This window comes from Methylobacterium sp. BI1 (assembly GCF_056680125.1).
In genome coordinates this window covers 3,698,564-3,812,444 of record NZ_CM155267.1, presented here as the reverse complement: position 1 = coordinate 3,812,444, position 113,881 = coordinate 3,698,564, and the positions used below count along the sequence as shown (strand labels likewise).

93 protein-coding genes and 5 pseudogenes (2 of these 98 cut by a window edge) are annotated in these 113,881 nt (G+C 66.4%); 57 read left to right on the top strand and 41 right to left on the bottom strand.

Annotated features, from left to right (window positions below; translation table 11 throughout):
* The 3 genes from AC1MGR_RS17980 to AC1MGR_RS17970 form a co-directional block, all read right to left on the bottom strand.
* Positions 1–1,298, bottom strand: the 5' portion of a protein-coding gene (locus AC1MGR_RS17980; RefSeq protein ID WP_108034680.1) for a methyl-accepting chemotaxis protein. The gene continues 76 nt to the left of window position 1, outside the view; only the first 1,298 of its 1,374 coding nucleotides appear in the window; the start codon lies at positions 1,296–1,298; the stop codon falls past the left edge of the window.
* A 553-nt stretch (positions 1,299–1,851) separates the two neighbouring features.
* Complete coding sequence (locus tag AC1MGR_RS17975; RefSeq protein ID WP_108034681.1) at positions 1,852–4,077, bottom strand: HWE histidine kinase domain-containing protein; 2,226 nt, start codon at positions 4,075–4,077, stop codon at positions 1,852–1,854.
* Entirely contained in the window at positions 4,074–4,391 is a 318-nt protein-coding gene (locus AC1MGR_RS17970) for a SelT/SelW/SelH family protein (protein WP_108034682.1), read from the bottom strand. Before AC1MGR_RS17970 ends, AC1MGR_RS17975 begins: the two co-directional genes overlap by 4 nt.
* Positions 4,392–4,626: 235 nt before the next feature.
* Here AC1MGR_RS17970 and AC1MGR_RS17965 point away from each other — a divergent pair, with 235 nt between their 5' ends.
* The 10 genes from AC1MGR_RS17965 (at position 4,627) to gor (ending at position 17,247) form a co-directional block, all read left to right on the top strand.
* On the top strand, positions 4,627–5,265 hold the full coding sequence (locus tag AC1MGR_RS17965) for a LemA family protein (protein ID WP_480232443.1): 639 nt from the start codon (positions 4,627–4,629) through the stop codon (positions 5,263–5,265).
* 6 nt (positions 5,266–5,271) lie between these two features.
* Positions 5,272–6,081 (top strand): TPM domain-containing protein, encoded by an 810-nt coding sequence (locus AC1MGR_RS17960; protein WP_480232442.1) that lies wholly within the window; start codon positions 5,272–5,274, stop codon positions 6,079–6,081.
* Positions 6,071–6,703, top strand: coding sequence for a TPM domain-containing protein (locus AC1MGR_RS17955; RefSeq protein WP_480232441.1), 633 nt, complete (start codon positions 6,071–6,073; stop codon positions 6,701–6,703). The genes AC1MGR_RS17960 and AC1MGR_RS17955 overlap by 11 nt, the downstream gene beginning before the upstream one ends.
* Positions 6,704–6,888: 185 nt before the next feature.
* Positions 6,889–8,955: a carbon starvation CstA family protein gene (locus AC1MGR_RS17950; RefSeq protein ID WP_108034685.1), complete on the top strand. Its 2,067-nt coding sequence runs from the start codon at positions 6,889–6,891 to the stop codon at positions 8,953–8,955.
* 5 nt (positions 8,956–8,960) lie between these two features.
* A complete protein-coding gene (locus tag AC1MGR_RS17945) occupies positions 8,961–9,185 on the top strand; it encodes a YbdD/YjiX family protein (RefSeq protein ID WP_480232440.1) in 225 nt (74 codons plus the stop codon).
* Positions 9,186–9,563: 378 nt separating this feature from the next.
* A complete protein-coding gene (locus AC1MGR_RS17940) occupies positions 9,564–12,800 on the top strand; it encodes an efflux RND transporter permease subunit (RefSeq protein WP_108034687.1) in 3,237 nt (1,078 codons plus the stop codon).
* Between the two features lie 64 nt (positions 12,801–12,864).
* Entirely contained in the window at positions 12,865–14,139 is a 1,275-nt protein-coding gene (locus AC1MGR_RS17935; RefSeq protein WP_108034688.1) for an efflux RND transporter periplasmic adaptor subunit, read from the top strand.
* 85 nt (positions 14,140–14,224) lie between these two features.
* On the top strand, positions 14,225–15,421 hold the full coding sequence (locus AC1MGR_RS17930; protein WP_480232439.1) for an MFS transporter: 1,197 nt from the start codon (positions 14,225–14,227) through the stop codon (positions 15,419–15,421).
* A 107-nt stretch (positions 15,422–15,528) separates the two neighbouring features.
* Positions 15,529–15,696, top strand: a complete 168-nt coding sequence (rpmG, locus tag AC1MGR_RS17925; protein WP_018044575.1) for a 50S ribosomal protein L33 — start codon at positions 15,529–15,531, stop codon at positions 15,694–15,696.
* Between the two features lie 153 nt (positions 15,697–15,849).
* A complete protein-coding gene (gene gor / locus AC1MGR_RS17920) occupies positions 15,850–17,247 on the top strand; it encodes a glutathione-disulfide reductase (protein WP_480232438.1) in 1,398 nt (465 codons plus the stop codon).
* A gap of 63 nt (positions 17,248–17,310) precedes the next feature.
* Here gor and AC1MGR_RS17915 read toward each other — a convergent pair whose 3' ends face one another.
* The 3 genes from AC1MGR_RS17915 to galE all read right to left on the bottom strand — a co-directional run bounded on the left by AC1MGR_RS17915 (position 17,311) and on the right by galE (position 20,981).
* The gene (locus AC1MGR_RS17915; RefSeq protein ID WP_480232437.1) at positions 17,311–18,714 is read right to left on the bottom strand and encodes an SGNH/GDSL hydrolase family protein; all 1,404 of its coding nucleotides are present in this window, start codon (positions 18,712–18,714) and stop codon (positions 17,311–17,313) included.
* A 72-nt stretch (positions 18,715–18,786) separates the two neighbouring features.
* Entirely contained in the window at positions 18,787–19,995 is a 1,209-nt protein-coding gene (locus AC1MGR_RS17910) for a lytic murein transglycosylase (protein WP_480232436.1), read from the bottom strand.
* Positions 19,992–20,981, bottom strand: a complete 990-nt coding sequence (gene galE, locus AC1MGR_RS17905) for a UDP-glucose 4-epimerase GalE (protein WP_480232435.1) — start codon at positions 20,979–20,981, stop codon at positions 19,992–19,994. Before galE ends, AC1MGR_RS17910 begins: the two co-directional genes overlap by 4 nt.
* Before the next feature lie 167 nt (positions 20,982–21,148).
* Here galE and galU point away from each other — a divergent pair, with 167 nt between their 5' ends.
* Positions 21,149–22,015, top strand: coding sequence for a UTP--glucose-1-phosphate uridylyltransferase GalU (galU, locus tag AC1MGR_RS17900; protein ID WP_108034693.1), 867 nt, complete (start codon positions 21,149–21,151; stop codon positions 22,013–22,015).
* Between the two features lie 466 nt (positions 22,016–22,481).
* Here galU and AC1MGR_RS17895 read toward each other — a convergent pair whose 3' ends face one another.
* The gene (locus AC1MGR_RS17895) at positions 22,482–22,697 is read right to left on the bottom strand and encodes a hypothetical protein (protein WP_055953370.1); all 216 of its coding nucleotides are present in this window, start codon (positions 22,695–22,697) and stop codon (positions 22,482–22,484) included.
* Between the two features lie 436 nt (positions 22,698–23,133).
* On the opposite strand from AC1MGR_RS17895, the gene AC1MGR_RS17890 reads away from it, so the two are divergent.
* The 3 genes from AC1MGR_RS17890 to AC1MGR_RS17880 all read left to right on the top strand — a co-directional run bounded on the left by AC1MGR_RS17890 (position 23,134) and on the right by AC1MGR_RS17880 (position 25,285).
* A complete protein-coding gene (locus AC1MGR_RS17890) occupies positions 23,134–24,291 on the top strand; it encodes a S1C family serine protease (protein ID WP_480232434.1) in 1,158 nt (385 codons plus the stop codon).
* 65 nt (positions 24,292–24,356) lie between these two features.
* The gene (locus AC1MGR_RS17885; RefSeq protein ID WP_480232433.1) at positions 24,357–24,611 is read left to right on the top strand and encodes a hypothetical protein; all 255 of its coding nucleotides are present in this window, start codon (positions 24,357–24,359) and stop codon (positions 24,609–24,611) included.
* Complete coding sequence (locus AC1MGR_RS17880; RefSeq protein ID WP_480232432.1) at positions 24,608–25,285, top strand: J domain-containing protein; 678 nt, start codon at positions 24,608–24,610, stop codon at positions 25,283–25,285. Before AC1MGR_RS17885 ends, AC1MGR_RS17880 begins: the two co-directional genes overlap by 4 nt.
* Positions 25,286–25,415: 130 nt before the next feature.
* Here AC1MGR_RS17880 and AC1MGR_RS17875 read toward each other — a convergent pair whose 3' ends face one another.
* The gene (locus AC1MGR_RS17875) at positions 25,416–26,903 is read right to left on the bottom strand and encodes a serine hydrolase (RefSeq protein WP_480232431.1); all 1,488 of its coding nucleotides are present in this window, start codon (positions 26,901–26,903) and stop codon (positions 25,416–25,418) included.
* A 300-nt stretch (positions 26,904–27,203) separates the two neighbouring features.
* Between AC1MGR_RS17875 and AC1MGR_RS17870 the strand changes: the two genes are divergently transcribed.
* From AC1MGR_RS17870 to AC1MGR_RS17855, 4 genes are all read left to right on the top strand, one after another.
* Positions 27,204–27,635 carry a phasin family protein gene (locus AC1MGR_RS17870; protein ID WP_480232430.1) on the top strand — a complete coding sequence of 144 codons (432 nt, stop codon included), beginning with the start codon at positions 27,204–27,206 and terminating at the stop codon, positions 27,633–27,635.
* Positions 27,636–28,019: 384 nt separating this feature from the next.
* Complete coding sequence (gene clpS / locus AC1MGR_RS17865) at positions 28,020–28,364, top strand: ATP-dependent Clp protease adapter ClpS (RefSeq protein WP_055953857.1); 345 nt, start codon at positions 28,020–28,022, stop codon at positions 28,362–28,364.
* 23 nt (positions 28,365–28,387) lie between these two features.
* Positions 28,388–30,859 carry an ATP-dependent Clp protease ATP-binding subunit ClpA gene (gene clpA / locus AC1MGR_RS17860; protein WP_108034698.1) on the top strand — a complete coding sequence of 824 codons (2,472 nt, stop codon included), beginning with the start codon at positions 28,388–28,390 and terminating at the stop codon, positions 30,857–30,859.
* A 227-nt stretch (positions 30,860–31,086) separates the two neighbouring features.
* Entirely contained in the window at positions 31,087–31,350 is a 264-nt protein-coding gene (locus AC1MGR_RS17855) for a hypothetical protein (RefSeq protein ID WP_471753579.1), read from the top strand.
* 92 nt (positions 31,351–31,442) lie between these two features.
* On the opposite strand, the gene egtD is transcribed toward AC1MGR_RS17855, so the two are convergent.
* Together egtD and egtB are read right to left on the bottom strand one after the other, a co-directional pair.
* A complete protein-coding gene (egtD, locus tag AC1MGR_RS17850) occupies positions 31,443–32,417 on the bottom strand; it encodes an L-histidine N(alpha)-methyltransferase (protein WP_108034700.1) in 975 nt (324 codons plus the stop codon).
* Between the two features lie 42 nt (positions 32,418–32,459).
* Positions 32,460–33,746, bottom strand: coding sequence for an ergothioneine biosynthesis protein EgtB (egtB, locus tag AC1MGR_RS17845; RefSeq protein ID WP_480232429.1), 1,287 nt, complete (start codon positions 33,744–33,746; stop codon positions 32,460–32,462).
* A gap of 213 nt (positions 33,747–33,959) precedes the next feature.
* On the opposite strand from egtB, the gene murI reads away from it, so the two are divergent.
* Positions 33,960–34,838: a glutamate racemase gene (gene murI / locus AC1MGR_RS17840; protein WP_480232428.1), complete on the top strand. Its 879-nt coding sequence runs from the start codon at positions 33,960–33,962 to the stop codon at positions 34,836–34,838.
* Between the two features lie 207 nt (positions 34,839–35,045).
* Positions 35,046–35,663, top strand: a complete 618-nt coding sequence (gene rpsD, locus AC1MGR_RS17835; protein ID WP_055953400.1) for a 30S ribosomal protein S4 — start codon at positions 35,046–35,048, stop codon at positions 35,661–35,663.
* Between the two features lie 143 nt (positions 35,664–35,806).
* Here the strand turns inward: rpsD and AC1MGR_RS17830 are convergent, their stop codons facing one another.
* Together AC1MGR_RS17830 and AC1MGR_RS17825 are read right to left on the bottom strand one after the other, a co-directional pair.
* Positions 35,807–36,085: a hypothetical protein gene (locus tag AC1MGR_RS17830; RefSeq protein ID WP_480232427.1), complete on the bottom strand. Its 279-nt coding sequence runs from the start codon at positions 36,083–36,085 to the stop codon at positions 35,807–35,809.
* Positions 36,086–36,211: 126 nt separating this feature from the next.
* Entirely contained in the window at positions 36,212–36,970 is a 759-nt protein-coding gene (locus AC1MGR_RS17825; RefSeq protein WP_480232426.1) for a cold-shock protein, read from the bottom strand.
* 379 nt (positions 36,971–37,349) lie between these two features.
* Here AC1MGR_RS17825 and AC1MGR_RS17820 point away from each other — a divergent pair, with 379 nt between their 5' ends.
* The 6 genes from AC1MGR_RS17820 (at position 37,350) to AC1MGR_RS17795 (ending at position 43,585) form a co-directional block, all read left to right on the top strand.
* Positions 37,350–37,820, top strand: a complete 471-nt coding sequence (locus tag AC1MGR_RS17820) for a response regulator (RefSeq protein WP_055953409.1) — start codon at positions 37,350–37,352, stop codon at positions 37,818–37,820.
* A gap of 160 nt (positions 37,821–37,980) precedes the next feature.
* Positions 37,981–39,081: a Ppx/GppA phosphatase family protein gene (locus AC1MGR_RS17815; protein ID WP_480232425.1), complete on the top strand. Its 1,101-nt coding sequence runs from the start codon at positions 37,981–37,983 to the stop codon at positions 39,079–39,081.
* On the top strand, positions 39,078–39,794 hold the full coding sequence (locus AC1MGR_RS17810; RefSeq protein WP_108034704.1) for an RlmE family RNA methyltransferase: 717 nt from the start codon (positions 39,078–39,080) through the stop codon (positions 39,792–39,794). Before AC1MGR_RS17815 ends, AC1MGR_RS17810 begins: the two co-directional genes overlap by 4 nt.
* 262 nt (positions 39,795–40,056) lie before the next feature.
* Positions 40,057–41,352 carry an alpha-hydroxy acid oxidase gene (locus AC1MGR_RS17805; protein ID WP_480232424.1) on the top strand — a complete coding sequence of 432 codons (1,296 nt, stop codon included), beginning with the start codon at positions 40,057–40,059 and terminating at the stop codon, positions 41,350–41,352.
* 441 nt (positions 41,353–41,793) lie between these two features.
* A complete protein-coding gene (locus AC1MGR_RS17800; RefSeq protein WP_480232423.1) occupies positions 41,794–42,978 on the top strand; it encodes a hypothetical protein in 1,185 nt (394 codons plus the stop codon).
* A 37-nt stretch (positions 42,979–43,015) separates the two neighbouring features.
* Positions 43,016–43,585: a hypothetical protein gene (locus tag AC1MGR_RS17795; RefSeq protein ID WP_480232422.1), complete on the top strand. Its 570-nt coding sequence runs from the start codon at positions 43,016–43,018 to the stop codon at positions 43,583–43,585.
* A 4-nt stretch (positions 43,586–43,589) separates the two neighbouring features.
* Here AC1MGR_RS17795 and AC1MGR_RS17790 read toward each other — a convergent pair whose 3' ends face one another.
* The 3 genes from AC1MGR_RS17790 to AC1MGR_RS17780 form a co-directional block, all read right to left on the bottom strand.
* A complete protein-coding gene (locus tag AC1MGR_RS17790) occupies positions 43,590–44,012 on the bottom strand; it encodes a DUF779 domain-containing protein (RefSeq protein WP_480232421.1) in 423 nt (140 codons plus the stop codon).
* A gap of 113 nt (positions 44,013–44,125) precedes the next feature.
* Positions 44,126–45,646 (bottom strand): aldehyde dehydrogenase, encoded by a 1,521-nt coding sequence (adh, locus tag AC1MGR_RS17785; protein ID WP_108034709.1) that lies wholly within the window; start codon positions 45,644–45,646, stop codon positions 44,126–44,128.
* A 185-nt stretch (positions 45,647–45,831) separates the two neighbouring features.
* Positions 45,832–47,262, bottom strand: coding sequence for a serine hydrolase (locus AC1MGR_RS17780; RefSeq protein ID WP_480232420.1), 1,431 nt, complete (start codon positions 47,260–47,262; stop codon positions 45,832–45,834).
* Positions 47,263–47,614: 352 nt separating this feature from the next.
* On the opposite strand from AC1MGR_RS17780, the gene AC1MGR_RS17775 reads away from it, so the two are divergent.
* Together AC1MGR_RS17775 and AC1MGR_RS17770 are read left to right on the top strand one after the other, a co-directional pair.
* Positions 47,615–48,784: a multidrug effflux MFS transporter gene (locus AC1MGR_RS17775; protein ID WP_108034775.1), complete on the top strand. Its 1,170-nt coding sequence runs from the start codon at positions 47,615–47,617 to the stop codon at positions 48,782–48,784.
* A 79-nt stretch (positions 48,785–48,863) separates the two neighbouring features.
* On the top strand, positions 48,864–49,385 hold the full coding sequence (locus AC1MGR_RS17770) for a DoxX family protein (protein WP_108034711.1): 522 nt from the start codon (positions 48,864–48,866) through the stop codon (positions 49,383–49,385).
* Positions 49,386–49,422: 37 nt separating this feature from the next.
* Here AC1MGR_RS17770 and AC1MGR_RS17765 read toward each other — a convergent pair whose 3' ends face one another.
* Positions 49,423–50,838, bottom strand: coding sequence for an MDR family MFS transporter (locus AC1MGR_RS17765; RefSeq protein ID WP_108034776.1), 1,416 nt, complete (start codon positions 50,836–50,838; stop codon positions 49,423–49,425).
* A 345-nt stretch (positions 50,839–51,183) separates the two neighbouring features.
* Here AC1MGR_RS17765 and AC1MGR_RS17760 point away from each other — a divergent pair, with 345 nt between their 5' ends.
* From AC1MGR_RS17760 to panE, 4 genes are all read left to right on the top strand, one after another.
* Entirely contained in the window at positions 51,184–52,086 is a 903-nt protein-coding gene (locus AC1MGR_RS17760; RefSeq protein WP_480232419.1) for a DUF3313 domain-containing protein, read from the top strand.
* Positions 52,087–52,250: 164 nt separating this feature from the next.
* The gene (gene guaB / locus AC1MGR_RS17755) at positions 52,251–53,744 is read left to right on the top strand and encodes an IMP dehydrogenase (protein ID WP_108034713.1); all 1,494 of its coding nucleotides are present in this window, start codon (positions 52,251–52,253) and stop codon (positions 53,742–53,744) included.
* Between the two features lie 60 nt (positions 53,745–53,804).
* Entirely contained in the window at positions 53,805–54,236 is a 432-nt protein-coding gene (locus tag AC1MGR_RS17750) for an MAPEG family protein (protein WP_480232418.1), read from the top strand.
* Positions 54,237–54,314: 78 nt separating this feature from the next.
* Entirely contained in the window at positions 54,315–55,271 is a 957-nt protein-coding gene (gene panE / locus AC1MGR_RS17745; protein ID WP_480232417.1) for a 2-dehydropantoate 2-reductase, read from the top strand.
* Here the strand turns inward: panE and AC1MGR_RS17740 are convergent.
* Positions 55,265–55,438: a hypothetical protein gene (locus tag AC1MGR_RS17740; RefSeq protein WP_181017347.1), complete on the bottom strand. Its 174-nt coding sequence runs from the start codon at positions 55,436–55,438 to the stop codon at positions 55,265–55,267. The two genes, panE and AC1MGR_RS17740, sit on opposite strands and share 7 nt — an antisense overlap.
* Before the next feature lie 165 nt (positions 55,439–55,603).
* On the opposite strand from AC1MGR_RS17740, the gene AC1MGR_RS17735 reads away from it, so the two are divergent.
* Positions 55,604–56,905: an RsmB/NOP family class I SAM-dependent RNA methyltransferase gene (locus AC1MGR_RS17735; protein ID WP_480234827.1), complete on the top strand. Its 1,302-nt coding sequence runs from the start codon at positions 55,604–55,606 to the stop codon at positions 56,903–56,905.
* 58 nt (positions 56,906–56,963) lie between these two features.
* Here the strand turns inward: AC1MGR_RS17735 and AC1MGR_RS17730 are convergent, their stop codons facing one another.
* Positions 56,964–57,191: a hypothetical protein gene (locus tag AC1MGR_RS17730; RefSeq protein ID WP_480232416.1), complete on the bottom strand. Its 228-nt coding sequence runs from the start codon at positions 57,189–57,191 to the stop codon at positions 56,964–56,966.
* 165 nt (positions 57,192–57,356) lie between these two features.
* On the opposite strand from AC1MGR_RS17730, the gene guaA reads away from it, so the two are divergent.
* The 3 genes from guaA to AC1MGR_RS17715 all read left to right on the top strand — a co-directional run bounded on the left by guaA (position 57,357) and on the right by AC1MGR_RS17715 (position 63,805).
* Positions 57,357–58,913 carry a glutamine-hydrolyzing GMP synthase gene (guaA, locus tag AC1MGR_RS17725; RefSeq protein ID WP_480232415.1) on the top strand — a complete coding sequence of 519 codons (1,557 nt, stop codon included), beginning with the start codon at positions 57,357–57,359 and terminating at the stop codon, positions 58,911–58,913.
* 432 nt (positions 58,914–59,345) lie between these two features.
* Entirely contained in the window at positions 59,346–60,602 is a 1,257-nt protein-coding gene (locus AC1MGR_RS17720) for an efflux RND transporter periplasmic adaptor subunit (protein ID WP_108034717.1), read from the top strand.
* A gap of 32 nt (positions 60,603–60,634) precedes the next feature.
* Entirely contained in the window at positions 60,635–63,805 is a 3,171-nt protein-coding gene (locus AC1MGR_RS17715; RefSeq protein WP_480232414.1) for an efflux RND transporter permease subunit, read from the top strand.
* Positions 63,806–64,057: 252 nt separating this feature from the next.
* On the opposite strand, the gene AC1MGR_RS17710 is transcribed toward AC1MGR_RS17715, so the two are convergent.
* Both AC1MGR_RS17710 and AC1MGR_RS17705 read right to left on the bottom strand, forming a co-directional pair.
* A complete protein-coding gene (locus AC1MGR_RS17710; RefSeq protein ID WP_108034719.1) occupies positions 64,058–64,390 on the bottom strand; it encodes a hypothetical protein in 333 nt (110 codons plus the stop codon).
* Between the two features lie 264 nt (positions 64,391–64,654).
* On the bottom strand, positions 64,655–66,277 hold the full coding sequence (locus tag AC1MGR_RS17705; RefSeq protein ID WP_480232413.1) for an ABC-F family ATP-binding cassette domain-containing protein: 1,623 nt from the start codon (positions 66,275–66,277) through the stop codon (positions 64,655–64,657).
* A gap of 189 nt (positions 66,278–66,466) precedes the next feature.
* On the opposite strand from AC1MGR_RS17705, the gene AC1MGR_RS17700 reads away from it, so the two are divergent.
* Genes AC1MGR_RS17700 through AC1MGR_RS17690 form a run of 3 tightly spaced genes read left to right on the top strand, consistent with a single transcriptional unit; the run spans position 66,467 to position 69,853 of the window.
* Positions 66,467–68,341, top strand: a complete 1,875-nt coding sequence (locus AC1MGR_RS17700) for an MHYT domain-containing protein (protein ID WP_480232412.1) — start codon at positions 66,467–66,469, stop codon at positions 68,339–68,341.
* 35 nt (positions 68,342–68,376) lie between these two features.
* Positions 68,377–68,790, top strand: coding sequence for a response regulator (locus AC1MGR_RS17695; RefSeq protein WP_056212883.1), 414 nt, complete (start codon positions 68,377–68,379; stop codon positions 68,788–68,790).
* Positions 68,791–68,803: 13 nt separating this feature from the next.
* Complete coding sequence (locus AC1MGR_RS17690) at positions 68,804–69,853, top strand: sensor histidine kinase (RefSeq protein WP_480232411.1); 1,050 nt, start codon at positions 68,804–68,806, stop codon at positions 69,851–69,853.
* Between the two features lie 7 nt (positions 69,854–69,860).
* Here the strand turns inward: AC1MGR_RS17690 and AC1MGR_RS17685 are convergent, their stop codons facing one another.
* Together AC1MGR_RS17685 and AC1MGR_RS17680 are read right to left on the bottom strand one after the other, a co-directional pair.
* The gene (locus AC1MGR_RS17685; protein WP_480232410.1) at positions 69,861–71,321 is read right to left on the bottom strand and encodes an FAD-binding oxidoreductase; all 1,461 of its coding nucleotides are present in this window, start codon (positions 71,319–71,321) and stop codon (positions 69,861–69,863) included.
* Positions 71,322–71,445: 124 nt separating this feature from the next.
* Positions 71,446–72,456, bottom strand: a complete 1,011-nt coding sequence (locus AC1MGR_RS17680) for a 1-aminocyclopropane-1-carboxylate deaminase (RefSeq protein WP_480232409.1) — start codon at positions 72,454–72,456, stop codon at positions 71,446–71,448.
* 154 nt (positions 72,457–72,610) lie between these two features.
* Here AC1MGR_RS17680 and AC1MGR_RS17675 point away from each other — a divergent pair, with 154 nt between their 5' ends.
* The gene (locus AC1MGR_RS17675) at positions 72,611–73,075 is read left to right on the top strand and encodes an Lrp/AsnC family transcriptional regulator (protein WP_055953482.1); all 465 of its coding nucleotides are present in this window, start codon (positions 72,611–72,613) and stop codon (positions 73,073–73,075) included.
* Between the two features lie 273 nt (positions 73,076–73,348).
* Positions 73,349–74,608, top strand: a complete 1,260-nt coding sequence (locus AC1MGR_RS17670; protein WP_480232408.1) for a D-serine ammonia-lyase — start codon at positions 73,349–73,351, stop codon at positions 74,606–74,608.
* Between the two features lie 221 nt (positions 74,609–74,829).
* On the opposite strand, the gene AC1MGR_RS17665 is transcribed toward AC1MGR_RS17670, so the two are convergent.
* Entirely contained in the window at positions 74,830–75,219 is a 390-nt protein-coding gene (locus tag AC1MGR_RS17665; protein ID WP_108034727.1) for a winged helix-turn-helix domain-containing protein, read from the bottom strand.
* 106 nt (positions 75,220–75,325) lie between these two features.
* On the opposite strand from AC1MGR_RS17665, the gene AC1MGR_RS17660 reads away from it, so the two are divergent.
* Positions 75,326–76,072 (top strand): glucose 1-dehydrogenase, encoded by a 747-nt coding sequence (locus AC1MGR_RS17660; protein WP_480232407.1) that lies wholly within the window; start codon positions 75,326–75,328, stop codon positions 76,070–76,072.
* 48 nt (positions 76,073–76,120) lie between these two features.
* Here the strand turns inward: AC1MGR_RS17660 and AC1MGR_RS17655 are convergent, their stop codons facing one another.
* From AC1MGR_RS17655 to AC1MGR_RS17640, 4 genes are read right to left on the bottom strand one after another with little or no spacing between them, the layout of a single operon-like run.
* Entirely contained in the window at positions 76,121–77,092 is a 972-nt protein-coding gene (locus AC1MGR_RS17655; RefSeq protein ID WP_480232406.1) for an aliphatic sulfonate ABC transporter substrate-binding protein, read from the bottom strand.
* Positions 77,093–77,110: 18 nt separating this feature from the next.
* The gene (locus AC1MGR_RS17650; protein WP_480232405.1) at positions 77,111–77,629 is read right to left on the bottom strand and encodes a cupin domain-containing protein; all 519 of its coding nucleotides are present in this window, start codon (positions 77,627–77,629) and stop codon (positions 77,111–77,113) included.
* A 29-nt stretch (positions 77,630–77,658) separates the two neighbouring features.
* Positions 77,659–78,615 carry an ABC transporter substrate-binding protein gene (locus tag AC1MGR_RS17645; RefSeq protein WP_480232404.1) on the bottom strand — a complete coding sequence of 319 codons (957 nt, stop codon included), beginning with the start codon at positions 78,613–78,615 and terminating at the stop codon, positions 77,659–77,661.
* Positions 78,615–79,718, bottom strand: a complete 1,104-nt coding sequence (locus AC1MGR_RS17640) for an LLM class flavin-dependent oxidoreductase (protein ID WP_480232403.1) — start codon at positions 79,716–79,718, stop codon at positions 78,615–78,617. The genes AC1MGR_RS17645 and AC1MGR_RS17640 overlap by 1 nt, the downstream gene beginning before the upstream one ends.
* A 313-nt stretch (positions 79,719–80,031) precedes the next feature.
* Here AC1MGR_RS17640 and AC1MGR_RS17635 point away from each other — a divergent pair, with 313 nt between their 5' ends.
* Entirely contained in the window at positions 80,032–81,417 is a 1,386-nt protein-coding gene (locus AC1MGR_RS17635) for an FAD/NAD(P)-binding protein (RefSeq protein WP_480232402.1), read from the top strand.
* Positions 81,418–81,677: 260 nt separating this feature from the next.
* On the top strand, positions 81,678–81,947 hold the full coding sequence (locus tag AC1MGR_RS17630) for a hypothetical protein (protein ID WP_480232401.1): 270 nt from the start codon (positions 81,678–81,680) through the stop codon (positions 81,945–81,947).
* A gap of 34 nt (positions 81,948–81,981) precedes the next feature.
* Here the strand turns inward: AC1MGR_RS17630 and AC1MGR_RS17625 are convergent, their stop codons facing one another.
* Positions 81,982–84,639: an MGH1-like glycoside hydrolase domain-containing protein gene (locus AC1MGR_RS17625; protein ID WP_480232400.1), complete on the bottom strand. Its 2,658-nt coding sequence runs from the start codon at positions 84,637–84,639 to the stop codon at positions 81,982–81,984.
* Between the two features lie 310 nt (positions 84,640–84,949).
* A complete protein-coding gene (locus tag AC1MGR_RS17620; RefSeq protein WP_480232399.1) occupies positions 84,950–85,570 on the bottom strand; it encodes a pyridoxamine 5'-phosphate oxidase family protein in 621 nt (206 codons plus the stop codon).
* 185 nt (positions 85,571–85,755) lie between these two features.
* On the opposite strand from AC1MGR_RS17620, the gene AC1MGR_RS17615 reads away from it, so the two are divergent.
* Positions 85,756–86,169 carry a DUF1236 domain-containing protein gene (locus AC1MGR_RS17615; RefSeq protein WP_480232398.1) on the top strand — a complete coding sequence of 138 codons (414 nt, stop codon included), beginning with the start codon at positions 85,756–85,758 and terminating at the stop codon, positions 86,167–86,169.
* An 88-nt stretch (positions 86,170–86,257) separates the two neighbouring features.
* Here AC1MGR_RS17615 and AC1MGR_RS17610 read toward each other — a convergent pair whose 3' ends face one another.
* From AC1MGR_RS17610 to AC1MGR_RS17590, 5 genes are all read right to left on the bottom strand, one after another.
* Positions 86,258–86,632, bottom strand: coding sequence for a hypothetical protein (locus AC1MGR_RS17610; protein WP_480232397.1), 375 nt, complete (start codon positions 86,630–86,632; stop codon positions 86,258–86,260).
* 18 nt (positions 86,633–86,650) lie between these two features.
* Positions 86,651–87,055 carry a hypothetical protein gene (locus AC1MGR_RS17605; RefSeq protein WP_480232396.1) on the bottom strand — a complete coding sequence of 135 codons (405 nt, stop codon included), beginning with the start codon at positions 87,053–87,055 and terminating at the stop codon, positions 86,651–86,653.
* Positions 87,056–87,070: 15 nt separating this feature from the next.
* On the bottom strand, positions 87,071–87,439 hold the full coding sequence (locus AC1MGR_RS17600) for a hypothetical protein (protein WP_480232395.1): 369 nt from the start codon (positions 87,437–87,439) through the stop codon (positions 87,071–87,073).
* A gap of 161 nt (positions 87,440–87,600) precedes the next feature.
* Complete coding sequence (locus AC1MGR_RS17595; protein WP_480232394.1) at positions 87,601–88,122, bottom strand: Hsp20/alpha crystallin family protein; 522 nt, start codon at positions 88,120–88,122, stop codon at positions 87,601–87,603.
* A 134-nt stretch (positions 88,123–88,256) separates the two neighbouring features.
* A complete protein-coding gene (locus tag AC1MGR_RS17590; RefSeq protein ID WP_480232393.1) occupies positions 88,257–88,820 on the bottom strand; it encodes an Hsp20 family protein in 564 nt (187 codons plus the stop codon).
* A 506-nt stretch (positions 88,821–89,326) separates the two neighbouring features.
* Between AC1MGR_RS17590 and AC1MGR_RS17585 the strand changes: the two genes are divergently transcribed.
* A complete protein-coding gene (locus AC1MGR_RS17585; protein ID WP_480232392.1) occupies positions 89,327–90,232 on the top strand; it encodes a ketopantoate reductase family protein in 906 nt (301 codons plus the stop codon).
* Positions 90,233–90,299: 67 nt separating this feature from the next.
* Here the strand turns inward: AC1MGR_RS17585 and AC1MGR_RS17580 are convergent, their stop codons facing one another.
* Positions 90,300–91,397, bottom strand: coding sequence for an O-fucosyltransferase family protein (locus tag AC1MGR_RS17580; protein WP_480232391.1), 1,098 nt, complete (start codon positions 91,395–91,397; stop codon positions 90,300–90,302).
* A 552-nt stretch (positions 91,398–91,949) separates the two neighbouring features.
* On the opposite strand from AC1MGR_RS17580, the gene AC1MGR_RS17575 reads away from it, so the two are divergent.
* The 4 genes from AC1MGR_RS17575 (at position 91,950) to AC1MGR_RS17560 (ending at position 100,554) form a co-directional block, all read left to right on the top strand.
* Positions 91,950–95,246: a glycosyltransferase gene (locus tag AC1MGR_RS17575; RefSeq protein WP_480232390.1), complete on the top strand. Its 3,297-nt coding sequence runs from the start codon at positions 91,950–91,952 to the stop codon at positions 95,244–95,246.
* Positions 95,247–95,539: 293 nt separating this feature from the next.
* Complete coding sequence (gene fcl, locus AC1MGR_RS17570; protein WP_480232389.1) at positions 95,540–96,487, top strand: GDP-L-fucose synthase; 948 nt, start codon at positions 95,540–95,542, stop codon at positions 96,485–96,487.
* A gap of 80 nt (positions 96,488–96,567) precedes the next feature.
* A complete protein-coding gene (gene gmd / locus AC1MGR_RS17565; protein ID WP_480232388.1) occupies positions 96,568–97,626 on the top strand; it encodes a GDP-mannose 4,6-dehydratase in 1,059 nt (352 codons plus the stop codon).
* Between the two features lie 300 nt (positions 97,627–97,926).
* Positions 97,927–100,554, top strand: a complete 2,628-nt coding sequence (locus AC1MGR_RS17560; protein WP_480232387.1) for a class I SAM-dependent methyltransferase — start codon at positions 97,927–97,929, stop codon at positions 100,552–100,554.
* A gap of 152 nt (positions 100,555–100,706) precedes the next feature.
* Here AC1MGR_RS17560 and AC1MGR_RS17555 read toward each other — a convergent pair whose 3' ends face one another.
* On the bottom strand, positions 100,707–100,907 hold the full coding sequence (locus AC1MGR_RS17555; RefSeq protein ID WP_480232386.1) for a hypothetical protein: 201 nt from the start codon (positions 100,905–100,907) through the stop codon (positions 100,707–100,709).
* A gap of 815 nt (positions 100,908–101,722) precedes the next feature.
* Here AC1MGR_RS17555 and AC1MGR_RS17550 point away from each other — a divergent pair.
* Complete coding sequence (locus tag AC1MGR_RS17550) at positions 101,723–102,511, top strand: ABC transporter permease (protein ID WP_480232385.1); 789 nt, start codon at positions 101,723–101,725, stop codon at positions 102,509–102,511.
* 739 nt (positions 102,512–103,250) lie between these two features.
* On the opposite strand, the gene AC1MGR_RS17545 is transcribed toward AC1MGR_RS17550, so the two are convergent.
* A protein-coding gene (locus tag AC1MGR_RS17545) for an IS3 family transposase (protein ID WP_480232384.1) occupies positions 103,251–104,464 on the bottom strand; the annotation gives its coding sequence in 2 pieces (ribosomal slippage) (positions 103,251–104,185 and positions 104,185–104,464; 1,215 coding nt in all).
* Positions 104,465–104,528: 64 nt separating this feature from the next.
* On the opposite strand from AC1MGR_RS17545, the pseudogene AC1MGR_RS17540 reads away from it, so the two are divergent.
* Positions 104,529–105,368, top strand: a pseudogene (locus AC1MGR_RS17540) (IS5 family transposase); the annotation flags it as partial.
* Entirely contained in the window at positions 105,365–105,703 is a 339-nt protein-coding gene (locus AC1MGR_RS17535) for a hypothetical protein (protein ID WP_480232383.1), read from the top strand. The pseudogene AC1MGR_RS17540 and the gene AC1MGR_RS17535, both read left to right, overlap by 4 nt.
* On the opposite strand, the gene AC1MGR_RS17530 is transcribed toward AC1MGR_RS17535, so the two are convergent.
* Positions 105,700–105,831 (bottom strand): hypothetical protein, encoded by a 132-nt coding sequence (locus AC1MGR_RS17530; RefSeq protein ID WP_480234933.1) that lies wholly within the window; start codon positions 105,829–105,831, stop codon positions 105,700–105,702. The two genes, AC1MGR_RS17535 and AC1MGR_RS17530, sit on opposite strands and share 4 nt — an antisense overlap.
* 59 nt (positions 105,832–105,890) lie before the next feature.
* A pseudogene (locus AC1MGR_RS17525) lies at positions 105,891–106,085 on the bottom strand (IS5/IS1182 family transposase); the annotation flags it as partial.
* Positions 106,086–106,600: 515 nt separating this feature from the next.
* Here AC1MGR_RS17525 and AC1MGR_RS17520 point away from each other — a divergent pair.
* The 3 genes from AC1MGR_RS17520 to AC1MGR_RS17510 are packed head-to-tail and all read left to right on the top strand — an operon-like array spanning position 106,601 to position 111,893.
* A complete protein-coding gene (locus AC1MGR_RS17520) occupies positions 106,601–108,427 on the top strand; it encodes a glycosyltransferase family 2 protein (protein WP_480232382.1) in 1,827 nt (608 codons plus the stop codon).
* 11 nt (positions 108,428–108,438) lie between these two features.
* Complete coding sequence (locus AC1MGR_RS17515; RefSeq protein WP_480232381.1) at positions 108,439–110,931, top strand: glycosyltransferase; 2,493 nt, start codon at positions 108,439–108,441, stop codon at positions 110,929–110,931.
* Positions 110,928–111,893 carry an NAD-dependent epimerase/dehydratase family protein gene (locus AC1MGR_RS17510; protein WP_480232380.1) on the top strand — a complete coding sequence of 322 codons (966 nt, stop codon included), beginning with the start codon at positions 110,928–110,930 and terminating at the stop codon, positions 111,891–111,893. The genes AC1MGR_RS17515 and AC1MGR_RS17510 overlap by 4 nt, the downstream gene beginning before the upstream one ends.
* Before the next feature lie 291 nt (positions 111,894–112,184).
* On the opposite strand, the pseudogene AC1MGR_RS17505 reads toward AC1MGR_RS17510, so the two are convergent.
* Positions 112,185–112,316: pseudogene (locus AC1MGR_RS17505) on the bottom strand (transposase); the annotation flags it as partial.
* A gap of 83 nt (positions 112,317–112,399) precedes the next feature.
* Between AC1MGR_RS17505 and AC1MGR_RS17500 the strand changes: the two are divergent.
* Positions 112,400–113,734 (top strand): annotated as a pseudogene (locus tag AC1MGR_RS17500) (transposase); the annotation flags it as partial.
* Between the two features lie 101 nt (positions 113,735–113,835).
* Here the strand turns inward: AC1MGR_RS17500 and AC1MGR_RS17495 are convergent.
* Positions 113,836–113,881 (bottom strand): annotated as a pseudogene (locus tag AC1MGR_RS17495) (IS256 family transposase) (its annotated part continues 756 nt past the right edge of the window); the annotation flags it as partial.

Below are 113,881 nucleotides of genomic sequence, written 5' to 3'. Positions count from 1 at the left end.
ATGTCCCAGTTGCTGGCCTTCAGGGCTTCCAGCATCTTGCCGGCCTCCGCGAAGGCCTTGCTCTCCGCGGCCACCAGCCGGGCGAAGGCGGGGTGGGCGGCGGGGGCCGTTCCGGCCAGATCCGTCTTCAGGCTCCGCCCGGGCTGGCCCGAGAGGGTCGCCAGGGTCGGATCCGGCTGCGCCATGCCGACGAGGACGCGTGCGAGCTTGCGCTTCCAGGCGCCGATATCGGCCGGCAGACGCACCAGGGCGTAGACCGGCACGTCGCGGGCATTCGCGTTCAGCGCGGTCTGGCCGGTGGCCTCAGCGCGCACGAGGCGGCTGGTGATCTTCTCGATCTCCTCGTGGGTCTTCGCGGCCTTCGCGGCGATGTTCTGCACGCTGGTCGAGATCTCGGAGGTCGCGGCCCGCTGCTGTCCCAGCATCTGCGAGATCGCCTGGTTCAGGTCGCTCGCCTGGGCGATGCGGGCATTCGTCTCGACGATGCGGTGCTCGAGGTGATCGACGATGGTGCGGCCGGTGGTGACGGCGCTGCGGCTCTCGTGAACCGCCTCCGAGATGGCGCCCATCTCGGCGGTGAGGGTGCTCAGCAGCCCGCGGATCTCTCCGGTGGACTTGGCGGTCTGGGCGGAGAGCGACTTCACCTCGGCGGCCACCACGGAGAACCCGCGGCCCGCCTCGCCCGCCCGGGCGGCCTCGATGGTGGCGTTGAGGGCCAGGAGATTGGTCTGCGCCGAGATCGCCGCGATGGTGGTGGCCATCACCTCGATCTGCGCGATGGCGCGCTCGAGGACGACGACGCGATCGGAGATCTGCGAGGTCCGGTCGTCGATCTCGTGCATCGCCGTGCGCGCCTTCTGCGCGTCCTGGATGCAGGCCTGGGTCTCCGCGAGGGCATCGCGCGCGACGGTCACGACGGTCTCGGAGGTCTGCGCCACCTCCGCCACGGAAGCCGCCATCTCCTCGGCGGCGCCCGCGATCGTCTGGGTGGCGCTCGCCACCTCGCCGACGTCGTAGGTCATCCAGCCCGTGTTGGTCGCTGCCTCCGAGGCCTCGCGGGCGACGGTGGCGGTGGTACCCAGGCTGCGCAGGAGGTCGGTCTCGCGGTTCGCGTGCAACCGCTCGATCGCGGTGCGCAGGGGCCCCTCGGGCAGATCGACCGATGAAAGATTTTGGCTCACCATCAGGGACTCGACGGCCTGAACCAGGCGGGCCTCGTCGCGGATCTGAGCGGCATCCGGCGCCGTTTCGGTGGCGGGCGTCTTCGTGGCGGAACGAGCGAAGGGAAGGCCGAGCATCGCGGTTGGTCCTGTAGGGCGTAGCGATGTGATCTAGCGGTCTTCCATTAATGTATCCTTATGACCCGAAACATCGGCGCCAGATCGAGAAGCGTTCCGAGTTCCAACACGACGAATCTTGGTGCAGCGCAAACAATTGACACTTTGCTCGGCGCAATCACTGCTTGTTGTCTACGGCGAATTGGACATCGATGAACTTTGGTCTTTCCTGACCCTATAGCCAAAAGGGCATATCAGGAGTGACCTTCCGCAACGATTGGTGGCTCGAAGCGCGGGCGCACAGGTCCATCCGCCCGGTATAACGAATGCGTGAGGACGAGCCGGCCCCTGTGTGTACTGTCATACAATCCAGTGATGCTACGACGTCCCTGCGCCGTCGATCGAGGGAGCTTCGCGCATCCTCCGACGAAACCGGCGGGGACCAGATTGAACGAAATTTGTTCAGTCAGTGCATGGCTCGGCGGACCCGGCGTCTCCCCGATACCCCACAATGCAGGGTCGCACCGCGACGCCGCCCGTTCGCGCGGGCGGACGGCTCGCACCCGGCCGGTTCTCAGGCCGAGCGGGTGAGCGGCACCTCGCGCGGGCCGATCAGGTCGGCTTTGCGCTCCAGCAGGGTCGGCGGCGGGACCGGAGCCTCGATGGTGCAGACGACTCCGCCGGCGGCGAACAGGAGCTGGACCTCGCCGTCGAGCTCCCGGGCGAGGCTGCGCTCGATCAGGCGGGAGCCGAATCCGGTCCGCGTCGGCGGGACGACGGCAGGCCCGCCCGCCTCGCTCCAGCGCAGGATCAGGCGGGTCTCCGCCTGGCGCTCCACCGACCAGGCGATCGTCACCGTGCCGCCCTCCTGCGAGAGCGCGCCGTACTTCACCGCATTGGTGCCGAGCTCGTGCAGCGCCATGGCGATCGACAGGGCGAGGCGCGGCGGCAGCCGCAGGGCGGGGCCGGAGACGACGAAGCGGGAGCGCTGCCCCTCCGTGGCATCGAGCGGGGCGATGGCGTCGGCCACGACGTTTCCGAGTTCGGCGCCGTCCCAGCTCTCCCGGGTGAGGACGTTGTGCACCCGGGCCAGGGCCAGCAGGCGGGCCTCGAACGCGGCCCGGGCCGCGGTGGCCTCCGGCCCCTCGAGCCGGCGCAGGGACTGACCCGCGATCGACTGCACGGTGGCCAGGGTGTTCTTCACCCGGTGGTTCAATTCGTGGATCAGCAACTGCTGGTGCTCGGCGGCGCGCTTGGCATCCGTGATGTCGACATTGCAGCCGGTGTAGCCGAGGAAATTGCCGGTATCGTCCGTCCGCGGCACACCCTCGCAGCGCAGCCAGCGCACGACGCCGTCCTGGTCCACCACCCGGACGTCGGCCTGGAAGGGCACACGCGCCGCGAAGGCATCGCGGAAGCGCGCCGCGAAGGCCTCGTAATCCTCCGCGAAGATGATCCGGCGCCAATCCTCGCCGGCCAGCACGGCCGCCGTATGGAGGCCGAACAGATGGTCGAAATGCATGTTGGCGAAGCTGATCTGGGCGCTCTCGTCGGTCATCCAGATCAGGGCCGGGGCGGAATCGGCCATGTGGCGGAAGCGGGCTTCGCTCTCGCGCAGGGCGCTCAGGCCGCGCTCGGTCTCCGCCAGCGCGCGGTCGCGCTCGTCGCTGCGCAGGCGCAGGCGCTGGGACGCGTCCGCGAGCACGTCTCCCAGGCGCCGGATCTCGTGGATCGGCGAGGTGATGCGCGGGATGACCTCGCCGCGGGCGAGCGCCGGCCCCGTCGCGGCGAGGCGGCGCAGGGGCTGCGAGACCCGCGACCACAGGTGGACGGCCAGGACGGACGAGGTCGCCAGCACGAGGAGGCCGAAGCCGCAGAAAGCCCAGATCCAGTTGCGCAGGCGCGCTTCCACCAGGGCCTGCGGGATGACCGCGGCCGCCGTCCAGCCGGTGAGGCGGGAGCGTGCCTCGACCACCGTCACGGGCTTCATGCGACGATCCTTGCCTTCCCAGACATTCGGTGTCGCGGTCTGGTACTGCCGCAGGGTCGCGAGGCGCTGCGAACCGATATTGCCATCCGGATCGGGCACCCGCGCCAGGATGACCCCGTCCCGGTCGGAGAGGCCGGTGGTCCACCCCTCCACGGCCTCCCGGGCGACGAGGCTGTCGAGGCGGCTGATCGGGACCGTGAAGCTGAGGATGTGGGTGACGCCGGCCTCGCCGAACACCGGCACGGCGACCGCGTAGGTCGCGTCCGCCGGCTTCATGCCCTTGACGTATCCGGAGACGACGGCGCGCTGGCTGCCCGTCGCGATCTCGCGGTCGAACGGCAAAGCGCTGCGGGGCAGGGGGGCCCGGCGCGGCACCGCCGTGTTCACGACCTGCTGTCCGTCCGGTCGCCGCAGCAGGATGTCGAGGCCGACCGCGTCCCGCACGAGGCGCGCCTGCGCGTCGAAATTGTCGAACTCGCCGTCCTTCAGGCGCGGCGAGGTGGCGAGGGTCTGCAGCACCGAGACGAGGCCCGCCGTGTCGCGGTCGACGGAGAGGGCGATGCTCCGCACGTTCTCGCGGGCATCCTGCTCGAAACGGGCCCGCTCGGTCCCGGCGTAGCGCGCCAGGAGGATCGCCGTGAACAGCAGCCCCGGACCGATCAGCGCGATCACCAGGGCGATCAGGTAGACCTGGGTCGAGAAACCGCGCTGCCGGACCTGCGCGAAGGCGGCGGCGAGCGACCGCGGCGCCCACCACCGGCGCCCCGCGCGGCGCCCGGTCGTGGTCTCTCCGGGAGGCGGATTGCTCATGGGCGCGCGACGCCCGCGCGATCGATATGTCCGAGGTCGCGATCCGGTGCGAGGTGGTCCCGAACGCGCTGCTTCAGGACCTTGACGTCGGGGAAGCCGCCGTCGCGCGTCCGATCCCAGATCAGGTGTGGTCCGCACAGGATCACGAACACGCCGCCGGTGCCGGGAATGAGCGCCACCTCGCCGAGGTCGTCCCGAAACGTGGAGAGAAGCTCCTGCGCCATCCATCCCGCCCGCAGCAGCCACTGGCACTGCGTGCAGTAGGTGATCGAAACCCGCGGCTTCTCGGGCGATGGGCGGGGCGTTTCGTCCATGGCGGGTAAAGCGACCGATCGCTCCCGGCTTGTCAACCGAGGCGCGCGCTCGCCCGCCGCGATGCGCCGGTCACCGACGGGATTTAAGGTCGCCCGGCCAAGCTTTTCCCCGTTGCGTTTTTCCGGCCACGTTTTTCCCTGTGCGCCTTTATCGCAGCGCCAAGCTGCCTATGTGAGATCACGGGCCAGTGAGGGACCGATCCCCGCGCGGCGCCCATGGCCAGGGAGTTCAAGCATGCGTTCAGGTGTCGTCACCCCGACGACGGGTCCCGTCCGGGCCTGGCTCGGCCGGGTTCGGATCGCCGTCGCGGCTCTCGCCCTGGGCACGACCCTGACCGGCTGCGGTGCGATCAACCGGGTTCCGACCCTGGAGGAGCGGGCCAAGTCCTCCTGGAGCGAGGTGCAGAACCAGTACCAGCGCCGGGCCGACCTGATCCCGAACCTCGTCGAAACGGTGAAGGGCTACGCCCAGCAGGAGAAGGACGTGCTGATCGGCGTCACCGAGGCGCGGGCCAAGGCCTCCAGCGTGAAGGTCGATGCCTCCACGGTGAACGACCCGCAGAAGTTCAAGGAATTCCAGGACGCCCAGAACCAGCTCTCGGGCGCCCTCGGCCGCCTGCTCGTCACGGTGGAGCGGTACCCCGACCTGAAGTCGAACCAGAACTTCCTCGCCCTGCAATCCCAGCTCGAGGGAACCGAGAACCGGATCGCCGTCGCGCGCCGCGACTACATCGGCGCCGTGCAGGACTACAACACCGAGGTCCGCACCATTCCGGGCCGCTGGATCGCGGCGTGGTTCTACCCCGAGGCGAAGCCGATGGAGACCTTCACGGCGACGCCCAATTCCGAGCGCCCGCCGAACGTGAAGTTCTAGTCCGCCATGACACGCCCGCGCTCGGGCTGCGCCGGGACAGATGCCATCCGGTCGATCGCCGCGCGCCTGATTCTCGGGCTCTGGCTCGTCGTGGGTGTCACTGGCCTGGCGCGCGCGCAGACCGGCGCCGGCGAACCGACCTTCCCGGCCCTGAGCGGCCGGGTGGTCGATGGCGCCGGCATCCTCAAGCCGGAGGACCGGACGGCGCTCGAGAGCAAGCTGAAGGCCTACGAGGACAAGACCTCCGACCAGGTGGTGGTCGCCACGGTGCCGAGCCTGCAGGGCCGGACGGTGGAGGACTACGCCAACCGCCTGTTCCGGGCCTGGAAGCTCGGGCAGGCCAAGACCAACAACGGGGCGCTGCTCCTCGTCGCCCCCAACGAGCGCAAGGTCCGGATCGAAGTCGGCTACGGCCTCGAAGGCGCCCTCACCGACGCCCTCTCGAAGGTGATCATCATCACCGCGATCACGCCGCGCTTCAAGACCGGCGACTACGCGGGCGGCATCAACGCGGGCGTCGACGCGATGCTGTCGATCCTCGCGGGCGACGCCGAGGAGTGGCACCGCAAGGCGGAGGTGCGCAGCGACGAGGCCGATCCCGGACAGGTGGTGATCTTCATCGTCCTGTTCTTCGTCGTCCTGCTCGTCGTCTACCGGATGAACCGCGGACGCCGGGGCGGGGGCGGCGGCTTCATCATCCTGCCGGGGCCATCCTCGGGCGGCTGGAGCGGCGGCGTCTCGGGCGGCTTCGATGGGGGCGGGTTTTCCGGCGGGGGCGGCTCGTCGGGTGGGGGAGGGGCGTCCGGTGACTGGTAAGGCGCCGCCCTTCCTCGATGCGCCGGCGCGGACGCGGATCGCCGAGGCGATCCGCCGGGCCGAGACGACGACGGCCGGCGAGATCGTCGTGCTGGTGGCCGCCCGTGCCGGGCTCTACCGCTCCGCGCCGCTGCTGCTGGCCCTGGCCGCCGGTCTCGTCCTGCCCTGGCCGCTGATCGTGCTGACGCCGTGGAGCGCGGCCACGATCGCCCTGGCGCAGGTCGCCGTGGTCCTGCTGGCCCTCCTGGCGGGTCTGCATCCCCGCGTGCGGATGGCCCTGGTGCCCCGGGCGATCCGCCGCGACCGCGCCCACGAACAGGCCCTGCGCGAATTCACGACCCGCGGCCTCAGCCGGACGGAGGGACGGACCGGGGTGCTGATCTACGTCGCCCGGGCCGAGGGCCATGCCGAGATCGTCGCCGATCACGGCGTCGCCGCACGCGTCCCGCCCGACGCCTGGTCCGGGGCGATCGAGGCGCTCCTGGCCGCCCTGCGCCGCGGCGAAGCCGAGGCGGGCCTGACGGACGCCGTCAGGCAGGTCGGCACCATCCTGGCCGGGCAGCTGCCGCCGGAAGCGCGGCCCGTCGACGCCCTGCCGAACCGCGTGATCGAACTCGACTGACGATCGGGGCAACGCATCTCGACCCGACGGAGGGGTGATTCCTGCCCCAGCGGGTGATTCCTGCCCTGGCGGGTGATTCAATCCCTGGCGATTGAAATCGCGGGCCCCTGGCCCTGCGGAAAAATTTGCGCGAGAAGAGCCCTTGACGACCTGCCACGAAGGACAGGTCGCTGGAGCGAGACGTCATGAGTGCGGTAACGAAGCACGGGCCCTGGGCCCTCGTGGGAGCGCTGGGGGCAGCGGCCCTCGCCATCGTCGCGACGACGCGCGGAGAGACGGTCAACGCCCTCTGGGTCGTGGTGGCCGCGGTCTGCGTCTACCTCATCGCCTATCGCTACTACTCGCTCTTCATCTCGTCCAAGGTCATGCGGCTCGACGACAGCCGCCAGACCCCGGCCCACGTCCACAACGACGGGCTCGACTACGTCCCGACCAACCGCAACGTGCTGTTCGGCCACCACTTCGCCGCCATCGCGGGCGCCGGCCCACTGGTCGGCCCGGTGCTCGCCGCGCAGATGGGCTACCTGCCGGGCCTGCTCTGGATCCTGGCCGGCGTGGTGCTCGCCGGCGCCGTGCAGGACTTCATGGTCCTCTTCATCTCGATGCGCAGGGACGGCCGCTCGCTCGGCGAGCTGATCCGGTCCGAACTCGGCACCATTCCGGGCGTCATCGCCCTGTTCGGCACCTTCATGATCATGGTCATCCTGCTGGCGGTGCTGGCGATGATCGTCGTGAAGGCCCTGGCCGAGAGCCCTTGGGGCACCTTCACGGTCGCGGCGACGATCCCGATCGCGATGCTGATGGGCCTCTACGCCCGCTACATCCGCCCCGGAAAGGTCGGCGAGGTCTCGATCATCGGCTTCGTGCTCCTGATGCTGGCCATCGTGTACGGCGGCAACGTCGCGGCAGATCCGTACTGGGGGCCCTTCTTCACCTATACCGGCACGCAGCTGTGCTGGCTGCTGATCGGCTACGGCTTCATCGCCTCGATCCTGCCGGTCTGGCTCCTGCTCGCCCCGCGCGACTACCTCTCGACCTTCCTCAAGATCGGCACGATCATCGGCCTGGCCCTGGGCATCGCCTACGTCGCCCCGCACATGCAGATGCCGGCCGTGACCAAGTTCGTCGACGGCAGCGGTCCGGTCTGGGCCGGGTCGCTGTTCCCGTTCCTGTTCATCACCATCGCGTGCGGCGCGGTCTCGGGCTTCCACGCCCTGATCTCCTCGGGCACCACGCCGAAGCTCATCGACCGCGAGTCCGACGCCCGCTTCATCGGCTACGGCGGCATGCTCATGGAGAGCTTCGTGGCCGTGATGGCGCTGGTCTCCGCCAGCGTGATCGAGCCCGGCATCTACTTCACCATGAACTCCCCGGCCGGCCTCGTCGGCACCACGCCGGAGACCGCGGCCGCCGCGGTGACCAAGCTCGATCCCGCCTTCGCCATCACGTCGGAGCAGATCGCCCAGACGGCCAAGGACGTCGGCGAGCACTCGATCATCTCCCGCGCCGGCGGCGCGCCGACCCTCGCGGTCGGCATGGCGCACATCATCTCCTCGGCCATCGGCGGCAAGGCGATGATGGCGTTCTGGTACCACTTCGCCATCCTGTTCGAGGCGCTGTTCATCCTGACGGCGGTGGATGCCGGCACGCGCGCCGGGCGCTTCATGCTCCAGGACCTCCTCGGCCTCGTCTCGCCGCGCTTCAAGGACACCTCGGCCTGGGCGCCCAGCATCCTGGCGACCGCCCTCTGCGTCGGCGCCTGGGGCTACTTCCTGTACCAGGGCGTCACCGATCCGCTCGGCGGCATCTACACCCTGTGGCCGCTCTTCGGCATCTCCAACCAGATGCTGGCCGCCGTGGCCCTGACGCTGGCCACCGTGGTGATCTTCAAGATGAAGCGCGAGCGCTACGCCTTCGTCACGATCATCCCCACCGTCTGGCTCTGCATCTGCACCCTCACGGCCGGCTGGCAGAAGATCTTCTCGGCCGACCCGAAGATCGGATTCCTCTCGCATGCCGATCGCTTCTCGGCCGCCATCGCCGAGAACAAGATCCTGGCGCCGGCCAAGTCCATGGCCGACATGCACAAGATCGTCTTCAACGACCGGATCGATGCGGCCCTCGCGGTGCTGTTCGTCGGCCTCGTGCTCGCCATCGCCACCTTCGGCGTCATGGCCTGCGTGAAGGCCTATCGGGCCGATCGCTGGACCGCCCTGGAGAGTGGCGGCCCGGCCGCCGTTCCCGCGGAGTAAGACCCATGGCGCTGTCGTCGACCGAATTGCGGGACCGTCTCAAGGCCTTCTCGAAATGCGTCTGCGACGGCGCCCGCCTGATGGTGGGGCAGGGCGACTACGAGGCCTACGCCGCCCATATCCGCAAGACGCATGCGGACCAGGAGCCCATGAGCGAGCGGGAGTTCTTCCGGAACCGGGAGAACGCCCGCTTCGGCGTCGGCAACCGCAGCGGCTTCCGCTGTTGCTGAGCGCTGCCGCTTGCCATCCTAGCGGGCCTTGACCAGACCTGCGAACGCGCGCGCGTGGCGCTGGCCACCATCCTGGAGCGCATCGCCCGGGATGCCGGCCAAGCGCGGTCGCGGGCTTCCTGCGCAGCCATCCGCTGACGGGGGAGCGGGCCCGGCGGCCCCGGACCGGGCGTTGCCGAAAGGGCTCTGTCGCAACGTCCCGGCGAAATCAGCACAGTAATCGGGCAGGTTCACCGAAGTTTAGGCCGCCGGTTTACACCCGGAAACAAAAAACTCGGTGTGAGACCTCGATTGCGTCGCGGCGTCACGGCTACAGAGGAACCGGTGGCATGCGACCACCGTGGTACACCAGCCGGAACGCGATCGCGTGGGAGCCGCATGGGCCTCGTCCAGTATGCTCTGAAGTTCCGCATCACGATCTACGTCCTCGCCGTGCTGATGATGCTCGGCGGCGCGGCGGCGGTCGTGGTCGCGCCGAAGGACGTGCTGCCCACCGTGGATATCCCGGTGGTCGTGGTGGTGTGGACCTATAACGGCCTGTCGACCTCCGAGATGGAGCGTCGGATCACGACCTACGCGGAGTTCTCGCTCTCCAACAACGTCAACAACATCGCCCGGATGGAGTCGACGACCCTCCAGGGCACGGCGATCCAGAAGATCTACTTCGACGGCGCGGTGAGCATCGATCTCGCCATCGCGCAGGTCGTCTCGGCGATGAACTCGATCCGCTCGACGATGCCGCCCGGCGTCCAGCCCCCCATCGTCCTGCGCTTCTCGGCCTCCTCGGTGCCGGTGATCCAGCTCGCGCTCTCCTCCGACCGCGAGAGCCTGACCAAGGTCTTCGACTACGCCCAGTACCGCATCCGCCAGCGCCTGACCCAGGTGCCGGGCTCGACCCTGCCGTCGCCCTTCGGCGGCACGCCGCGCCAGATCATGGTCGATCTCGACCTGCACGCCCTCCAGGCCCTCGGCCTCACGGCGCTGGACGTCACCAACGCGGTGACGGCGCAGAACCTGACGATCCCCTCCGGCCTCGCCAAGATCGGCGAGCAGCAATATCCGGTGCAGCTCAACGCCTCGCCCGAGGCGATCGACGCCCTGAACCAGATCCCGATCAAGGTGGTGGGCGGCCAGCCGATCCTGGTGCGCGACGTCGCCAACGTCCGCGACGGCGGCCCGCCGCAGGTCAACATCGTGCGCGCCGACGGCCTGCACTCGGTGCTGATGCGCATCTTCAAGAACGGCACCGCCTCGACGCTGGACGTGGTCAACAACGTCAAGAAGGCGCTGCCCGACATCCAGGCCGCCGCCCCCGAGGGCATGAGCCTGAAGCCGCTCTTCGACCAGTCGGTCTTCGTCTCCGCCGCCATCGAGGGCGTGATCCACGAGGCGATCATCGCGGCGGGCCTCACGGGCCTCACCATCCTGCTGTTCCTCGGGTCGTGGCGCTCCACCATCGTGGTGCTGGTCTCGATCCCGCTCTCGATCCTGACCTCGCTGGCGATCCTGGCGGCGCTCGGCGAGACCATCAACGTGATGACCCTGGGCGGCCTCGCCCTGGCGGTCGGCATCCTGGTCGACGATGCGACGGTGGCGATCGAGAACACCTACCGGCTGTTCGAGGAGGGCGAGCCCTTCCGCAAGTCGGTGGTGGAGGGCGCGGCCGGCATCGCCAAGCCGGCGCTGATCTCGACCCTCTCGATCTGCGCGGCCTTCGTCTCGGTCTTCGCCCTCACGGACACCCCGAAATACCTGTTCACGCCCCAGGCGCTGGCGGTCGTGTTCGCGATGCTGACCTCCTACGTCCTGTCCCGCACCCTGGTCCCGGTGCTGATCGACGTGCTGGTGGCGCGGGAATACGACGCCAAGCACGGGGCCGAGCACGGAGAGGGGCCCGCGCCGCGGCGGGGACGCGTCGCCCGGGCCCTGGGCTGGATCGGCGGCCCGGTGTTCCGGCTGGCCGGCTGGTTCCGGCACGGCTTCGAGGTGCGGTTCGCCCGCTTCCACCGGGGCTATCTCGGCCTGCTCCACGTCGTCATCGCCCGCCGCGCCGCGACGCTGAGCCTGGTGGCGGTCGTCTTCGCCACCACCGCCGGTCTCTTCGTCTTCGTCGGGCAGGACTACTTCCCGCAGGTCGCCTCGAGCCAGATGACCCTGCACCTGCGGACCCGTCCGGGGATGCGCATCGAGACGGCCGAACAGGTCTTCGCCCAGGTCGAGAACGTGGTCCGCGAAGTCATCCCCGAGGGCGAGATCGACCAGATCCTCGACAATATCGGCCTGCCGGCGAACAACTACAATTTTGCGTTCTCGGACGGTTCGTTCGTCGCCTACAACGACGGCCAGATGCTCATCAACTTGAAGGAGGGCCACGGCTCGGTGGCCGACTACACCAAACGGCTGCGCGAGGTGCTGCGCGAGCGCTTCCCCGACGTGGTGTTCTACTTCCAGCCTTCGGACATCATCACCCAGATCCTGAACTTCGGCACCCTGGCGCAGATCGACATCCAGGTCTCGGGCCGCAACACCGCAAAGGACCTCGAGGTGGCCCAGACCATCGTCCGCCGCCTGAAGGCGGTGCGCGGGGCCGTGGACGTGCACCTGCACCAGATCGTGGGCACGCCGCAGTTCTTCGTCGACGTCGACCGGCGCCTCGCCTCGGAGCTGGGTCTCACGCAGCAGCAGATCGCCCAGGGGCTGAACGTCTCGCTGTCGGGCTCCTTCCAGGTGACCCCGAACTTCTGGACCGACCCGAAGACCGGCATTCCCTACCAGCTCTGGGTCCAGACGCCGGAATACCGCAACGACTCGCTGACCGCGCTCCAGAACACGCCGCTCCTGGTCAACGGCGGCGCCGATGCCCCGGGCGTCCTGACGCTCCTCTCCAGCGTCTCGACCATGCGCCGCGAGGGGTCGCAGACGGTGATCAACCACGTCAACACGCAGCCGACCTTCAACGTCTATGCGGCGGTGCAGGACAGCGATCTCGGCTCGGTGTCGAAGGAAATCCGCCGGATCGTTGCCGAGGAGCAGAAGGCCCTGCCGGCGCCGGACAAGATCACCGTGCGCGGGCAGATCGAGAACATGGAATCGGCGTTCTTCCGGCTCCAGGTCGGCCTCGCCATCGCACTGGTGGCGGTCTACCTGCTGATGGCGGTGAACTTCCAGAGCTGGGGCGATCCCTTCGTGGTGCTGGCCGCCCTGCCGCTGGCCTTCTGCGGCATCGTCGCGAGCCTGTTCATCACCGGGACGACGTTCTCGATTCCCTCACTCTTCGGCGCGATCATGTCGGTGGGCATCGCCTCGGCGAACTCGATCCTGCTGGTGACCTTCGCCAAGGAGCATCGCGAGGCGACCGGATGCGGGGCCGTCGAGGCGGCCCTGCTCGCCGGCGAGACCCGCCTGCGGCCGGTGCTGATGACGGCGAGCGCGATGTTCCTCGGCCTCATCCCGATGGCCCTCGGCACGGGCGAGGGCGGCGAGCAGAACGCGGCCCTGGCCCGGGCGGTGATGGGCGGCATCGCCGTCGGCACGCCGGCGACGCTGCTCTTCGTGCCGTTCCTGTACGCCCTGCTGCGCCGCGGCGCGGTCAAGCCGTTGGAGGATTACGCGTGAGCGGTTGGCGGGTCTGGCGCAGGGATGGCAGGGCGGGGCCCGGTTCGACGATGGGACAGGCGTGATGCATCAGACCCACGATCCGTCCGACATCCCGCCGCCGCCCGGCAAGGCACCGTTCGTGATCGCCGCCCTGGCGGCCATCGGCCTCCTCGCCTGGGGCGGCTACGGCCAGATGCAGCGGCGCGCCGCCGCCTCCGAGACCCAGCGCAAGGTGAACAGCTTCGTGCCGGTGGTGCGCACCGCCACCGCGGAGCGGGCGGACAAGCCCATCGACATCACCCTGCCGGGCCAGACCGACGCCTTCGCCAAGGCGGCCCTCTACGCCCGCGCCACCGGCTACATCGCCGAGCGCCGGGTCGATATCGGCAGCCGCGTCCGGCAGGGCGACATCCTGATGCGCATCGCCGCCCCCGACCTCGATCAGCAGCTGGCGCAGGCGGAGGCGCAGACGGGGCAGCTCGAGGCCGCGCTCCTCCAGGCCAAGTCCATGGTCGACCAGGCCAAGGCCAACGTGAACCTCGCCAACGTCACCAACAACCGCACCACGACGCTGGCCGGCCAGGGCTGGGCCTCGAAGCAGAACGCCGACAATTCTCAGGCGAGCGTGCTCAGCCAGGCCGCGACCCTCGCCTCGGCGGAGGCGGGCGTGAAGGTGGCCCAGGCCAACATCAAGGCCCAGGCCGCCACGGTGGAGCGCCTGCGGGCGCTCACCGGCTTCAAGGACATCATCGCACCCTTCGACGGCGTGATCACCCAGCGCGGCGTCGATGTGGGCGACCTCGTGCACGCCGACGGCACCGGGACCGCCCTGCTATCCATGGACCGCGACGACATCCTGCGCGTCTCGGTCAACGTGCCCCAGAACGTCGCGGTCGGGGTGAAGCCGGGGGTGGATGCGGCGATCAAGGTGCCGCAGATCGCCGACCGGACCTTCTCCGGCAAGGTCGAGCGCAGCTCCGTGGCGCTGCTGACCTCGTCGCGCACCCTGACGGCCCAGGTCGACGTGCCGAACACCGACGGCGCCCTGCGGGCCGGCCTCTACGTCTACGTCACCCTGAAGGTGCCCCGTACCGAACCGAACGTCCGGGTGCCGGCCGAGAGCCTCGTCTTCAACCAGCGCGGCACCCAGGTCGCGGTGGCCCGCGACGACGGCACGGCGCAGTGGCGCACGGTGACGATCCGGCGCGACCTCGGCACCACCGTGGAGCTCGGCCAGGGCCTCGACGGCGGCGAGGAGATCGTGCTCAGCCCCCCCGCCGACCTGCGCGACGGCCAGAAGATCGAGCGCAAGCCGCCGGCCGGAGACACCAAGCCGCTGAAATCGGCCGCACGCTGAGGCTGGCTCACCGGTTGCGCCGGGACGCCCCGGCGTGGACAAGGCGGTCCCGGCGTCGCGGCAGCGACCCGCAGCGGACCCCTTCATGCCGGCTCTCCCTCCCGTCGCGTCACGCGACGGCTCCCGCTTCGCCTCGATCGCCGCGGCCATCACCTGCGTGGCGGTGGTCGGCATCGGCCTCAGCCTGACCATCCCGCTGCTCTCCATCGAGATGGCGCGCATGGGCGCGTCGAGCACCCTGATCGGCGTGAACACCGCCGTGGCGGGCCTCGCGGCCATCCTGACCGTGCCGTTCGTACCGCGCCTGGCCGCCCGGCTCGGCGTGCTGCCGCTCCTCGTCGGCGCCATCGTGCTCGGCGCCCTCTGCCTCGTCGCCTTTAAGCTCCTGCAGGGCATCGCCTGGTGGTTCGTGCTGCGCTTCGTGTTCTCCACGAGCCTCGGCGCCCTGTTCGTGCTCTCCGAGTTCTGGATCAACGCGGCGGCTCCGCCGGAGCGGCGCGGGCTGGTGATGGGGATCTATGCCACGGTCCTGGCGCTGGGCTTCGCGGTCGGTCCCACCCTGCTCGCCCTCCTGGGAACGCAGGGCACCGCGCCCTATCTCGGCGGGGCCGGCCTGTTCCTCGTCGCCCTCGTCCCCCTGCTGCTGGCCCGGGGCCTGTCCCCGGAGATCGGGCACGGCGCGTCGCGGTCCTTCCGCGCCTATCTGAGCCTCGCGCCCGCCGCCACCGCGGCGGCGCTGGTCTACGGGGCGGTGGAGACCGGCGGCTTCGCGATCCTGCCGCTCTACGGCCTGCGCCTCGGCTACGACGCTGAGACGGCGGCCGGCCTCGTCAGCGCGCTGGCGCTGGGCAACGTGATGTTCCAGATCCCCTTCGGCTGGCTCGCCGACCGCCTGGACCGGCGCCTCGTGCTGCTGATGGCCGGCCTCGGCGGAGCCCTCGGGTCGAGCCTGATCCCGATCGCCTCGGCCTCGTTCCCCGCGCTGCTGGTGCTGCTGTTCCTGTGGGGCGGGATCGCCGGGACGCTCTACACGGTGGGTCTCGCCCATCTCGGGGCGACGGTGCGGGGGGCGGAACTCGCCGGCGCCAACGCCGCCTTCGTGGTGCTATACAACGTCGGCCTGATGCTCGGCCCGCCGATCATCGGCGGCGGCATGGACCTGGCCCCGCCCCAGGGCTTCGCCTACAGCCTGTGCCTGCTGTTCCTCGGCTATGCGGGAATCGTCGCCCTGCGCATCGTCCGCCATCCGGAACACGATGCGCCGGCGCATCACGAGCCTTGACGAATCCCGGCCGATGAGGCAATCACCCGCCGGTATTCAGCCGGCCAACGCCGGCCCTTTTGCGTTTCGCTGATGCGGAATGCCGCGATCACAGGAGCGCCGCGTCCATGGCCAAGGCCGTCACCGTTAAAGTCAAGCTGATCTCGACCGCCGATACGGGTTACTTCTACGTTACGAAGAAGAACTCCCGCACGCAGACCGAGAAGCTGTCGATGAAGAAGTACGACCCCGTCGTGCGCAAGCACGTCGATTTCAAGGAAACCAAGATCAAGTAAGCCCGGCGGCGCCCCGTCGCGCCGCACCGGTGGTTTCGAGGCCGTTTCTCCGCGAGGGGAAGCGGCCTTTTCGTTTGTGCGGCGGGACGGTTGATGTGCCGCCCCGTTCGGGCGATGGAGAGCCCTCGGCGCCCATACCCGCAGGATGAGTTGATGGCAGACGATCTGGCCCGCACCTTCGACGTCGACCTGTTCGTCATCGGCGGCGGCTCCGGCGGCGTCCGGGCAGCCCGCATCGCCGCCGGCTACGGCGCCCGGGTTCAGCTCGCCGAGGAGTACCGGGTCGGCGGCACCTGCGTGATCCGCGGCTGCGTGCCCAAGAAGCTGATGGTCTATGCCGGGCGCTTCGCCGACGAGTTCGAGGATGCCGCGGGCTTCGGCTGGACCGTACCCGAGCCGCGCTTCGACTGGAGCGTCCTGAAGGCCCGGCGCGACGCCGAGGTGACGCGCCTCGAAGGCATCTACGACACCAATCTCGGCCGGGCCGGCGTCACCATCGTCCCCGAGCGGGCGGTGATCGAGGATGCGCACACGGTGCGCCTCGTCGGGTCGGACCGCCGCGTCACGGCCCGCATCATCCTGGTCGCGGTCGGCGCCCATCCGGTGAAGGAACCGCTGATCCCGGGGGCCGAACTCGCCATCACGTCGAACGAGGTCTTCGATCTCGAGAGCCTGCCCGAGCGCATGCTCGTGGTCGGCGGCGGCTACATCGCGGTGGAGTTCGCCGGCGTCTTCGCGCATCTGGGCAGCCGCACCACGCTGCTGCACCGGGGCGACCGGCTGCTGCGCGGCTTCGACAACGAGATCCGCGACGCCCTCGGTGAGGCCTACGCCAAGCGCATGGACCTGCGCCTCAACCGCACCGTCGAGCGCCTCGACCGGGCCGAGGGCGGCATCCGCGTCACCCTCGACGACGGCAGCACCCTGGAGGTCGACCAGGTCCTGACCGCCACGGGCCGGCGCCCCAACATCGCCGGGCTCGGTCTCGACCGGGTCGGGATCGTGCCGGATGCGCGCGGCGCGATCCCGGTCGATGCCTTCTCGCAGACCTGCGTGCCGTCGATCTACGCGGTGGGCGACGTCACCGACCGGGCCGCGCTGACACCGATCGCGATCCGCGAGGGCCATGCCTTCGCCGACACGGTGTTCGGCGACAAGCCGTGGCGCGTCGATCACGGACTCATCCCCACCGCCGTCTTCTCGACGCCGGAGATCGGTGTCGTCGGCCACAACGAGGACGTGGCCCGCGACCTCTACGAAACCGTCGACGTATACCGCTCGAGTTTTCGACCCATGAAGGCGACCCTGTCCGGCCGCGACGAGCGCGTGCTGATGAAGGTGGTGGTCGACTGCGCCAGCGACCGCGTCGTCGGCGTCCACGTCCTCGGCCACGATGCCGGCGAGATCATCCAGGCGGTGGGCATCGCCGTGACCATGGGCGCCACCAAGGCGGATTTCGACCGCACCATCGCGGTGCATCCCACGGCCGGCGAGGAACTCGTCACCCTGCGCAGCCCCGTGGTCACGAAGCATCCGGTGGGCGTCGGCTAGCGTCCCAGCGGCCGCACCCCGCGTCCGATCCGCCACCCGCGCAGGCGGCGGATGGACCGGCGGTCAGCCCGGCGGCCACTTGAAGTCGTCGGCCCGGCCGGGCTGGGGCAGGGGCGCCGCCCCCCGCACCAGGGCGCGCTCGACGGTGCCCGACGGATCGGCGTCGCGGGGTCGCCCACTGATCAGGGTGCCACCCGGGGTCACCTCGGCACGGCCGAGGGGCACCACAGGACCGGCGAGGGGCTTGACCGGTAGGGCCGGGATGCCGGGCGGCTCCGGCAGGCTCGGCAGCATCGCGGTAATCTGTCGGTCGATGGCGGCGGCATCGTCGAGCTTGGCCGCCTCGCCCTCCAGCGGCGGCTGCGGCGCCACCGCCACGGGGGCGGCGAGCGCCGGCTGGGCCGGCGGCGTCCCGGTTCCCATCATCCGCTTCAGCTCGACATCGGCGAAGTGGGCCATCTTGCGCGCGCCCGCCTTCGTGAAGTGGACGCCGTCCGCTGTGCGCAGCTTGGCCTCCTGGCCCTCCAGGTCAGGGCCCGCGGCGGTGTAGCGGTTGCGGTCGTCGACGAAGCCGGGCCAGATATCGACGTAGGTCTGGCCGGCCTTGGCCACGCGCTCGCGGAAGATATCGTTGATCGCCGCGATGTCCTTGGTCAGGGATTCGCTCCGCATGGGCGGAGCCCCGACCCAGATCAGCGGGATCTTCGCGTCGGTGAACACCTTGATCAGAGCGTCGACGCGCTCGGCATACAAGGTGCGCCAGCGGTCGCTCAAGGGGTCGAGGGTCTGGTCCCCCTCGCGGATCGGCTGGCGATCGTTCGATCCCAGCATGACGAGCGCGTAATTGGTCTTCGGATTGGCCTTCAGGAACTCCTCGGCGGCCTTGGGCCAGTCGACCACGTCCTTGCGCACGAGGCCGCTATCGGCCTTCGAGCGATCGACCACGCCGATCTCCGCATTGTCCTCGAACACGTTCGAGAGGCCGCTGCCGAGATGGCCGGCGAGCGTATCGCCGAACACCGCGATGCGCGTCGTCGGCTCGACCTTCGGTACAGCCGGCTTCGGCTGGGCCACGACCGGGGCGGGGCGGGGACGGCGGCGGACGGCGCGTCCGTCATCGTGCCCGGAGCGCCCGTCATCGGCATAGCCCCGATTGCGCGGCGGTGCCGGGCGGGCGCTCGGCACGGGGGCGACCTGGGCCGGCGCCGGGCGATCCTCCCAGGGCCAGTAGAACTGACGCGGCGCCTCCTGGGGCGGGGGGGCGTAGCGCCGGTTCGCCTGGCGGGCAGCGTAGCCGTCGTCGTCCCGGTAGTAGTCCCGGGCCCGCCGGCGGGGGGATTGGTAGTCGCCGCCCCGGGGGGCGTCGTAGGAATCGCCCCATTGCGCGCAAGCCGGCCCGGCCCCGGCGAGGAGCAGGGACAGGCCGGAGAGGAAACACCAGGCCGCGCGCGATGCCGGCAAGGTCATGGGATGCCTCGATCAATCGGACCGGAGGACCGGTCGGGTGATTGGCACCTTAAAGGAGGATGCCGCCGAGGTCTAAGGTCGCCCCCGCAGGTGCTCCAGCAACCGCGGCGTGGCATAACCGTCCGCCGGCAGGCCCTCGGCGATCTGGTACTGCCGCACCGCCTCGCGCAGCTTCGGGCCGGCGCGCCCGTCCGCCTCGCCCGCGTACAAGCCACGCTCCGCAAGGCCGGCCTGGAGGGCCTGCAGCCCCGCCTTGTCGAGGCGGGCGTCGCGGACCGGCCAGGGCGCCGCAAGGACCGGTCCGCCGGCCAGGCGGTCGGCGAGATGTCCGACCGCGAGCGCGTAGGAATCCGAGGTGTTGTAGGCGCGGACCACCTCGAAATTGTCGGTAATCAGGAAGACCGGCCCCCCGAGGCCGCCGGGCAGGAACAGGCTCGCGGCGCCGGCATCCGGCAGGGCCTGACCGTCGGTGCGCCGGACCCCGCGCCGGGCGAAGTCGGCGAGGTCACCACGGTAGCGAGCGAGGTCGAAACCCGCCGGCAGGGTGACCGCGTAACCCCAAGACAGAGTCGGGTTCCAGCCCAGGGTCTTCAGGTAGGCCGCGATGGAGGCCAGGGCGTCCGCCTCCGATCCCCAGATGTCGCGGTGCCCGTCGCCGTCAAAATCCACGGCGTGCGCGAGGAAGCTGGAGGGCAGGAACTGCACCTGCCCCATGGCCCCGGCCCAGGAGCCCTTCATCCGCTCCGGCGTGACGTCGCCCCGCTCCAGGATGGTGAGGGCGGCCAGGAGCTCGTCGCGGAACAGCGTGCCGCGGAACCGCGCCTCCGCCAGGGTCGCGAGGGCCCGGATCGTCGGGACGCTGCCGCCGCTCGCGCCGAAATCCGACTCGACGCCCCAGAACGCCAGCACGATCCAGCGCGGCACGCCGTAGCGCGCCTCGATGCGCGCGAGGACAGGCGCGAGCCGTTTGGCCTGGGCCTGCCCACGGGCGATCCGGCCGGGTGAGACGGCGCCGACGAGGTAGTCCCAGACCGGACGCCCGAACTCGCCCTGCTTGCGCGTGCGGGCGAGGATGTCGGGATCGGGTCCGGAGATCCCCGCGAAGGCCGCCGAGAAGGTCCGGGAGGAAACGCCTCGCGCCTCGGCCTCCGATCGCAGCGCGGCGACGAAGGCGGCGAAGCGGGACTGCACGTCCGCCGACGCCGTGGGTTGGCTGCCCGCGGCCAGCGCGGGGGCGACCCCGAGCCATCCCGCGAAGACGAGCGACGCCCAGCGCCTCACAGGCGATTGCGCCGGGTCAGGGTCTCTTCCCAGGCGAAGGCCTGGGCGACGATCCGGTCGAGATCGTCGTTCTGCGGCGTCCAGCCGAGATCGCGGATGCGCTGGGCCTCGGCGACGATCTGGGCCGGATCGCCGGGACGGCGCGGCGAGAGGCGCACCTCGAAATCGCGCCCGGAGACCCGCTTCACCACGTCGATCACCTCCAGGACCGAGTAGCCACGACCGTAGCCGCAATTCAGGGTCAGGCTCACGCCGCCGGACCGTAGGTGGTCGAGCGCGACGCGATGGGCCTCGGCGAGGTCGGAGACCTGGATGTAGTCCCGCAGGCACGAACCGTCCCGGGTGGGATAATCGGTACCGAAAACCTCCAGATGCGTCCGCTGCCCGAGGGCGGCCTGGGTCGCCACCTTGATGAGGTGGGTGGCGTTGGGCGTCGATTGCCCCGTCCGGCCGCGCGGGTCGGCTCCGGCCACGTTGAAGTAGCGGAGGATGACGTAGGAGAAGCCGTGGGCCTTGGCCGCATCCGCGATCATCCACTCGCTCATCAGCTTGGAGCGTCCGTACGGATTGATCGGCGACGGCTGCAGGTCCTCCGGCACCGGAACCACCTCCGGCTCGCCGTAGACCGCAGCGGTCGACGAGAAAATCACGTGCTTGACCCCGCAGCGGACTGCCGTCTCGATCAGCGCCCGGGTCTTGACGGTATTGGCCAAGTAATACTGCAGGGGGTCCGCGACCGAATCCGGCACGACGATGCGCGCGGCGAAGTGTGCGACGGCGTCGATACGATGCTGGAGAATGACTTCCGTGAGAAGCGACTGATCGGCGACATCGCCGATGACAAGCTTCACCTCCGGTGGGAGCGCCCAATCGAATCCGGTCGAGAGGTCGTCGAGGACCACAACCTCCTCGTGCCCGGCGTCGAGCAGTGCCAGCACCATGTGGCTGCCGATATAGCCCGCACCGCCCGTCACAAGAACCGTCATGACACCTTCTCCCCAAACGTTTCACTGACGATATATCGGAAAACGAGCTTGTCGGTTATGCCCGTTACGTCGATGGCTCTATCGCCTCCCTGGGCGGAGGCTGTACCGAGGCAACGTCAATCCACTCGGGGTTCTCCTCACCTCTCCTCGCTACCGGGTCTCGCTTGATGAAACCGATTCGCAAAGCCGTCCTGCCCGTCGCTGGCTTGGGCACCCGCTTCCTCCCCGCCACCAAGGCGGTGCCGAAGGAGATGCTCACCGTCGTCGACCGGCCGGTCGTTCAGCACGTCGTCGACGAGGCCCGCGAAGCGGGTATCGAGCACTTCATCTTCGTGACGGGACGCGGCAAGGCGGTCATCGAAGACCACTTCGACGTCGCCTTCGAGCTCGAGCGGATGCTGCAGGAGCGCGGTAAGACCGAGGCCTACGAGGCCCTGAAGCGCGACCTCCCGGCCGCGGGCCAGACCAGCTTCACCCGCCAGCAATCGCCGCTCGGCCTCGGCCACGCCGTCTGGTGCGCCCGCGAGATCGTCGGCGACGAGCCCTTCGCGGTGCTGCTGCCCGACATGCTGAGCCGCGGCTGCATGCAGCAGATGCTCTCCGCCTACGAGCGCCACGGCGGCAACGTCATCGCGGTCGAGGAGGTGAAGCCCGAGGAGACTCACCAGTACGGTATCGTCGGCGTCGGTCAGACCTTCGGCCAGACCTTCGAGATCAACGGCATGGTCGAGAAGCCGAAGGCCGGCACCGCGCCCTCGAACTTCATCATCTCCGGCCGCTACATCCTCCAGCCCGAGATCTTCGACATCCTCTCGGCGGGGGAGACGGGCGCCGGCGGCGAGATCCAGCTCACCGACGCCATGATCAAGCTCGCCAAGGACCAGGCCTTCTTCGGCATGCACTACCAGGGGCGGACCTACGATACCGGCTCGAAGCTCGGCTTCCTCACCGCCAACATCGCCTACGCCCTCGAGCGCAAGGACCTCTCGGAGGCCCTCAAGGCCGAGATCGCGCAGCTTCTCAGCGAGCACTGAGACCACACCTCGGCGGGCCCCGCCCGGCACTGGAGCAAATGCCCAACCCGAACGCGAGAAAACGGGTTGAACGACGTGCAAAGCCCTTGATTTTTGTGCGTCGCACTTTAGATTGTGCGTTGCGGGACCGCGATGGCGTCGCGGTTCGGCAGCCCTTCTTGGGCGTTTCCTCCCTAGACTTCGGGCCGCTCTTCGGAGCGGCCTTTTTTTGTGCCCGTCAAGCACACGCGCCGCAAACCCTCCGCACGACGTGACGCTCGGACGCGCGGTCAAGCGCTCGATCGGGAAGGTGCCGGGTCAAAGGGGAGGTCTGCATGCGCCCCGGCATGCGGGGTCGCGGAGCGAAGGCTCGGCCTCACGGCCGCAGTTTATCGGTGGACGCGCCCCGGGAGGCGCGCGGGCCGGCCGCGCACAGGGCTGCGGTCGGCTCGCGGGACGACGGGCGCGACGGCGCCGGCGGATCGATTCAGTTCAGGTAGGTCCGGATCCAGTTCGGCGACAGAACCTCGCCGTCCTCGGTGATGATCCAAGGCTGCTTGGCCGGGTCAGACAGGGCGCCGGCGGCGGCCTCGATGGCCTCGCGCAGGGTCCGGTAGCGAGCGGGCTGAGCCAGAGGAGCCGGAACCGGAGCGGTACGCCAGATCGTCAGATCGGCGGGACGTTCCAGGGCTTGGGTTTCCATGTGTGTGTTCCTTTGATCGTGAGGGTCGTTCCCCGCGATGCCGGATGCCCAGCCAGAGATCTGTACGACCTCGAACCTGAACATTTGCTGCGGGACGTCTATCCGGATGAATGGAAGCATCTCTAAGGCAGCTTTGAGGTCTTTTCAGGCAGGAATGAAATGCTCATCCGCACCTGAACGCTCCCTCCCTCATACAAAGCACGCCTTTGTTGATCAGCGCGCAGAATATGGCTGCTTTTGGACGCCCTCTCGTTCTGTTTGTCGCCTCGGCTGACAATGTCGAGCCGATGTTTATCTTTGGCCACGAAGGGTTTCGGTGTGCTGTCGCACCCTGACCCGTCACGGTACCGGGCCAGTTGAAGGCCATTGCGTCACCGCCCAGTTAATGGCGAAGCGAAGCGAAGCGGTTTTCACCGCATGGTGAAGAGGATGACACATGCCCGATCGGTATCCGCCGCGGCCGGCGGATCGCTTCCTCCGCTGGGCGGCCGCTGCAGCCGTCGGCCTGCTCGCGCTCTTCGTCGCGCAGCCCTACCTGACGGGCCTGCTGTTCTCGGCGGACCGCGCGCGGGCGATCACCGCCCGCGGCGACTTGGCGCCGGCAGAGACGGCGACGGTGGAACTCTTCGCCCGAGCCAGCCCGTCCGTGGTTCACGTCTTCGTGCAGGCCGCCGCACAGGGGCGGGCCCTGATGGGGGTCGACAACGAGGGCGGTGAGCCGGGCAGCGGCTCGCAGACCGGAACGGGCTTCATCTGGGATGCGGCCGGGCACGTCGTCACCAACAACCACGTGGTCGCTGCGGCCACGCAGGGAGGGGGCGCCATCGCGGTCCGCCTCTCCTCCGGCGCGGTCGTGTCGGCGAGCCTCGTCGGCGCGGCCCCGAGCTACGACCTCGCCGTCATCCGCCTGGGACGCACCACCGCCGCCCTGCAGCCCCTTGCCATCGGGACCTCGGGCGACCTCAAGGTCGGCCAGTCGGTCTTCGCCATCGGCAATCCGTTCGGCCTCGATCACACCCTGACCACCGGGGTGATCAGCGCCTTGCAACGTCGCCTGCCCACCAGCGCGGGACGGGAGCTCTCGGGCGTCATCCAGACCGATGCGGCGATCAACCCGGGCAATTCCGGCGGCCCACTCCTCGACTCCGCCGGGCGCCTCATCGGGGTGAACACCGCCATCTTCTCGCCCTCCGGGGCGAGCGCCGGCATCGGTTTCGCCATCCCGGTCGACGTCGTGAACCGGGTCGTGCCCGAGCTCATCCGCAACGGACGGACGCGCAATCCCGGCATCGGCATCCTCGCCGGGCAGGAAGCGACCGCGGCCCGCCTCGGGATCGACGGGGTGGTGATCCTGCGCGTACTGCGCGGCTCTCCGGCCGCCGCTGCCGGTCTGCAGGGCGTGGACCCGCAGACGGGCGAGATCGGCGACATCATCGTCGGGGCCGGCGACCGTCCGGTCCACCGCCTCGCCGATCTCACCGCCGCCATGGAGGCGGCCGGTCTCGGCACTGCGATCGATCTCACCGTGGAGCGGGACGGACGGACGCGCCGGGTCCGCGTCACCACCGCGGACGTCGCGGAGAACCGGCTCTGAGGCCGGGGCCTCGTCACGCGGCGCGGCGCTCGCTAAAGCGACCCGTCGCCCAGCGAAAGTGACCCATGGTCAGCCATTGTTCCTCCTGCGCCCTCCTGCTCTGGCTGGCCGGCGCCTTCGCCGCCGGTGCCGCCGAGCGGACACCGCCGCATCTCTGCCCGGAGAATGCCCCCGAGGGCGTCCGCCTGCCGCCGCGGCCCGGCTGCGATCCGGCGCGCCCGAAACCGGGGGTGCCGGACAATCAGGGGTTCCGTGACGTCGGCGGGGTGAAGCTGCGCGTCGGCGGTCGGGTCGGTGCCGAGTACGGGTTCGGCCGGTGACGTTCCTCGCCGGTGTCGTCGCGCTTCTTCTCGTGTGGTGGTTTGGACGGAACTTGCGGATCCGCCATCCCGCCCTGACGGCGCGCGTCCTGCGGCGGGTGGGGGGATATGCCGCCCTGGCATTGGCCGCCCTCTTCCTGGTGCGGGGGCGCCTGGAATTCGCCATCCTGCTGGGAGCCGGCGCCGTCTGGCTGCTCGAGGGATCGGCCGGCCTGAACCGCCGGGTCCGGGGCCTCGCCGCCCGCTACGATCCGCGTCGGCTCTCGGGCGCCACCATCCGCTTCGATGCGGCCGGGGACGGGATCGCCCTGGCGGGGCCCTATGCCGGCCAACCCCTGTCGGTGATCCCTCTGCCCGCCCTCGTCGCCCTGTTCGGGCGCGACGCCGAGACCACCCGTCTCCTAGAGGTGTATCTCGACCGCCGGCATCCCGGCTGGCGTGTAGACGCTCAGGGAGATCCCCACCCGGGGCCGCGCCGCGCGGCGTATCCAGGGGCGATGACGGAGGAGGAGGCCTATGAGATCCTGGGGCTTGAGCGTGGGGCGTCCCTGGAGCAGGTCCGCGCGGCTCACCGGACGCTGATGAAGCGGCTGCACCCCGACCAGGGAGGCACGGCCGAGCAGGCGGCCCGCGTCAACGCGGCCCGTGACAGGCTTAACAACCGACATCGCTGATACTCCACGCGCGTTGTCAGACAGGGAATGTCGAAAGAGCGGCCGTCCGGCGATACGAACCGGGCGTCCGTGTCCTGTGCCGGTACGCCCGAAGGGGGCACCGGTCCCTTGCGAACCCGTCAGCGCGAACTCAGCTGCGGGTGGCGAAGCAGTTGAACCCGTTGCGCTTCAGCGCGTTGCAGGCGTCCTGCGCGCTGTCCTGCTCGGCGAACCCCGAGAAGCGGGCCCGGAACAGGGTCGCGCCGCCATGCTCGACCTTCACCGTGTAGGGCGCCGCCTTCGCGAGCGCGCCGCCGGCCCGGCTACGGGCCTCGGACAACATCGATTTCGCCTTGTCCTCGTCGTCCATGGCGCCGAGCTGGATGACCCAGGCCGTGGGGGTGATCCGTGCGCCGGAGACCGGCTTCGCAGCCTCGGTGCGGGGACCGTCGACGGAGGCGAGACGGGCGTCGCTCTTGCCACCGGCCGGGAAGGCGGCCTGGCCGCCGGCGGGCGCATAGGCCTGCGCCGAGGCCGGGAGCGCTCCCGAGCGCCACTTCATGCCGGCGCTGCCGGGCGTCGTGGTGGCGGTGCGGCTGGGGCTGATATCGAGGGGCTGGCCGGCGCGAAGGGTCGAGGCCGTGGTCTCCACGTCCTCGTCGTCGGCGGAGGCCACCTGGGTCCGGGTGCGCGAGGCGCCATCGGCGACCACCGCCGGGCGGGCGCGTTCCGCGACCTCGACGGTCGAGGGGGCCTGGCGAGCCCCCGCATAGGCGCGGGGCAGGGACTGACGGACGAGGTCGGCCATGATCCGGTCACGGCTGGCGCCGGACTTGCCGCCCAGCACGATCGCCACGATCTGGCGATCGTCGAGCTTGGCCGCCGTCATCAGGTTGAAGCCGGAATCGCGGGTGTAGCCGGTCTTGATCCCGTCCACGCCCTGGACATTGCCCAGGAGGCGGTTGTGGTTGCCGATGACCCGGCCGCGGAAGGCGAAGGAGCGGGTCTGGAAATACTTGTAGTAGCGCGGGAAGCGATCCTGGATCGCCCGGGCCAGGATCGTGAGATCGCGCGCCGTGGTGATCTGGTCGGCATCCGGGAGGCCGGAGGCGTTGGCGTAGTGGGTGCGGCTCATGCCGAGGGCCTTGGCCTTCTGCGTCATCATCTCGGCGAAACGGGCTTCGGAGCCGGCGATGTTCTCGCCGATGGCGCAGGCCACATCGTTGGCCGACTTCGTCACGATCGCCTTGATCGCGTCCTCGACCTCGATGGTGGAGCCCGGACGCAGGCCGAGCTTCGAGGGGGCCTGGGAGGCCGCGAAGGACGAGATGGTGAGAGGCGACTCGAGGGTGTAGCGCCCGCGCTCCAGCTGCTCGAACAGCATGTAGAGCGTCATCACCTTGGTGATCGAGGCCGGGTGGCGCAGCGAATCCTCGTTGATCGCGTGCAGGGTCTTGCCGGTCTTCACGTCCACCACCATGGCGGCGTAGGGGGGATTGTAGCCGCCACCGCCGCCACCGCGGTGATGATGACCGCGTCGCGCCTCGGCCGGGGAGGCGAGGGCGGCCAGGACAGCGGCCGCGGCAATCGCGGCCGACAGGGCAGGCACCCGGCCGACGCGGGGAGTATGGCTACGCATCACGACTCACTGCCTCGACATGCTCGACCCGCAGGCCGGCTTGCACCGCAACATCTCGGCGGGGGGTGCGGCCGTGCCGCCGTAACCCCGCAACATCTGTCAATCAGGCTAGGTGGACGCAGTTACGGCCCGGTTAATGCTGCGGGACCAATTCGACGGACGCGACGCACATTTCGCAATGCAATATATCGCTTGACGTTCTATGTTGCATCGCACACAAAAGTCGCGGGCCGCTCTCGGCCTCGCGGGCGATGGCCCGATACGTCAGGGTAAGCCCCGCGGGGGCGGAAGGATCGTCGGATGACCCAAATGTACGAGAAGGCGGCCGAGATGAACAAGACCGGTCTCACCACCGTGATGAAGAGCGTCTCGTCGCTCGCCAAGACCAACCAGACGGCCGGCATCGAGATGGCGGATTTCGCCAAGGAGTCTTACAGCGCCGGTGCCGAGGCGATGAAGAAGCTCGCCGCCGCGCGCACGCTTCAGTCCGCCCTGGAGATCCAGGCCGAGTACCTCAAGGCGTCCTACGAGCGCCTGCAGAACCAGGCCAAGGTGATGACCGACCTGTACCAGGGCCTCGCCCAGGAGGTGGGCGCCCCGCTCCAGGCCAAGGCGCCGTTCGATCTGAAGAGCTTCTTCGACCCCAAAAACTTCTTCGATCCGAAGGCCTTCGATCTCAAGGGTTTCCCGAAGCTTCCCGGTTTCCCAGCGGCCGACCAGAAGGCGGCCTGACGCCCGGCCTACCCCGCGGCAGCCGAACGGCCCGCTGCAGCCCCTCAGGTTCCGCCAGTCAGGCCCCGTGCGATCGTCCGCACGGGGCCTTTTCGTATCGGGAGCCGGGTGAGCGCGGGCCGCCGCCCGGGCGGTCCGGGACGCCGCTTCGTCGCCGTCTCGGACAAGTGCGCGCAGCCGACTGGCGAAGCGGCCGATCGCCCTATAGATTACCGGCGATGCGAGCGCGCCTCGCCGGCGCGACCCGCGGATGAGCAGCCACCAAGCAGCATGCCGCACCAAGGGGTCGATGCGATTCAGATGACCGACGTCCTGATACGGGGCAGCGAATCCTCACGCGCGGACGGCCCCGAGACCTTTTCACGTACCCCTCGCATCGCGGATGTGCGGGCGACGGACGAGCCACGCGAACCGGGTGGTACGGATGATGGCCGGTCCGGGACCGCCATCATCACCCGCACCAAACCGAAGACCAAGCGACCGAGCCTCTACAGGGTTCTCTTGCTGAACGACGACTACACACCTCAGGAGTTCGTGGTTCACGTCGTCGAGAAATTCTTCAACAAGTCGCAGGAAGTCGCGTTTCAGATCATGATGCACGTGCACCACAACGGTGTCGGCGAGTGCGGCATCTTCACGTACGAAGTTGCGGAGACCAAGGTGACGCAGGTCATGGACTTCGCCCGCAAACACCAACATCCTCTCCAGTGCGTTATGGAAAAGAAATAGGCATCCCACACAGAGGCCACGCTTTGCCCAGCTTCTCTCGCAGCCTAGAACAAGCTCTCCACCGCGCCCTGGCGCTCGCCGGCGAGCGCCGGCACGAATATGCGACGCTGGAGCATCTCCTGCTCGCCCTCGTGGACGATCAGGACGCGGCCGCGGTCATGCGGGCCTGCAACGTCGAGGTCGACACCCTCAAGCGCAGCCTCGTGGAGTACGTCGACACCGAGCTGTCGAACCTCATCGGGGACGGCCGCCAGGACGCCAAGCCGACCGCCGGCTTCCAGCGCGTGATCCAGCGTGCCGTGATCCACGTACAATCCTCCGGACGCGAGGAGGTCACCGGCGCGAATGTGCTGGTGGCGATCTTCGCCGAGCGCGAGAGCCACGCCGCGTACTTCCTGCAGGAGCAGGACATGACGCGCTACGACGCGGTCAACTACATCAGCCACGGCATCGCGAAGCGCCCGGGGGCCTCCGAGGCCAAGCCAGTGCGCGGCGCGGACGAGGAATCCGCCTCCGAGCGCCCGAGCGGCGACGAGGGTGAGGGCCGCGCGAAGAAGAAGGGCGACGCCCTCGAGGCCTATTGCGTCAACCTGAACAAGAAGGCCCGCGACGGCCGGATCGACCCGCTCATCGGCCGCGAGGCCGAGGTGCAGCGCACGATCCAGATCCTCTGCCGTCGCCAGAAGAACAACCCACTCCTCGTGGGCGAGCCCGGCGTCGGCAAGACCGCCATCGCCGAGGGCTTGGCCCGCAAGATCATCAACAAGGAGGTGCCCGAGGTCCTCATCGAGGCCACGGTGTTCTCCCTCGACATGGGTACCCTGCTGGCCGGCACCCGCTACCGGGGCGACTTCGAAGAGCGCCTCAAACAGGTGATGAAGGAGATCGAGGCGCACCCGAACGCGGTGCTCTTCATCGACGAGATCCATACGGTGATCGGCGCCGGGGCGACCTCCGGCGGAGCGATGGACGCCTCGAACCTGCTCAAGCCCGCCCTCGCCAACGGCTCCCTGCGCTGCATCGGCTCGACCACCTACAAGGAGTACCGCCAGTACTTCGAGAAGGATCGGGCCCTGGTGCGCCGCTTCCAGAAGATCGACGTCAACGAGCCGTCGATCCCCGACGCGATCGAGATCGTGAAGGGCCTGAAGCCGTATTTCGAGGAGTTCCATAAGCTCAAGTACACCACCGAGGCCGTGAAGGCCGCGGTCGAGCTGTCGGCGCGCTACATCAACGACCGGAAGCTGCCAGACAAGGCGATCGACGTCATCGACGAGACCGGCGCCTCGCAGATGCTGGTGCCGGAGGCGCGCCGCAAGCGCACCATCGGCGTGAAGGAGATCGAGGCGACCATCGCCACGATGGCCCGCATCCCGCCGAAGACTGTCTCGAAGGACGACGCGGTGGTTCTCAAGAACCTCACGGAGAACCTCAAGCGCGTGGTCTACGGCCAGCCCAACGCCATTGACGCGCTGACCTCGGCGATCAAGCTGGCCCGTGCCGGCCTGCGCGATCCCGACAAGCCGATCGGCTCCTACCTGTTCGCGGGACCGACCGGCGTCGGCAAGACCGAGGCCGCCAAGCAGCTCGCCGCGTCCCTCGGCGTCGAGATGCTGCGCTTTGACATGTCGGAGTACATGGAGCGGCACACGGTCAGCCGCCTCATCGGCGCGCCTCCCGGCTATGTCGGATTCGACCAGGGCGGCCTGCTCACCGACGGCATCGATCAGCATCCGCATTGTGTGCTGCTGCTCGACGAGATCGAGAAGGCGCATCCGGACCTGTTCAACATCCTGTTGCAGGTCATGGACCACGGCAAGCTCACCGACCACAACGGCAAGCAGGTCGATTTCCGCAACGTGATCATCATCATGACCACGAATGCGGGCGCCTCCGACCTCGCACGGTCCGCCTACGGCTTCACCCAGGCCAAGCGCACCGGCGACGATGTCGAGGCGATCAACAAGCTGTTCGCGCCGGAATTCCGCAACCGTCTCGACGCGATCATCTCCTTCGGTCACCTGCCGAAGGACGTGGTGGCGAAGGTAGTCGACAAGTTCGTCCTCCAGCTCGAGGCGCAGCTCGCCGACCGCAACGTCACCATCGAGCTCTCGGACGAGGCACGCGAGTGGCTGACCGAGAACGGCTACGACGACGCGATGGGCGCCCGGCCGATGGCCCGTCTGATCCAGTCGACCATCAAGACGCCATTGGCCGACGAGGTGCTGTTCGGGCGGCTCAAGGACGGCGGCGCGGTACGGGTGGTCCTGCGCAAGGGCGAGGGCGCGGAGAAGGACGCGCTCGGCTTCGAGTTCCCGGCTGGTCCGGTCACGCCGAAGCCCGAGAAGGACGTCGCCAACGCGGCCAAGAAGCACAAGCGCACGAAGGCCAAGGCCTCGGCGCGCAAGACGAACGACAAGCGCGACGACAAGGGCGGCCCCAGCGGCGGCTCCGGCGTCCGCACCGTTCCGAAGGTGCCCCTGGTCAAAGCCTGAACGGTCAGGACCGGAGATCCCCCGGACCTGACATCGCCAAGACGAACCGGCCCTTCCCATCGGGAGGGGCCGGTTTTTCACGTCAGACGGGTGCCGGAAAACCGCATCCGGCGGTCGACACGGGGTCGCCGGATGGTTAGCAAGCGCGGGAATGGAGAGCGGGCACTGCGAGAGACTGGCCGGATACGCCTCCCATCGCTGAGATCGGTTGAGGAGGGGCGTCCCCGATGAACGACTTGCACGAGGGTCCCCTCACGCCCATCGCGACCAAGCAGGCCCCCGCCCCGAAGCTCACGGCCCGGGAACAGCGCCGGCTGCGGCGCCGGCGCCGGCGGCGCGGGGAGGAGATCCTGGGCTGGATCCTGGTTCCGGTGATCGTCTTCGGGATCTACTGGGGCGTGACCGCCGGCCTCGACTTCCTCGGGACCTCACCGGGCCAGCTCTGGGACCAGCTGATGCAGGTCAAGGCGATGATGGAGAAGCGAAGCTGAAGTGAAGGCGGTCGATCGGACCGGCCCCCACCGGCCAGTCCGCTGCGCATTCCGATCCGTCGAAGTAATCGACCGGCTCGGGCCCGCGAGACTCAGCCCCGCCGCAGGGCGTGGATCGAGAAGAGCCGGTCGGGATCGGTCCACACCGCCTCCGCGCGCCAGCCGGCCTCGCCCGCCAGAGCCCGGAAGCTCTCGACCGTATACTTGTAGCTGTTCTCGGTGTGGATGGTCTCACCCGCGGCGAAGGCGATGCCCCGGTCCGCGACTCGGATGGTCTGGGCCTTCAGGCTGACGAGGTGCATCTCGATGCGCGAGGCCTCGGGATTGAAGAAGGCCCGGTGGGCGAAGGCGTCGAGATCGATTTCGGCACCGAGTTCGTGCCGCATCCGCACGAGCAGGTTGCGGTTGAAAGCCGCCGTCACCCCGGCCGCGTCGTCGTAGGCGGCGTCGAGCACCGCCTTCTCCTTCACGAGATCGACGCCGATGATCAGGGTGGCGCCAGCCCCGAGCACCCGCCCGAAATGGGCGAGCAGCCGGGTCGCCTGCGGCGGCTCGAAATTGCCGATGGTGGAGCCGGGGAAGAAGCCGGCCACCGGGCCGTCCGACAGGCCGGTCGGGAGGGTGAAGGCCCGGGTGAAATCCGCCGCCACGGGGGCGATCGTGAGGTTCGGGAAGTCCCGAGCCAGAGCCTCGGCCTCACTCAGGAGAAAGCTCTCCGAGACGTCCACGGGAACGTAGGCGGCGAGGTCCGGCCGGTGCACCATCAGGCGCCGGACCTTCACGGTCGAGCCGCTGCCGAACTCGACGAGGTTCGCCTCGGCCGGCAGGGTCGCGGCGATGGCCGCCCCCTGGGCGTCGAGGATGCCGAGCTCCGTGCGGGTCGGGTAATATTCCGGCTGCCGGGTGATCGCCTCGAAAAGGTCCGAGCCCGTCGCGTCGTAGAAGTACTTCGCCGAGAGGAACTTCTGGGGTGCCGAGAGGCCGGTCAGCACATCGTCCAGGAACTGACGCTCGGCGTCGATGGCCGCGATCGGTGTCGCGTCCGTGAAGACGGGGTTGATGGTCAAGGGACGTCTCCAGGTACGCGACGATTCAGGGGCTGGCTGGAATCAGGACCGGGCGTCCGACAGGCGCAAGCCCGTGAATTGCCAGCGCTGATGGGGGTAGAAGAAGTTGCGGTAGCCCACCCGCGCATGGCCCTGCGGCGTCGCCACAGAGGAGCCGCGCAGGACGAACTGGTTCGACATGAACTTGCCGTTGTACTCGCCGAGCGCGCCGTCCACCGGGCGGTAGCCCGGGTAGGCGGTGTAGGCGCTGCGGGTCCACTGCCAGACGAGTCCGAAGGCGTCGGGGAGCTTGTCCTCGCGGGCCGCCACCTCCCACTCGAACTCGGTTGGCAGGTCGCGCCCGGCCCAGCGGGCATAGGCGTCGGCCTCGTAGTAGCTGATATGGGTGACGGGCAGGTCGGGATCGACCGGCCGGATGCCGGCGAGGGTCATGGTCGCCCATCCGTCCTTGGCCTCGCGCCAGTAGCCCGGCGCCTCCCACCCCTCGGCCTGGGCGGCGATCCAGCCATCCGAGAGCCAGAGTTCCGGACGCGCATAGCCGCCATCGGCCATGAAGTCTTGCCACTGCCCGTTGGTGACCAAGGCCCGGTCGATGGTGCCACCCTGGATCAGCGCATCGTGGCGCGGCGACTCGTTGTCGAAGGAGAAGCCCTCCCCGGCATGGCCGATGGACTCGATGCCCCGACGCAACTCCGCGCGTCCCCCTGCGCCCTGGGGCTTCGGAAAGCGCCAATCCGCGTCGTAGGCAGGCCCGAGGGGGTTCTGCGCGAAGGCGTGCAGGATATCGGTGACCAGCAATTCCTGGTGCTGCTGCTCGTGATAGAGCCCGATCTCGAGGACCGGGAGCACCGCTTCGAGGGCACCGGGGGAGGCCTGGCTCAGAAGTGCATCGACCGAGCGGTCGACATGCGCGCGGTAGGCCGCGACCTCGTCCGCCGTCGGGCGGGTGATCAACCCGCGCATGATACGCGGCTGACGGGGACCGGCGGCAACGTAGTACGAGTTGAACAGGTAGTGCAGCCGCTCGTCGTAGATGGCGTAGCCCGGCAGATGCGCGCGCAGCAGGAACTGCTCGAAGAACCACGTGGTATGCGCACGATGCCACTTCGTCGGGCTGGCATCCGCCATCGACTGGACCTGCTGGTCCTCCGGGGAGAGCGGCGCCGCGCGGCGCTCGGTCTCGTCGCGGACGTGGTGGAAAGCCGCGATCCAGGCCTCGCGATCCACCGGCGTCGCGGAGAGGGGCGGAGGCGGGAAGAAGGATCGGTCCGCCTTCGCCCGGCCGGCCTCGGCCCCAGGGGTCTCGCGAAACGCTGCCGTCGCTGCCATGGCGGCCACTCCCATATCTGAACCCGCAATCCTGCACCTGAGAGGGGAGATATGGCCGCGCCGGCATTCGGCAACGGAGGCGGAGCGGGGTCCTTCGTCGCGCCCACGCCCGGACCATCGGATCGATCGCCTTTTTGCCGCCACGGTGACCTCGCCTTAACCGTCCGGGACCGACACTTCGCCGTTCACGCGGGACAGTCGGGCCGGACTCGGATGCGGATCGATCTCATGGCAGGAGCGACCACGGCGGCCGTGGCACGGAGCGTGGCGCCGGCGCCCACCATCCTGGTGTTCGATTCCGGGCTGGGCGGGCTGACGGTGCTGGAGCAGGTCCGGCGCGCCCGACCGGATGCCGCCTACGTCTACGCCGCCGACGATGCCGCCTTCCCGTATGGCCGCCTGTCCGAGCCGGTGCTGGTCGAGCGGGTGCTCGGCGTCATGGAGCGCCTGATCGGCCTGCACGCGCCGGACCTCGTCGTGGTGGCCTGCAACACCGCCTCCACCCTGGTGCTTCCCGCCCTGCGCCAGCGCTTCGCCACGCCCTTCGTCGGGGTGGTACCGCCGATCAAGCCAGCCGCGGAAGCGACGCGCTCGCGGGTGATCAGCCTCCTGGCGACCCCCGGCACCGTGGCGCGCGCCTACACCCACGAACTCGTCGAGACCTATGCCAGCGCCTGCGCCGTCACCCTGGTCGGCGCCCCGAACCTCGCCGGCTTCGCGGAAGCCGAGCTAGCCGGCCAGCCGGTGGACGACGCGGACCTGGCCCGCGAGATCGCCCCCTGCTTCGTCACCCTGGAGGACGGCCGCCGCACCGACGTGGTCTGCCTTGCCTGCACCCACTATCCCCTGCTCCTCGCGCGCTTCCAGGCCCTCGCCCCCTGGCCGGTGACCTGGATCGACCCGGCCCCCGCCATCGCCCGGCGGGTGACGCAGCTGATCGGACCGAGCCCTCGCCCCCTCGGCCGGGACGATGCGCCGGTGCTCGGCGCCTTCACCAGCGGCGCCGGCCTCTCGGCGCTCCTGCACCGCTCCCTGGAAGCCCGCGGGATCGGGCGCGTGGCGGTGGAGGCGATGCCGCTCGGCCTGCAATAGGCGGTCGGCAGCCGGCTCGGCATTGACGGCGGCGGCGTCGTGCTCTAACGAGGCGCCGGTAACGGGGCTCCGACGAGGGGCCCCGATGCTTTTCAAGCGCACCCGTGGGCGGCAATGTCCGTCCTGTCGCTTCGCTCCAGGCTCCTGGGCCCGGCGGAGAGAGGAGGGCGCGTTCCTCGATAGATCTCCATTGCGAGAGGAACCGCGATGTCAAAACGCATTCAGGCGAAGCACAAGCTCGATCGCCGCATGGGCCAGAACATCTGGGGCCGCCCGAAGAGCCCCGTCAATCGCCGCGAGTACGGCCCCGGCCAGCACGGCCAGCGCCGCAAGGGCAAGATGTCCGACTTCGGCACGCAGCTGCGCGCCAAGCAGAAACTCAAGGGCTACTACGCCAACATCACCGAGAAGCAGTTCCGCCGCTACTACGCCGAGGCGATCCGCCTGCGCGGCGATTCCGGCGAGAACCTGATCGGCCTGCTCGAGCGTCGCCTCGACGCCGTCGTGTACCGTGCCAAGTTCGTCCCGACCCCGTTCGCGGCGCGTCAGTTCGTCAACCACGGTCACGTCAAGGTCAACGGCCAGCGCGTCAACATCGCCAGCTACCTCGTGAAGCCGGGCGACCTGATCGAAGTCAAGGATTCCTCGAAGCAGCTCGAGATCGTCGTCGTGGCCGCGCAGCTCGCCGAGCGTGACGTGCCGGACTACATCGAGGTGGATCACTCCAAGATGACGGCCCGCGTCACGCGCGTGCCGAACCTCGGCGAGGTTCCCTACCCGGTTCAAATGGAACCGAACCTCGTCATCGAGTTCTATTCGCGCTGATCCCACTGGATCATCGCCGAAGACACGAAAGGGCCGCCCGCGAGGGCGGCCCTTTCTCGTTGGGGCGAAGGCCTTAGCTCGTCGGGGCGAAGGCTTTGGGCGAAAGCTTCGAGGCAGCGGTTTCCGAGCGACGACCCCGCGTGTCAGCGGCGGAGGGCGCTGCCGATACCCGTCGCGGCGCGATTGCGAGACTGCAGGGCGCGGGAGGCGTCCCGGGCGCTCGGCGGAAGCCCGGCATCGGCGCCGGCGCCCGGCACTTCGACGGATGCACCCGGCACGACGCCGCGCCCGTCCCGCCCACCGGTCTCGAAGCCGTAGCCCGCATTCACGCCAGCATAGAAGCCGGTGAAGTCCTCGGCCGCGGCCGGAACGGGCGCCGCCAAGCCGGCTAGGCCCATCAACGCGAGAAGGGTGGTCCGCATCCCGATCTCCGGAGGCATCATCGTGTCTTCGCAAGGTTCGCTTGAAACGCGAAACGGCGGCCCGGGAGGGGCCGCCGTTTCAGTCATGCCGTGAAAGGTGGCCGCGGCGCGGCCAGCCCGGGTCGATCAATCGTCGACGTTGATGCTCTGGGCCTCGCGGCCCTTCTGGCCCTCGACGACGCCGAGGACGACCTGCTGGCCTTCGGCGAGGGAGTCGAGGCCGGCGCGGGAGAGGGCGGAGCGGTGCACGAACACGTCCTTGCCCCCGTCGTTGACGGAGACGAAGCCGAAGCCCTTGGCCGGGTCGTACCACTTCACCGTGCCGGTCATCTCGGTGGACGGACCGCTGGCGAAGCGGCCGCCACCGCCGCCGCCGCGATCACCACCGCGGTCGCCGTAGCCACCGCCGCCACCGTAACCACCGCCGAAGCGGTCGCCGCCACCGAAGCCGCCGCTGCGGGGCGGACGCGCGTCGCGCATCGGAGCGGCCTCGGCCGTGGAAGTGTCCACGCTGGTGACGTCGGTCACCTGCGGGCCCTTCTGGCCCTGGGCAGTGTGAACCGTCAGGCGCGTGCCGGGGAGGAGGTCGGCATGGCCAGCAGCTTCGACGGCGCGGATGTGGAGGAAGGCATCGCCCGAACCGTCAGCCAGCTCGACGAAACCGAAGCCTTTCTCCTTGTTGAACCACTTGACCGTCGCATCGCGCTCCGGTCCAGAGGGCGCCGCAGCGGCGCGCGACGGACCACGGTCGAAACCGCCGCCACCGCCGAAACCACCACCGTAGCCACCGCCGCTCGGAGGAGCCTGATCCGGCCAACGCGGCTCGGCTCCACCCTCATCGAAGCCGCGCTTCTGCGGCCCCCGAAAATCACGACCACGTCCCATAGAAAGCTCGCAAAAACCGTCCGCCGACCATCAGTTTCGATAACCGCGTGCGCGCCATCCCAGACAGCCCACGCTCCGCTCTATCATTACTCCCAGCAGCGGTGACCAAGAATAACGCCTTAGTCCTGACTGAAAGCCGCCTTGATCGCAAGATGCTTCTGCCCCGGTTGGCGAGAGTTCCGTAACTTTCCTGCGGCAAAATGCGTAGCTTTTTAGCGCACCCCGGTGGCGGCGGCGACCGCTGCCCGCCGCTTAGGCAATTCTCGCAAGCGACGATCGAATCGATTTGCTGCTCGATGTTAGCAAAGCGCAAAGTCCCGGACGGTAGGGTTGCGGCGGGGCACGTCCGCCCCGAGCCGCCGGGCCCGACGCCGCATCCATGATCGCCACCCCGAGTTTTCCGGACCTCTCGGCACTGGTGGTCGACGAGAGCCTCTACATCCGCCGCATCGTGCGCGACATGCTGATGCGGGTGGGGATCAAGCGGGTGCTCGAGGCGCCGGACGGGGCCGAGGCCCTGGGCGTCCTGGCCGAGAGCAAGCCGGACCTGACCATCATCGACTGGGATCTGGCGATCCTCTCGGGCGAGGAGTTCATCCGCCTGGCGCGGACGCCCACGACCTCGCCGTCGCCCACCGTCCCGATCATCCTGATGCTGGCCCAACCGCGGCGGAACGTGGTCGACCGTGCGATCTCGCTGGGGGTCAACGAGATCATCGCCAAGCCGTTCTCGCCCAAGACCCTGTGGTCGCGCCTCGACGAGGTGATCAACCGGCCGCGCCCGTTCTCGCAGGTGAAGAGCCTCCTCCGGCCCGTCCCGCGCATGGCGGCGGCCAGCAAGCTCGGCTGAAACAACGCCGCCCGCTCCGTTCGGGACGCGGAATTCATCCCCCGTCCGGTCGTCTCCGCGATCGAGGCTTTGCAGTTTGCCGGGGAGACCTGTAGCGTCTCGCGGAACTGTTGGCCCGGCTCTTCGCCTGGGGCCATGATCGAGGATTTCGGCTCAGCCGATGAGGGACGAGAGCGCCGCGACCATGCCGGCCCGCCCGAGCGGCGGGAAGACGCCGCTAGCGGCACCGGTGGCGCGCGCCGATGCGCCGGGTGCGGCCGGCCGTCCGGGCCGGCGCAGCGCCTATGCCGCCCTCGACCTCGGCACCAACAATTGCCGCCTCCTCGTGGCCGAGCCGGCCTCGCACGGCTTCCGCGTGATCGACGCCTTCTCGCGGATCGTCCGCCTCGGCGAGGGACTCGGCAATTCGGACCGGCTGAGCGAGGCCGCGATTGAGCGGACCCTCGAGGCGCTCCGGGTCTGCAAGGCCAAGATGCAGGCCCGCGGCGTGGTGCGGGCCAAGATCATCGCCACCGAGGCCTGCCGCCTCGCGGTGAACGGGGCCGAGTTCGTGGAGCGGGTGCGCAACGAGGTCGGGCTCGACCTCGAGATCGTCGACCGGCAGACCGAGGCCTACCTCGCGGTGACGGGCTGCGCCGCCCTGGCGGACCCCTATTCCGAGTCCGTGGTGATCTTCGATATCGGCGGCGGCTCCACCGAGATCGCCTGGCTCGACGGCGCGGCGACGAACCCCTCGGCCGATCCAACCCTGCGCATCCGGGCCTGGGATTCCCTGCCCGTGGGCGTCGTCACCCTGGCCGAGCGCCATGGCGGCTCCGACGTCACCCGCCTGACCTTCGAGGGCATGGTGGAGGAGGTGGCCGACCTGCTGGCGCGTTTCGCCATCCGAGCCGCCCCGGCCGCGAATGCCCGCCACTTCCACCTGCTCGGCACCTCCGGTACGGTGACGACGCTGGCGGCGATGCACTTGCGTCTCGCCCGCTACGAACGCCGGCGGGTCGACGGTCTCTGGATGAGCGACGCCGATGTGGGCGAGGCCATCGACGACCTCCTCGACACCCGGCTCGAACAGCGCGCGGACAATCCCTGCATCGGGCGCGACCGAGCGGACCTGGTTCTGGCGGGGTGCGCCATCCTGGAGGCGATCCGCCGGGCGTTTCCCTCCGACCGCCTGCGCATCGCCGATCGCGGCCTGCGCGAGGGCCTCCTGATGAACATGATGCGCGAGGACGGCGTCTGGCGCCGTGGGAGCTACCGGTGAGTGACAGGCGTGGTGCCGGCGCGGGTCTGCGCGGCGAACTCAAGCAGCGGGTGAAGACGGGGCGGGGCCGCACCGCCTCGCAGAAGCGCTGGCTGGAACGCCAGCTGAACGATCCCTACGTGGCCCGGGCCAAGCGTGAGGGCTATCGCTCGCGCGCGGCCTTCAAGCTCATCGAGATCGACGAGCGCTTCAAGCTCCTGAAGCCCGGCCAGCGCATCGTCGACCTCGGCGCGGCCCCCGGCGGCTGGTCGCAGGTGGCGGCCAAGATCGTTGGAACCAGCGGCAAGATCGTCGGCATCGACCTGCTCGAGATCGAGCCGATGGTCGGGGTCGACTTCATCACCCTCGACTTCCTGGCCCCCGAGGCGCCGAAGCTGCTCACCGATCTCCTCGGCGGGCCGGCCGACCTCGTGCTCTCCGACATGGCCGCCAACACCACCGGCCACAAGCAGACCGACCACCTGCGCATCATCGGCCTGGCCGAGACGGCGGCCGAGTTCGCCCGCGAAATCCTGGCGCCGGGCGGCTCCTATCTCGCCAAGGTGTTTCAGGGCGGCACCGAGGGCACGCTGCTCGCGGACCTGAAGCGCGACTTCACCAGCGTGCGTCACGTGAAGCCGAACGCCAGCCGGGCCGATTCGAGCGAACTCTACGTGCTGGCGACGGGCTATCGCGGCCCGACCGGGGCCGCCATCGAGCCGCGGGACGACTGAGCGGCGCTCTCCCGCTCGGGTAAGCGTGACCATAATGCGTTGCGTGCAATGCAGCATGTAGGCTGGCGCAGAGCTCTCCATTTCCAAAGACTTCACATTCAAAAACTTATTCGTGATATTCCAAGATAAATTTGGATTTATGCATTATATTTATTAGTTTTGCCGGGTGCAAATAGAACTATAGGCCCTCACAGCGTTCTTGCGCAGCGCAACATGAATGGTGCAGGACGGCGTCTCCGCGAGATCGCCGAAAGCCTTTTTGATGTCCGAGACGTTTCAAGCTCAGCCCGGTTCCGAGGCGGAAAAGCTGTTCCACCGCCGGAAATTCCTCGAGTTCCTGTCGGCCAGCCCGGCGGTGGCGCCGTCGATGGTCACCGCCCTCGCGGGCCTCTCGGCCCTCGGCACCGACGCCGCCATGGCCCAGAGCTACGACGTCCTGCGGCAGTCCCCCGGCAATGTGGGCGCGATCATCGATTCGCCGAGCCAGGCCCTGAACGTCTTCGATTTCGAGCCCGCCGCGAAGAAAGCGCTGCCCCCGGCCCATTACGGCTACCTCGCCAGCGGCGTCGACGGCGACGAGACCCTGAAGGCGAACCGCGAGGGTTTCGAGAAGATCCGCATCCGCGCCCGCCGCCTCATCGACGTGCGCAAGATCGACACCACGGTGAAGATCTTCGGCGAGACCTGGGCGAGCCCGATCGTTCTGGCCCCGGTGAGCAGCCAGGCCGCCTTCCACCCCGAGGCCGAGTCGGCCGTGGCCCGCGGCGCCAAGGTGAAGGGTCACCAGATGATCCTGTCCACCGTGGGCAGCACGTCGATCGAGGACGTCATCAAGGAGCGCGGCGCGCCGGTCTGGTACATGCTCTACCCGACCGACGACTGGGCCGTGACCGAGGCCCTGGTGAAGCGGGCTGAGAAAGCCGGCGCCCCCGCCATCGTGCTCACCGTCGACCGCCAGGGCGGCCGCAACACCGAGACGCTGTTCCGGGAGCGGCGCCTCGACACCCGCACGTGCTCGGATTGCCACACGCCCGGCTTCAAGAACGAGGTCAGCCGCAAGCCGATGTTCGACGACATCGACGTGTCGAAGGTGACGAACCTCTACGGCACCGGCATGACCTGGGACTACGTGAAGCGCCTGCGCGGCATCGTGAAGGGCAAACTCGTCCTCAAGGGCATCGTCACCCACGAGGACGCCAAGAAGGCTCTCGATTACGGCGTCGACGCCCTGATCGTCTCGAACCACGGCGGCCGCGCCGAGGAGAGCCTGGAGGCGACCATCGATGCGCTGCCGGAGGTCGTCCAGGCGGTCAACGGCAGGGTGCCGGTGCTCATCGACGGCGGCTTCCGCCGCGGCACCGACGTGATCAAGGCGCTGGCCCTCGGTGCGAACGCGGTCTGCATCGGCCGTCCCTACGTCTGGGGTCTGGCCGCCTTCGGCGAGCCGGGCGTCACGGCGGTGCTGGCGATCATGCAGCGCGAGTTCGAGACGATCATGCGCCAGGTCGGCGCGACGAGGCTCGCCGAGATCACCCCCGCCAGCGTCAGCCGCGCCTGACATCGTCGGCACGACGGCGAGACCCGTTCGCCGCCCCATCCGGATCGCTCCTCGGGCCGAATCGCCCGGGGAGCGATCCGCGTTTCAGACCACGTCCGGCCGCCGGCGGGACGGACCTCGGCAGTAGACGGCATCCGTCGCGATACTCCGTTCGTCTTCCCGGCACTGTGCCGGAGTTCCGGGACACCTTCGGTCTTCAATTCCGGCCAACGCAGGTGTCTGTACCGTCAAGAAACGCCATGCAGCGGCGGCGCACGCAGTCTTTCCGGGCCGTCGTCGTCTGATCTTCGCGACGCAGATCATTACACTTTCATTATCCCTGATCGCCGCGATCATCCGGTGCTGTCGCCGACAGCAACACATCCTCCACGTTCTGCAGTCCAGGTTGCCGGACTTGTTCCGGGCACCCCTCCCGGACGCGCCGGCGGTGTGGAGTTGTCGATGGTTTCCCGGTTTCTGCTGTCCCTGGTCGCGGCCGGGATCGGGTTCGCCGCGAACGCGGCGTCGGCCAAGGATGTCCCCTTCGCGAAGGTCAAGGACTGGGAGATCAGCCGCAGCGGGGAGGGCGACAAGGCCAAGTGCCTCATGGCCCGCGGCTATCAGGATCCGGACGACGAGAATGCCAGTTCGGTCGTCGTCGCGACCTATCCGGGCTTCCTGATCCTCTCCCTCGGCTACCAGGGCTGGTCGCACGACAAGGGGGATCGGACCGTGGTCCTCCTGGCCGGCGGCAAGGTCGTCCTTCCGCGCTCCAAGTGGAAGGCAGACGAGACCCAGATGACCGGGGAATTTCCGGACACGCTCCTGCCGCACCTCCTCGGCGCCGACGCCATCGTCCTGCGCTTCAAGGACGGCGATGCCGACTTCAAGATTCCGGCCTTCGCCGAGGCCTTCGAGGCGCTGAAGCGCTGCAGTGGAATGCCGGCGGACGTCGCGACGGAGGTTCCGTCGGAGGGCCGCATCGCCAACTACGCCAGCGGGCTCTATTTCCAGAAATCCCTCAAGGACTGCGAGGTCGCGAGCACGGGCAAGCAGCGCACCGACCTCGAGGCCAAGCTGGCGGCGATGCGTCCGGAGATGCGTCCGATCCAAGCGCTGATCGACATCGAACTCGGCAAGCGCTTCTCCGACCCGACTGCGCCGTTCTGCCCGAAGGCGGAGGATGCGGCGGGCTTCGGCACGGCCCTCGACCAGTACCTCGCCCTGACGCCAGACGCCTTCGCGGCCGAGACGGCACGGCGCCAGAATGCGAAGAAGGCGGCTGCCCGGCCCTCGGACACCCGGATGAAGGTCTACGGCATGGGCCTGATCTTCCAGAAACTCCTCCGGTCCTGCGAGATCCCGACCACGGCGGGGCAGCGCGCCTCCTTCGAAGCCAAACTCGCCGCCCTGGAGCCCGAAATGACCCCGGTCATGGAGGAGATCCAGGGGAAGCTGCAGCCGACCTTCGCGAAGCCCGCGGCGGACCTCTGTGCCGCGTTCCGCGACCTTTCGGACGACCCACAGCCCATCGTCGCCTTCTCGACCCGGACGCCCGAGGAGTTCGCGGGCTTCATGGATGCCCGCGAGGCCGCCAAGTCGGCCCCCAAACCGGCGGAGACGCCGATGCCCGGCGCCAAGCTCTGAGCCGCGACAATCCTCGTTCCCATCGGAGAATTCCGTCATGAAGCGCCCGTCGCCGGCCCGGTCCTGCCTGTTCGGCCTCCTCGTCGGCCTTGCCGCCCCCGCGGGGGCCTCGGCCCAATCGCCTGTTCCGCAAGCGCCGGCGCCGCAGGAGGCGGCCCAGCCGGAGCGGCCCCTGTTCGAGAGCCTGAACGGCTGGCAGGTCGAGCGCGCCGCCAGCGTCACGGGCAGCCCCGCCTGCGTGATCGTGCGGTCCTACGTCGACGAGGATGACGACGATGCCGACAATTCCGTCACCTTCGCGCTCGAGAACAAGGCCCTCGTCGTGGTGCTGACCTACAGCAAATGGCAGCACGACCGGGACGAGAAGATCACGGCCGCCACCGAACTCGGCGGCAAGACCGTGAACGCCAAGTCGACCTGGACCGGCAACGGCACCCGTCTCGTCGGGACGCTGCCGGCCAACCTCGCGGAGAAGGCCGCCGATTCCGAGGAAATCCTTCTCAAGGGCAAGGGTTGGAAGGCGGGCTTCGACCTGAGCGGCGCCTCCGAGGCCTTCGCGTCGATGAAGCGCTGCAACGCGGGGGAGCGGCCGAAGCCGCGCTCCTGAGACTTCAGATCCGGCAAGCGCCCTCCAGCGCCGTGTTCTCGGCCTCGGTGAAGACCCGGGACCGGATCAGGAAGCGCTTGTCGCGCCCGTTCTCCAACGAGAACATGCCGCCGCGGCCGCGCACCACGTCGAGGATCAGGTGCGTGTGCTTCCAGACCGTGAATTGCGGGCGGCTGATCCAGAAATCGGCCCCCGCCACCGTCCCGAGATGGACGTCGCTGTCGCCGGTGAGGAAGTCGCCGACGGGGTAGCACATCGGCGACGAGCCGTCGCAGCAGCCGCCGGACTGGTGGAACATCACCGGGCCGTGCTCGGCCCGCAATTCCTCGATGAGGTCGATGGCGGCGGGGGTCGCCGTGACGCGCAGGGGCGTCCCGTCGGCGCCGGCCTGGTCGGCGGTGGTCGGGTCGAGGGCGGTATCGCTCATGGGGCGGTCTCCGGGAAAGGCCTTTCGAGAGAGATAGGGCGGGAAACGAAAAAGCCCCGGCCGTCATCCGGCCGGGGCAAGTCTCACGCGGGTCTGCGTGGCCTGAACGGGTCCTAGAAGAAGCCGAGCTTCTTGGCCGAGTAGCTCACCAGCATGTTCTTGGTCTGCTGGTAGTGGTCGAGCATCATCTTGTGGTTCTCACGGCCGATGCCGGACTGCTTGTAGCCGCCGAAGGCCGCGTGGGCCGGGTAGGCATGGTAGCAGTTCGTCCAGACGCGGCCGGCCTGGATGGCGCGGCCGAAGCGGTAGGCGCGGGTGCCGTCGCGGGTCCAGACGCCCGCGCCGAGGCCGTAGAGGGTATCGTTGGCGATGCTGAGGGCATCGGCATCGTCCTTGAAGGTCGTCACCGAAAGGACGGGGCCGAAGATCTCCTCCTGGAAGATGCGCATCTTGTTGTGACCGCGGAACACGGTCGGCTTCATGTAGTAGCCCTCCGCGAACTCGCCGTCCTTCATGTTGCGCTCGCCGCCGGTGAGGCACTGGGCGCCTTCCTGCTTGCCGATGTCGACGTAGCTGAGGATCTTCTCCAGCTGCTCCGAGGAGGCCTGGGCGCCGATCATCGTGGCGGGATCCAGGGGCGAGCCCTGGGTGATCGCCTCGACGCGCTTGATCGCCCGCTCCATGAAGCGGTCGTAGATCGACTCGTGCACCAGGGCGCGGCTCGGACAGGTGCAGACCTCGCCCTGGTTGAGGGCGAACATCGTGAAGCCCTCCAGCGCCTTGTCGAAGAAGTCGTCATCCTCGTTGGCGACGTCGGAGAAGAAGATGTTCGGCGACTTGCCGCCGAGCTCCAGCGTCACCGGGATCAGGTTCTGCGAGGCGTACTGCATGATCAGCCGGCCCGTCGTCGTCTCGCCCGTGAAGGCGATCTTGGCGATGCGGGGCGAGGAGGCCAGCGGCTTGCCGCACTCGAGGCCGAAGCCGTTGACGATGTTGAGCACGCCCGCCGGCAGCAGGTCGGCGATGAGCTCGGCCACCACGAGGATGGAGGCCGGGGTCTGCTCGGCGGGCTTCAGCACGATGCAGTTGCCGGCCGCGAGCGCCGGAGCGAGCTTCCACACCGCCATCAGGATAGGGAAGTTCCACGGGATGATCTGGCCGACGACGCCGAGCGGCTCGTGGAAGTGGTAGGCGACGGTGTCGTGGTCGATCTCGGAGATCGAGCCTTCCTGCGCGCGGACGCAGCCGGCGAAGTAGCGGAAATGGTCGATGGCGAGGGGGATGTCGGCGTGGGTCGTCTCGCGGATCGGCTTGCCGTTGTCCCAGGTCTCGGCCAGCGCGATCAGGTCGAGGTTCTCCTCCATCCGGTCGGCGATCTTGTTCAGGATGCGGGCGCGCTCGCCCGGCGCGGTGCGGCCCCAGGCCTCCTTCGCGGCGTGGGCGGCGTCGAGGGCCTTGTCGACGTCGGCGGCGTCCGAGCGGGCGACCTCGCAGATCACCCGGCCGGTGATCGGGGAGGTGTTCTCGAAGTAGCGGCCAGCGACGGGCGCGACCCACTGGCCGCCGATGAAGTTGTCGTAGCGCGCCGAGAACGGCGCCTTCGTACCCTGGTTGAGAAATTCCGGCTTGTTCATCGCGTATCCTCCTGATTGTTCTTATGGGCAGCAGCCAAAGCCAGACGCAGCGTCAAATCAAGGTGGACTTTTGGCCAACGGATGGGCGCGCGAGCGCGCGGCTCGGATGATCGGCGCGCCCGATGGCGTCGTGGCGCGGCGCCGATGTTAGACCCGTTCGGGCGGGTTGGCGACCCGGACGACGCTCAGCGCGGCCCGAGGCGCGCCAAGCGCCGGTTGCCGATCCGACGGGCCGTCGGCGCGTCGATCCGGGGCCCTGCGCGCGCGCCGCCGGGCAGGTCGAGGAGGAGGCCCGTCGCCCGGCCGTCGGGCTCGATGTCGAGGGCGAGGCGGGTGCCGTCCTCGGCCACGAAGACGCGGTCGCTCTCCGGGGTCAGGCTCAAGGGCGCCGGGCCGGCGCCGCGGGCCACGAGGCGATCCCCCTCCCGGGCGAGGGAGACCACGGCGCGGGGCCCCGTCCGGTAGAACCCGACGTAGCGGTCGAGCACGCCGGCCGGCACCGCGATTTCGGTGACCTCCGGCCGCCCGAGGGCGAGGGCGCCGAGGCGTCGGGACAGGGTCTGGGCGGGCGTGGTCTCGGTGTTGCCGAGGACCACGACGGTCAGGCCGAGATCCGGGTAGCTGTCCTTGATCGCCGAGAACCCGTCGAGGAAGCCGCCGTGGGACAGGAGCCGCTGGCCGTAGGCGCGGCCGACATAGAGGCCGAGCCCGTAGCCGTGGCCACCGTCCCGGACCATCTCGGCCAGGGAGGCCGGTCGCAGCACCCGGCCGGAGAACAGCGCGGCGTCCCAGGCCGCGAGGTCGTCGAGGGTCGAGACGAGGCCGCCCGCCCCCAGGACGGCCGCCGGGACCACGGGGGGCGCGTTGCGCCACCGCCCGGCGACCCGGTGGTAGCCGGCGGCCCGCTGCGGGATCAGCGCCGCCGGATCGGCGTCGCCGGTCTCGGAGAGGCCCGCGGGGGCAAGGACGAGGCGGTTCAGCGCGGCCGCGAAGGGCGCGCCGGTGATCCCCTCGACGATCGCCGCCAGGAGGATGTAGCCGGTGTTGCTGTATTCCTGGGCCGCGCCCGCGGGGAACAGCAGGTCCTCGCGGAAGAGCCGGCCCACCACCTCCAGGGGCGTCCGGGCAGTGCGCGCGAGGACGGTCGGGTAGTCGGGCAGGGCCGTCACGTTGGGCAGGCCGGCGGTGTGGTCGAGGAGCATCCGCAGGGTGATGGGCGTCCAGGTCGCCGGCAGGCCGGACACGTGCCGCGCGGCCGGATCGTCCAGCCGGAGCCGCCCGGCCTCCTGCAGCTTCAGGATCGCGGCGGCGGTGAACTGCTTCGTCAGGGAGGCGATCCGGAAGCGGGTCTCGGGCGTGTTCGGCACGGACCATTCGCGCTGCGCCGCCCCGTAGGCCTGCCGGAACAGCACCGCGCCGTCCCGGGCCACGATGACGGCGCCGGAGAAGATCCCGGCCCGGGCGTAGGGCCGCACCAGGGCGTCGGCCCGGGCGGCGAAATCCGGCAGGGACGTCTCGGCCGGCACAGCGAAGTCTGCCCAGGCCCGCAGGGGCCGGCCCGGCAGGAGGCCTCCGAGGAGCCCGAACTGGACGATGCGGCGACGCGTCTCCTGCATGCTGCCGCCGTTCCGCTCCCCGACTCGCCGCGATCCCGGCACCCCGCACACGGTTCTCCGAAATTGTGGCGCGAGCGCGCCGCGGGCCCCGCGCGGCTGCCATGCAGCACCCCCGATGGCCCCGCGCCGCCGAAGGCACCAAGAGCCGGACGAAACGTTCAGGCTCGACGGCGATCCGCCGCGCCGCCCCAGCCCCCGAGGACCGTCCCTGGTGAGCACCACCCCGGCCCAAACCGCTCCGGCCCAAACCGCGCACGCCCCGCCACCCCCGCTCCCCGAGACCGCCTCAGTGCCCGCCGCCCGGCCGTGGACGGGCCCCGGCTTCGGCGAGTTCGTCGGCATCGTCGCGCTGATGATGGCCGTGACGGCGATCTCGATCGACAACCTGCTGCCGGCCTTCCCGGCGATCCAGGCGCGCTTCGGCGTGCCCGATCCCAACAGCCTGCAGCTCCTCGTCTACGTCTACATGATCGGCTTCGGCACGGCGCAGATCGTCTACGGGCCGCTCTCGGACACCTACGGGCGGCGCTCGGTGCTGCTGGCGGGCCTGGCGATCTACGTCGTCGGCACCGGCCTCGCCATGGTGGCGCCGTCCTTCGGCTGGCTCCTGGCGGCCCGGATCATCCAGGGCATCGGCGCCGCCAGCGGGCGCGTCCTCTCGACGGCGATCGTGCGCGACCGCTTCGCGGGGCGCGAGATGGCGAGCGTGATGTCGCTCATCATGATGGTGTTCCTGATCGTGCCGATGATCGCACCGGCCATCGGCGGCGCGATGCTGCTGTTCGGCTCGTGGGTCTACGTGTTCGTCTCGATGCTGGCGCTCGCCGGCATCCTGGTGATCTGGTTCGCCTGGCGGATGCCCGAGACGCTGCATCCGGAGTACCGGCGCCCCTTCTCCCTCGCGGCGGTGGCCCAGGCGGTGGCGATCACCTTCCGCAACCGCGTGGCGGTGGGGTACGCCACGGCGCTCGGCCTGCTCACCGGCTGCATCATGGGCTATGTCGGCTCGGCCCAGCAGGTCTTCGACACGGGGCTCTACCATCTCGGGGGCCTGTTCCCCCTGGCCTTCGGCCTCGTCGCCGGGGCCATGGGGGCCGCCACCCTGGTGAATGCCCGCCTCGTCCGGCGCCTCGGCATGCGGCCCCTGTCCCATGCGGGCCTGAGCCTCTTCGTCGTGGTGGCGGTGGGGCAGGTGGTGGCGGGGCTCGCCTATCACGGTCACCCGCCCCTGGGGCTGTTCCTCGCGATCCTCGCCGCCAACCAGTTCCTGATCAGCTTCGCCATGCCGAACTTCAACGCCCTGGCGCTGCAGCCGCTCGGCGAGATCGCCGGCACGGCCTCGTCCTTCCTCGGCTTCTACACCACCATCCTGGGCGCGTTCTGCGGCTTCCTGATCGGGCACGCCTTCGACGGCTCGGTCCTGCCCATCGGCATCGGCTACGCGCTCCTCGGCGGGCTCGCCCTCGCGGTGGTGGCCTGGACCGAGCGGGGCCGCCTGTTCCGCGGCGGCGTCTCCGGTTGAGGACGCCGCAGCCTTAACGCCGTCTTCAGCCGGTCACGACAAAGCTCGGTCTTCCAGGATGCCTGACGGAGCCCCAGACGTGACCGGCCGTGCCCAAGACGGACTGCTCTTCCTCGCGCGGCTGCTGCTCGCCGCCGCCCTGCTGCCCACGGGGGTCGCCCGGGCCCTGAACGTCTCCGGCTTCGCCGTCACCCTCGCGGCCACCGGCCTGCCTTCGCCCAACGCCGTCGCCACGGCGGCCGTGATCGTCCAGGTGTTCGGCCCCGTGGCGCTGATCCTCGGCGTGCTGCCGCGCCTCAGCGGCCTGGCGCTCGCCGTCTTCGTCGGCGTGATGGCGGTGCTGCTGCATCCGTTCTGGCAGTTCGTCGGGCCGAGCGCGGTGGCCGAGCGCACCCTGATGCTCGCCGATTTCGGCCTCGCCGGCGGCTTCCTGATGTACGCGATGACCGGCCCCGGCCGCTGGAGCTGGCAAGGCTGGCGCCAGGGCGCACGTGCCGCCGCGAGTCCCGCGAAGGCCCCGGCCAAGGCCCCGGCCGCCGCGCGGGGCGGGCAGAAGCCCAAGCGCGCCCCGGGACGGGCCCCGGCCCGGGCCGCCGCCTGAGCGCCCGGACGGCCCGGGCGTCCCGGGGCACCCCGTCCTAGGGCATCGCATTGCGCGGGGCGGCGGCGACGAGCCGATGCCCCGACACCTCGGCGCCGGCCTCCGGGCTGAGCCGCCGGAAGGCGAAGAACGACATCACCGAGATCAGCGCCACCGCCAGGAAGGCCGGGGCGAAATCCTGCGCCGCGATCTCGCTGCGGCCGTGGACAGCGGCGGCACCCTCCAGGGCCAGCGCCCCGAGGGATACTCCGAGGCTGAGCGAGAGCTGCTGTGCCACGCTGGCGAGGCTCGTGGCCGCGCTCATCTCCCGGGTCTCCAGCTCGGCATACGCGATGGCGTTGACGCAGGTGAACTGCAGGGAGCGCACGCAGCCGCCGATCAGCAGGACGCAGATGATGATCGCGTGCGGGGTCTCGGCGGTGAACAGCCCGTTCACCGCGAGGAAGGCCGAGGCGACGAGGGCGTTGACGAGCATCACCCGCCGGAAGCCGTAGGCGCGCAGGATGCGGGGGCCGATGATCTTGATGAGCAGCGCGCCCGCCGCCGCCGCGAAGGTGATGAGGCCCGAGCGCAGGGGATCGAGACCGAAGCCGATCTGCAGCATCAGCGGCAGCAGGAAGGGGATCGCCCCTGTGCCGATCCGGAACAGGCTGCCGCCGGTCACCGCCGCGCGGAAGGTCGGATAGCGCAGCAGGTCGAGGCGGATCACCGGGTTGGCGATGCCGCGCGAATGCCGGAAATACAGCCCGAGGAGGAGGCTTCCGGCGAGGAGGCACCCCCAGGAGACGCCGTCCGGCAGGAGGTGGCGCCCGGTGGAGGCGAGGCCGAGCATCAGCGTGGCGAGCCCCAGGCCCGAGAGCAGGAACCCGAGGACGTCCAGGGGAGGGCGCTCGGCTTCGCGGATGTTCTCGAAATAGATCGTCGACAGCACGATGCCGGCGATCCCGATCGGGATGTTGATGAAGAAGATCCAGCGCCAGTCGAAATAGGTCGTGATGAACCCGCCCAGCGGCGGTCCGAAGATCGGCCCGATCAGAGCGGGGATCGTCAGGTACGCCAGGGCGCTGACGAGTTCGGTCTTGGGCACGCTGCGCAGGATCACGAGGCGTCCGACCGGCACCATCATGGCGCCGCCGAGGCCCTGGAAGAACCGGGCGGCGACGAAGCCCGCCAGGGAGTTCGAGGCCGCGCAGGCCAGGGAGCCGGCCATGAACACCCCCAGCGCGACCCGGAACACCGTGCGGGCCCCGAACCGGTCCGCCATCCAGCCACTGATCGGGATGAAGATCGCCAGGCTGACGAGGTAGGCCGTGAGGGCGAGCTTGAGGGCGATCGGATCCTCGTTCAGGCTCCGGGCAATGGCCGGCAGCGCGGTGGCGATCACGGTGGAATCGGTGTTCTCCATGAACAGCGCGGTGGCGACGACGAGGGGGACGATCTGGGACGTGCGCATCGGCTGAGACATAGGACCGCCCGGACATTTTGGGACCGCTCAGGCCTCTCGGGACTGCTCAGGCTTTTCGGGTGCCCCGTACCGGCAAAAGTGATGACGCGGCGAACGCCCGCTCGGTGACGAATCGCACGGGATGAAAGCGGCATGTCGCACGTGCAGGGCCCAGGGCTGCGGGCGGCGTGGCCCTGCGGCCACAACGGTCCAGCATCGGACGGCAACGGACGGCGTGCGCCTTTCCACAATGTTGCTGGAGCCGCTAAGCTCGACGGCATGATCGGACGCTGCTCGACTCCGCCGCTTGAGTCGTGCCGTGCGCCCTCCACCGCGTCCCCAAGAAAGTCACCGATGCTTCCGAGGTTCGAAGATCGACGCAGGCTGGCAGGCTTCGTCTCCTGCCTCGCCCTGGCGACTGCCGTCGCCGGCTGCGGGACCGTGGTGCTCACGGAATCCGGCGCCCTGACCCGGTACGACCGCCTCGCCGCCAGCGACGAGACGGCCAGCTCCTCGCGCATCTTCGTCGATCCGGCGGCCCTCGCGGCCACCCGGACCGTGCGGATCGTACCCACCGCCTTTTCCGAGGTCGTGGCCCCGGGCCTGACACCGGCCGAGCGCAAGCTCGTCGCCAACGCGGCCGACCGGGCCCTCTGCTACGAGCTCTCCCTGCGCTACGACGTGGTGTCCGGCCGCAAGGCCGACCTCACGGTCCGCTCGGCCGTGACACGGATCGACCTCACCAACGTGCCGGCGGCCGGCGCCACCGTGGCGACCTCGGCCGGTATCACCATCGCGTCCCAGCTCGGCGCCGGCTTCGCGACGGCCGTCGGCCGCATCCCGATCCCCCGCATCCCCATCGGTCTCGGCAGCCTGACGGTGGAGGCCGAAGCCCTCGACAGTCGCAACGTGCAGCGGGCCGCCATGGTCTGGGGCGGTGCGAGCAACGCCTTCACCAACCAGGCCCGGTTCTCGCCGGCCAGCGACGCCTACGACCTCGCCGGCGAGTTCGGCCAGGATTTCGGCTTCTACCTCGCCACCGGGCAGGATCCATTCAAGGCGCCGCTCACCCTGCCGACCTACGACCGCGTCCGCATCACCACCCTCGGCGAAGCGCCCCTCGACCCGGATTGCGAGGCCTTCGGCCGCGCACCCGGCCTCGACGGCATCCTGGGAGACTATGTCGGTGCGCCGCCGGAATGGACCGACAAGGGACCGGCCGAGGGCCTGCCGGGCGCCCCCCGAGGCGTGCGCTAGGCGCAACCCCCACCGGAGAACGGCGCCGAGGGCGCATTTTCCTGTCGGAGGCGCACATCGGCGGCTTTGCGCCGGTTCCTCGCGCATGATACTGGCCCGTGCCAACCCAGTGACGTCGGAACGCCCGCAAGGCCCCGACGCAGCACCCGTTCCGGAGTTGGTACATGGCCCGCATCACCGCTGATTCGATCATCGAGGGCCTGACCTTCGACGACGTCCTGCTGCGCCCCGCGGCCTCCTCGGTGATGCCCACCGACGTGAAGGTCGCGAGCCGGCTCACCCGCTCGATCCACCTCAACCTGCCGATCCTGGCTTCGGCCATGGACACCGTCACCGAAGCGCCGATGGCCATCGCCATGGCGCAGAACGGCGGCATGGGCGTCATCCACCGCAACCTCGAGCCGGCCGAGCAGGCCGAGCAGGTCCGCCTCGTCAAGAAGTACGAGTCGGGCATGGTGCTGAACCCCATCACCATCCACCCGGACGAGACCCTGGCGGACGCGTTCTCGCTGATGAAGCAGAACCGCATCTCGGGCATCCCGGTTGTGGAGCGCGGCCCCAACGGCTCCCGCGGCAAGCTCGTCGGCATCCTCACCAACCGCGACGTGCGCTTCGCCACGAACTCGTCCGAGACCGTCGCCGACCTGATGACCCGCGACCGGCTCATCACCGTCCGCGAGGGCGTCAGCCAGGACGAGGCCAAGCGCCTGCTGCACCAGTTCCGCATCGAGAAGCTGCTCGTCGTCGACGACCATTACCGCTGCATCGGCCTCATAACGGTCAAGGACATCGAGAAGCAGGTCGCCTATCCGGGCGCGGTCAAGGACGAGCAGGGCCGCCTGCGGGTCGCCGCCGCCACCACTACGGGCGACAGCGGCTTCGAGCGGGCCGAGCGCCTCATCGATGCCGGCTGCGACGTCATCGTCGTCGACACGGCCCACGGCCACTCGATCAAGGTGCTCGACGCGGTGCGCCGGGTGAAGCAGCTCTCCAACGCCGTGCAGGTGGTGGCCGGCAACGTCGCCACGCGCGACGGCGCCCAGGCCCTGATCGATGCCGGCGCGGACGCGATCAAGGTCGGCATCGGCCCCGGCTCGATCTGCACCACACGCATCGTCGCCGGCGTGGGCGTGCCGCAGCTCACAGCCCTGATGGAAGCCGTCGAGGCCGCCCACGGCGCGGACGTGCCGGTCATCGCCGACGGCGGCATCAAGTACTCGGGCGACCTCGCCAAGGCGATCGCGGCCGGCGCCTCCGTGGCCATGCTGGGCTCGCTGCTCGCCGGCACCGACGAGGCCCCGGGGGAGGTGTTCCTGCACCAGGGCCGCTCCTACAAGAGCTACCGGGGCATGGGCTCGGTGGGCGCCATGGCCCGCGGCTCCGCCGACCGCTACTTCCAGGCCGAGGTCAGCGACACCCATAAGCTCGTTCCCGAGGGCATCGAGGGGCAGGTCCCCTACAAGGGTCCGGTGGCGGCGGTGCTGCACCAGCTCGCCGGCGGCCTGCGCGCCGCCATGGGCTATGTCGGCGCCCCGACGATCCCGGAGTTCCAGGAGAAGGCGCAGTTCATCCGCATCACCAATGCGGGCCTGCGCGAGAGCCACGTCCACGACGTGACCATCACCCGCGAGAGCCCGAACTATCCCGGCCGCGCCTGACCCGCGCCGCGCGCGCCCGTGCCGGACCTCCGGCCGGGCCGCCGCTCGATAGGAATCGCCGTGTCCGTCCAAGCCATCCTGGCGCCCGTCTTCGCCCAGGTCTTCCTCACCTTCGCGCTGCTGTTCTGGACCGGGCGGATGCGCCTCTCCGCGGTGCGCGGCGGCGCCGTGAAGGGCCGAGAACTGACGCTCGGCCAGCGCGACTGGCCGGCCCCGGCCCAGCAGGCCGCCAACACCTTCTCGAATCAGTTCGAGATCCCGGTGCTGTTCTACGTCCTCGTCGGCCTCGCCCTGGCCACCCGCAAGGCCGACCTGCTGTTCATCATCCTGGCCTGGGTCTTCGTCGCCACCCGCTTCGTCCATGCGGGCGTCTATCTCACTTCGAACCACATCCCGCACCGCTTCCGCGCCTACGCCGCCGGCACGCTGGTGCTGCTGGTGATGTGGATCCTCTTCGCGTTCCGGATCTACCTGGCGCCGATCGGCGTCTGACCCCGGGACGATGACGCGGCCTGACGGATGGGTGGCCGCATCGGGCCGCGATCCGCGAACGACGAAAGGGACCAGACCATGCGCGTGCTCGTTGTCGGCGCCGGCGCCACCGGCGGATATTTTGGCGCGCGCCTCGCCGAGGCCGGCCGCGACGTCACCTTCCTGGTCCGGACAGCCCGCGCGGCGAAGCTCGCCGAGGCCGGGCTGACGGTCGAGAGCCCGGCCGGCAACCTGCACATCCCGGCGCCCCGGACAGTGACCGCCGCCGACCTCGCCGCCGGCCAGGGCGGCGCCTTCGACCTCGTGCTGTTTTCGTGCAAGGCCTACGACCTCGACAGCGCCATCGCCGACGTCGCGCCGGCGGTGGGACCCGACACCGCGATCCTGCCCGTGCTCAACGGCATGCGCCACCTCGACGCGTTGGACATGGTATACGGTGCCCACCGCGTGCTCGGCGGCTCCTGCGCCATCGTGGCGACTCTCGGCCCAGCGGGCGAGATCCGGCAGATGAATCCGCTCCACACCCTCACCTACGGCGAGCGCTCCGGCGGCCGTTCCGCCCGGGTCGAGGCCATCGAGGCCCTGATGGAGGGGGTCAATTTCCAGCCCCGCCTCAGCGAGCATATGCTGCTGGAAATGTGGGAGAAATGGAGTTTCCTGGCGACCCTGGCCGGGGCCACTTGCCTGATGCGCGCCACCATCGGTGACATCATGGCCGCTCCGGGCGGACTCGCCTTCGTCGAAGCGCTGATGGAGGAGTGCCGGGCCATCGCCGAGGCCGCCGGCTACGCGCCGCGCCCCGGCGCGATGGACAACACCCGCAAAACCCTCACGGCCGACGGCTCGGCCTTCACCGCCTCGATGCTGCGCGACATCGAGGGGAGCGCCCGCATCGAGGCCGACCACATCATCGGCGACCTGATCGCGCGGGCCCCAGGCACGGCCGAGCATCCAGTGCTCGACCGCGTCTACACGCACCTGAAGGCCTACGAGAACCGCCGCGCCCGCGAGGCGGCAACCTCGAAGCCTCAGTAGCGCGGGCCGGGCGGCGGCGGCGGAGGCGCGCCGTATTCGAGCTGGGTCTTGGCATCAGGCCGGCGCGGGGGCGGCGCCGACAGGTCGGGGGCGTCCGGCGCCGTGGAACAGGCGGCGACCGCCAGCATTACGAGACCGGCGAGGCTGAGATGGATGACGGGAGACATGGGGTTCTCTAAAGCTCCGGGCGTCCGCTCCGCGCGGCACCGTGGTGCAAGCTGAGCCGTAAACGTGCCGGAAGCTCGACTGTATTGTGTCCGGCCGCCGCCCGAAGCGTGGCCGTATCGCGGCGACCGCCGACGGTGGCTGCCCAGGAACCCGAGGATCTTGCCCTGACGCCCCCCGCCCGCCTCTCCGCCGCCATCGAGGTCCTTGCCGATATCGCCGCGCGCCGCCGACCTGCCGCCGATGCCCTGAAGGATTGGGGTCTGAATCATCGCTTCGCCGGATCGGGCGACCGGGCCGCTATCGCCAGCCTTGTTTACGACGCCCTGCGTCGGCGTGCCTCCGCCGCCTGGATCATGGCCGACGAAAGCCCGCGCAGCCTCGTCATTGGCATGCTGCGACTCCAGTACGGTCTCGCGGCCCCGACCATCGCGGAGATGTTCAGCGGCGAGCGCTTTGCTCCAGAGCCCCTGACCGCGAGCGAACGGACATGCCTGACGGAAGGGACCTTGATTGACGCCCCCCTCCACGTTGCCGGCGATATTCCCGAATGGGTGCTCCCCTCCCTTGAGGCGACCTTCGGTTCCGAGACCCTCGACGAACTGCGTGCCCTCGGCCGACGCGCGCCCCTCGACATCCGCGTCAACACTCTCAAGCGCAGCCGTGCGGAGGCCCTGGTGGGTCTCGCCCACCTCACGCCGGAACCGACGCCGCACGCGCCCAACGGACTGCGTATCCCCATCGGTGATGACGGGCGGGGCCCCGCCCTTCATGTCGAGCCCGAATTCATCGACGGCTGGTACGAGATCCAGGACGAGGGCTCACAGATCGCGAGCCTTCTCAGCGGCGTTCGTCCCGGCGAGACCGTCATCGATCTCTGCGCCGGTGGCGGTGGGAAGACGCTGAGCCTCGCCGCGATGATGGAGAACTCCGGTCGTTTGATCGCCAGCGACGACGACCCGCGTCGGCTCGCCCCGATCCACGAGCGCCTGCGCCGCGCCGGCGCCATCGCGGAGATCCGCACGCCCCGTGCCGGAAAGGCGCGCAGTGACGTCCTCGGCGACCTCGACGGCCGTGCGGACCGCGTCCTCGTCGATGCACCCTGCACCGGCTCCGGCACCTGGCGGCGAAACCCCGATGCGAAGTGGCGGATGCGCCCGAATTCGCTGAGCATGCGCGTTGCCGACCAGGCTACGGTGCTCGATCGGGCGGCACGGCTAGTGCGTCCCGGGGGACGCATCACCTACATCACCTGCTCACTGCTCGCCGAGGAGAACGACGCATCCGTTGCCAGTTTCCTCGAGCGTCGGCCGGACGACTTTGCGGTGGTCTCAGCCCCCGAAGTTCTCGCCGCACACGCACCCGATCTCCGCTCTACCGTCCGCCTGACCCGGCACGGCCTCCAGATGAGTCCCGCCCGGACCGGTACCGATGGCTTCTACGTCGCAACCCTGGAGCGGCGGGCCTGAAACGAAGAATGGCCCCACAAGGGGCCATTCCGAACATCTGCTCAGGAGCAGCGGCGTTTTAGAAGCAGCGGCGCTTGCGCACCACGACCATCCGGCCCATCGGCCCACGGCGTTTCGTGACGACGGTCTTGCAACGGGGGCCGCGGATCACCGTGCGCTCGACGACGCGGACCCGCTGGATCCCGCTGGTCGGTGCGAGGCCGGCCGAGACGGGCAAGGCGGAAGCCGAGGTGGCTCCGAAACCGGCAAGGGCGAGGGTGGCGATCCCGAAGATGGTGGCTCTCATGGCTGAGGCTCCTGTTCGTTGCTGGGGGCGCACGGTGTCGACGCTTGGCGGTGAACACCGGGTTAACGGCCCCGCGCTCCGCATCCCCAGTCCGATACCGGCCGCGGGTCGGCTCTGCGGGCTGATCCGTTGCACCGGACCGAGGCCTCGTCTAACTCCGGTTCCATGACTACAGAGCACGATAAAATCCTCATCGTCGATTTCGGCAGCCAGGTGACGCAGCTCATCGCGCGCCGCGTTCGCGAGGAGGGCGTCTATTGTGAGATCGTCCCCTTCACCAAGGCAGCCGAAGCCTTCGCCGAAACGAAGCCCAGGGGCGTGATCCTCTCGGGCGGTCCCGAATCGGTGACCACCGAGGCCTCACCCCGGACCCCGCCAATCGTCTTTGATTCCGGCGTGCCGGTCTTCGGCATCTGCTACGGTCAGCAGACCATGGCAGCCCAGCTCGGCGGTGAGGTCGAGGGCGGCCACCATGCGGAGTTCGGTCGGGCCGAGATCGAGATCCTGTCGGATTGCCCCCTGTTCAAGGGCGTCTGGCACGTGGGCGAGCACTACCCCGTCTGGATGAGCCACGGCGACCGCGTCACGAAGCTGCCCGACGGTTTCACCACTGTCGCCATGTCGAAGAACGCCCCCTTCGCGGCGGTCGCGGACGAAGCTCGCAAGTACTACGCGGTGCAATTCCATCCGGAAGTGGCGCACACGCCGCATGGTGCCCTCCTGATCCGCAACTTTGTGCGCGACATCGCCGGCTGCTCCGGCGACTGGACCATGGGTGCCTACCGCGAGGAGGCGATCGAGAAGATCCGCGCGCAGGTCGGCGAGGAGCGGGTGATCTGCGGCCTGTCCGGCGGCGTGGATTCCGCGGTGGCGGCGGTGCTGATTCACGAGGCGATCGGCGAACAGCTCACCTGCGTCTTCGTCGACCATGGCCTCCTGCGCATGGGCGAGGCCGAGGAGGTCGTGCGCCTGTTCCGCGACCACTACAACATCCCCCTCGTCCATGTAGAAGCGCAGGATCTGTTCCTCGGCGAGCTGACCGGCGTCAGCGACCCGGAGCAGAAGCGCAAGACCATCGGGCGCCTGTTCATCGACGTGTTCGAGGCTGAGTCGAAGAAGATCGGTGGAGCCGCCTTCCTGGCCCAGGGCACCCTGTACCCGGACGTGATCGAGAGCGTCTCCTTCACCGGTGGTCCCTCGGTGACGATCAAGTCCCACCATAATGTCGGTGGCCTGCCCGAGCGCATGAACATGCAGCTGGTCGAGCCCCTGCGCGAACTGTTTAAGGACGAAGTCCGGGTGCTCGGAAAGGAATTGGGTCTTCCCGAAGCCTTCGTCGGCCGCCACCCCTTTCCGGGTCCGGGCTTGGCCATCCGGTGCCCCGGCACGATCACGCCCGAGAAGCTCGAAGCTCTGCGCAAGGCCGATGCGATCTACCTGGAGGAGATCCGCAAGGCGGGCCTCTACGACACGATTTGGCAGGCCTTCGCGGTGATCCTACCGGTGAAGACCGTCGGGGTGATGGGTGACGGGCGCACCTACGACCATGTCTGTGCCCTGCGGGCCGTGACCTCGGTCGACGGCATGACTGCCGATTTCTATCCGTTCGACATGGCCTTCCTCGGCCGCGTGGCGACGCGGATCATCAACGAGGTCAAAGGGATCAATCGCGTCACCTACGACATCACCTCGAAGCCGCCCGGAACGATCGAGTGGGAGTGAGGCGAAGGCGGGGGATGTCCAGAAAAATTTCTCCGTAAGTCGCAATGCCATCGGCGAAATAAATCGGCACCGGACGCGATAACCCTTGCCGCGCCACAATTGGCATGTAGTATACCAATGGTCCCTCCCAGGGATTCATGTGACGCAACTTTAACCCCGCAGGCCTTAGGGTCCGCGGGGTTTTGTCGTCCGGACCTTCAGCCGCTGCGCAGGCAGAAGGCCGGGCGACAGCCCAATATTCGGGGATCTCTCGATCTGTCATAGCAGCCTACTCCATTGGGTAAGGATGCCACACCGGTCACGCGATACACGACGCGACCAAATCGTGAATCGGCCACGCTTGTATCTCGGGCGGCGGCCCTCTACAGACCGACGCGCCATCCGACCGGATCGGATTAGTGCATAAACGCTAAGACGTGCGAGATTGATTCGATGACTGAGCCTCAGGGTTCGTTCGCTCCACTCGCCGGGCTGAAGCATCGCACCCAAATTTCCATTCTGTTAGTCGCCTCAAGTCTTTGCGTTGCTGGATTTTTGTGGCTGCCGGGCACGTTTGCGGGGGCCGCGACGTCACCGACGCCAGCGGCCGTCACGGTTGCGCCGCCGAGCAATGGTGAATTCATCCTCACCCCGGATCAGTTGGCCGCCATTGACACCGAAACGGTGGAGCAGCGCCTGTTCTACGAAGAGATCACCACCGAGGGTAAGATTGGGGTCGACGAGTATCAGGCCACCCCGGTGTTCTCCCCCTATCCGGGGCGGGTCATCGCCATCTTCGCGCGCACCGGTGAGCAGGTGAAGAAGGGCGAGCGCCTGTTCTCGATCCAGGCCAACGAGATGGTCCAGGCGCAGAACGACTATCTCGCGGCCTTGAACGTCTTGGCCAAGGCGCGCTCACAGCTCGGCTACGCCCAGGCCGCCGAGAAGCGCCTGCACGATCTCTATGACTCTCGGGTCACCACCCTACGCGAGCTCCAATCCGCGCAGAACGATCTCAACACGGCGACCAACGATGCCCGGACGGCCGAGGTCGGATTGGAGGCCGTACGCAACCGGCTGCGCATCCTCGGCCTGCGTGACGACGAAGTCGCCAACCTGCAGAAGGGCTCCATCAATCCCGAGACGGCGATCAACGCGCCGCTGAAGGGAACGATCATCCAGCGCAAGATCGGACCGGGCCAGTATGTCGGCACCGGGGGCAGCGACCCCTCGTACATCATCGGCGACCTGTCGAAGGTCTGGCTGATCGCACAGCTTCGCGAGCCGGATGCAGCGAAGGTCGATCTCGGCGATCGTTTGAAATTTCGGGTGCTCGCCTATCCCGACAAGGTGTTCGAGGGCCGGATTAACTTCATCGGATCGTCTGTCGACCCCACCACTCGCCGAATCACGGTTCGCGCCGACATCGACAACACACAGAATCTGCTGAAGCCTGAGATGTACGCCACCGTGCGCATCATCAACGAGCGCGAGAGCCTGTCGCAATCGGTGCCCCGAGCGGCGGTCGTGCTTGAGGGCAGCAAGGCGAGCGTCTGGGTGTTGAGGGCCGACAACACGGTCGAGAGCCGCAGGGTCAAACCCGGCATCATCGACGGAAGCAAAATCGAGATCCTCGAAGGTCTGGCGACCGGCGAGCGCGTCATCTCGCGCGGCTCCTTGTTCATCGACCGGATGGTGACCCGGGGCTGATCAGTCGGCTCCCGGCAGCAGGAACCCAACGCATGACCGGCCTCGTCCATCTCGCGCTGCGCCAGCGTGCCCTGGTGGTTCTCGCGTTCGTGCTGCTGCTGGCCTGCGGGCTGGTGGCCTTCCGAACCCTGAACATCGAGGCCTATCCGGACCCGACCCCGCCGATGATCGACGTGATCACGCAGGCCCCAGGCCTGTCGGGCGAGGAGATCGAGCGCTACGTCACCGTGCCGATCGAGGTCATCACCTCCGGCTTGCCGAATTTGAAGCAGGTCCGCTCGGTCTCCCTCTACGGGCTGTCGGACGTGAAGCTGCAATTCGGCTTCGAGTTCAGCTATCGCGAGGCGGAGCAGCAGGTGCTGAACCGGCTGGCCCAACTCGACGCCCTACCCAACGGCGCCAAGCCGACCATCTCCCCGGTGAGCCCCATCGGTGAGATCTTTCGCTATAAGCTGACGGCACCGGCGGGCTACAGCGTCCTCGACCTGAAATCCCTGCAGGACTGGGTGCTTCGCCGACGCTTCCGCGCCGTGCCGGGCGTCATCGACGTCATCGGCTGGGGCGGCAAGACCAAGACCTTCGACATCGCCGTCGACCTCGACCGTCTCACGGCCTACGGGCTGACGCTGTCCGGCGTCGTGAAGACCCTGAACGACAGCAACCTGAACGTCGGCGGCAATCGGATCAACCTTGGCACCCAGTCTGCTGTAGTACGCGGCGTCGGCCTGATCCGGTCGACGGACGACATCGGCGAAACGGTGCTGACGCAATCGGGCGGCGCACCGGTTCTGGTCAAGGACGTTGCCACGGTTACGATCGGGCACCAGCCCCGCCTCGGCATCGCGGGCATGAACGACGACGACGATATCGTCCAAGGCATCGTGCTGATGCGGCGCGGCGAGGAGAGCACGCCGACCATCGAGGCCGTCCAGGCGGAGGTGGGACGTATCGAGGCCATGGGCCTGCTGCCGCCGGGCGTTCGAATCGAGCGGATCTACGACCGGGCCGATCTCATCGCGGTCACCACGCACACGGTGCTGCACAACATGTTGGTCGGCATCGTGCTGATCCTGATCGTGCAGTGGCTCTTCCTCGGCAACCTGCGCAGCGCCCTCATTGTGGTGGCGACGATTCCCTTCGCGCTGTTCTTCGCCGTCATCATCCTGGTGGTGCGTGGCGAGTCGGCCAATCTACTCTCCGTCGGCGCCCTGGATTTCGGGCTGATCGTCGATGGCACGGTGATCATGGTGGAGGCGATCTTCCGGCGGCTCTCCGGTCACGGCGCGCCGACCGGGGAGGTGGTCCGGCCGGGCCTCGCCGGCAAGCTTCTACGGATTCGCCAAGCCTCCGGGGACGTCAGTCGCTCCATCGTCTTCGCGGCGATCATCATCGTGACGGGCTTCCTGCCGCTCTTCACCCTGACGGGGGTGGAAGGCCACATCTTCGGACCGATGGCGCAGACCTACGCCTATGCGCTGCTTGGCGGCCTCATCGCCACCTTCACAGTGACGCCCGTCCTCTCCGCCTACCTGCTTCCAGCCCATGTCGAAGAGGTCGAGACGATTCTCGTGCGGACCCTCGACCGACTTTACCGCCCTGCCATCCGCGCCGCCCTGGGCAATCGCATTCTCACCCTCGGCCTTGCGCTACTGCTCACCGCCGGCGTCGGCGTGGCGGGGCGCCAGCTCGGCCTGGAGTTCCTGCCCAAGCTCGAGGAGGGCAATCTCTGGCTGCGGGCCACCATGCCGGCGACGATCTCGCTGGAGGAGGGCAACCTCTACGTCAACCGAATCCGCCGCATCATCGCAGCGGTGCCGGAGGTCGAGAGCGTGGTCTCGCAGCACGGTCGCCCGGATGACGGTACCGACGCCGCCGGCTTCTTCAACGGCGAGTTCTTCGCGCCGCTCAAGCCCGCCGAGAAGTGGCGTCCGGGCATGACCAAGGACCGGATGGTCGGCGATCTCCTCGACCGGCTGCGCACTGACTTCCCCGGCGTCGAGTTCAACGTCTCGCAGTATCTGCAGGACAACGTCGCCGAGGCTGTTTCCGGCATCAAGGGCGAGAACTCGTTCAAGGTGTTCGGATCAGACCTCGAAACGTTGACGGAGGTCGCCAACCGCGTCGAAGCGGTGCTCCGCAAGGTGCCCGGCGTCACCGACCTGGGGGTGTTCACCTCGCTCGGGCAGCCCACGGTGCAGATCGACGTCGACCGGGTCCGTGCCGCGCGCTACGGCCTCACCCCAGGCGACATCAACGCCACGGTCCGCACCGCCATCGGCGGCGACAGCGCCGGCGACCTCTACGACAGCGGTTCGGATCGGCACTATCCCATCGTCATCCGCCTCGCCGAGCAGTTCCGCCAGAGCGTGGCGTCGATCCGCAACCTGCGCATCTCCGGCCAGGGTCCAAACGGAGTGCTGATGCAGGTGCCCTTGAGCGAGGTCGCCCAGGTCGCCCTGGTCTCGGGGCCTGCCTACATCTATCGAGAAGGTCAGGAGCGCTACCTCCCGGTGAAGTTCAGCGTCCGCGACCGTGATCTCGGCAGCGCGATCCTGGAGGCGCGCGAGCGCGTCAACGCCGAGGTGGCCCTGCCGCGGGGCTACCGCCTCGAACTCGTGGGCGAGTTCAACAACATGCAGGGCGCCCTGGCGCGCCTGTCGGTGACGGTGCCGATCGCGATCGGCCTCATCGCGATCCTGCTGTTCATGAACTTCGGCTCGGTGATCGACATGCTGTTGGCGCTCAGTGTCGTCCCGATGGCGGCGGCCGGCGGGGTCCTCGCCCTGGTGATGACCGACACACCGTTCAGCGTCTCGGCGGCAATCGGATTCATCGCGCTTCTCGGCATCGCTGTGATGGACGGCATCATCGTGCTCTCGCACTTCAATGGTCTGATTGCCGAGGGGGAGGAGCGGGTACGCGCGATGCTGCGAACCTGCCACACGCAGCTCCGGCCCGTGGTGATGACCTGCGTGGTGGCCGGCGTCGGCCTCCTTCCCGCCGCCTTCTCGAACGGCGTGGGCTCGCAGGTTCAGAAACCCCTGGCGCTGGTCGTGGTCGGCGGAATGACCCTGGCGCCGCTCCTCATCCTGCTGATCCTGCCGGTGCTCATCCTCACGCTATCGCGGAGAAGGACCGAATTGGCCGAGGACGAGGACGTATCATCGGCACCAGCCTCAGCGCCGACTTCGGTCACCGCTTGACCTTGGCCAAACTGCGCGCCGTCGCACGACCGTTGGCTGGGCTCACGTAAGATCAGAGGGGGAAATTCGGGGGAGCGACCGAAGGGTGCTGGTCGTTTCGTCGTACCCGTGACGAGGCAGCGGGCGCGCGAACGTGGCGCATTGGCAAAGCCGCTCCGACGGTGGTCGGCATTTCGCTCCCGCGACGATCGCTCGGGCAGCACTACGACCCGCCCGGAAGCGGGTCGGTTGTAACACTGGCGCAGAAGGCGCTCAGTTGTTGATGGTCAGCGTGGCCTTTGTCACCGGCATCTCCGGCGGGGTCGCGTCCGCGATCTGGCCCGTCGTCGGATGGGGGGTCTGAGCATTCATCCAGTCTGCGCCGATCTGCACCGACAGCAGAAGCAGCAGCGCTGCCATCAGGGCATTCGCAGCGCGCTGGAAGGGACGAACGGACAGCCGCACAGCCGCCTCCAGTCGATCGGCGTCCGTCGGCGCGGAGACCATCCGGTCCGAGATCGGAAGGAGCCACGGCTCACTCGGAAGAGCCTGCAGCCCTCCCATTTCGTGAGCGCCCGGCAGGTTCTGGAACAGTCCGCTGGACATATCCGTACTCCTGGTTGGTGAGTGGCAGCCGAGTGTGGAAGGCTGATCGTTCATATTCAGTTAATCTGACTTTTTGTTCATTTCAAGTTCAGGGTCGGAATGCGCCTCCTATTCATCCGCCTCCCTGTGCCCGATCGCACTCTCCACGCGCGCTCCGCGAGACGATCCGTCCATCCCGGCATCCCGATTCATGCGCGGTGCGGATCGCGCAACCGAGCCCTCGCGGGCATAGCGGTCATGCCGGCCGAACCATCCCGCCGACCGTCAGCTTCGCAGTCCCGGCGCCTCCTGGCCCGTGCGTGCGACGTATTCGGTATAGCCGCCGCCATACTGATGAATCCCGTCCGGGGTGAGTTCGAGGACGCGATTGGAGAGGGCGGCGAGGAAGTGCCGGTCGTGGCTTACGAACAGCATCGTACCCTCGTAGTTCGCCAGGGCGGCGATTAGCATCTCCTTGGTGCCCATGTCCAGGTGGTTGGTGGGCTCGTCGAGGACGAGGAAGTTCGGCGGATCGTAGAGCATCCGCGCCATCACGAGGCGGGCCTTCTCGCCACCTGAGAGGACGCGGCAGCGCTTCTCGACGTCGTCTCCCGAGAAGCCGAAGCAGCCGGCGAGGGCCCGGAGCGAGCCCTGGCCCGCCTGCGGGAAGGAATTTTCCAGGAACCCGAACACCGTGCGGTCGCCGTCCAGCACGTCCATGGCGTGCTGAGCGAAGTAGCCCAGCTTGACGCTGCCACCGACCGCGACGCTTCCATCGTCGGGCTCGGCGGTTCCAGTCACGAGCTTGAGAAGCGTGGACTTGCCGGCCCCATTGATGCCCATCACGCACCAGCGCTCGCGGCGCCGGATGGAGAAGTCGAGGCCCTCATAGATCGTGCGGCTGCCGTAGCGCTTATGCACGTTTTTGAGCATCACGACGTCGTCGCCGGAGCGGGGGGCGGGCAGAAATTCGAAGGCGACGCTCTGGCGGCGCTTCGGCGGCTCGACTCGCTCGATCTTGTCGAGCTTCTTCACCCGGCTCTGCACCTGGGCGGCGTGGGAGGCTCGTGCCTTGAAGCGTTCGATGAACTTGATTTCCTTGGCGAGCATCGCCTGCTGGCGCTCGAACTGGGCCTGCTGCTGCGTCTCGTTGAGCGCCCGCTGCTGTTCGTAGAAGGCGTAGTCGCCTGAATAGGTCGTCAGCTGTCCGCCATCGATCTCGACGATCTTCGTGACGATGCGATTCATGAACTCTCGGTCGTGCGAGGTCATCAGCAGGGCGCCTTCGTAGCCCTTCAGGAAGGCTTCGAGCCAGATCAGGCTCTCCAGGTCGAGATGGTTGCTCGGCTCGTCGAGGAGCATGACGTCGGGATTCATCAGGAGGATGCGGGCGAGCGCCACCCGCATCTTCCAGCCGCCCGAGAGCTTTCCGACGTCACCGTCCATCATCTCCTGAGAGAAGCTGAGGCCCGCCAGCACTTCGTAGGCCCGCCCCTCCAGGGCGTAGCCGTCGAGCTCCTCGAAGCGGGCCTGAACCTCGCCGTAGCGCTCGATCAGCGCCTCCATCTCGTCGGCCCTGTCCGGGTCGGCCAAGGCCTGCTCGACCTCCTTCAGCTCGGCCCCGATCTCGCTGACCGGGCCGGCGCCGTTCATGACTTCGGAGACCACGGTGCGGCCGGACATCTCTCCGACATCCTGGCTGAAATACCCGATGGTGATTCCGCGATCCGCGGCGACCTGACCCTCGTCGGGCTGCTCCTCGCCGGTGATCATCCGGAACAGCGTGGTCTTGCCGGCACCATTGGGGCCGACCAGACCGACCTTCTCGCCCCGCTGAAGGGCGGCCGAGGCCTCGATGAAGACAATCTGGCGGCCGTTCTGCTTGCCGATTTTTTCGAGGCGGATCATGGGATGCGGATCACGGGGTCACACGGAAGTTCGGGCGGGTGCTGCGGCCTTACGGCATGCGGGCCCGGAGGGGTAGTGCAGCCCGGTACCGCGCCGGCACCTTCGCCCGGCTCGAGGCCGATGGTCCTCGCGACGAAGACCCGCTAAGCTGGCGCTTTCACGGTCAGAACGGTCTCTCCGCGCGCCCCGATGGTCCACACCGGCTACAATGCGGCGCTCGTCGCCCTGTCCGTCACGATCGCGATCTTCGCCTCCTACACCGCACTGGATCTCGGCGGCCGCGGCCGGGTCTCGGATGGCGGGCGCCGCTGGGCCTGGATCGCTGCCGCCGCCTGCGCGATGGGCGGCGGGATCTGGTCGATGCACTTCGTCGGCATGCTGGCCTTCGAGATGGGAATGCCGGTCGCCTACGAACTCGGGACCACGGCGCTGTCCCTCGGGCTGGCCATCGCCTGCACCGGTGCCGCCTTCGGCTGGATCAGCCGGCAGGGCGCGACGCGGCGCGACCTGTTCGTCGCCGGCTCCGTCATGGGCCTGGGGGTGGCCGCGATGCACTACACCGGCATGGCAGCGATGCGGATGCCGGGCCATCTGACCTATACTTGGCCGCTGGTTGCGCTCTCGGTCGCCATCGCGGTCACGGCGGCGACGGCCGCCCTTTGGCTCACCCTGCGCCAGAACAGCGTCTGGCAGAGGCTCATCGCCGCCACCGTGATGGGGTTGGCAGTGGCGGGCATGCACTACACCGGCATGGCCGCGGCGACCTTCACGGCCGAGGGAGCCGGTACGCATGCGACCGGTCTCAGCGCCGCGCAGCAGAACCTCGCCCTCGCGGTCGCCGGTGCGACCTTCCTGATTCTGTTCCTGGCGATGCTCGCCTCTTCCTTCGACCAGCAACGGGTCCAGGGCGACCTCCAGGCCAGCGAGGCGCGGTTCCGTGCTGCTGTGCAGGCCGTGCGCGGTGTGCTCTGGACCAACGACGCGGAAGGCCGGATGCTCGGCGAGCAGCCGGGCTGGAGCGCGATCACGGGGCAGAGCCGGGCCGACTACGAGGGTTATGGCTGGGCCAAGGCCGTCCACCCCGACGACCAGCAGACCAGCATCGAGGCGTGGAACGAGACCGTCCGTGCGCGCCGGACCTTCGTTCACGAGCACCGGGTGCGCTCCGCCGATGGCGCCTGGCGCCACTACGCCATTCGCGCCGTGCCGGTGCTGCAGGACGATGGATCGATCCGCGAATGGGTGGGCGTCCACACGGACATCACCGAGCAGCGCCAGGCCGAAGCCGAGCTCCGGGAATCCAACGAGGAGATCCAGCGCTACGCCTACATCGTCAGCCACGACCTGCGCGCGCCCCTCGTGAATGTCATGGGGTTCACGAGTGAGCTGGAAACGACCCGCGAGGACGTCCGTGCCGCCCTGCAGGGGCACCCGCAGGCGGAGCGGATCGATGCGGATCTCGGTGAGGCCCTCGATTTCATCAAGGCCGCGGTGACGCGCATGGAGCGCCTGATCGCCGCCATCCTGAAACTGTCGCGGGAAGGGCGGCGCAGCTTCACGCCGGAACGCCTCGACATGACGAGCCTGCTGCGCCGACTCGCCGATGCGCAGCACCACCAGACCGAGCAGGTGGGTGCCCGCGTCGTCGTCGCGCCGGACCTGCCCCGCCTCTTCGCGGACCGGCTGGCCATCGAGCAGATCTTCGGCAATCTCATCGACAACGCGGTGAAGTATCTCGACCCGTCACGGCCGGGGCGGATCGAGATCGAGGGGCAAGTCCTGGGGGGCGGCCGCGTCCGCTACAGCGTTGCCGATAACGGACGTGGCATCGCCGAGCGGGACCATGCGCGGGTCTTCGAGTTGTTTCGGCGCTCCGGTGCCCAGGACAAGCCGGGGGAGGGCATCGGGCTCGCCCACGTCAAGGCGCTGGTCCGCTCCCTCGGCGGGCGGATCGAGGTCGCGTCGGAACTGGGGGTTGGCACAACCTTCAGCGTGACGCTGCCGCGTGAGACCGCTACAGGTCAGGGACAGGACGGGCCGCCGATGCGGCTCGCCGCCGAATAGGTGCGGAGCGAAGCGTGAACGCCGTCGAAATCGTCATGATCGAGGACGATGAGGGCCATGCCCGCCTGATCGAGCGCAACATCCGCCGCGCCGGCGTGAACAACACCATCCTGCCCTTCCGGGACGGGACGTCGGCGCTCGAATACCTCCTGGGTGCCGACGGTACCGGCGAGGCGAGCGCCAAGCGCCACCTGCTGATTCTCCTCGACCTGAACCTGCCGGACATGACCGGGATCGACATCCTCGAAAAGGTGAAGGCGAACACCCACACCAAGCGCTCGCCCGTCGTCGTCCTCACCACGACGGACGACCAGCGCGAGATCCAGCGCTGCTACGACCTCGGCGCGAACGTCTACATCACCAAGCCCGTCAACTACGAGGGCTTCGCCAACGCCATCCGGCAGCTCGGGCTGTTCTTCTCGGTCATGCAGGTGCCGGAAAACCCATGAAGTCCGCCCGCTCATGACCGAGCCCGCGCCTCCCGGCTGCGGTCGCGTCCTCTACATCGACGACGACCCCGGCCTGGGGCGGCTCGTGCAGCGCGCCCTCGCGGCGCGAGGCTACGCCGTGGAGCTCGCCCTCGACGGCGATGCCGGACTGGCGCGTCTCGGACAGGGCGGCGTCGACGTGGTCGCCCTGGATCATCACATGCCCGGCCAGACCGGCCTCGACATCCTGCCCGCCATCCGCGCCCTGCCGGAGGCGCCGCCGGTGGTCTACGTCACCGGCTCGGAGGACAGTCGCGTCGCGGTGGCGGCCCTGAAGGCGGGGGCCGTCGACTACGTCTGGAAGGATCTTCAGGGCCAGTTCCGCGAGCTCCTCGGCGAGGCGATCGATACCGCCCTGCGGCAGGAGGCGCTGCGGCGGGACAAGGAGCGGGCCGAGCAGGCGGTGCGGGAGGCGCGCGACCGGGCCGAGATCATGCTGCGGGAGGTCAATCACCGCGTGGCCAACTCGCTGGCGCTGGTGGCGGCGCTGGCGCACATGCAGACCAACGCGGTAACGGACCCGGCCGCGAAGGCCGCGCTCCGGGAGATGCAGGCCCGGATCTCGGCGATCGCCGGCATCCATCGCCGGCTCTACACCTCCGACGACGTCGAGGCGGTGGACCTCGACGCCTACCTGGCGAGCCTCGTGGAGGAGCTCCAGGCGGCCATGAAGGCGGCCGGGCGCGACCACGCCATCCGCCTCGATGCGGCCCCGGTGCGGCTCGCCACCGACAAGGCCGTCTCGGTCGGCGTGGTGGTCACGGAGCTCGTCACCAACGCCTACAAGTACGCCTATCCCCCTGAGGCGTCAGGAGAAATCCGGGTCTCCGTCGCCCGCCAGGGGACGGAGGGCCTGACCCTGACGGTGGAGGATGACGGCATCGGCTGGACCGGCGAGGGCCAGCCGCGGGGCACCGGCCTCGGCTCCCGGATCATCCGGGCGATGGCGGCGAACCTGCGCTCGGCCCTGGTCTATGGCGGCGGTCCGATCGGTACCCGGGCGACGCTGTCGTTCCAGGACTGAGGAATCCTCAGACCAGGGCGCCGGCATTCATGATTCCCTCGGGGTCGAGGGCGTGCTTGACCGCCGCGATCAGGCGCAGGCGGGCAGGATCCGCGTAGCGCTCCAGGAGGTCGCGCTTGAAGCGGCCGATGCCGTATTCCGCGCTATATCCGCCGCCGTATTCCAGCGCGATCGTGTAGAGGTCGTGCGCGAAACCCGCCTCGATCTCGCGCGTGAACGCGACGCGGTCACGGCCCGCCGGCACGACGAGGTTGTAGTGCAGGTTGCCGTCGCCGACATGGCCGTAGACCGAGAGCCGGACGCCCGGCAGGCGCTCGGCGAGCAGGGCGGCCCCGCGGTCGAGGAAATCGGTGAGCCGGGAGATCGGCACCGCGATATCGTGCTTGACCGATCCGCCGGCATGCTTCTCGCCCTCGGGAATCGTTTCGCGGACCGCCCAGAAGGCGCGGCGCTGGGTTTCGGACTGGGCCAGCACCGCGTCGACGACCCAGCCCCGTTCCATCAGGACCTCCAGGCATCCCATCAGCACGTCGTCGAGGGGGATGCGGTCCGAGGAGGCGGTGAGCTCGAGCAGGACGGCCCCGCCGGGTCCGGCCTTCAGGCCGGTCTCGGCGCCGCGCATCTCCGTGACGAGGCCGAGGGAGGAGGCGGAAATCAGCTCGAAGGTCGAGGCGAGGTCGGAGGTTTCCCGGCGCACCAGGGCGGCCATCTCGGGGATCGGCGCCCCTTCGGCGAGCTCGAGCCAGGCGGTGGCCCGCTGGCCCTGGGCCGGCCAGAGCTTCAGGACCACGCCGGTGATGAGGCCAAGCGTGCCCTCGGCGCCGATGAAGAGCTGCTTCAGGTCGTAGCCGATGTTGTTCTTGCGCAGGGTCCGCATGTCGGAGAACAGCGATCCGTCCGGCAGCACCACCTCCAGGCCGAGGACGAGGTCGCGGGCCATGCCGTAGCGCAGGACCTGGAGGCCGCCCGCATTGGTGCCGAGGTTGCCGCCGAGGCGGCAGCTGCCTTCGGAGCCGAGGCTCAGCGGCAGGAACAGCCCGTCGGCGTCGGCGGCCTTCTGGGCGTCCGCCAGGATGGTGCCGGCGTCGCAGGAGAGGGTGAAGTTCAGGGGGTCGACGGCACGGATGCGGGTCATCCGCTCCAGGCTGACCACGAGCTGGCGGCGGCCCGGCTCCGGCGTCGCCCCGCCGACATAGCCGGTGTTGCCGCCCTGGGGCACGAGGCCGAAGCCCCGGGCCCGGGCCAGCCCGACGAGCGCCTGGACCTCTTCCACGCTGCGCGGGCGCAGCACGGCGGGGGTCTCGCCCTGCATCAGGTCGCGCTGGTCGCGGGTGTAGCGGGCCGTCAGGGCGGGGTCGGTGAGGACCCCGCCGGGACCGAGCAAGGCCTCGAAGGGGGCGAGGGCGTCGCGGTCCGGCAACGATTCCGGCAGGGATTCCGGCAGGGATTCCGGCATGGATTCCGGCATGGAGCGGGGCTCTTCGTGGCTGGGTTCGGCCTTCGGGACCGGACCATGTCGCGCGGGCGCCCCGAAAGGAAGCGCCTGGCTTTCAACGGGCCGGAAGTGTCAGCCCCGTGACGAACCCGGCAACTCAGCCGTTGCGGAAGGTATAGCTGTAGCCGTTGAGCGCCGGGGCGCCGCCGAGATGGGCGTAGAGCACCTTCGAACCCTTGGGGAAGAAGCCCTTCTGCACGAGGTCGATCAGGCCCTGCATCGACTTCCCCTCGTAGACGGGGTCGGTGATCATGCCTTCGAGGCGCGCCGAGAGGCGGATGGCCTCGACCGTCTCCTTCGAGGGCACACCGTAGACCGGGTAGGCGTAGTCCGCGTTGAGCACGATGTCGTCGGCCGTGATCGCCGGGGCGCCGATCAGCTCGGCGGTGTTGCGAGCGATCTCCAGCACCTGCGCCTTGGTCTGGGCCGGGGTGCAGGAGGCGTCGATGCCGATGACGTTGCGGGCGCGCCCGTCGGCGGCGAAGCCCACCACCATGCCGGCATGGGTCGAGCCGGTGACGGTGCAGACCACGATGTAGTCGAAGTGCAGGCCCATCGCGGCCTCCTGGGCGCGGACCTCCTCGGCGAAGCCGACGAAGCCGAGGCCGCCGAACTTGTGCACCGAGGCGCCGGCCGGGATCGCGTAGGGCTTGCCGCCCTTGGCCTCCACGTCGGCGATGGCCCTCGTCCAGCTGTCGCGGATGCCGATGTCGAAGCCGTCCTCCACCAGCTGGGTCTCGGCGCCCATGATGCGCGACAGCATGATGTTGCCGACACGGTCGTAGACGGCGTCCTCGTGCGGCACCCAGGCCTCCTGGATCAGCCGGCACTTCATGCCGATCTTGGCCGCCACCGCCGCCACCATGCGGGTGTGGTTGGACTGCACGCCGCCGATGGTCACCAGGGTGTCGGCCCCGCTCGCGATGGCGTCGGGCACGATGTATTCGAGCTTGCGCAGCTTGTTGCCGCCATAGGCCAGGCCGGAATTGCAGTCCTCGCGCTTGGCGTAGATCAGCACGTCGCCGCCGAGATGGGCGGACAGCCGCGGCAGGTGCTCGATCGGGGTCGGGCCGAAGGTGAGGGGATAGCGCTCGAATGTCGACAGCATGGGCGGGGTCCTTCGTGGTCAGCCGGAAGAAGCTAGCAAACGCGGTGCGAAAGGTGCTCTCGAAATCGGAGCTCGAATTTTGCAAGCTCGGGCCGGCGATGGCTTTCGACGCTTCTTCGTTGCGTCGTTGATGCCTGCGACGAAAGGATCTTTCATGGACGCCGGGCTGGACCGCATGGACCTGAAGATCCTGCGCCTGCTCCAGGCGGACGGGCGCATGGGCAATGCCGAGATCGCCAAGCGGGTGAACACCAGCGCGGCCACCTGCCACCGGCGCATCCAGCGCCTGTTCGACGAGGGCTACGTCCGGGGCGTGCGGGCGCAGATCGCGCCGGAGAAAGTCGGGCGCGGCTCCCTGGTCATGGTGGGCGTGGTGCTGGACCGCTCGACGCCCGAGAGCTTCGCCGCCTTCGAGGCCGCGGCCCGGGCGATGCCGATGGTGCTCGACTGCCACCTCGTGGCCGGCGACTTCGACTACTTCCTGAAGATCCGCGTCTCCGACATGGCGGATTTCAACCGCCTCCACAGCGCAACCCTGATCGCCCTGCCGGGGGTCCGCCAGACCCGCACCTTCTTCGTGATGAAGGAGGTGGTGGACAATGCACCGCTGGACATCTGAGACGGGTGGCGACGGGGTGGTGCGGCTTGCCCGGGAAGGCTGCCGCTCCGACGGGGCGGTCCCGTCAGGGCCTGGACGCGTTCCCCTGCCCCTCGAGGGGAGGGGTCAGGGGTGGGGGTGGCTCCGCCGGTCTCCGAAGGTTTAGGGTCACCCAACCACCCCCACCTCCAGCTCCTCCCCACAAGCGCGACGGATCTCGGGCAGGCCCGAGATCCGCTGGGAAGAGGGTCCCGTCGCCCTCACACTTCCAACCACCGATCAAGGTCCACGCCCATGTCCGATCAGCCGCAGGGAATTCCGGAGGCCGTGCGTGCGGGGCGTCCGACGGTCTGGCACAACCCGCGGGTCCGGTCGGCGGCCGAGGTCCTGCCCGGGCTCGCCTTCGGTCGCGCCGAGGTTCGCGACGCGGAGGCGCGCTGGCGCCGGTTCGATCCGCTGCTGAAGGCGCTGTTCCCCGAACTCGAGACCGGACGAATCGATTCGCCCTTGCTGCCGCTGACGCCGGAGGTCGCGGCCCATCTCTGCGGCGGCGACGCACCGGCCGTCTGGGTGAAGTCCGACCACGACCTGCCGGTGACGGGCTGCATCAAGGCGCGCGGCGGCGTCTACGAGGTGCTGGTCACCGCCGAGCGGCTGGCCCTGGCGCGGGGCTGGCTGCCCGCGGGCGAGTCCTACGCACGCTTGGCCGAGCCCGAGATCCGGGCGGCCTTCGGGGCCTTCACCGTGGCGGTGGGCAGCACCGGCAATCTCGGCTTCAGCGTCGGGGTGATGGCCCGCGCGCTCGGCTTCCAGGTCGAGGTCCACATGTCCCACGACGCCAAGGCCTGGAAGAAGCAGCGCCTGCGCGACATCGGGGCCCGGGTGGTGGAGCATGCGGGCGATTACGGCAGCGCGGTCGCGGCGGCGCGGGACGCCTTCGGAAACCGGGCGGACGCGCATTTCGTCGACGACGAGAGTTCGGTCGACCTCTTCCTCGGCTACGCCGCGGCGGCCTTCGACCTGGAGCGCCAGCTCGCGGCGGCCGGCATTCCGGTCGATGCCGCGCATCCCCTTGTGGTCTACCTGCCCTGCGGGGTCGGGGGTGCGCCCGGGGGCGTCACCCTCGGGCTGAAGCTCCTGTTCGGTGACGCGGTGCACTGCGTCTTCGTCGAGCCCGTCGCCGCCCCCTGCATGCTGGTGCAGCTCGGCGCCGGGCTCGACCGGCCGGTCAGCGTCTACGACATCGGCCTCGACAACCGCACCGCCGCCGACGGCCTCGCGGTGTCGAGCGCCTCGCTCCTCGTCGCCGGCACCGTCGGCCCGCTCATCGCGGGGATCGTCACGGTGACGGATTCCGCGCTGTTCGCCGGGGTCCGCGACCTCTGGCAGCGGGCGTCCCTGCGCCTCGAACCGTCCGCCGCCGCCGCCTTCGCGGCCCTCGGCCCGACGCTCAGCGCCCGGCCGGACTGGCGCGCAGCCACCCAGGTGGTGTGGACCACCGGCGGGGCGCTCCTGCCCGAGGCGGAATTCCAGAAGGCACTGGCCGCGGCCTGAGCGGTTTCGGGATCGGGGTGGGGGCAGCGCCGCCGGGTCCGACCCCAGTACCGCGTCATCCCGGGGCCGCGCAGCGGAACCCGGGATCCAGACACGCAGGCGGTGCCGAACCTGACACCGTCGGCGGTCCTGGATGGCACGCCTCCGGCGCGCCCCTTCGCGTCCGGTCTCGCCTGCGGCGCCCCGGACTGACGGTGTGATTTTTACGGCGATCGGACCGGCTACGGGTCGGCGGGCGGACCTGGCGGCGCGGGTCGCTCCGCCACCGCCCCATCCGCTCCCCGCGGACCCTCGCCCGCATAGGCGTTCAGGATCGACCGCAGCAGGCCCGGGAAGCGGGCGTCCACCTCGTCCCAGCGGGCGTGGTTGCGCATCTCGACGCCGTGGCGCTCGCTGCGGATCAGCCCGGCCTCGCGCAGCACCTTGAAGTGGTTGGAGAGCGAGGATTTCGGGATCACCCGGTCGCCCACCGTGGCGAGCGAGGCGCAGGCCTCGACGCAGCCCGCCCGCATGATGTTGGCGAAGATCGCGGCCCGGTTCGGGTCGGCCAGCGCGTGCAGGATCGCACTTGCCTGCAGGTCCTCGGGCGCGGGGTGAAGCAGCGGTCTCATGGTTTCGACATCTAGGGACTTGATCACCGCTTCGGAAGTTCCGAACTTCCGAACAACGGGAGACGGGCGCCATGGCGGCGCCGGCCCAGGTTGGAAGGGTGAACACATGTCGAAGCTTCAGGGCAAGGTCGCCGTGGTGACCGGCGCGTCGAAGGGCATCGGGGCGGGAATCGCCAGGGCCCTGGCGCGGGACGGCGCGGCGGTGGTGGTCAACTACGCCTCGAGCCAGGCGGGCGCCGAGGCGGTGGTGTCGGCGATCACCGCCGCGGGCGGGCGGGCCATCGCGGTCCGGGCGGACGTCTCCAAGACCGCGGAGGCGCAGGCCCTGATCGAGGCGGCGGTGGCGCAGTTCGGCCGGCTCGACGTGCTGGTCAACAATTCCGGCGTCTACGAATTCGCCGCCATCGAGGAGGTGACGGAGGCGCATTACCGCCGGCTCTTCGACATCAACGTGCTGGGCGTCCTGCTCGCCTCCGGGGCGGCGGCCAAGCATCTCGGGGAGGGCGGGAGCATCGTCAACATCTCCTCGGCCATCACCCACGTGAACACGCCGGCCGCCGCGGTCTACAGCGGCACGAAGGGCGCCGTGAACGCGATCTCGGGGGTCCTCGCCAACGAGCTCGCCCTGCGCCGCATCCGCGTCAACACGGTCAGCCCCGGCTACGTGACGACCGAGGGCACCCACAGCGCCGGCATCGCCGGCTCGGAGATGGAGGCCGGGTTCATCGCCCAGACTCCGCTCGGCCGCGCCGGACAGCCGGGCGACATCGCCGACGTCGTCGCCTTCCTGGCCTCGGACGAGGCCCGCTGGCTCACCGGCGAGAACATCACCGCGAGCGGCGGAATCCGCTGAACGGTCTGGCCCCGGTCACCCCGACGGGGCGTTGCGGGGCCGGCCCGCTCAGAGGCCCGGCGGCGCCCAGATCGGCAGGGCCGCGGCGTCGACGGCGCGGGGCAGCAGGCCCTCGGCGCGGAAGGCGTCCGCGATGGTCTGCTGCTCGGCGAGGGCGGGGCGGGTGACGGGCTCGACCTGGTAGCTGCGCCGGGCATTCGCCTGCCGGACGATGGCCGGGTCGAGCTTCCAGAGGGCGCCGAGGCGGGCGGCGGCGGCGTCCGGGTTGGCCTTCACCCAAGCCCCGGTCTCGCGCAGCTTGCCGAACAGGAGCGCGAGCACGTCGGCGCGCTGCGTCGCGTAGTCGGCCCCGGCGAGGTAGTAGCGCTTGTACTGGGACAGGCCGGTGCCGTCCCGCAGGACGCGGGCGCCGGTCTGCTGCTCGGCCGCCGACAGGAACGGGTCCCAGGCGACCCAGGCCTCGACGCTGCCGCTGGCCAGCGCCGCGCGCCCGTCCGACGGCGTCAGGTAGGCCGGGCTGATCGCCTTGAAGGGCAGCGTCTCGGCCGCCAGGGCCGCCAGCAGCAGGTAATGGCTGCCGGCCCCCTTGGTCACCGCGACCTTGCGGCCCTTCAGGTCGGCCACCGCTCGGATCGGCGAATCGGCGGCGACCAGGATCGCCTGCGCGGTCGGCGAGGCCGCCTCCTGGGCGATGTAGGCGATCCGCGCCTGGGCGGCCTGGGCGAAGATCGGCACGGTGTCGGCCACATCCGCCGACACATCGATCTGGCCGGCATTGAGCGCCTCCATGATCGGCAGGCCGCTGGTGAACTCGTGCCACGTGACGGTGACGTTCAGCGGCGCCAGGGCCTTCTCCAGCGCGGATTCCTCCTTGAGCAGGGCAATCAGCGTCGAGGATTTCTGGAAGCCGATGCGGAGCCTTCCAGCCTCCGCCGCCCGGGCGTTTCCGGGGGCCAGAATCGGGGTTAGGGCGAGCAGGCTGAGCGCGGCGGCGCGCAGCGCGTGGCGACGATGGAGCATGGAGGACGGTCTCGTCTGTCAGGGGTGCTTGTGGATCGGGTCGACCCAGTGGACCGTCTCGGGCCGCTCGACGGGCTCGACATCGGTGATGTTGACCACCACGGCCTCGTTGTCGGAACGGACGAGGACGCAGTTCAGGGGCTGGTCCGGGTCGGCGTTGATCTCCTGGTGCGGCACGTAGGGCGGCACGAAGATGAAATCGCCGGGTCCGGCCTCGGCCACGTATTCGAGCTTCTCGCCCCAGCGCATCCGGGCGCGACCCGAGACCACGTAGATCACGCTCTCCAGGGCGCCGTGGTGGTGGACGCCGGTCTTGGCATCGGGGGCGATCGCCACGGTGCCGGCCCAGATCTTCTGGGCGCCGACCCGGGCATGGTTGATCGCCGCCTGCCGGAACATGCCCGGCGTCTGGGCCGTGTTGGCGTCGAGCTTGTCGCCCGGGATCACCCGCACGCCGTCGTGCTTCCAGCGCTCCGCCGCCGCGTGGGCGTGGTCGTGGTGGCTGTGGTCATGATCGTGGTCGTGGTCGCCGTGCATGGCTCGCCTCTCGCGCTGGACTTCGCGGCCTATCGTACCGCAGCGGCGCCCGGTTCGAAGCTGCGATCGAGGATCGCCTCGGCCTTCGGCGCGCGGGCCTGCGGGATCAGCCCGGCGCGGACGTAGAGGTCGATGTTGCGCTGCTCGTCGGCGATGACCGCCTCGTCGATGGGTACGGCCCGGTACTGCGCCCGCGCGAACCAGCGCAGGGGCACCGCCTCGGGCAGGCCGATCAGCTTCGACCAGATTGCGGCGTAGGGGGCGGGGTCCTTCAGGGCCCAGTCCCGCGCCGCCACGAGGCGCCGGCCGAAATCGGCGAGCTGCGCCCGCTTCGTCTTCAGGGCGGCGTCGCTCGCCACCGCGAAGCTCAGGCCCGGGGTGATGCCGTTGCCGTCGCGGACCACCCGGGCGAGGTCGGCGAGCTCGGCGGTGGAGGTGTACGGCTCCCAGGTCGCCCAGGCATCGACGCTGCCGCTGGCGAGCGCGATCTTGGCGTCCGCCGGCGGCAGGAAGCGCAGGGTCACGGCGCTGGGCGGCAGGCCCGCCTCCTCGAGGGCCGCGAGCACGACCTGATGGCCGATGGAGCCGCGGTTGGTGGCGATGCTCTTCCCCTTCAGCTCGGCGACCGTCCGGATCGGCGAATCCTTCGCCACCAGGATGGCGAGGCCGTCCTGGCGGTTGCGGAAGGCGAGGAACGCCTTCACCGGAACCCCGGCGGCGGCCGCGAAGGTGAAGGGCGCGTCGCCCACCCCGCCAGCGTCGATCGCCCCGGCATTCAGCGCCTCCAGCAGCGGGGCCGCGGCGGGAAACTCGCTCCAGTCGAGGCGGTAGGGCAGGTCGGCCAGCACGCCGGCCGCCTCCATCAGCGCGCGGGCATTGCCGCGCTGGTCGCCGACGCGCAGCACGACGTCGTCGGCGCGGGCGAGACCGGCAGGAGCGAGCAGCGTGAGGGCAAGACGCGCGAGGGCCGCGAGACGAAACCGCATCACGCCGCCTCCGCCCGGGGACCACGCCGGGCCAGCAGCCGGCGGAAGGCGGGGATCAGGTCGCGGCCATACGCGAGGGCGTCCTCGAGCGGGTCGAAGCCCCGGATCAGGAAGGTGCGCACCCCGAGGTCGTGATAGGCCAGCAGCGCCTCGGCGACCTGCTCCGGCGTGCCCACCAGGGCGGTGGAATTGCCCGACGCCCCGGTCTCCCGCGCGATGGCGGTGTAGAGCCGGCTGTCGAGGCGGTTCCCCTGCGCCGCCGCGGCCAGGAGCCGGCGCGAGCCCTCGTTCGCCGGGGCCGCCGCCGGGCCGAGCCCCTGGGCCGCGCGGGTGGCGCGGGTCCGGGCCAGGATGTCCTCCGCCCGGGCCCAGGCGGCCTCCTCGGTGTCGGCCAGGATCGGCCGGAACGACAGGCTGACGCGCGGGGACCGCCCATGCGGCGCCGCCGCGGCCCGGACCGTCCGGATCGCCTCGCGGACCTGGTCCAGGCTCTCGCCCCAGAGGGCGTAGGTGTCGGCTTGGCGGCCCGCCACCGCGATGGCGGCCGGGGAGGCGCCGCCGAAATAGACCGGGATGCCGCGCGGATCGACCGGCTTCACCTCGGAGAAGCCGCCCTCTACCCGGTAATGGGTCCCGGCGAAGTCGAAGGGGCGCGCGGCGGTCCAGGCCTGCCGGGCGATGGCCAGGAACTCGTCGGTGCGCGCGTAGCGCTGGTCCTTGGTGAGGTGGTCGCCGTCCCGGGCCAGCTCGCGGTCGTCGCCGCCGCTGATCGCGTGGATCGCGACGCGCCCGCCCGTGAGCTGGTCGAGGGTGGCGAACTGGCGCGCCGCCACCGTGGGGGCGGTGAAGCCCGTGCGGTGGGCGATCATCAGGCCGATGCGCTCCGTCACCGCCGCGATCTGCGCGGAGAGCAGGAGCGCGTCGGGCGCCGTGGCGTAGAAGGCCACCAGGATGCGGTCGAACCCGCCCCATTCATGGGCCTGGGCCAGGAGGCGCAGGTAGTCCCGGTCGATGGCCGGGCCGGTGGGCGCGTGGATCTCCGACTGTTCGCGGGGGGCAGCAAAGCCGATGAACTCGACGGTGTCCGGTTCGAGGAAGCTCATGACGTCCCTCTCGAGGGTGTGGGTCGGTGGCGGGCGCGGGGAGGCCGGCACGTGTGGACCGACCCCCTGCATCGTCCCGATCACCGCGGCGCGAGTCAACGAGAACGTTCTTTTTAAAGAACCAGGCGATGGAGGAGACCATCCCACAGCGCCGCGCGATCCTGGAATATCCTGCGCGAACGCCTCTTCACGGTCCGGATCTTGGGTCGATCGGTGCTACGTTGCGGATTGCCGGCCTCCGTCTCTCCTCGCTTGTTCTTTTTAAAGAACATCCCTAGACCCGAGCGAGCATCATTCCCGGGAGCCCATCGCCATGACGTCCACCCACCGGCTGCTTCCCATCGCGATCATCGGTGGCGGCTTCAGCGGCCTGATGGCGGCGGAGCAGCTGCTGCGCGCCCTGCCGGGGAATCGCCCGGTGCTGCTCTGCGAGGGCAGCCGCCCCTTCGGCCTCGGGCTCGCCTACGCCACCGCCAACCCGGACCACCTCCTGAACCTCCGGGCGAGCCAGATGAGCGCCGATCCGGAGCGGCCCGAGGACTTCGCGGACTGGCTGGCGCACGCGCCCCTCGTTGCGGAGGAGCGGCAGGGAATCCGCGAGACCGAGGCCGGCACCTTCGCGGCGCGCGGGCTCTACGGCCGCTACCTCGCCGAGCGCTGGGCCCGGGTGGCGGCCGGGGCCGGCGACCGGCTGATCCCCCTGCGCGCGGCGATTCGCGACGTGGAGCCGGTGCCGGAGGGCTTCGTCCTGCACGGTACGGGCGTTCCGCCCCGGCGGGTGGCGGGCCTGGTCCTGGCGATGGGCAACCTTCCGGGACCGGCTCTCGCGCCGCGCCGGCACCGGCTCGATCCGTGGCGCCCGGAGGCCTTCGGCGCCCTCGACCCGGCGCGCGACGTACTGGTGATCGGCACGGGCCTGACCATGATGGATTCGGTGGCGGCCCTGCGCCGCGAAGGGTTCGCCGGCCGCATCGTCGCCGTGTCCCGCCGGGGGCTGCTGCCGAAGCCCCACGCCGCCGTCCCGGCGGGCCGGCGGCCCGACTTCACCCCCGAGATCCGCGGCTCGGCGCGCAAACTCGTCGCCGCCATCCGGTGCGCGATCGCGACGGCCCGGGAGGCCGGCGACGACTGGCGCGGCGTCATCGACGCCCTGCGCCCGATCACCGACGCGCTGTGGGCCGGGCTGCCGCGGGCCGAGCAGGCGCGAATCCTGCGCCATGTCCGCCCCTACTGGGACGTGCATCGCCACCGCACCGCGCCCCCGGCGGCGGAGGCCATCGCGGCCGAGATCCGCAGCGGCGGCCTCGTGGTCCGGGCCGGGCGCATCCGCGCCATCGACGAGGCCCCGGACGGGGCAGTGGTGACGCTGCGCCCGCGCGGCACCGACGGGCGCGAGCGGATCGCGGTCCAGGGCATCCTCGACGCCACCGGCTTCAGCCGGCTCGCCGAGACCGACGATCCGCTGATCCGCAACCTACTGGCGCGCGGCCTCGTCCGGCCCGGCCCGTTCGGCCTCGGGATCGCGGCGAGCCCCGGGGGCCGGGTCGCGGGGCCGCCGCACGGCGCCCCGATCTGGGCCTTCGGGCCGATGCTGCGCGGCGTGGTCTGGGAATGCATCGCGGTGCCGGACATCCGCGACGCGGCCCGCCCCCTGGCCCGGGCGGTGGCGGACCAGCTCGGCGACCGTCTGGCCGCCTGAGCCTTTCGTCGAAACGCTCTTCGGGGCGAAGCGGCTCTCCGCCGCGCCGGATCTTTGGAAGCACATTCCCGGGCGATGCGGCTATCGTCTCTTCCGTCGGCGGCACGGAGATGCCGACGATCGGAGCCGACGCATGACCCAGCCGTCCCAGCATCACCGCGATCTCATCCGCCGCCCCGCCTTCCGCCCCGCCCCCTGTCGCCGCTGCGTAGGACGCGACGCGACGCAGACAGGGCAACACTTCGGCGGAGACGACGACCATGAGCTTCCACACCACGGCCTTTGAGCCGACCAAGCCCGCGAACCCCGCGATCCTGTTCGACCCGCGCAGCCTCCGGCGCAGCTACGGCCGGGCCGCCGCCACCGCGGCGATCGAGAACGGGCTCCTGCCGCACGAACTCGCCGAGGTCCTGGCCGGCCGCAGCGTGGTCGAAGCCTTCCCGGTCGCCTGGCGCGAGAGCGTGTCGGACTACGCCGACCGCGCCGTCGCCGAGATGATGGTGGCCTATCTCAGCCAGCCCGTCGCCTGAGGAGCGGGCGCGTCGACGGCCGCCCGGCGCAGCCCTATCCGGCCGTCCTCCGGGCGCGGGTGTGCAGCAGGTTGAGGATCAGCGCGGTCCAGCCCGTCTGGTGCGACGCGCCGAGGCCGCGCCCGGTGTCGCCGTCGAAGAACTCGTGGAACAGCAGGGCCTCCTCGGCGCCGGGGGCGGGCGGGATCGGCGGCCGGTCGCCGAAGGCCGGGCGGCGGCCCTCCGCATCCTTGGTGAACAGGGCGATCAGCCGGTCCTCCAGGGCGTCCGCGATGGCGGCCAGGGTCAGGTGGTCGCCGGAGCCGGTGGGGTACTCCACCAGGAAGTCGTCGCCGTAATAGGTGTGGAAGCGGCGCAGGGCCTCGATGATGAGGTAGTTCATCGGCATCCAGACCGGCCCGCGCCAGTTCGAGTTGCCGCCGAACATGTTCGAGGTGGAATCGGCCGGGTCGTAGCGCACCGTGAAGGAGGCGCCGAACTCGTTGAGCGCATAGGGCTGGTCCCGGTGCGCCTTCGACAGGGAGCGGATGCCGTGGGCCGAGAGGAACTCGGCCTCGTCGAGCATCCGGCGCAGAAGCGCCTTCATCCGGTGGCCGCGTAGCAGCGACAGCAGCTTGCGGTCCTGCACGCCGCCCTCGTCCCAGCGGGAGACGAGGCAGGCGAGGTGCGGGCGGTGCTCTAGGAGCCAGTTCAGGCGCCGGGCGAAGTCGGGCAGGCGCTGCAGCACCCAGGGCTCGATCACCTCGACGGCGAAGAGCGGCACCAGGCCGACCACCGAGCGGACCCGCAGGGGCAGCATGCCGCCGCCCGGGATGTCGACCTCGTCGTAGTAGAACTCGTCCTCCTCGTCCCAGAGGCCGAAGCCCTCGCCGCCCATGTCGGTCATCGCCTCGGCGATGAGCAGGAAGTGCTCGAAGAACTTCGAGGCGGTGCTCTCGTAGACGTCGTTGTGGAGCGCCAGTTCGAGGGCGATGCGCATCATGTTGAGGGCGTACATCGCCATCCAGGCGGTGCCGTCGGCCTGGTGGATGCGGCCGAAGCCGGGCGGCGGGCGCGAGCGGTCGAACACCCCGACATTGTCGAGGCCGAGGAAGCCGCCCTGGAAGACGTTGCGGCCCTCCGCGTCCTTGCGGTTCACCCACCAGGTGAAGTTGATGAGGAGCTTGTGAAACACGCCCTCCAGGAAGGCGAGGTCGCCGCGCCCGCCGCGCCGGTCGCGGTCGATCTCGAACACCCGGTAGGTGGCCCAGGCATGGACCGGCGGGTTGGCGTCGCCGAACTCCCACTCGTAGGCCGGCAGCTGCCCGTTGGGGTGCATGTACCATTCGCGGGTGAGGAGCAGGAGCTGCTTCTTGGCGAAGTCCGGATCGAGCAGCGCCAGCGGCAGGCAGTGGAAGGCGAGGTCCCAGGCGGCGAACCAGGGATATTCCCACTTGTCCGGCATCGAGAGCACGTCCGCCCCGGCGAAGTGGCGCCAGTGCACGTTGCGGCCGCCGTCGCGCTCCTTGGGCGGCACCGGCTGAAGCGGGTCGCCCTTGAGCCAGAGCCGGACGTCGTAGGCATAGAGCTGCTTCGACCAGATCAGGCCGGCGGCGGCCTGCCGGTAGATCGCGCGGGAATCGGCGTCGCCGATGCCGTCCTGCAGCGCCTCGTAGAAGGCGTCCGCCTCGGCGATCCGGCGATGCACGATGGTGCCCTCGCGGTCGACGGGGCGCAGGCGCTGGCCGGCCGCGAGGCGCAGGGTCACCCGGGTGGTCTCGCCCGGCTCGAGCTGGCGGAAGTAGTGCAGCCCGAGCTTGGTGCCGCCGTCGCGCCGCACGGCCCCGTCGTCGCCGTCGACGATCGCCGCGTGCAGGCCGTCCTTGAACGGGCCGGGGGCGTCGGGCTCCCAGCCGTGCAGGCGCAGGTTGGTGTCGTTCTCGCAGAACAGCGGGTCGGGATAGCCGTCGAAGCTGAGGCGGTAGGGCCCGAGGCGGGGATGCTCGCAGGCGATGCCGCCGTCGGGGCGCAGGGCGAGGGCGGGGCGCCGGTGCGCCGCCCTCTCGCACCAGGACCAGGTGTTGCGGAACCAGAGCTGCGGGATGATGTGCAGGTCCGCCGTCTCAGGGCCGCGGTTCACGGCCGTAATGACGACGTGAATGTCCTCGACGTCCTCCTTGGCGTATTCCACGGTGACGTCGAAGAAGCGGTTCTCCGCGAACAGCCCGGTGTCCTCGATCTCGTATTCCGGCTGGTCGCGGCCGCGCTGCAGCCCCTCGCGCACGAGATCGTCGTAGGGGTAGGCCCCCTGCGGGTAGCGGTAGAGGAACTTCAGGTAGGCGTGGCTCGGGACCGCGTCGAGGTAGTGGTAGACCTCCTTGACGTCCTCGCCGTGGTTGCCCTCCTCGTTGGCGAGGCCGAACAGGCGCTCCTTCAGGATGTGGTCGCGCCCGTTCCAGAGGGCGAGCGAGAGGCACATCTGCCCGCGCTCGTCGCAGATTCCGGCGAGGCCGTCCTCCCCCCAGCGATAGGCCCGCGAGCGCGCCTCGTCGTGCGGCAGCGAGCGCCAGGCATTGCCGTCCCGGCTGTAATCCTCCCGCACGGTGCCCCATTGGCGTTCGCTCAGATACGGCCCCCAGAGGGACCAGGGCCGCTCGCCGCGCCCCTGCTCGGCGAGGCGGCGACGCTCGGCCCAGCCGTCGAGCTCGCTCATGCCGGCCTCCCGGCGCCGCGCGCCCGGCGCGCCGCCGCCCCGATCCGGAGCGTGGCAGGGCGGTCGGCGGACTCGGCGGAGGGACGGGGCGGGCGAAGGGCGATCATCAGGTCCGGGACATTTCGGGGCAGGGGATTTCGGGGCAAGGGATTTCGAAAAGGAAGGCGGCCGAGATGCATCTTCAGCGCCAAGCCGGCCGGCATCTGCGCCAAGACGGCCAGAATCAGCGCCAAGACGGCTAGCATCAGCGCCAAGCCGGCCGGGCGCGGTGCCGTTTCGCAATCGGGGGCCGCGGACCGGCCCCGTCGGGTCACCACATCGTCTGTCGCGCCCGCTCCGCCCAGGCCGCGTCGTAGGCCTCGCCGCCGACCCGGCCCGCGCTGAGGCCGGCCAGGATCTGGCCCGGACTCGGCAGGGTCTTCGGATCGACGTGGCTGTCCGGGCGCCACAGGCCCGAGCGGATCAGCGCGCGGGCGCACTGAAAGTAGACTTCGCCCACGGTGATCACGAGGGCGGTGCGCGGCGCCTTGCCGTCGACCGCGAAGCTGGCGAGCAGGGCCGGATCGTCCTCGACCACGGCCCGGCCGTTGACCCGCAGGGCGTTGCCGATGCCCGGGATGAGGAACATCAGCCCGACCCGCGGGTCGCGCACCACGTTGCGCAGGCTGTCGATCCGGTTGTTGCCGCGCCGGTCCGGCAGGACCAGGGTGCGGGGATCAGCGACGCGCACGAAGCCCGGGACATCGCCCCGCGGCGAGCAGTCCAGCCCCTCCGGTCCGACAGTCGCCAGGGCGAGGAAGGGCGCGACCGCGATGAAGCGCCCGTAATCCGGGGTGATGTGGTCGGCCACCTTGGTGGTCGAGGCCTCTCCCACGGCCCCGAGGGCTCCGTAGATGTGCTCCAGCTTCTCGATCGTCTCGACGGTTGCCATCGATCCTCCTGTCCCTGCCCGGTGATCGGTTCGCCCCCGACCCGTCCCCTGATGAAGGCGCCGCGTGACGCCGCTGTGTCCGGCGCGACACGGGTCGGCTTTGTCGGCCGCGTCGCGGGCACCGGGCGGGGCGGGGCGCGTTGCCCGCTCGCAGCCGCATCCCCAGCGCACCGGAGACCCGCCCCATGATTCTCAAGATCCTCGCCGCCGCCTCGGCCCTCGTGCTGGCCGGACTCGGCTTGGTCCAGGCCCAGGGCCTCGTCCAGGGCGCGCAGGAAGGGGCCGCGCGGGGCGAGATGGCGGCCGGCCCCCTCGGCGCGGTGGTGGGCGGCGCAATCGGCGCCGCCGTCGGCACGGCCAACGGCATTCTCGGGGTCGACCGGCGCGAGCGCTTCCGGATCTACGCCAGCGCCGAGCGGCGGCCGTCCTACGCCTATCCGGGCACCGTCCGGGTCGGCGCGGTGCTGCCCGAGGACGGCGTGGTCTACTACGACGTCCCGTCGGAATTCGCGCTCAAGGGCTACAACTACACCATCGTCAACGACCATCCGGTGCTGGTGGAGCCGGGCACCCGCCGCGTGGTCGAGGTCATCGACTGATCGAAATGATCGACGGATCGCGCCGGAGCCAGCCGGGCGAACAGGCCCGAACGGCACCTGCGGGGAGGGGCCGGCCGCGACGGGGAAATCAGGCGGCGAGGCGGTCGTCCGCCTCCCGCAGGAGCGGGATGGCCGCAGCCGGGGCGGAGGGCTGGGGCCGCCACGCCGCGTCGAGGCTGAGGAGCGCGGCCCGGACCTCGTCGAGGCACGAGGGCTCGCCCGCCGCCATGCCCTCGGTGGCCGCCACCTCCTTGAGGTGTTCGTCCCAGGCCCAGCGCCGCAGGATTTCCCGCTTGAAGCCGCGCATCAGGCGCGGATGATCGAGAACGGCCCGGACGGTGCCGAACACCGCGGCCGGGTTCAGGAGCGCGCGCTCCCAGTCCGGATCGCGGCGCCACGGGGCCGGCACCGCGGATGGCCCGGCCTGCGCGCGCGCTCGGACGACTTGGACGACGTCACGCATGGCGGTCTCGCCCTCCGGTCAGGCACCGAGCGGCGCCGCAGCCCGGACGGCGACGCTGGCGGCGAGGATCACCAGGGCCACGTCCCAGCCAGTGACGTCCCAGGCGTTTCCGTTCCAGGCGGTTCCGTTCCAGGGTCTGGCGCGCCGGGACGCGCCCGACGCGGCGTCCTCGGTGATTGCAACGGCGAGCCAGACGTAGCCGGCGCCCGCGAGGAGCCCCGCCAAGCCCGGTCCTGCCAAGATCGACCCTCCGAAACCTGGGTCCGCCGGCCATGCCCGCAGGAGCGTGGCGAGCCCGAAGCAGAGCCCCAGGGTGACGAGTCCGTCGACGAGTCGGGTCGCGTCGGCGCCGTACCACGGCAATCCGGCCCGGCGGTGCCCGTCCGGCCGATGGCGCGGGCTTCTCAGCGGAAAGGTCGGCATGGCGCACCACCGCCCTCAGTTCAGGCCGTCCGCCGGGGCGGCCCCGCCCGTCAGGCCGGCGCGGGCGCAGATTCCCGCCACCGGTACCGCGTCCAGGGCCTGGAGCGCGGCCAGCACCGCGTCGAGGGGCACCGGTTCGGCGCGGCAGCCCTCGAGGCAGCGCAGGGCCGGGCAGGACTCGACCGCGCGCGAATCCGAGGCCCAGGAGGCCAGGATGGCACGCTTCTCGGCGAGCGACAGGCGCGGATAGGTCAGCACCTCGCGCGGGTGCCGGAAGACGTCGCCCGGCGCGACGACGGCCTCGAACGGATCGACGGCCGTCGCCCGGAGGGTCGCCGAGGCCAGCGGCCCGAGGCGCTCGATGGGTGTGTCCAGCAACTGCATGACATCCTCCTCTTCGTAGGCAAGGGTGTTTTGGTGAGCAACGGTGTTTCGGTGAGCAAGGGTGTTCCGGTGAACCGGGATCTCTTCGGAACTGCGGGATCGGCGGGCGCGACCCGAGGGTCCGCGCCCGCCGCGTCAGGCGGCCCGGGCTCGGGCGCCGCTCAATGGGCCGTTTCGGTCTGCGCGCCGCCGGTGATCGCGATGCGGCGCGCCGAGGCCGGGACCTGGGCCGAGCGGGGCAGGCTCACGCTGAGCACGCCGTGCCGGACGGTGGCTTCCGCCTTGTCCTCCTCGACCGCGAACGGCAGCGCGATCGTCCGCTCGAAGCGGCCGTAGGCGCGCTCCGTGTAGCCGCGGGCCGCATCGCTCGTCTCCGAGCGTTTCTCGCCGCGCAGAGTGAGGACACCGTCCTCGATCAGCACCTCGACATCCTTCTCGTCGAGGCCCGGCAGCTCGGCCGAGACCCGCAGGCCCTGGTCCGTCTCGACGAGTTCGACGCTGGGCCAGCCGGCGCCGCCCCGGCCGAGGGCGGACGCGCCGTTCAGGCCGCTGAAGACGTCGTCGAACAGGCGGTTCATCTCCCGGTGGAGGGTCAGGAAGGGGCTCAGCGGCTCGGACCGCATTGGACCCGGCCCGGCGGCGCCCGCGTTGCGCGTCCAGGGAAGAAGATCTCTCACACTCATGGCTCACTCCATCAGCATGGTTGACGTCCAACGGTTTTTCGCGGGCCCGGAGGTCTTCACGGCAATGCGGGTCCGCAAGGCATCGAATGTCCGAACGGGGCCGGATTCGGATCGCCCAATGACCGGCCGCGGCATCAGGCGGCCGCGGGCTGTTCCTGGCCGCGGGCGTCGTCGCCGGTCCTTGGGCCTTCGACGCTCCGAGCGTCGGGCTCTCGCAATTCCCCGGGCTCGGCCTCCCCGATCCGGGCCGGCGCGTTGTCCTGTCCGACGGCGCCCTGGGCCCCGCCGATGGCGATGCGGCGCGGCTTGAGCGCCTCGGGAACCTCGCGTCTGAGGTCGACGGTGAGCAGCCCGTTCTCCAAGGATGCCCCGAGTACGGTGACGTGTTCGGCGAGGTTAAAGGTCTGGCGGAACGAGCGCGACGCGATTCCCCGATGGAGATACTGCCGCTCGCCCTCCGGGCCCTTCTTCTGGCCGGAGACCAGCAGCGTGGTGTCGTGCTGAACGAGGTCGATCTCGTCCGGCGTGAAGCCGGCCACCGCCATGGTGATGCGATAGCTGTCCTCGTCCGCCTTCTCGATGTTGTAGGGCGGCCAGGCCGTCGAGGCCTCGACCCGCTCGGCCTGGGTCAGCAGATCGAACAGTCGATCGAAGCCGACCGAGGACCGGAACAGGGGTGACACATCGTAAGTCCTCATGACCACATCCTCCGTTGAGCAACGTGATGACGAGGGACGCCGGACGCGTGCGCCGGCGCCCTGATCGCGGGCCATCGAGCCTCGCACGCGCGTAACGCGGTCGCTTTCGGGCGGTTCCGGGTCGCGATCGATTTTTCGTCGAAACCGGTCCGCCCCGCATGGCACCGGGGGGCGCAGCCTGCACCGCGGGCAGCCTGACGGGCGTCCTGGCGGCGGTGCCCAGCAGCCTCGGAATGCCCCTGCTCGGGCGCTCCTCCGTACAGGCGGGCCTGCGGATCCCGCAGCCCCCCAAACTCTGGCCGGCCCTAACGACGAGCGATGTGACGGTATCGGCGAGGACCGCGCGGGCGCGCTCATGCGCCTCCGCATCGCCGTCCTGCCCGAGAGCCTCGCCGGCAGCGACGCCCTCGCCGCGGCGGTCCGAGACCGGTCGGGCGGGACGGCTGGCCCTGGGCGGCGCCCTCCCGTAAGCCTCCTGCCAGGTTCGCGCACAAGGAGGCGTTGCGATGAAGGTCGCCGTGATGGGGGCGGGGTCCGTGGGGTGCTATTACGGCGCCCTGCTGGCGCGCGCCGGGGCCACCGTCACCCTGATCGGACGGGCGCTCCACGTGGACGCGATCCAGGCGCGCGGCCTCCTCTTGGAGACCGCGGCCGGGCAGGAGGCGGTGCGCCTGCAGGCCACGACCGAAGCGGCGGGGGTGGCCGGCGCGGACCTCGTGCTATTCTGCGTCAAGTCCGGTGACACCGAGACGGTCGGCCGGACGATCGCCCCGTTCCTGGCACCGGACGCGGCGGTGTTGAGCTTCCAGAACGGCGTCGACAACCCCGAGCGTCTCCAGGCGGTGCTCGGCCGGCCGGTGGTGCCGGTGGCGGTCTACGTCGCGACCGGAATGCCCGGCCCCGGCCACGTCCGGCATTACGGCCGGGGCGACGTGGTGATGGGTCCGTTTCCCCGCAGCGCCGAGGTGGCCGCGCTCTTCGCGGCCGCCGGCATCCCGACAGACGTCTCCGCGCGGGCCCTCGACGCCCTCTGGGGCAAGCTGATCGTCAACTGCGCCTACAACGCCCTCTCGGCGATCACGCAGCTGCCCTACGGCCGCCTGCTCGCGGTGCCTGGCATCGCGGCCGTGATGACGGATCTCGTTGCCGAATGCGTCGCCGTCGCGCACGCGTCGGGCATCGCGGTGGCGCCCGACATCCTGGCCCAGGTCCTCGCCCTCGCGGCGACCATGCCGGACCAGATCTCCTCCACCGCGCAAGATCTCGCCCGGGGCCGGGCGAGCGAGATCGCCCATCTCAACGGGATCATCCTGCGGAGAGGCGAGGCCGCCGGCATCGCCACGCCGGTGAATCAGGCGCTGACGGCGCTGGTTCGGGCGCTGGAGGACCGGGGCACGCCGGGGGTATCCTGAACCGAGCCCGCAGGAACCGAACCTGCAGGATCGCTCGCCGACCCGGGCGGGGGCGGGCCGGACCGGTTCAGGCCGCCGGTGCGTGCTCGCCCAGCACGCGGCGGGACAACCCCGCGTCGAAGTGCGAGGCCTGGGCACGGAACTGCCCTGCGAGACCCGGGTCCTGCGCGGCGACCAGGCGGCTCGCGGCGGCATAGGCGATGGCGGAGACCTGCCGCAGCCGCGTGGCGTCGCTGCGGTCGACGAGGGCCAGGATTTCATCAAGGCTCGTCGTGAGGTCCCAACCCGTGTTCGTAAGGCGGGCCCCGCTGACGGTGGCGGCGCAGTGCGAGAAGAAGCTGACCGACGGCGCGAAGATCTGCCGAGCCTTTGAGAGCAGCAGCAGATCGGTGGCCGCACGCTGGTTCTCCGTGAGCTCAAGGCCGATGCTCGACGCAACGCGCGCGCGTCCGTAGCGATCAGCGAAGCGCCGCACCACATCCGCGTCTTCCGTGCAGACGAGGATGTCGCCCGACAGGGCCGATGTGTCGATCTGCCGGAAAAACGCACGCAAGGGCGTGTAACGCTGCAGGATTTGGATCATTCCGTCGTTGACGAGATGTTCCAGGTCTCCGCGATTGACGACATCGAGAATGTCGCCGCGTCGGACATGAACTGCAGTGCAAGTCGGAAAGTCGATGCGTGCGCCGACGGACGCAACGGCCTCACGTACCGGCGCGCTCCAGTTCACCTGCGACCATGCGGAGGACAGGGCACTCCCCAGGTCGATCTCGTTGGACATGAAGTCGATGAGCGGTCCAGGAAAATCATAGAGTAACTCTTCAGCGTCGTCCAAGGCAGCAGGCAATTCCTGACGACTCAGACCGGAAATCTCGGTTTTGGAATAATACAAGCTCCGAAGCCTAAGTTGCGCGGCCTCTTCGCTGGTCAAAATCTCTCCGCTAAGACCTGGATCGGGATTGGTGAACATCGTCCGATCCGCGAAAATCTCGAGCAGAAACCTGGGGTGCATCAACACGTAATCGGCGTAGATGCTCGCGCCACCCAGCGGCGACCAGATCACCTTCACGGGAAGGCCGAGATGTTGCGCCAGGATGCGGGCATAGAGCGCCGAGAGCATTCGAGTGCCGAGGCCATCGCCGCGCGCTGTGTAGATTGCTTTCATTCGACGTCCATGAAACTTACAAAGCGAAGAACGCTGACGATAGTATTCAGAGGTCGCCCCGCTCAGGGCTCTTTACAGGGAGCACCCGAGTCAGGGCAGCCTCGTCGGCGACGAAGCCGGGTAGGTCCAGCAGAATTACTCCAGATCGTTGACCAATTCCGGAGTCGCTGTCCGCCATGATGATACTGCATCACACGATTCGCCGGAGTCAGACCGATATTCAAACCCTCTAGCGGCTATGGCATGAGCGGACGACGTCCGCCCAAAGCGAGCATGGCGCAGGCTCCTCATACGCGGAAATCAGTGGGAGCCAAATGCCTCTGAGTTGACCAGATTCCCGGGGAATGTGGTGGCGATCCGCGGTCCAATGCGGCCGTGTTCCGCGGGCGCCTTGGTAGGAACAACCCGAAATGTGCAGAATGAGCCGGTTTGCGGCAGAGAATTTTTGCCAATGCGTGTCTCGGCCGCGTAGCTCGCTGTGGCGCCGGCGTGGCGGATGGTGAAGACCATTAGGTTACGGAAGCCGATTGCGAATCTTGAGGTAAGTTTTTGATGTTTTTCGCCAGAAGGAAACGTGCGTCGAAGTCGCCCGTTGATCCGGCTCTCGTCGCGGCAGTTGAAGGCTCCAACCTGTTTGATCCGGAATGGTATGTCCAAACATATCCGGAAGTATTGAAATTCAAATCCGGCGCTCTAGCTCATTTTTGTGAATTTGGTATATTCGAGCACCGGGATCCCGGACCGAATTTCAGTACATCCCGATATTTGATCTCCCACGGGCATTCTGAGGAAGTGCGACGCGCGCCTTTTCTCCATGCTTTGGCAGCGACATCGAACGATAGCGAACGTCCATTATGGCTGTCTGACGATATTGGCACCTTCGCGTATTTGCTTAAGCGAAGCGGTATGTTCGATGCAGCCTTCTATCTCGACAACAATCGAGACTTGGCGAATGCAGGTGTCGTCCCTTTTGATCATTTCGTAAATTCCGGAGCTGTCGAGGGCCGTGATCCGGGCCCTGACTTCGAGAGCGACTACTACGCCGAGACTTATCCGGAGTTTTCCACGTTCAGTCGGAGTCCGATCGAGCATTACCTTCGGATAGGACAGCGGCAAGGGAACGTTTCGAAGGGACCGCCCAGATACCAGCGGTGGGTGGATGCGTATGACACGCTGTCTGCACATGATTTGGATAGGATCGCGGTGGACGCGAAGGCAATCGCCGCTCCGTATATGATCAGTATACACCTTCTCGATGAAGAAGGCTGCCGACACATCGAGGCGATCATCGCCGGATATCAAAATCAGGTCGGGCCGGAGGTGCGCGTGCGTTTCCTTCGCCGCGACAGCGTCGGCGACGTTTCTTGGAACAGTTGCCTTGCGTATGCCAAGCAGGGACGGATCGACTTCATTACGGACGCAGCCTCGGTCGTCGAGGATCTCTCTGAAGGTGACCTGCTCCTGCTCTGCAGCGGCGCGTCCGCCCTGCGGCCTCATGCGAGCGCGATATTCGCACTCTCGCTTGAATCGGACGGCGTGACGGGCGCCTATGCCGATCATGACCACCTCAACGAGGCCAACGTTCGCTTCAATCCGGTCTTCAAGCCGGTCATGTCGCCGGAGTTCATGCGTCGAACCCCCTATGCCGGGCCGGTGATCGGTCTCCGTGTGACGTCCGAAATTTTGAACCTTCTGATTCAAAGCCTGCCTCAGATAAGCTCACTCGATAGGCTGGGAGCAGACCTCCTCCTTGGAATGGATGACCCGCAGGTCGCCCACATCCCCTTGATTCTCTCCCATGTTCTGACGACCCGGGCGCCCGTTGACGTCTCCTTCTATGAGCCGACGCTGCAGGGCGCTTTAGTTCAGTCCAACGCCCGGCCAACGCCATCCAGCCCCCTTGTGTCTCGCGTCGGAATTATCATTCCCACGAGAGATCAGGTGGATCTGCTTAAGGAGTGCATCGACAGCATAATTGCAATTACAGACTACCCAGATACGGCATACGCAATTGTTATCGTCGACAATGGCTCGAGGGAGGAAGCAACAACCTCATACCTGACGGAAATTTCTGCAAAACCGAATATTACAATCGTTCCAGCCCCTGGCGAGTTCAATTTCGCCAAAATCTGCAATGCCGGCGCTGCTGCCGTCGACTGTGACGTCGTCATATTTCTAAATAACGACATGAGCGTCATTCGTGGCGATTGGATTCGGCAGCTCGTATCGCTCGCCAGCCTACCGGACGTAGGAGTCGTCGGCGCTAAACTCCTGTATCCGGACGGTACAATCCAGCACGGTGGCGTCGTTTTAGGGATTCAGGGGGTTGGCGCACATCGACTGGTCGGAGTCGACCACGAGGTCGCCGAGGCATTTGACGTGACGCGCGAGATGTCAGCTGTCACAGGAGCCTGCATTGCAGTGCGCCGAACCCTCTTCAAAGACCTTGGCGGGTTTGATCCGGCGCTCAAAGTTGCCTTCAACGATGTGAAGCTCTGTATCGATGCACGCAGAGCCGGTTATCGAAACCTATATGTGAGTGATGCTCTGCTCTTTCATCATGAGTCAAAATCGCGCGGACTTGATCATTCGCCTATAAAGCAGGCAAGAAACAATCGCGAGGCAATTTACGTCCGGGATCGGTACGCGGGATTGTTCCAAGACGACCCTTATTATAATCCGAATCTGTCCCTGCAGCAGATCGGCAAGCTCGCGACACCGCCGCGCGCAGTCCGCCCGTGGCGTAGAAGCGAGCCGGGCCAATTGCGCGTACTGCTTCTCAGTCGTGTCCATGGCCTTGGTCATGGCGTTGCAATGGTGGTGGCAGAACAGGCAGCTTTCCTTCGCCGCTGCGGATGGCGCGTTTTTATTGGCGGCCCGGGAACCAGCCACGACATTGATTATCCCGGCTGTGAACGCGTGATCTGCCAAAACGCACGAAAGGCCGCCTCGTTCGCGATCGACGAAGGCATCGATTGCATCGTCGCGCACACGCCGCCATTCTTCTCCATCACGCGGTTTTTGGGCCGCCGTCCATTTGTCTATTTCGTCGATCACGGCGAACCGCCACCCCATCTGTTTCCCGACGCCGAGTGGCGGATATCCATCGATTGGGAGAAGCGGCTGTGCGCGCCGCTGGCGCGTCGTGTGTTCACAATTTCGCAGACGATCAAGGATCAACAATACAGGAATGACGCGATCGTCATTCGAAACGGCAATGGTCATCTTTCGGCATGGTCCGATGATTGGTCACGAAAACGCGCGGACGTGCGGAGAAAGTACGGTTTTGAAGGACACTTCGTTGTTCTCAACGTTGCGCGCTTTGGTGAAGGTGAGCGTCATTACAAAGGGATTGACAGCTATATGGAACTGGCCGCCGAAGCACAGTTTCATGCTGATCCGCAACACCTCTCACCGATCTTCGTACTCGCGGGCCGTGGTAACGCGTCCGATGAAGCCTACGTGAGGGCTGCTGGGCTTATCGTGTTCTCCAACATATCCGACGCAGAGATGGCCGAGTTGTATGCAGCCGCCGATCTCTTCGTCAGCCTTTCGCGCTGGGAAGGTTACAATCTGTGTATCGGCCAAGCCCGCGCTATGGGACTGCCAGTGGTCGCCTCTGACATTGAGGCACACCGCGAGTTTGGGGTAGAGACCGCGAATACGTTGCCGTTGCTCCTCGAAAAATTCGTACAGCATGCATCCCAGTGGAGCGAGACAGGCCTACCCCGTACCGCGCTGATCGAACCCTGGAGCACTCCCCTCACGTTGATGAGGGACACGATTGAATCCGACCTACGTGATGCAGGTCAGGCAGGCTGGTTTCGCTGCACTGGCGACGTTGGATGATGAAGAGCAAAGGTTGTAGTGGGCGCTCCCTCTCTTCCCGAAATCTGATCGGCGCTTCCAATCGACGTCAATCGGCCTCAAGCGGATTTAGAGGCCTCTGTGTAACGGGTAGATTATCGCAGCTCGACTGATTGGCCCAGCGGTATGCGCCGGAGAAGAGCCGCACGCGGCACGCAAGTCTGGATCGGGTTTCCAAAAGGCTCGCCCTCCTTTAACGCCACTTAATTGATCGGACTACGGTAGCCCGTGTAAGGCCCCCTAACCGATATGTTTCCCGAGGATCCGACTTCCCGATGAACCCGACCTACGATCTTTCCGGCAAGCGCGTCCTCGTCGCAGGCCATCGAGGGATGGTCGGATCGGCCCTCGTGCGGCGGCTGGCCTCGGAGGACTGCACCATCCTCACCCTTGGGCGAGACACGGTGGATCTGCGCCGGCAGGTCGAGGTCGAGGACTGGATGGCAGCGGAACGGCCACAAGCGCTATTCCTGGCCGCGGCCAAGGTCGGCGGCATTGCCGCCAATGACAGCGCCCCAGCCGACTTCCTCTACGACAACCTCATGATCGAGGCGAACCTCATCCAAAGTGCCCACGCTGTGGGTGTCGAGAAGCTCCTGTTCCTCGGCTCCTCCTGCATCTACCCGAAGATGGCGCCGCAGCCGATGGCGGAGGACGCACTCCTCACCGGACCGCTCGAGCCAACCAACGAATGGTATGCCGTCGCCAAGATCGCCGGGCTGAAACTGTGCCAGGCCTATCGGCGCCAGCACGGGGCCGATTTCATCTCGGCGATGCCGACTAACCTCTACGGGCCGGCGGACAATTACGATCTTCGGGGCAGCCACGTGTTGCCAGCGCTCCTGCGCAAGGTGCACGAGGCTAAGCGCGAGAACCGGGAAACCATCACGCTCTGGGGGACGGGCACGCCGTACCGCGAGTTCCTGCACGTGGATGATCTCGCCGACGCCTGCTTTCACCTGATGAAGGCGTATTCCGGCGAAGGGCCGATCAATGTCGGCTCCGGCCAGGAACTCACCATCCGCGAACTGGCCGAGACGATCGCCGAGGTCTTGGGCTGGCAGGGGCAGTTGCTCTTCGACGCCACCAAGCCGGACGGCACGCCGCGCAAGCGCCTCGACACCACCCGCCTGGAGGCTCTCAGCTGGCAGCCGCGAATCGACCTGCGCGCCGGGATCGCGGACGCCTACGCCTGGTTCCGCCACCATCATCCCGAGGCCTGATAGGGCCTCCACCGCGCGACCGCAGGGCTGCGGCGCGCCGTCAACCTCTCCATTCCCTGCGACCCCCTAGGAAGCGACGCATGTCCACGACGCAGAAAACGGCTCTGATCACGGGCGTCACGGGACAGGATGGCGCCTATCTGGCAGCCCTGCTACTCGAGAAGGGTTACATCGTCCACGGCATCAAGCGCCGGTCCTCGTCCTTCAACACCGGGCGGGTGGATCACCTCTACGAGGATCCCCGCTTCGCGCCGACCGACTTCCACATGCATTACGGCGAGTTGACCGATGCCACCAACCTGATCCGGATCATGCAGGAGACCCTGCCGGACGAAGTCTACAACCTTGGCGCCCAGAGCCACGTCCAAGTCAGCTTTGAGACCCCCGAATACACCGCCAATTCCGACGCCATCGGCACCCTGCGCCTCCTGGAGGCGATCCGGATCCTCGGCCTGAGCCAGAAGACGCGCTTCTACCAGGCCTCGACCTCCGAGCTCTACGGCAAGGTCCAGGAGGTGCCTCAGCGCGAGACCACGCCGTTCTATCCACGCAGCCCCTACGCAGTGGCCAAGCTCTACGCCTACTGGATCACGGTGAACTACCGCGAGGCCTACGGCATGCATGCCTCGAACGGCATCCTGTTCAACCACGAGAGCCCGACGCGCGGCGAGACCTTCGTCACCCGCAAGATCACCCGCGCAGTTGCGGCAATCGAGGCTGGACTGCAGCCCACGCTGTACCTCGGCAACCTCGACGCCATGCGCGACTGGGGGCATGCCCGCGACTACGTCGAGGGGATGTGGCGCATCCTGCAGCAGGAGGTACCCGACGACTACGTGCTGGCCACCGGCGAGATGCATTCCGTGCGAGAGTTCGTCGAGCGCGCATTCGCCGTAGTCGGCCGGACGATCGCGTGGCAGGGGGAGGGGGTCGAGGAGCAGGGCCTCGACGCCAAGACCGGCCAAGTGCTCGTCAAGATCGACCCTGTTTATTTTCGGCCGACGGAAGTCGATCAACTCCTAGGTGATCCTACGAAGGCTCGCAAAATACTCGGATGGAGTCACAAAGTTCAGTTCCGCGACCTCGTCTCAGAGATGGTAAACGCTGACCTGTCGATCATCAAACGAATCAAGACCTAAGCTCTATTTCACAACCAATACCGAAAATAATTCTCAGTTCATTAGCGGATATAATTAAAGCGGACGGTAGCTATTTCGCAAAAAATCCTGATGTCGAAGAGAAAATATTTATTCGTACATTTCGGCCTCTTTACGCAGCCCTACACTTGAAAGTAAAATACGAAACAACGCATCAATCTGGTGGCCAACTGAAACCGAAGCCTTTCCGGAACTCAATCCTCTTACAAATACTTCATCTCTAATATCAAAACAACGAAACGTCTAAGATTAAAGCAGTACAACTCCCTTGAGGTATAGCTTATGTTCGACCCCTCCCAAAATGGCTATCGGCACATAGACTCTGACAATATCTGGATACCTAATACTCAGCGCCCTAGCTTTACATACTCTGACGGGGAAGCTTTTGAAAAAAGCTTACTGGAAATAATGCGCGCTGCTTCGGACGTATCAATTTTCTCAACCGATCTTATTTCAAAGATTGTCGATTGGCCTACACTCTACCATTTAACGTCCCGGCGCTCGAATCTTTTACGTCCTATAATAGAGCATTGCAGTGGCCCGGTGCTGGAAGTAGGCGCTGGATGTGGGGCAATAACTCGCTTCCTTGGCGAAAGCGGTATTGAGACAGTCGCCCTCGAAGGAAGTACAAATCGCGCGCGGGTTGCCGCTGCACGTTGTCGAGGACTGGACAATGTTAAAGTCGTCGTTGATAATATTCAAGTATTTAATCCGGGCCCCATCTTTCAAACTGTAGTGGTAGTCGGCGTACTAGAGTATGCTCGAGTTTTCTTTGATACTGATTCCGCGTCCGATCCAATTGATACGATGCTAGCGAAGCTACGAGAATTTCTTCGCCCGGGCGGAAAGATCATCATCGCAATCGAAAATCAGCTTGGCCTGAAGTATTTCGCCGGCTACCCTGAAGATCACTTAGGTATGCCGATGTTCGGAGTAGAAGGAAGGTATGGGCCAAAAACTCCAGTGACATTTGGGCGGGTGGAGCTGCGCGAAAAGTTGGCTGCAGGCGGGTTCATCCATCAAAACTGGTGGTTTCCTTTTCCTGATTATAAAGTTCCCACTTTTTTATTATCTGAGAGCAGTCTAAAGTGTGATAGCGAAGTAAATTTTGCTTCTCTTCTCTCTGCTTCTTCTCTCGGTGATCCGCAGAAACCAATAACCCCATTTTTCTCTATGCAACAAGCTTGGCCACAGGTGGCCCGCAATGGACTTGCTGGTGATTTAGCAAATTCTTTCCTCATCATTGCATCAGACGAAGAACTTGAACCAGAAACTAGCATTGCCTTTTATTTCAATAATGGAGACAATCGACAAAAAGTCTTCAATAAATCTCTTAGGTTTTACTTAGAGAACGACTCTTTAATGGTTGTACGTTCTCAAATTTCGGATGATGAATTTGCTCCTCAAGACATGACGAGCTCCTGCCATGATGAAGTTTTCCGAGATGGTGAGCTGTGGCAAGATCGGCTGATTTGGATTGTCAATCAGCCATGCTGGAGCCTAACCGATATCCTTGATTGGGCGAGAGTATGGTGGGACTTGACGACCGAAAAGGCAGGATTTCCACGCAACTCACCTAGTGAACTCATTTCTGGAAAACTTGTTGACGCCATACCAAGAAACCTGATTGTTTCTAGAAACGATAAGTTTTTTATTGACCAAGAATGGTCATTACCTGTAGATATCGAGCTTGGATATTTGCTATACCGTTCGCTATTAGACTCATTTATCAATATTGAAACGTGGGCTGAGCCAGCGAATAAGCATATTTATACGTTTAAAGAGCTCATCCTCGAAACATCCTATGGATTAGGTATCTGGCTTTCTCAAAACGACTTGCAGAGATATGACGATTTTGAAAGTCAGTTTCAATCCCGTGTTCTTGGCAAAAAACTATATGGTGAGCATTCCGCACCTTATAATTTGACGATTCGTTTAAGACCGGACTGGGTAGAAACGGCCAAACTTTCTTCTCAAATACATGCTTTGAGAGCAGAGATTGGCACGCTACACGTTGGAATCGGATCGCTCTATGAAAATGCCAAGTACGGATCGGTCCGTGAGGCGGAGTCTAATTCGCGTATACGAGATTTGATTAGCGAAATCGTTGTTAGAGACAGTACTATCAATAACTTAAAGAGAGATTTAGACGAAGAGAGATTAAAATCGCAATCTATATATAGTGAAAATCTTATACTTAAGACGGATTACTTAGGTTTAAAAGATGCCATGTTCGCTACCGAAAATGATTTAATTGTTACTAGGCGCAACCGAGAGGAAGCCTTTCATGAAATTTCTCTTTTGAAAAAAGACTTGTTAAATTTAAAATCAGAAATTGAATTCATCTGTAACACAAATACTAATCTCATTTGCGAAAATAATAAGATAACTTACGCACTAAAGAATGAACAGCAAATCTCTTCAGATTTACGCAATAAATTTTGGAAGATTAAAGTCGCTGTCGATGATGAGTCCAGAAGCTGGATTTCGAAGCTCTTGCGTTTGTCCTTCAAGTATATCAATCCTAAGCCATTATCCGACACTAAACTGATCGAAGGCAGTGGCTTATTCGACGCGGATTTTTACTGTCGAAGCAAAAAGGGAGTAAAGTCGAAAGATGCCTTAAGAGATTTTATTGAAACTGGATGGAAAGAGGGACACAGCCCAAATTTCATTTTCGATGTGCTGTGGTACCAGAAGACTTACCCTGACGTGATGATCGCACGAGCTAATCCGCTTATACATTATATTAGGTTCGGTGTCGCTGAAAGGCGTTGGCCCGGTCCTAATTTTGACCCCAATTGGTATTTGGCACAATACCGGGATGTTGCTTCCTCAGGTTGTGAGCCACTATATCACTATTTGCATCATGGTCTCGCAGAGGGACGTATGCCACGAGAAAATTCATGAAGGTTCACCAATCAGACACCTCGAGGAACCTCGTGATCGAGGGAAGCTGACCGTCGATTTGACGCCGCTTGCAGCCCTTGCGTGATCGGACCGGGGTTCTGGCAATCTCGCCGCGGTCGTGAGCAGGCTCCGAGATCATTTTTGGGGTGGCCTCAGACCGCCGCGGGCCGGGCTTCGATGCAGAAGAAGCGTTTGATGCTGTCGGCGAGGTTGGCGAGCCCAATCTTGGTCCGGACTCGGGTCAAACCGGTCGTACGCACGAGCAGGCCGGAGCGGTGCTTCTGGCCAGCGAACACCATCTCGACGGCCGGGCCGACCTTGGAGCGGGCGCGGTTGGCTTTGCGCTGCGACACCCTTCGATCCGTCGGACCGCTTCAGCGCGGTCGCCAACTTCGGCCGGAACGCCTCGAAGTCGATCAGCGACGCGAGCCTCACCACCGGGTCGCCGTTCTCCGACAGGCGCTGATAGCGCTTATCCAGATCGAAGAACCCTGGTTGACCCATCCAAGCCTCCCCAAAGCCGATAGCATCAGGGAATCACGACACCGCCCCGTACGGAAGGGGTATTTCGAGGTGTCCGATCTGCAGAAGCTAGGCGTTGTTCCAAGAGCGGTGGGAGGACAGCAGTGCGAACGGCAGGATGACGCAGACGAAGCATGTAGCCAGCGATGTCAGTTGTCGGCGACATCGCGTGCCTATGCATCACGCCTGCTTCGTCACATATTCCGCCACAGGCCGCCTACATGTCTAAGATTGAGTCTAGACGTTTCCGTAAATCAGGACAGACGCAAAATGAACTCTCGGGTTCTGAATTCCGTACACATGAAGTACCAGGTTTTAGAGGCGGTGCGAAGGAGGTTTTCCTGAAACGCCATGCTACCGTCGTTCCTGCTCACATGCGAGCGATCTATTTAATGCCACAATTCCTTGCATTTAGTCTGAGCTCGATTACTCTCAAGGACTGGTAGAAACATACCCAATCCCCACAATGCTTGACAGATCCGGAGCTGACTTTGACAGTTCAGATGGGTAAAATATAACATTGCCCTCGCTCTCTTCACAGGTCTAACCATAGATCAGACCTAGTGAGACAACAACTTTCGTGTTATGATAAATCCGCGCTTGATAGCAAAAATGATATAAATATAACCTTGAATTGAGCAGTTCGATGAAAGATGAACAAGCTAGATCTAAGAAGTCAGATTTCGCGGTATATGCAAATGTAATTCATGCTTTGATGCTGCGCGATATGAGGACTCGTTTCGGTGGCTCATATTGGGGATACTTGGTTGTCGTACTCTGGCCTGTAGCACACATTTTCCTTTTAGTTGCAATTATGATTTTCCGCAATATTCCCTCGCCAATGTCGATTGATCCGATTCTTTTTGTTTCGACGGGCGCCGTTCCTGCTCTAGTATTTCAGTACACTTCGAGGGAATTTATGAAGGCGGTTGTTATAAATCGGCCCCTCACATACTATCCACAAGTTAAAATCTTTGACATAATGGCAGCAAGATTCATAGTTGAAACCATCAAAGGGTTTCACGGTCTTTGTATTGTAATATTACTACTCTTAATACTAGACGTGAACCCTGCTCCAGACGATCCAGCAATGGCCATCGGGGGGTATTGCGCGGCGCTTCTCCTCGGGCTCGGCGTTGGAGCATTAAACATTGGAATTATGGCATTCTTCCCTGGATGGCTGTGGGGCTATTTGGTTGTTAGCATTTTAACCTATATGACTGCTGGAGTTTTCTATCTACCCAATATGATGCCCGGTGAGATTTATGAGATGCTTAGGTGGAGTCCAGTAGTACAAATCATTGAGTGGGTCCGTCTTGCTTATAACCCTAGACTGGGAGTAAGCGTCGACTATTTTTATGTTCTATCCTGGGGATTTGGTACGCTCTGCGTTGGATTGCTTATGGAAAGAACAATAGTTCGTCGCTCTTCGTAAGAAATCTTCTCTATTTGCCGCCGTTGTTTAGAATAAAAAATTAAAGGATTTATTCTGAGATTTGTTGTGAACATGGAGTATCATCATGACTGAAGTCAGGTCGCAGGATCTTCGCGAGCGGGTAAACGGCGCCATTAAGGCTTGTGCCTCATGTCGACAGGCGGCAGACCTGTTTGGAATTAGTAAGTTGGGCGCGGTCCGCTGGCACGCTCACTGCTGGGCGGAAGGCGAAATCGCCGCCTAACCAATCGGCGTAGGCCGGCACTCGCGTCGAACCAAGGCCCATGCGGCCCTGGTCCTGTAGGCCCTTGAGGAACAGTCTTAAGCTTACGGACGCGAGGTGCATGCGGCCCTGCAAAAACATGGTGACGCGGTAAGCCCAATTGGGCTGTCACGCTTCTCCAGCGTGTGCGTCGGCTTTAGGCTCAGTGCCTGGCCTTCACCAGTTTGAGGAGGTTATGGGCGGTGCAAATCATCGCCCATTCGGACACCTCGAAATACCCCTTCCGCGCGGGGCGGGGTCGTGATCCCCTGACGCTGTCGACGTTGGGGAGGCTCGGATGGGTCAGCCAGGGTTCTTCGATCTGGATGAGCGCTATCAGCGTCTGTCGGAGAACGGCGACCCGCTGGTGAAGCTCGCGGCCTTGATCGACTTCGAGGCTTTCCGACCGAAGCTAGCCATCGCATTGAAGCGGTCCGACGGGTCGAAGGGTGGGATTGCGCCGTTTCTGTGGACGGTTCAGGGGGCTTGGCTGAGCAGGGGCTCAGGCAATGGGTGCAGGAGGGTCTCGTTTTCGTAGGCGGCGGGCGAGCGGTAGCCGAGCGCCGAGTGCCGGCGTAGCGGATTGTAGAAGCCCTCGATGTAGCTGAAGCAGGCCATCCGGGCCTCGGCCTTCGAGCGGAAGCGGCGGCGGGCGAGCAACTCACATTCGAGGGTCGAGAAGAAGCTCTCGGCCATGGCGTTGTCGTAGGCATCGCCGACCGAGCCCATCGAGGGTCGCACGCCCGCCTCCCGGCAGCGATTGCCGAAGGCCAGCGACGTGTATTGCGAGCCCTGATCGGAGTGGTGAATCACGCTGCGGGGCCTGCGCTGGGTGACGGCCATCTCCAGAGCGTCCAAGACCAATTCCGAGCGCAGGTGATTAGTCATCGCCCAACCGACGATCCGGCGGCTGAAGGCGTCGAGCACCACCGCGAGATAAAGGAATCCAGCCGCCGTGGGCACGTAGGTAATGTCGGCCACCCAGAGCCGGTTCGGGGCGGCGGCTGCGAAGTTGCGGTCGACGAGATCGGGGGCCGGTCGCGCCTCTCGATCCCGCTGCGTCGTGGCAGGCCCACTACGCCGATGGCTGGTTCCTACGAGCCCGGCCTCGCGCATCAGCCGGGCAATGCGCTTGCGGGAATGCCGTTCACCCTGGTCGCGTAGATCGGCGTGGACGCGCGGTGCACCATAGGTCTCGTGCGAGCCGAGATGGACGGTGCGGATCCGCTTCAGCAGGGCTGTGTCTGCCAACCGTCGCGCCGAGGGCTGGCGGTCGACCCAGGCATAGTACCCGGCCTTCGACACGCCGAGCATACGCGCCATGGCGGCGATGGGGAAGTCGGCCTGGTTCGCGTTCATGAACCGGAAGACCCCGACGGGAGAACCTCGGTCTCCCGAGCGAACCAGGCCGTCTCGCGAGAGAGGATATCGCGCTCCAGCTTGAGTTGTCGGTTCTCACGCCGAAGCCGGACGAGCTCGTCGCGCTCGGCGACCGTCAGGCCTGGATCGGCAGGCGGCGGCTTCGCCTCACGCCGGCCTTCGCTACGATCGGCCTCGGCCACCCAGTTGCGGATGGCCTGCGCGGAGGGCTCGAACTCGCGAGCCAGATCATTCGGATCACGGCCGGCGCGGGCCAGCTCGACCATCTGTCGGCGGAACTCGATGGGGTAAGGGGGACGGCTCTTTGGCATTGGACAAACACCTCACGCGAAAGCGTTCTCGGTGTCCACCAAACCGGGGCAATCCCAATCCCAGTTCCGCTGGTTCGTAGGTCTGGGCATCGACGATCAGGCCTGGGATCATTCGAGCTTCACCCGGAACCGGGACCGGATTCTGGCCGGCGAGATCGCGGCCCAGTTCCTGGCCGCCGTGCTGGCTCAACCCTGCGTGAAGCGGCTTATGTCCAGCGACCATTTTAGCGTCGACGGGACGCTGATCGAGGCATGGGCCTCGATGAAGAGCTTTAAGCCGAAGGATCAGGGCGGCACCAATCACGAGGAAGACCCGTCGCCCTCCGCCGACGGGCGTAATGCCGAGGTCGACTTCAGGGATCAGACGCGCTCGAACGAGACCCACGCGAGCACCACGGACCCGCAAGCCCGCCTCTACCGCAAGGGTCCGGGAATGGAGGCCAAGCTCTGCTTCATCGGCCACACCCTGATGGAGAACCGCTCGGGCCTGATCGTGGACACCCGCCTGACCTCGGCGAACGATCACGCCGAGCGGATCGCGGCGTCGTCGATGATTGAGCCGAGGGCGGATCGACCCAGGGCGATCTCGGTGGGTGCCGACAAGGCCTATGACGCTGAAGACTTCGTCAACGAGCTCAGGTCGATGAACGTGCGCGCGCACGTGGCCCGGAACACTAACCGCCGCCGCTCCTCCATCGACGGACGAACCACCCGCCATGCCGGCTACGGTCGGAGCCAGAAGATTCGCAAGCGCATCGAGGAAGGCTTTGGCTGGATCAAGACCGTCGGCGGACTGCGCAAGACCCGCTTCGTAGGCCGCGACAAGGTCGGATGGGCCTTCACTTTAACGGCAGCGGCCTACAACCTGGTCCGTCTGCCAAAGCTGCTTGGAGCTCTGGCGTGAGCGTCCTGGGCAAGTTGCGGATCGTCGAGCTGCCCGGCTACGAGGACGACTATGCCGACATGGTCGAGCCAGCCTATATCCTATTCGAGAACGGCCGCGGCGAGTTCGCTTCCGGGTGTGTCACCGGGGCTTTCGCTGGCGGAGCCGGCCACGGGAGTGATCGTGCCGCCGTTGCGTTCGACTGGAACGGCAATGACGAGATGGACCCGGTCTGCGGCGCTGGATCGGCTGAGCTCCAGGCTGACGGATCGCTTCGAGGCGAAATCCGCGTCCACCGCGGCGACGAAATCCCCTTCATCGCCCGCCGCTGGCCGGCTTCTTCAACACCCTGCTAAGGGTCGAGCGCTTCCCGCACCGTGTCGCGAACGAAGTGCGCCATGTGCCCACGCGGCACGAACTCGTCCAGCGAGGGCGGCAACAACCAGCCCTGATCGACATCCCAGGAGCGAAACACCTTGGCCATGAGTAGAGTGAGCCACCTCCAGGTCCTGCCGTCGAGAGGATTACCCGAACGCGCTCCTAACTCGCCTTACAGCTGCAGCCCAAAACGATTCGGAGCACGTGCTTCGACTGCATGCCGGAGCGTAGCACCAAAATAATGCGGGCCAAAGCGGAGCGATCCGAAGCACGCGGACGACCGTCGCTCAGCTCCTCCGGGTGAGGTCGCAGGAGCGGCGCGATCACCGCACAAAGGTCGCCGGGCATGAGAGCATCCATGCATTATCAATCCCTCAAGCTCGAGTTTGCGCCTTCTCCAGACAGAAAGGCGGCCGAGCGAGCCAGTATTATCACTACAGCACCACATGAAAGCTCAAATTTATAAATGACGTTCTTATAGCAACGCAGCGAGCGCCGTGTCTTTGTCCCCACGATTCCACCCGATAATCCCGACTGACATTCGCAATCTATGCCAAACGAAAAATATAACTTTAAAAAAACGTTATTATATTTTATCACTTGCTTTGACTTATGCTAACCGCAAGAATGGTCGAAAAAAATAATCCTACCCTACAAATTTCTCAGAGGTTATATTAATCTAATATTACGCATATATAAGTATGCCTGCTCAGAGCAAGCTAATATACAAATATTAAAAGGATAGATTGCTTGATATATACGCAGACATAATTCTAGTGATACGTCCGTGTTGGCTGCATGCACATTACATGATACCTCCACCACTCGACGGAAATCAAAAGGCCTTAGGCCACACCAGGCATGGATTCACCCTGATGACCCCCTACGTTTATCACAGGATTATGAATAAATTGAAGGCGAAAAAAGTAAACACAAGTTCGAGTGAAGGAAGTGTAAAGCAAATCTTAGAATCAGGGCTTTTTGACAGCGAATATTACCATCACATAAACAATGTAAATATTGGAGCAGGTATTAGCAGCGTCCAACATTATTTATCCAGTGGGTGGAAAAGTCAATATAACCCTCATCCGATATTCGACACGCGTTACTATCTTTCACAAACAGGTTCGTTAGACGAACCAGCTCTACTACACTATCTGAAATATGGTTCCAAAAAAGGCTTCAATCCACATCCTCTATTTGACGTCAAACACTACTTTCTACAACGTCCCGACGTATTAGAACTGGGTGTCGAGCCGCTCAATCACTATTTGAACTACGGAGCAGATGAACATTCAAATCCCTCACCATATTTCGACGAGAAATACTATCGTGAGAAGTACCCGCATGTTGCATCAGCCGGTATGAACAGCCTCATTCATTTCGTTCTACACGGCGACAGAGAGAGTCTGAATCCTTCACGCGCATTTAATACACGAGCATACTTATCCGCTCACCCAGACGTCGCTAACGCTAAGATTGGAGCACTTGAGCATTACGTCCTCCACGGACGTGCGGAAGGTCGCCGCTTAATTCCAACTCGAAAAACCAACACCAACACCAACACCAACAACTCCCCTCTAGCATCCCTATCAGTGGTGATTCCAACATACAATCGCGGCGAGCTGCTGCGGGAAACTATAGAATTGGGCCAAAAGTGCTCGGCAACAGTAGATATTGAATTTATTATAGTCAACGATGGCTCTAAAGACGCAACAGACCAGATACTGGAAGACCTCGCTGCCAAATATGACAATATCAAATATCGCACTGTTAAAAACGGTGGTCCTGGACTAGCACGGAACATCGGTGCCTCTTTGGCGACAAAGGAGGTTATTCTTTTTCTCGGAGATGATATTCAACCAACCAACGAAGATTTTTTTGAAACTCATGCCCGCTTACACAAAACGTATAAATCAGATCGTTTCGCCGTTCTTGGGAAATGTGTATGGCCCAACAACGACAAAATAGATGTGAACCATGTCATGCGACATATCCAAGGGCGCTCGGGCGAACAATTTGGATATGCCGACCTAACTCCATGCTCATTCATCGACTGGAGATTTTTCTACACAGCAAACGTATCAGTGAAACGAACCTTGATCGGAAACTGGGAAACCGACGGTTTCAGTCCTAAGTTTGAACTTTATGGGTTTGAAGACACAGAGCTGGCTTACCGACTTGCGCATCAACCCGGAGGTTTCAAAATCTTTTATGACCCTACGAGCGTCGGCCAGCATATACACTCATACACTGTTGACGGATTTCTTAAAAGACAGTTTAATGCAGGCCTTATGGCTGAAGTATTTATAAAAACTCATGCCGCTGCTGAGCCTCTTGGTCTAAAATCGATTGTTGACCAACTAAACAAACCCAGGAAAACCAGTGACCCAGTGGTTATTTCTGACTGTCTTTCCTTAATTGAGGGCTTAAAGTCCTGGGCTCGATTGATCGAACGGAACAGTATTCTTGGCAACGAAGCCTGGCACGATGATTTACTCCATGCCGTGTTTGAAGCAACGTTCTATCAAGGATTCATTGCTGCTCAAACAGATTTCGAGATGAACTTGGCAAATGGCTACCAGTTTATACTTAATAAATTCATCGCTCGGATGCGTAGAACGATAAATCACGAACTGAGCGCGTCCGAATTCGTTTATTCAGGTCTATTTGAACCCCTTGAAGACTATCCAACTATATAGAAGGCGAAGACATGTTTACAGTTGCAATTCCTGTTTATAATCATGCAAAGTATGTTCGCGACGCCGTTCGTTCCGCAATGCAGTCCCAATTGGTGACAGAAATCTTGCTCGTCGATGACGGATCCAGCGACGGATCACCTGACATTATCGCCAATCTAGCAACACAGTACCCAGAACTTATACAGGATATTACTACGGGCGCACGTGAAAATTGGGGCGCCCACAATAGAATTAACCAACTCTGTGCACTTGCATCCAATAATTGGATTGCTGTCCTTAATTCGGATGACGAGTTTGCACCTGGAAGGTTTGAGACTGCTCAGGCTATTTCACGCATGTCTGACGCCGGTCTTATAGGAGGGTCTCTACTAATTATAGATCATGAAAGTAGAGTAATTGGCGAAAAGCGGGGTCTATACGACCCAGAGTATCCATTTCCGGAAGCTGTCGATCCCAAGGATCTGGAAAAAAGGGAAGTTATGCTGGCCGCACTCTGCAGTCAGAATTTTTTCGCAACGACGACAAATATGATTTTTCGAAAATCACTGTTCCAGGAGTTAGGGGGCTTCCGTGATTTGAGATATTCACATGATTGGGACTTTGCACTGAGAGCGGCAATCGTTGGAAAAATTTATTTCAGCCGCTCCTACTCTGCTAAGTACCGAGTTCATGATACGAATACAATCAAAGAAGCTTCAGGTCATGTTGATGGTGAAATATTGCGTTTTTTTAGTAAAGTATTGTCCGAATACCCAGAAGTTGAAGATAATCTCATATGTCGTACCGCGCTTGCGTCAAACCGACATCTTAGCCGATACGTCCCTCGTGACATCTTTTCCATAGATTCTACTACAAATATTGGGATCTCAAATTTTGGTTGGAACAGGCAGCAGGAATATTACTCAATTCCACCGAACAATGATATGACATCTATAGAACTCACTGGAAATTCGACGCAATACGCTTTTCGATCCGGTGAAATTATACCATTTAGAGCCGCAGAAAATGGTGCAATCTCACTCCAGTGGGGTTCTTATGATTTTGTGATCATTTCCAATTCTTTGGCAGATACCCCATTGGTAACAGTTGGTGCAAATGAACGTTTAAGCGGCATCTTCAATTCGAAAGCAGCTCCTCTGTTCTCCGGCAAAGATGTGAGTGGCATGGCCGTACGGGGCCGAATCATTCGCTGTGCGCCCCGCGAAGAAAGCATTGAAAATTTAAAACATCTCAGCTCTATAGCAGGCTTCGAAAACGCCCGGATTTCAGGTTCTGATGTCTGGTTCGGTGATGCCAAAACGCCGGCGAAGCCGCGCGCCGTTGAACCTCCCTCTCCAGGAGCTCCTTCTAAACCTCTAATACTAGTACTTCCTATGTTTCTCGCAGTCGGAGGTGTTGAACGGAACACGATTGAAATAATACGTATTTTGCGAGATCATTACCGGTTTTTGGTTATCACTACCGAATGGCAATCACTGCATCAAGGATCTTTGCACTATCAACTTGATGCTATCGGTGTACCTGTACTCGACTTTGCCGAGATCTGCGACCGGTCCCAACACACTGCACTGTTAGCGATGGTTGAATCCTGGTATAAACCCGATATTGTGTGGATTTGCAATGGGTCGCCGTGGCTTGCTGATAACGCCGAAGATTTACGTCGCATTTTCTCACAAACTCCTATCATAGATCAGCAGGTTTATGACACCGATCATGGTTGGATAAATCGATACAACGATCCTGGCATTCAATCTTTCGATCATTTTATTGCAATCAATACTCGTATTAAGCGAAAGTTCATCTCTGAAATTCGAATCCCGCCTCATAGAGTGAGCCTGATCTATAGTGCAATCGACACAGCCAAGCTGAATCACCCTTTGGCAAATGCTCACCAGATAAAGTCGTTGAAAGCCGACGCAGGTGCTGACCCGAGCCAGCGTTGTTTTGCATTCATTGGTAGATTGACGTCGCAAAAGCAGCCACTGCGCTTCCTTGCGCTCGCGCGGCGATCATTGCAAGAGAAGTATGAAGACCAATTTATACTGGTGGGTGACGGAGAACTTGGCAGTGAATGCGACTTGTATATTTCTACTTATAATCTAACGAATGTGATTCGGATTCGCTATTATGACGACTCTTGGGCGATGATGAATAAGATCGACGGTCTTATTGTAACGTCTTCCTTTGAAGGCTTACCAATCGTTCTTTTGGAGGCATTAGCGCTCGGACGTCCGGTTTTTGCCACTGATGTGGGCGACATCAAGCTCGTTCTCGATGAGTACAATTCTGGAAGTGTTGTAGATGCACTTGCCTCAGACGACGAGGTGTGGCTGGCGTATCTTCATTGGCTCGATAAACTTTCGGAAGCTACGACGAACGCGCTAAGCAGTCGCAAAGAGGTTCTTCAGCGCTTTTCGGCCAGCACCGTTTCCCGGCAGTATAAAGAGATATGGGATCGATTGATCTCACAGAATAACATGAATGTTCCACTGGAACGAGGATGAGCATGACGGCCCAAATTCTTTCAGGTAAGTCGTGTCTAGTACTTGGAGCAACGGGTTTCATTGGCTGGAATCTGTGTCGGAACCTTCTTTCTCAGGGCGCGCAGGTTCGAGCAGTTTGGCATCGTGCAATCTCCGAGGAACAGCGCAACACACGTAACATTGATTGGGTACGGGGCAATTTTACGGATCGAGAGTTTATTTCCCGTGTTTTACAAGGGCAAGCTATCGTTTTTCATCTGATCTCTACCTCTAGTCCAGCACGTTTCAATACAAATCCATTAGCTGATCTTCGTGAGAACGTGGAACCAACTCTTCAGCTCGCCGAACTATCGGTTGTTGCTGGTGTCGAGCGTCTCATTTTCACTTCGTCCGGGGGAACGGTCTATGGGCTCAGTGGCGAGAGAATGCTCAGCGAGTCGAGTCAAGTTAACCCGATCTCCTGCTATGGAGTAGGGAAACTTGTCTCCGAAAAATATCTTGAGATTTTTGCTCGGTATCTCGGTCTCAAGTCTGTGATTCTCCGAATTTCAAATCCTTACGGACCCTATCAGGTAGGTGCAAAAGGCCAGGGACTAATCGGAACAATCATCAGCGCCGGTAGAAATGGAGTTCCTTTAACAATTTGGGGTGACGGCAGTGTAATTCGCGATTTCCTCTATATTGACGACGTTGTCTCTGCATTGGTCGCTTCGGCGACTTACGAGGGCACAGAACATTTGTTCAACGTCGGATCTGGAATAGGTGTGAGTGTCGCGGAGGTCGTTGACGCTGTGAGGTCTGCAACCGGTCTTTACATAGATGTTGATTACCAACCGGCAAGGACAAGTGATGTTCCGGTAAACATTCTTGACTCGACATCGATCCAGCGTAACCTTCTGTGGAAGCCTACAATTGGTTTGGAGGATGGAATCCGCCGGACTTTTGATTGGAGCTTGGACCATTTGCCTTTAAACTCAAATTAGATTCGTTCTTTCTAACAACTGAATTTGTTGAGGGTGGGTATATAATTAACTATAAATCAAATTCGTTTAGGTTCTTCTAAGGACTCACCCTTTTCGTAGCGTCTACGCGCGGGCCACAGTAGTCTTGGCCGAGGTCCGGTCAAGGAAGACGCGGCCAGTGGACACCTCGAAGAACCTCGTGATCGAGGGAAGCTGGCCGTCGATTTAACGTACTCACCCGGCTGAGGCTGCGCCCGCTATGAGCACGATATGCCATCTACGCTGATGCCGATCGATGAGGAACGTATCGATGGCCACCCGCCGCCATTGCTGACGGGCTGCCTCGGCATCATCCTGGGCGAAGGCGGTGGCGATGAAGGCCGAGACGACCCGCCGCCCGCTGCGGCCGGCATGGGCGAGCACGTTCCTCATGAAGTGCACCCGGGGGCTGTTAATAAACCCTCATCCTTGTTTGCCGAGGGGGTGGCCGGCTGATTCACTGCCGAGGTGGTGGTCTGGAGGCCGGCATGCTGGGGCACAAGGAACGCGATCAGGGCGAGTTGTTCATCACCGGCTCGCTCCGGCAGTTGCTGCCCAAAGATCACATCCTAGTCCGGGTCGACCGGGTGCTCGACCTGTCCTGGCTGCGGGGCAAGGTTGCCGATCTGTACTGCCCTGACAATGGCCGGCCCGGGATCGATCCGGAAGCGGCGCTCCGCCTCATGCTGGCCGGCTTTCTGCTCGGCCTGGTGCATGACCGGCGCTTGATGCGCGAGGCACAGGTCAATCTGGCGATCCGCTGGTTCGCAGGCTACGGCTTGCACGAGACGCTGCCCGATCATTCCTCGCTGACCCGCATCCGCCAACGCTGGGGCGCTGAGCGTTTCCAACGCATCTTTCAGCAGACGGTACGCGCTTGCATGGCGGCGCGGATTGCCACCGGCGAGGTGGTGCATGTCGACGCGTCGCTGATCTGGGCCGACGTGAGCTGGGACAGCATGGCGAGCCGGCATGTCGACGCCGTGGCCACGGCTAATGGCGACGCCGCCGTGGCCGAGGCGCGGCGGGACACCAAGCAGACAGGCCGCTTCAAGAAGGTCTGCGTCACCGATCCCGATGCCAGCATGGCGATGTCGGTACGCAACCGTCGGCTCGAACCCTCCTATAAGCAGCACGCCGTCGTCGACGACGTCCGAGGCATGGTGCTCGATGTCGAGGTCACCACGGGCGAGACGAACGAGGGACAGGTCGTCCTGGAGCGTCTCGATGCGACGGTTGTCACCACCGGAACGGCCATCGTCACGACCACGGCGGACAAGGGCTATGCCTATGCCAAGGTCTACGGTGGCCTGGAGCGGCGTGGCATCGATGCCGTCATCCCAGCCAAGGCTGAACCAATCCGCAGTCCCGTACCGCTGCGCCGCTTCCGCTACGATGTCAGAAACGACATCGTCAAATGCCCTCGCGGGCGCATCCTGCGCCCGACTCAGCCTGTCGTGCATGGACGCTTCTTCTATTCAAGGGCGCGGGACTGCAAACGGTGCGACCTTGCCGCCCTGTGCCTGTCCAAGGGGCGCGTCAACAAAGCCATCGTGATGAGCGAGGACTACCCGGCACTGTTGCGGGCGCGCCGACGACGCGAGTGCTGGTCGGAAGACGATAAGCGCCTCTACCGCCGCCATCGCTGGCGTTCCGAGGGCTTTCATGGCGAGACCAAAACTTGGCACGGCCTCGCCTGAGCGGTTCGGCGCGGCTTGCAGAACATGCGCATCCAAGCCTTCCTGACGGCAGCAGCCGTGAACCTGAAGCTGCTCGCGGCCGCGCTTCTCCTGCTTTTTGCCCGGCTTTTGCGGCGCATAGACTTCTCGTCAGCGCAGCAGAGCAACGCCCCGCGCTTTTTGGTGGCTGGGCGCGATTCCCCGTCCGGCCTCGACCTGAACCCACCTATTGCTGAGCCCAAAGGCGAGTTCTTCAACAGCCCCACCCGGCAACGCTGCCAGGTGACGTTC

What these genes read in the sequence shown, in the direction of transcription:
- AC1MGR_RS17975 (WP_108034681.1), bottom strand. Translation starts at nt 4,077, where the DNA reads ATGAGCAATCCGCCTCCCGGAGAGACCACGACCGGGCGCCGCGCGGGG.
- AC1MGR_RS17970 (WP_108034682.1), bottom strand. Translation starts at nt 4,391, where the DNA reads ATGGACGAAACGCCCCGCCCATCGCCCGAGAAGCCGCGGGTTTCGATC.
- AC1MGR_RS17965 (WP_480232443.1), top strand. Translation starts at nt 4,627, where the DNA reads ATGCGTTCAGGTGTCGTCACCCCGACGACGGGTCCCGTCCGGGCCTGG.
- AC1MGR_RS17960 (WP_480232442.1), top strand. Translation starts at nt 5,272, where the DNA reads ATGACACGCCCGCGCTCGGGCTGCGCCGGGACAGATGCCATCCGGTCG.
- AC1MGR_RS17950 (WP_108034685.1), top strand. Translation starts at nt 6,889, where the DNA reads ATGAGTGCGGTAACGAAGCACGGGCCCTGGGCCCTCGTGGGAGCGCTG.
- AC1MGR_RS17945 (WP_480232440.1), top strand. Translation starts at nt 8,961, where the DNA reads ATGGCGCTGTCGTCGACCGAATTGCGGGACCGTCTCAAGGCCTTCTCG.
- AC1MGR_RS17940 (WP_108034687.1), top strand. Translation starts at nt 9,564, where the DNA reads ATGGGCCTCGTCCAGTATGCTCTGAAGTTCCGCATCACGATCTACGTC.
- AC1MGR_RS17935 (WP_108034688.1), top strand. Translation starts at nt 12,865, where the DNA reads ATGCATCAGACCCACGATCCGTCCGACATCCCGCCGCCGCCCGGCAAG.
- AC1MGR_RS17930 (WP_480232439.1), top strand. Translation starts at nt 14,225, where the DNA reads ATGCCGGCTCTCCCTCCCGTCGCGTCACGCGACGGCTCCCGCTTCGCC.
- rpmG (WP_018044575.1), top strand. Translation starts at nt 15,529, where the DNA reads ATGGCCAAGGCCGTCACCGTTAAAGTCAAGCTGATCTCGACCGCCGAT.
- gor (WP_480232438.1), top strand. Translation starts at nt 15,850, where the DNA reads ATGGCAGACGATCTGGCCCGCACCTTCGACGTCGACCTGTTCGTCATC.
- AC1MGR_RS17915 (WP_480232437.1), bottom strand. Translation starts at nt 18,714, where the DNA reads ATGACCTTGCCGGCATCGCGCGCGGCCTGGTGTTTCCTCTCCGGCCTG.
- galE (WP_480232435.1), bottom strand. Translation starts at nt 20,981, where the DNA reads ATGACGGTTCTTGTGACGGGCGGTGCGGGCTATATCGGCAGCCACATG.
- galU (WP_108034693.1), top strand. Translation starts at nt 21,149, where the DNA reads ATGAAACCGATTCGCAAAGCCGTCCTGCCCGTCGCTGGCTTGGGCACC.
- AC1MGR_RS17895 (WP_055953370.1), bottom strand. Translation starts at nt 22,697, where the DNA reads ATGGAAACCCAAGCCCTGGAACGTCCCGCCGATCTGACGATCTGGCGT.
- AC1MGR_RS17890 (WP_480232434.1), top strand. Translation starts at nt 23,134, where the DNA reads ATGCCCGATCGGTATCCGCCGCGGCCGGCGGATCGCTTCCTCCGCTGG.
- AC1MGR_RS17885 (WP_480232433.1), top strand. Translation starts at nt 24,357, where the DNA reads ATGGTCAGCCATTGTTCCTCCTGCGCCCTCCTGCTCTGGCTGGCCGGC.
- AC1MGR_RS17875 (WP_480232431.1), bottom strand. Translation starts at nt 26,903, where the DNA reads ATGCGTAGCCATACTCCCCGCGTCGGCCGGGTGCCTGCCCTGTCGGCC.
- AC1MGR_RS17870 (WP_480232430.1), top strand. Translation starts at nt 27,204, where the DNA reads ATGACCCAAATGTACGAGAAGGCGGCCGAGATGAACAAGACCGGTCTC.
- AC1MGR_RS17855 (WP_471753579.1), top strand. Translation starts at nt 31,087, where the DNA reads ATGAACGACTTGCACGAGGGTCCCCTCACGCCCATCGCGACCAAGCAG.
- egtB (WP_480232429.1), bottom strand. Translation starts at nt 33,746, where the DNA reads ATGGCAGCGACGGCAGCGTTTCGCGAGACCCCTGGGGCCGAGGCCGGC.
- murI (WP_480232428.1), top strand. Translation starts at nt 33,960, where the DNA reads ATGCGGATCGATCTCATGGCAGGAGCGACCACGGCGGCCGTGGCACGG.
- rpsD (WP_055953400.1), top strand. Translation starts at nt 35,046, where the DNA reads ATGTCAAAACGCATTCAGGCGAAGCACAAGCTCGATCGCCGCATGGGC.
- AC1MGR_RS17830 (WP_480232427.1), bottom strand. Translation starts at nt 36,085, where the DNA reads ATGCGGACCACCCTTCTCGCGTTGATGGGCCTAGCCGGCTTGGCGGCG.
- AC1MGR_RS17825 (WP_480232426.1), bottom strand. Translation starts at nt 36,970, where the DNA reads ATGGGACGTGGTCGTGATTTTCGGGGGCCGCAGAAGCGCGGCTTCGAT.
- AC1MGR_RS17820 (WP_055953409.1), top strand. Translation starts at nt 37,350, where the DNA reads ATGATCGCCACCCCGAGTTTTCCGGACCTCTCGGCACTGGTGGTCGAC.
- AC1MGR_RS17815 (WP_480232425.1), top strand. Translation starts at nt 37,981, where the DNA reads ATGAGGGACGAGAGCGCCGCGACCATGCCGGCCCGCCCGAGCGGCGGG.
- AC1MGR_RS17805 (WP_480232424.1), top strand. Translation starts at nt 40,057, where the DNA reads ATGTCCGAGACGTTTCAAGCTCAGCCCGGTTCCGAGGCGGAAAAGCTG.
- AC1MGR_RS17800 (WP_480232423.1), top strand. Translation starts at nt 41,794, where the DNA reads ATGGTTTCCCGGTTTCTGCTGTCCCTGGTCGCGGCCGGGATCGGGTTC.
- AC1MGR_RS17795 (WP_480232422.1), top strand. Translation starts at nt 43,016, where the DNA reads ATGAAGCGCCCGTCGCCGGCCCGGTCCTGCCTGTTCGGCCTCCTCGTC.
- AC1MGR_RS17790 (WP_480232421.1), bottom strand. Translation starts at nt 44,012, where the DNA reads ATGAGCGATACCGCCCTCGACCCGACCACCGCCGACCAGGCCGGCGCC.
- adh (WP_108034709.1), bottom strand. Translation starts at nt 45,646, where the DNA reads ATGAACAAGCCGGAATTTCTCAACCAGGGTACGAAGGCGCCGTTCTCG.
- AC1MGR_RS17780 (WP_480232420.1), bottom strand. Translation starts at nt 47,262, where the DNA reads ATGCAGGAGACGCGTCGCCGCATCGTCCAGTTCGGGCTCCTCGGAGGC.
- AC1MGR_RS17775 (WP_108034775.1), top strand. Translation starts at nt 47,615, where the DNA reads ATGATGGCCGTGACGGCGATCTCGATCGACAACCTGCTGCCGGCCTTC.
- AC1MGR_RS17765 (WP_108034776.1), bottom strand. Translation starts at nt 50,838, where the DNA reads ATGCGCACGTCCCAGATCGTCCCCCTCGTCGTCGCCACCGCGCTGTTC.
- AC1MGR_RS17760 (WP_480232419.1), top strand. Translation starts at nt 51,184, where the DNA reads ATGCTTCCGAGGTTCGAAGATCGACGCAGGCTGGCAGGCTTCGTCTCC.
- guaB (WP_108034713.1), top strand. Translation starts at nt 52,251, where the DNA reads ATGGCCCGCATCACCGCTGATTCGATCATCGAGGGCCTGACCTTCGAC.
- panE (WP_480232417.1), top strand. Translation starts at nt 54,315, where the DNA reads ATGCGCGTGCTCGTTGTCGGCGCCGGCGCCACCGGCGGATATTTTGGC.
- AC1MGR_RS17740 (WP_181017347.1), bottom strand. Translation starts at nt 55,438, where the DNA reads ATGTCTCCCGTCATCCATCTCAGCCTCGCCGGTCTCGTAATGCTGGCG.
- AC1MGR_RS17730 (WP_480232416.1), bottom strand. Translation starts at nt 57,191, where the DNA reads ATGAGAGCCACCATCTTCGGGATCGCCACCCTCGCCCTTGCCGGTTTC.
- guaA (WP_480232415.1), top strand. Translation starts at nt 57,357, where the DNA reads ATGACTACAGAGCACGATAAAATCCTCATCGTCGATTTCGGCAGCCAG.
- AC1MGR_RS17720 (WP_108034717.1), top strand. Translation starts at nt 59,346, where the DNA reads ATGACTGAGCCTCAGGGTTCGTTCGCTCCACTCGCCGGGCTGAAGCAT.
- AC1MGR_RS17715 (WP_480232414.1), top strand. Translation starts at nt 60,635, where the DNA reads ATGACCGGCCTCGTCCATCTCGCGCTGCGCCAGCGTGCCCTGGTGGTT.
- AC1MGR_RS17710 (WP_108034719.1), bottom strand. Translation starts at nt 64,390, where the DNA reads ATGTCCAGCGGACTGTTCCAGAACCTGCCGGGCGCTCACGAAATGGGA.
- AC1MGR_RS17705 (WP_480232413.1), bottom strand. Translation starts at nt 66,277, where the DNA reads ATGATCCGCCTCGAAAAAATCGGCAAGCAGAACGGCCGCCAGATTGTC.
- AC1MGR_RS17700 (WP_480232412.1), top strand. Translation starts at nt 66,467, where the DNA reads ATGGTCCACACCGGCTACAATGCGGCGCTCGTCGCCCTGTCCGTCACG.
- AC1MGR_RS17695 (WP_056212883.1), top strand. Translation starts at nt 68,377, where the DNA reads ATGATCGAGGACGATGAGGGCCATGCCCGCCTGATCGAGCGCAACATC.
- AC1MGR_RS17690 (WP_480232411.1), top strand. Translation starts at nt 68,804, where the DNA reads ATGACCGAGCCCGCGCCTCCCGGCTGCGGTCGCGTCCTCTACATCGAC.
- AC1MGR_RS17685 (WP_480232410.1), bottom strand. Translation starts at nt 71,321, where the DNA reads ATGCCGGAATCCATGCCGGAATCCCTGCCGGAATCCCTGCCGGAATCG.
- AC1MGR_RS17680 (WP_480232409.1), bottom strand. Translation starts at nt 72,456, where the DNA reads ATGCTGTCGACATTCGAGCGCTATCCCCTCACCTTCGGCCCGACCCCG.
- AC1MGR_RS17675 (WP_055953482.1), top strand. Translation starts at nt 72,611, where the DNA reads ATGGACGCCGGGCTGGACCGCATGGACCTGAAGATCCTGCGCCTGCTC.
- AC1MGR_RS17670 (WP_480232408.1), top strand. Translation starts at nt 73,349, where the DNA reads ATGTCCGATCAGCCGCAGGGAATTCCGGAGGCCGTGCGTGCGGGGCGT.
- AC1MGR_RS17665 (WP_108034727.1), bottom strand. Translation starts at nt 75,219, where the DNA reads ATGAGACCGCTGCTTCACCCCGCGCCCGAGGACCTGCAGGCAAGTGCG.
- AC1MGR_RS17660 (WP_480232407.1), top strand. Translation starts at nt 75,326, where the DNA reads ATGTCGAAGCTTCAGGGCAAGGTCGCCGTGGTGACCGGCGCGTCGAAG.
- AC1MGR_RS17655 (WP_480232406.1), bottom strand. Translation starts at nt 77,092, where the DNA reads ATGCTCCATCGTCGCCACGCGCTGCGCGCCGCCGCGCTCAGCCTGCTC.
- AC1MGR_RS17650 (WP_480232405.1), bottom strand. Translation starts at nt 77,629, where the DNA reads ATGCACGGCGACCACGACCACGATCATGACCACAGCCACCACGACCAC.
- AC1MGR_RS17645 (WP_480232404.1), bottom strand. Translation starts at nt 78,615, where the DNA reads ATGCGGTTTCGTCTCGCGGCCCTCGCGCGTCTTGCCCTCACGCTGCTC.
- AC1MGR_RS17640 (WP_480232403.1), bottom strand. Translation starts at nt 79,718, where the DNA reads ATGAGCTTCCTCGAACCGGACACCGTCGAGTTCATCGGCTTTGCTGCC.
- AC1MGR_RS17635 (WP_480232402.1), top strand. Translation starts at nt 80,032, where the DNA reads ATGACGTCCACCCACCGGCTGCTTCCCATCGCGATCATCGGTGGCGGC.
- AC1MGR_RS17630 (WP_480232401.1), top strand. Translation starts at nt 81,678, where the DNA reads ATGAGCTTCCACACCACGGCCTTTGAGCCGACCAAGCCCGCGAACCCC.
- AC1MGR_RS17625 (WP_480232400.1), bottom strand. Translation starts at nt 84,639, where the DNA reads ATGAGCGAGCTCGACGGCTGGGCCGAGCGTCGCCGCCTCGCCGAGCAG.
- AC1MGR_RS17620 (WP_480232399.1), bottom strand. Translation starts at nt 85,570, where the DNA reads ATGGCAACCGTCGAGACGATCGAGAAGCTGGAGCACATCTACGGAGCC.
- AC1MGR_RS17615 (WP_480232398.1), top strand. Translation starts at nt 85,756, where the DNA reads ATGATTCTCAAGATCCTCGCCGCCGCCTCGGCCCTCGTGCTGGCCGGA.
- AC1MGR_RS17610 (WP_480232397.1), bottom strand. Translation starts at nt 86,632, where the DNA reads ATGCGTGACGTCGTCCAAGTCGTCCGAGCGCGCGCGCAGGCCGGGCCA.
- AC1MGR_RS17605 (WP_480232396.1), bottom strand. Translation starts at nt 87,055, where the DNA reads ATGCCGACCTTTCCGCTGAGAAGCCCGCGCCATCGGCCGGACGGGCAC.
- AC1MGR_RS17600 (WP_480232395.1), bottom strand. Translation starts at nt 87,439, where the DNA reads ATGCAGTTGCTGGACACACCCATCGAGCGCCTCGGGCCGCTGGCCTCG.
- AC1MGR_RS17595 (WP_480232394.1), bottom strand. Translation starts at nt 88,122, where the DNA reads ATGAGTGTGAGAGATCTTCTTCCCTGGACGCGCAACGCGGGCGCCGCC.
- AC1MGR_RS17590 (WP_480232393.1), bottom strand. Translation starts at nt 88,820, where the DNA reads ATGAGGACTTACGATGTGTCACCCCTGTTCCGGTCCTCGGTCGGCTTC.
- AC1MGR_RS17585 (WP_480232392.1), top strand. Translation starts at nt 89,327, where the DNA reads ATGAAGGTCGCCGTGATGGGGGCGGGGTCCGTGGGGTGCTATTACGGC.
- AC1MGR_RS17580 (WP_480232391.1), bottom strand. Translation starts at nt 91,397, where the DNA reads ATGAAAGCAATCTACACAGCGCGCGGCGATGGCCTCGGCACTCGAATG.
- AC1MGR_RS17575 (WP_480232390.1), top strand. Translation starts at nt 91,950, where the DNA reads ATGTTTTTCGCCAGAAGGAAACGTGCGTCGAAGTCGCCCGTTGATCCG.
- fcl (WP_480232389.1), top strand. Translation starts at nt 95,540, where the DNA reads ATGAACCCGACCTACGATCTTTCCGGCAAGCGCGTCCTCGTCGCAGGC.
- gmd (WP_480232388.1), top strand. Translation starts at nt 96,568, where the DNA reads ATGTCCACGACGCAGAAAACGGCTCTGATCACGGGCGTCACGGGACAG.
- AC1MGR_RS17560 (WP_480232387.1), top strand. Translation starts at nt 97,927, where the DNA reads ATGTTCGACCCCTCCCAAAATGGCTATCGGCACATAGACTCTGACAAT.
- AC1MGR_RS17550 (WP_480232385.1), top strand. Translation starts at nt 101,723, where the DNA reads ATGAAAGATGAACAAGCTAGATCTAAGAAGTCAGATTTCGCGGTATAT.
- AC1MGR_RS17530 (WP_480234933.1), bottom strand. Translation starts at nt 105,831, where the DNA reads ATGGCCAAGGTGTTTCGCTCCTGGGATGTCGATCAGGGCTGGTTGTTG.
- AC1MGR_RS17520 (WP_480232382.1), top strand. Translation starts at nt 106,601, where the DNA reads ATGACCCCCTACGTTTATCACAGGATTATGAATAAATTGAAGGCGAAA.
- AC1MGR_RS17515 (WP_480232381.1), top strand. Translation starts at nt 108,439, where the DNA reads ATGTTTACAGTTGCAATTCCTGTTTATAATCATGCAAAGTATGTTCGC.
- AC1MGR_RS17510 (WP_480232380.1), top strand. Translation starts at nt 110,928, where the DNA reads ATGAGCATGACGGCCCAAATTCTTTCAGGTAAGTCGTGTCTAGTACTT.